The organism is Streptomyces sp. AA4 (genome assembly GCF_000158875.1).
Taxonomy (GTDB): Bacteria; Actinomycetota; Actinomycetes; order Mycobacteriales; family Pseudonocardiaceae; genus Amycolatopsis.
In genome coordinates this window covers 42,648-133,608 of the sequence record NZ_GG657748.1, presented here as the reverse complement: position 1 = coordinate 133,608, position 90,961 = coordinate 42,648, and the positions used below count along the sequence as shown (strand labels likewise).

81 protein-coding genes and 3 pseudogenes are annotated in these 90,961 nt (G+C 70.3%); 34 read left to right on the top strand and 50 right to left on the bottom strand.

Annotated features, from left to right (window positions below):
- Positions 1–260: pseudogene (locus SSMG_RS40910) on the top strand (DNA polymerase Y family protein); the annotation flags it as partial.
- Between the two features lie 340 nt (positions 261–600).
- Here SSMG_RS40910 and SSMG_RS46565 read toward each other — a convergent pair.
- On the bottom strand, positions 601–993 hold the full coding sequence (locus SSMG_RS46565) for a hypothetical protein (RefSeq protein ID WP_199786464.1): 393 nt from the start codon (positions 991–993) through the stop codon (positions 601–603).
- 129 nt (positions 994–1,122) lie between these two features.
- Between SSMG_RS46565 and SSMG_RS40900 the strand changes: the two genes are divergently transcribed.
- Both SSMG_RS40900 and SSMG_RS44160 read left to right on the top strand, forming a co-directional pair.
- Positions 1,123–1,542 carry a hypothetical protein gene (locus tag SSMG_RS40900; RefSeq protein ID WP_037719215.1) on the top strand — a complete coding sequence of 140 codons (420 nt, stop codon included), beginning with the start codon at positions 1,123–1,125 and terminating at the stop codon, positions 1,540–1,542.
- 103 nt (positions 1,543–1,645) lie between these two features.
- Positions 1,646–2,086 (top strand): cold-shock protein, encoded by a 441-nt coding sequence (locus SSMG_RS44160; RefSeq protein WP_009086233.1) that lies wholly within the window; start codon positions 1,646–1,648, stop codon positions 2,084–2,086.
- A gap of 76 nt (positions 2,087–2,162) precedes the next feature.
- Here SSMG_RS44160 and SSMG_RS42835 read toward each other — a convergent pair whose 3' ends face one another.
- Positions 2,163–2,630 carry an NUDIX hydrolase gene (locus SSMG_RS42835; protein ID WP_009086231.1) on the bottom strand — a complete coding sequence of 156 codons (468 nt, stop codon included), beginning with the start codon at positions 2,628–2,630 and terminating at the stop codon, positions 2,163–2,165.
- A 360-nt stretch (positions 2,631–2,990) separates the two neighbouring features.
- On the opposite strand from SSMG_RS42835, the gene ligD reads away from it, so the two are divergent.
- The 8 genes from ligD (at position 2,991) to SSMG_RS40855 (ending at position 11,536) form a co-directional block, all read left to right on the top strand.
- The gene (gene ligD / locus SSMG_RS40885; protein WP_009086230.1) at positions 2,991–3,995 is read left to right on the top strand and encodes a non-homologous end-joining DNA ligase; all 1,005 of its coding nucleotides are present in this window, start codon (positions 2,991–2,993) and stop codon (positions 3,993–3,995) included.
- A gap of 625 nt (positions 3,996–4,620) precedes the next feature.
- Entirely contained in the window at positions 4,621–7,308 is a 2,688-nt protein-coding gene (gene lanKC, locus SSMG_RS40880) for a class III lanthionine synthetase LanKC (protein ID WP_050788554.1), read from the top strand.
- Positions 7,309–7,313: 5 nt separating this feature from the next.
- The gene (locus SSMG_RS47485; protein WP_286157109.1) at positions 7,314–7,439 is read left to right on the top strand and encodes a SapB/AmfS family lanthipeptide; all 126 of its coding nucleotides are present in this window, start codon (positions 7,314–7,316) and stop codon (positions 7,437–7,439) included.
- Positions 7,440–7,621: 182 nt separating this feature from the next.
- Complete coding sequence (locus SSMG_RS40875; RefSeq protein WP_009086228.1) at positions 7,622–8,068, top strand: hypothetical protein; 447 nt, start codon at positions 7,622–7,624, stop codon at positions 8,066–8,068.
- 89 nt (positions 8,069–8,157) lie between these two features.
- Positions 8,158–8,616, top strand: coding sequence for a hypothetical protein (locus SSMG_RS40870; RefSeq protein ID WP_009086227.1), 459 nt, complete (start codon positions 8,158–8,160; stop codon positions 8,614–8,616).
- Between the two features lie 352 nt (positions 8,617–8,968).
- Complete coding sequence (locus SSMG_RS40865; RefSeq protein WP_009086226.1) at positions 8,969–9,742, top strand: site-2 protease family protein; 774 nt, start codon at positions 8,969–8,971, stop codon at positions 9,740–9,742.
- Between the two features lie 456 nt (positions 9,743–10,198).
- Entirely contained in the window at positions 10,199–10,420 is a 222-nt protein-coding gene (locus SSMG_RS40860) for a hypothetical protein (RefSeq protein ID WP_037719209.1), read from the top strand.
- Between the two features lie 273 nt (positions 10,421–10,693).
- Complete coding sequence (locus SSMG_RS40855) at positions 10,694–11,536, top strand: SAM-dependent methyltransferase (protein ID WP_009086224.1); 843 nt, start codon at positions 10,694–10,696, stop codon at positions 11,534–11,536.
- A gap of 194 nt (positions 11,537–11,730) precedes the next feature.
- On the opposite strand, the gene SSMG_RS45835 is transcribed toward SSMG_RS40855, so the two are convergent.
- Positions 11,731–12,591 (bottom strand): hypothetical protein, encoded by an 861-nt coding sequence (locus SSMG_RS45835; protein WP_009086222.1) that lies wholly within the window; start codon positions 12,589–12,591, stop codon positions 11,731–11,733.
- Between the two features lie 171 nt (positions 12,592–12,762).
- Between SSMG_RS45835 and SSMG_RS42830 the strand changes: the two genes are divergently transcribed.
- The 3 genes from SSMG_RS42830 (at position 12,763) to SSMG_RS40830 (ending at position 16,664) form a co-directional block, all read left to right on the top strand.
- The gene (locus tag SSMG_RS42830) at positions 12,763–13,959 is read left to right on the top strand and encodes a helix-turn-helix domain-containing protein (protein WP_050788553.1); all 1,197 of its coding nucleotides are present in this window, start codon (positions 12,763–12,765) and stop codon (positions 13,957–13,959) included.
- A gap of 973 nt (positions 13,960–14,932) precedes the next feature.
- Positions 14,933–15,568 (top strand): GPP34 family phosphoprotein, encoded by a 636-nt coding sequence (locus SSMG_RS40835; protein ID WP_009086220.1) that lies wholly within the window; start codon positions 14,933–14,935, stop codon positions 15,566–15,568.
- Positions 15,569–15,665: 97 nt separating this feature from the next.
- Entirely contained in the window at positions 15,666–16,664 is a 999-nt protein-coding gene (locus tag SSMG_RS40830; RefSeq protein ID WP_037719206.1) for an ABC transporter substrate-binding protein, read from the top strand.
- A gap of 189 nt (positions 16,665–16,853) precedes the next feature.
- Here SSMG_RS40830 and SSMG_RS40825 read toward each other — a convergent pair whose 3' ends face one another.
- From SSMG_RS40825 to SSMG_RS40725, 21 genes are all read right to left on the bottom strand, one after another.
- The gene (locus SSMG_RS40825; RefSeq protein WP_037719204.1) at positions 16,854–18,806 is read right to left on the bottom strand and encodes a tetratricopeptide repeat protein; all 1,953 of its coding nucleotides are present in this window, start codon (positions 18,804–18,806) and stop codon (positions 16,854–16,856) included.
- Between the two features lie 349 nt (positions 18,807–19,155).
- On the bottom strand, positions 19,156–19,896 hold the full coding sequence (locus SSMG_RS44155; protein ID WP_078561257.1) for a DUF3558 domain-containing protein: 741 nt from the start codon (positions 19,894–19,896) through the stop codon (positions 19,156–19,158).
- A 1,064-nt stretch (positions 19,897–20,960) separates the two neighbouring features.
- A complete protein-coding gene (locus SSMG_RS40810) occupies positions 20,961–21,707 on the bottom strand; it encodes a DUF3558 domain-containing protein (RefSeq protein ID WP_009086216.1) in 747 nt (248 codons plus the stop codon).
- Positions 21,704–21,844, bottom strand: a complete 141-nt coding sequence (locus SSMG_RS45830; protein ID WP_158688152.1) for a hypothetical protein — start codon at positions 21,842–21,844, stop codon at positions 21,704–21,706. Before SSMG_RS45830 ends, SSMG_RS40810 begins: the two co-directional genes overlap by 4 nt.
- Positions 21,841–22,332, bottom strand: a complete 492-nt coding sequence (locus tag SSMG_RS40805) for a hypothetical protein (RefSeq protein ID WP_009086213.1) — start codon at positions 22,330–22,332, stop codon at positions 21,841–21,843. The genes SSMG_RS45830 and SSMG_RS40805 overlap by 4 nt, the downstream gene beginning before the upstream one ends.
- Complete coding sequence (locus tag SSMG_RS40800) at positions 22,329–23,132, bottom strand: hypothetical protein (RefSeq protein WP_037719198.1); 804 nt, start codon at positions 23,130–23,132, stop codon at positions 22,329–22,331. The genes SSMG_RS40805 and SSMG_RS40800 overlap by 4 nt, the downstream gene beginning before the upstream one ends.
- Positions 23,133–23,175: 43 nt before the next feature.
- The gene (locus SSMG_RS40795; protein WP_009086210.1) at positions 23,176–23,703 is read right to left on the bottom strand and encodes a helix-turn-helix domain-containing protein; all 528 of its coding nucleotides are present in this window, start codon (positions 23,701–23,703) and stop codon (positions 23,176–23,178) included.
- Between the two features lie 134 nt (positions 23,704–23,837).
- Positions 23,838–24,437, bottom strand: coding sequence for a hypothetical protein (locus tag SSMG_RS40790; protein WP_037719196.1), 600 nt, complete (start codon positions 24,435–24,437; stop codon positions 23,838–23,840).
- A 705-nt stretch (positions 24,438–25,142) separates the two neighbouring features.
- A complete protein-coding gene (locus tag SSMG_RS40785; RefSeq protein ID WP_009086207.1) occupies positions 25,143–25,751 on the bottom strand; it encodes a hypothetical protein in 609 nt (202 codons plus the stop codon).
- A gap of 109 nt (positions 25,752–25,860) precedes the next feature.
- Positions 25,861–26,733, bottom strand: a complete 873-nt coding sequence (locus SSMG_RS40780) for a trypsin-like serine protease (RefSeq protein ID WP_009086205.1) — start codon at positions 26,731–26,733, stop codon at positions 25,861–25,863.
- Positions 26,734–26,890: 157 nt separating this feature from the next.
- Positions 26,891–28,186 carry a cytochrome P450 gene (locus tag SSMG_RS40775; RefSeq protein ID WP_009086203.1) on the bottom strand — a complete coding sequence of 432 codons (1,296 nt, stop codon included), beginning with the start codon at positions 28,184–28,186 and terminating at the stop codon, positions 26,891–26,893.
- A complete protein-coding gene (locus tag SSMG_RS40770) occupies positions 28,176–29,453 on the bottom strand; it encodes a cytochrome P450 (RefSeq protein WP_009086201.1) in 1,278 nt (425 codons plus the stop codon). The genes SSMG_RS40775 and SSMG_RS40770 overlap by 11 nt, the downstream gene beginning before the upstream one ends.
- Positions 29,450–30,067 (bottom strand): ATP/GTP-binding protein, encoded by a 618-nt coding sequence (locus SSMG_RS40765; RefSeq protein ID WP_009086199.1) that lies wholly within the window; start codon positions 30,065–30,067, stop codon positions 29,450–29,452. The genes SSMG_RS40770 and SSMG_RS40765 overlap by 4 nt, the downstream gene beginning before the upstream one ends.
- Entirely contained in the window at positions 30,048–30,398 is a 351-nt protein-coding gene (locus tag SSMG_RS40760; RefSeq protein ID WP_009086198.1) for a DUF742 domain-containing protein, read from the bottom strand. The genes SSMG_RS40765 and SSMG_RS40760 overlap by 20 nt, the downstream gene beginning before the upstream one ends.
- A gap of 3 nt (positions 30,399–30,401) precedes the next feature.
- On the bottom strand, positions 30,402–30,863 hold the full coding sequence (locus SSMG_RS45825) for a roadblock/LC7 domain-containing protein (RefSeq protein ID WP_009086196.1): 462 nt from the start codon (positions 30,861–30,863) through the stop codon (positions 30,402–30,404).
- Entirely contained in the window at positions 30,860–32,167 is a 1,308-nt protein-coding gene (locus SSMG_RS45820; RefSeq protein WP_158688151.1) for an ATP-binding protein, read from the bottom strand. The genes SSMG_RS45825 and SSMG_RS45820 overlap by 4 nt, the downstream gene beginning before the upstream one ends.
- A gap of 187 nt (positions 32,168–32,354) precedes the next feature.
- Complete coding sequence (locus tag SSMG_RS40745; RefSeq protein WP_009086193.1) at positions 32,355–33,200, bottom strand: SAM-dependent methyltransferase; 846 nt, start codon at positions 33,198–33,200, stop codon at positions 32,355–32,357.
- Positions 33,197–34,357, bottom strand: a complete 1,161-nt coding sequence (locus SSMG_RS40740; protein ID WP_050788550.1) for a tetratricopeptide repeat protein — start codon at positions 34,355–34,357, stop codon at positions 33,197–33,199. Before SSMG_RS40740 ends, SSMG_RS40745 begins: the two co-directional genes overlap by 4 nt.
- 249 nt (positions 34,358–34,606) lie before the next feature.
- Entirely contained in the window at positions 34,607–35,902 is a 1,296-nt protein-coding gene (locus SSMG_RS42825) for a lanthionine synthetase LanC family protein (RefSeq protein WP_158688150.1), read from the bottom strand.
- A 50-nt stretch (positions 35,903–35,952) separates the two neighbouring features.
- Positions 35,953–36,585, bottom strand: coding sequence for a bifunctional DNA primase/polymerase (locus SSMG_RS42820; RefSeq protein WP_050788548.1), 633 nt, complete (start codon positions 36,583–36,585; stop codon positions 35,953–35,955).
- A gap of 149 nt (positions 36,586–36,734) precedes the next feature.
- Complete coding sequence (locus SSMG_RS40725; RefSeq protein ID WP_009086185.1) at positions 36,735–37,184, bottom strand: hypothetical protein; 450 nt, start codon at positions 37,182–37,184, stop codon at positions 36,735–36,737.
- Positions 37,185–37,835: 651 nt separating this feature from the next.
- On the opposite strand from SSMG_RS40725, the gene SSMG_RS40720 reads away from it, so the two are divergent.
- The 3 genes from SSMG_RS40720 (at position 37,836) to SSMG_RS40710 (ending at position 41,634) form a co-directional block, all read left to right on the top strand.
- Positions 37,836–38,990: a helix-turn-helix transcriptional regulator gene (locus SSMG_RS40720; protein WP_037719191.1), complete on the top strand. Its 1,155-nt coding sequence runs from the start codon at positions 37,836–37,838 to the stop codon at positions 38,988–38,990.
- A gap of 29 nt (positions 38,991–39,019) precedes the next feature.
- Positions 39,020–39,763 (top strand): 5-formyltetrahydrofolate cyclo-ligase, encoded by a 744-nt coding sequence (locus tag SSMG_RS40715; protein ID WP_009086180.1) that lies wholly within the window; start codon positions 39,020–39,022, stop codon positions 39,761–39,763.
- 545 nt (positions 39,764–40,308) lie between these two features.
- Complete coding sequence (locus tag SSMG_RS40710; RefSeq protein WP_158688149.1) at positions 40,309–41,634, top strand: helix-turn-helix transcriptional regulator; 1,326 nt, start codon at positions 40,309–40,311, stop codon at positions 41,632–41,634.
- Positions 41,635–41,644: 10 nt separating this feature from the next.
- Here the strand turns inward: SSMG_RS40710 and SSMG_RS40705 are convergent, their stop codons facing one another.
- The 3 genes from SSMG_RS40705 to SSMG_RS40700 all read right to left on the bottom strand — a co-directional run bounded on the left by SSMG_RS40705 (position 41,645) and on the right by SSMG_RS40700 (position 44,562).
- Positions 41,645–42,292 (bottom strand): HAD family hydrolase, encoded by a 648-nt coding sequence (locus SSMG_RS40705; RefSeq protein ID WP_009086176.1) that lies wholly within the window; start codon positions 42,290–42,292, stop codon positions 41,645–41,647.
- 356 nt (positions 42,293–42,648) lie between these two features.
- The gene (locus SSMG_RS45815; RefSeq protein ID WP_009086174.1) at positions 42,649–42,855 is read right to left on the bottom strand and encodes a hypothetical protein; all 207 of its coding nucleotides are present in this window, start codon (positions 42,853–42,855) and stop codon (positions 42,649–42,651) included.
- Positions 42,856–43,092: 237 nt separating this feature from the next.
- A complete protein-coding gene (locus SSMG_RS40700) occupies positions 43,093–44,562 on the bottom strand; it encodes a helix-turn-helix domain-containing protein (RefSeq protein ID WP_037719188.1) in 1,470 nt (489 codons plus the stop codon).
- Between the two features lie 230 nt (positions 44,563–44,792).
- Between SSMG_RS40700 and SSMG_RS40695 the strand changes: the two genes are divergently transcribed.
- From SSMG_RS40695 to SSMG_RS40660, 7 genes are all read left to right on the top strand, one after another.
- Positions 44,793–45,038 (top strand): hypothetical protein, encoded by a 246-nt coding sequence (locus SSMG_RS40695; protein WP_009086170.1) that lies wholly within the window; start codon positions 44,793–44,795, stop codon positions 45,036–45,038.
- 7 nt (positions 45,039–45,045) lie between these two features.
- A complete protein-coding gene (locus SSMG_RS40690; RefSeq protein WP_009086168.1) occupies positions 45,046–45,387 on the top strand; it encodes a hypothetical protein in 342 nt (113 codons plus the stop codon).
- A gap of 556 nt (positions 45,388–45,943) precedes the next feature.
- Positions 45,944–46,546: a bifunctional DNA primase/polymerase gene (locus SSMG_RS42815; protein ID WP_234392919.1), complete on the top strand. Its 603-nt coding sequence runs from the start codon at positions 45,944–45,946 to the stop codon at positions 46,544–46,546.
- Positions 46,547–46,611: 65 nt separating this feature from the next.
- Positions 46,612–46,764 carry an albusnodin family lasso peptide gene (locus SSMG_RS40675; protein WP_106430337.1) on the top strand — a complete coding sequence of 51 codons (153 nt, stop codon included), beginning with the start codon at positions 46,612–46,614 and terminating at the stop codon, positions 46,762–46,764.
- Between the two features lie 32 nt (positions 46,765–46,796).
- Positions 46,797–48,617, top strand: coding sequence for an albusnodin/ikarugamycin family macrolactam cyclase (locus SSMG_RS44150; RefSeq protein ID WP_078561253.1), 1,821 nt, complete (start codon positions 46,797–46,799; stop codon positions 48,615–48,617).
- Positions 48,614–49,369, top strand: a complete 756-nt coding sequence (locus SSMG_RS40665) for a lasso peptide biosynthesis B2 protein (RefSeq protein WP_009086158.1) — start codon at positions 48,614–48,616, stop codon at positions 49,367–49,369. Before SSMG_RS44150 ends, SSMG_RS40665 begins: the two co-directional genes overlap by 4 nt.
- On the top strand, positions 49,366–49,956 hold the full coding sequence (locus SSMG_RS40660; RefSeq protein ID WP_009086157.1) for a GNAT family N-acetyltransferase: 591 nt from the start codon (positions 49,366–49,368) through the stop codon (positions 49,954–49,956). Before SSMG_RS40665 ends, SSMG_RS40660 begins: the two co-directional genes overlap by 4 nt.
- Positions 49,957–50,267: 311 nt before the next feature.
- On the opposite strand, the gene SSMG_RS40655 is transcribed toward SSMG_RS40660, so the two are convergent.
- Positions 50,268–51,095 (bottom strand): sugar phosphate isomerase/epimerase, encoded by an 828-nt coding sequence (locus SSMG_RS40655; RefSeq protein ID WP_009086155.1) that lies wholly within the window; start codon positions 51,093–51,095, stop codon positions 50,268–50,270.
- Positions 51,096–51,626: 531 nt separating this feature from the next.
- On the opposite strand from SSMG_RS40655, the gene SSMG_RS40650 reads away from it, so the two are divergent.
- Positions 51,627–53,993, top strand: coding sequence for an AAA family ATPase (locus tag SSMG_RS40650; protein WP_078561251.1), 2,367 nt, complete (start codon positions 51,627–51,629; stop codon positions 53,991–53,993).
- A gap of 62 nt (positions 53,994–54,055) precedes the next feature.
- Here SSMG_RS40650 and SSMG_RS40645 read toward each other — a convergent pair whose 3' ends face one another.
- The 11 genes from SSMG_RS40645 to SSMG_RS40595 all read right to left on the bottom strand — a co-directional run bounded on the left by SSMG_RS40645 (position 54,056) and on the right by SSMG_RS40595 (position 64,377).
- On the bottom strand, positions 54,056–55,264 hold the full coding sequence (locus SSMG_RS40645; protein ID WP_158688148.1) for a cytochrome P450: 1,209 nt from the start codon (positions 55,262–55,264) through the stop codon (positions 54,056–54,058).
- Positions 55,265–55,750: 486 nt separating this feature from the next.
- The gene (locus SSMG_RS40640) at positions 55,751–56,269 is read right to left on the bottom strand and encodes a hypothetical protein (protein ID WP_037719182.1); all 519 of its coding nucleotides are present in this window, start codon (positions 56,267–56,269) and stop codon (positions 55,751–55,753) included.
- A gap of 227 nt (positions 56,270–56,496) precedes the next feature.
- The gene (locus SSMG_RS40635; RefSeq protein ID WP_009086148.1) at positions 56,497–57,570 is read right to left on the bottom strand and encodes a DNA cytosine methyltransferase; all 1,074 of its coding nucleotides are present in this window, start codon (positions 57,568–57,570) and stop codon (positions 56,497–56,499) included.
- Positions 57,571–57,588: 18 nt separating this feature from the next.
- Positions 57,589–58,683: a hypothetical protein gene (locus tag SSMG_RS40630; RefSeq protein WP_037719180.1), complete on the bottom strand. Its 1,095-nt coding sequence runs from the start codon at positions 58,681–58,683 to the stop codon at positions 57,589–57,591.
- 138 nt (positions 58,684–58,821) lie between these two features.
- On the bottom strand, positions 58,822–59,850 hold the full coding sequence (locus SSMG_RS40625; protein WP_037719178.1) for an alpha/beta hydrolase: 1,029 nt from the start codon (positions 59,848–59,850) through the stop codon (positions 58,822–58,824).
- 223 nt (positions 59,851–60,073) lie between these two features.
- The gene (locus SSMG_RS40620) at positions 60,074–60,415 is read right to left on the bottom strand and encodes a hypothetical protein (protein WP_009086143.1); all 342 of its coding nucleotides are present in this window, start codon (positions 60,413–60,415) and stop codon (positions 60,074–60,076) included.
- Between the two features lie 161 nt (positions 60,416–60,576).
- A complete protein-coding gene (locus SSMG_RS40615) occupies positions 60,577–61,677 on the bottom strand; it encodes an alpha/beta hydrolase (protein ID WP_009086141.1) in 1,101 nt (366 codons plus the stop codon).
- Between the two features lie 54 nt (positions 61,678–61,731).
- Positions 61,732–62,472: a YitT family protein gene (locus SSMG_RS40610; RefSeq protein ID WP_009086139.1), complete on the bottom strand. Its 741-nt coding sequence runs from the start codon at positions 62,470–62,472 to the stop codon at positions 61,732–61,734.
- On the bottom strand, positions 62,469–63,548 hold the full coding sequence (locus SSMG_RS40605; protein ID WP_009086137.1) for an aminotransferase class I/II-fold pyridoxal phosphate-dependent enzyme: 1,080 nt from the start codon (positions 63,546–63,548) through the stop codon (positions 62,469–62,471). The genes SSMG_RS40610 and SSMG_RS40605 overlap by 4 nt, the downstream gene beginning before the upstream one ends.
- Positions 63,545–64,093, bottom strand: coding sequence for a cupin domain-containing protein (locus tag SSMG_RS40600; RefSeq protein WP_037719175.1), 549 nt, complete (start codon positions 64,091–64,093; stop codon positions 63,545–63,547). Before SSMG_RS40600 ends, SSMG_RS40605 begins: the two co-directional genes overlap by 4 nt.
- Positions 64,090–64,377: a hypothetical protein gene (locus SSMG_RS40595; protein ID WP_037719173.1), complete on the bottom strand. Its 288-nt coding sequence runs from the start codon at positions 64,375–64,377 to the stop codon at positions 64,090–64,092. Before SSMG_RS40595 ends, SSMG_RS40600 begins: the two co-directional genes overlap by 4 nt.
- 643 nt (positions 64,378–65,020) lie before the next feature.
- Here SSMG_RS40595 and SSMG_RS40590 point away from each other — a divergent pair.
- Positions 65,021–65,683, top strand: a complete 663-nt coding sequence (locus tag SSMG_RS40590; RefSeq protein ID WP_009086133.1) for a hypothetical protein — start codon at positions 65,021–65,023, stop codon at positions 65,681–65,683.
- A 97-nt stretch (positions 65,684–65,780) separates the two neighbouring features.
- A complete protein-coding gene (locus SSMG_RS40585) occupies positions 65,781–66,233 on the top strand; it encodes a hypothetical protein (protein ID WP_158688147.1) in 453 nt (150 codons plus the stop codon).
- A gap of 158 nt (positions 66,234–66,391) precedes the next feature.
- Here SSMG_RS40585 and SSMG_RS40580 read toward each other — a convergent pair whose 3' ends face one another.
- From SSMG_RS40580 to SSMG_RS44145, 6 genes and pseudogenes are all read right to left on the bottom strand, one after another.
- A complete protein-coding gene (locus SSMG_RS40580) occupies positions 66,392–67,024 on the bottom strand; it encodes a phosphatase PAP2 family protein (RefSeq protein ID WP_009086128.1) in 633 nt (210 codons plus the stop codon).
- Positions 67,021–68,211, bottom strand: a complete 1,191-nt coding sequence (locus SSMG_RS40575; protein WP_009086127.1) for an MAB_1171c family putative transporter — start codon at positions 68,209–68,211, stop codon at positions 67,021–67,023. Before SSMG_RS40575 ends, SSMG_RS40580 begins: the two co-directional genes overlap by 4 nt.
- Positions 68,204–68,764: a hypothetical protein gene (locus tag SSMG_RS40570; protein ID WP_286157108.1), complete on the bottom strand. Its 561-nt coding sequence runs from the start codon at positions 68,762–68,764 to the stop codon at positions 68,204–68,206. Before SSMG_RS40570 ends, SSMG_RS40575 begins: the two co-directional genes overlap by 8 nt.
- 122 nt (positions 68,765–68,886) lie before the next feature.
- The gene (locus tag SSMG_RS42810; protein WP_009086123.1) at positions 68,887–69,432 is read right to left on the bottom strand and encodes a helix-turn-helix transcriptional regulator; all 546 of its coding nucleotides are present in this window, start codon (positions 69,430–69,432) and stop codon (positions 68,887–68,889) included.
- A 542-nt stretch (positions 69,433–69,974) separates the two neighbouring features.
- A complete protein-coding gene (locus SSMG_RS40560; RefSeq protein ID WP_158688146.1) occupies positions 69,975–72,263 on the bottom strand; it encodes a hypothetical protein in 2,289 nt (762 codons plus the stop codon).
- Positions 72,264–73,956: 1,693 nt separating this feature from the next.
- Positions 73,957–74,239 (bottom strand): annotated as a pseudogene (locus SSMG_RS44145) (transposase); the annotation flags it as partial.
- Positions 74,240–74,582: 343 nt separating this feature from the next.
- Between SSMG_RS44145 and SSMG_RS44140 the strand changes: the two are divergent.
- Together SSMG_RS44140 and SSMG_RS46560 are read left to right on the top strand one after the other, a co-directional pair.
- Positions 74,583–75,494: a ParA family protein gene (locus tag SSMG_RS44140; protein WP_009086119.1), complete on the top strand. Its 912-nt coding sequence runs from the start codon at positions 74,583–74,585 to the stop codon at positions 75,492–75,494.
- Positions 75,491–76,327 (top strand): hypothetical protein, encoded by an 837-nt coding sequence (locus SSMG_RS46560; protein WP_009086117.1) that lies wholly within the window; start codon positions 75,491–75,493, stop codon positions 76,325–76,327. Before SSMG_RS44140 ends, SSMG_RS46560 begins: the two co-directional genes overlap by 4 nt.
- Before the next feature lie 481 nt (positions 76,328–76,808).
- Here SSMG_RS46560 and SSMG_RS40545 read toward each other — a convergent pair whose 3' ends face one another.
- Positions 76,809–77,309 carry a hypothetical protein gene (locus SSMG_RS40545; RefSeq protein WP_009086116.1) on the bottom strand — a complete coding sequence of 167 codons (501 nt, stop codon included), beginning with the start codon at positions 77,307–77,309 and terminating at the stop codon, positions 76,809–76,811.
- A gap of 241 nt (positions 77,310–77,550) precedes the next feature.
- On the opposite strand from SSMG_RS40545, the pseudogene SSMG_RS40540 reads away from it, so the two are divergent.
- Positions 77,551–78,757: pseudogene (locus tag SSMG_RS40540) on the top strand (IS110 family transposase).
- Here SSMG_RS40540 and SSMG_RS40535 read toward each other — a convergent pair.
- Together SSMG_RS40535 and SSMG_RS40530 are read right to left on the bottom strand one after the other, a co-directional pair.
- A complete protein-coding gene (locus SSMG_RS40535) occupies positions 78,715–80,085 on the bottom strand; it encodes a hypothetical protein (protein ID WP_199786462.1) in 1,371 nt (456 codons plus the stop codon). The pseudogene SSMG_RS40540 and the gene SSMG_RS40535 overlap by 43 nt on opposite strands.
- Positions 80,086–80,204: 119 nt before the next feature.
- Positions 80,205–80,969 (bottom strand): TnsA-like heteromeric transposase endonuclease subunit, encoded by a 765-nt coding sequence (locus tag SSMG_RS40530; RefSeq protein WP_009086111.1) that lies wholly within the window; start codon positions 80,967–80,969, stop codon positions 80,205–80,207.
- An 807-nt stretch (positions 80,970–81,776) separates the two neighbouring features.
- On the opposite strand from SSMG_RS40530, the gene SSMG_RS40525 reads away from it, so the two are divergent.
- Positions 81,777–82,754 carry a replication protein RepA gene (locus SSMG_RS40525; RefSeq protein ID WP_100267202.1) on the top strand — a complete coding sequence of 326 codons (978 nt, stop codon included), beginning with the start codon at positions 81,777–81,779 and terminating at the stop codon, positions 82,752–82,754.
- A gap of 290 nt (positions 82,755–83,044) precedes the next feature.
- Here the strand turns inward: SSMG_RS40525 and SSMG_RS40520 are convergent, their stop codons facing one another.
- Together SSMG_RS40520 and SSMG_RS45805 are read right to left on the bottom strand one after the other, a co-directional pair.
- Positions 83,045–85,063: a hypothetical protein gene (locus SSMG_RS40520; RefSeq protein ID WP_009086106.1), complete on the bottom strand. Its 2,019-nt coding sequence runs from the start codon at positions 85,061–85,063 to the stop codon at positions 83,045–83,047.
- A 435-nt stretch (positions 85,064–85,498) separates the two neighbouring features.
- A complete protein-coding gene (locus SSMG_RS45805) occupies positions 85,499–86,578 on the bottom strand; it encodes a hypothetical protein (protein WP_009086104.1) in 1,080 nt (359 codons plus the stop codon).
- Between the two features lie 529 nt (positions 86,579–87,107).
- Here SSMG_RS45805 and SSMG_RS40510 point away from each other — a divergent pair.
- The 3 genes from SSMG_RS40510 (at position 87,108) to SSMG_RS40500 (ending at position 90,952) form a co-directional block, all read left to right on the top strand.
- Entirely contained in the window at positions 87,108–87,797 is a 690-nt protein-coding gene (locus SSMG_RS40510) for a hypothetical protein (protein WP_009086103.1), read from the top strand.
- 490 nt (positions 87,798–88,287) lie between these two features.
- Positions 88,288–88,698: a hypothetical protein gene (locus tag SSMG_RS45800; RefSeq protein ID WP_158688144.1), complete on the top strand. Its 411-nt coding sequence runs from the start codon at positions 88,288–88,290 to the stop codon at positions 88,696–88,698.
- A 364-nt stretch (positions 88,699–89,062) separates the two neighbouring features.
- Positions 89,063–90,952 (top strand): protease pro-enzyme activation domain-containing protein, encoded by a 1,890-nt coding sequence (locus SSMG_RS40500; RefSeq protein ID WP_050788543.1) that lies wholly within the window; start codon positions 89,063–89,065, stop codon positions 90,950–90,952.
- The last annotated feature ends 9 nt before the right edge of the window (positions 90,953–90,961 follow it).

The following is a 90,961-nucleotide window of genomic DNA, read 5'->3' as shown; positions in this document are numbered from 1 at the left end:
CCGCCCGCGCACGCCTGACCGAGCTGCCGGACGCGGTCGTCGTCGGCGCCGGCCCGCCGCGACGCGTGTTGAACTGGGCCGGGCCGTGGCCGGCCGTCGTCACGCGGATCGGCCCCCGCGGCTCCCGGCGCGTCGTCCGGATCCAAGTCGCTCTCGCCCCGCGCCGGCGCGACGAGGCCGACGACGCGCTGCTGCTGACCGGCGAGATCGGCCGAGACGGCGAGTCCGTGTCCTGGACGGTGGAGGGGATCTACGACTGACACGCCCGGCTGCCCCGCCGCAGACCGGCGAGTTTCCGGTTCCGCAACGGATTCCGCACCCGGGCCATGTGGGCAGGAGACGGGGCGAAAGCATGACGGGCGACGACGCGGTGACCGACCCCGCCGAAGCCGCGCCCGCGATCCTCGCCGAAGCCCGCCGCCAGGCAGTACGCCGCGCCCGCGAGAGCCCGCCCGAGGTCAAGCAGTCTCGCGACGCGGCCCCCAACGCAGTGCGTGCGCGCCGAGGCGATCCTGGTGTCGAACGCCGGCGAGCAGTCGCTGCGGGCGGCAGGGCGCGCACTGCCGCAGCGCCCGAGTGCGACGCCCGCGCCGCCGGACGTCAGAACCGGTCGCGGGTCTTTCCCGGGCCCGCGCCCCGTCGCCAGGACGAGGCGCGCCGACTGCGGAAGGTCGCCCCGGACCGGATTTTCTCGGTCTCGGCCGCGATCGCGGCGCAGGCTTCGTGCCCTCGACCCTCGCCGATCCGGCCCAGCCGCGCGCCCGGCGGGTACGGCTTGCCGCAAGCGTCGCAGACGCCCGCAGCCCGAGCGACCGCCCGCCCCGAGACCGCCGCCGGATCCTGGCTGTCGCGAGGCTGTGCGCGCACCGGATCGCCCGACGCGATCCGCACCGGCCCGGCGGCGCGCCGAGACCGCCGGCGCGGGGCCGGAGCCTCGCCCGTCCCGGCGGGCGTGGAACCCGCCGCCGCGGGCAGCGGCTCGTCGGAAGCCACGCCGAGCTGCTTGCGGTACGCCAAATCGCCGGGAGTGAGCCGAGATCCGCGGCGACGCGACCGACGGCCGCCGGCGGCCGCTCCCCGCGACGACGCGTCGTCGAAGTCCGCGGGCCGGTGCGGAGGCTCGTGGCCCGGCGTGCGACCGCACTCGACTCCTCGCTCAAGACGTTCTTCATCGGCGCGTGCGTGCGAGTGTTCCCCGGCGTCTTCAAGCGCTGGGCAGCCGAACAGGGAGATCGCCCCGGCGTCGTCGTGGAGGAGCTGGACGCGCTCTCCCCGGACAAACACCCCGCCGCGGGCGAGGACCCTGCCGACGACGTCGTCGGGATGGCCCGGGTCAAGGACTGCCTCGACACGATGAAGCCCGTCACGCGCGAACTGGCCGGCCGGATCCTCCTGCTCGACGAAACCCAGGAAGACGCCGGGCGCGCGCTCGACCTCACCGAACGCGCGGTGGAGGGCCACTTTTACCGGCTCCGCGCGACAGCCCGCCAGCGCGACGACGGCCGACGCGGGCCGCTGAGCAAGAAGCGAGGCGGAACATGAGCGACGACGCACAGCGCACCGAGTTCGAATGGCTGCGGATGCGGACGACCGTGGTCTACCTCCACGCGGTAATGGAACGGCTTGAGGAACGCGGGGTGTTCCGATGGAGCGACGCCCCGGAAGCCAAGGCGCTGCGCGATCTGCGGCACCGCCTTGTCCATTCCTTCGGCTGCTGGAACGGTCCTCGCTGGGCACCCCGGCCGCGTACCGCACGCGTCGGCTCAGTTCCGCCGACCAGGTCAGCCGGATCCTCGCGAAAGCCGCCCCGGTGCTCGCGGCGGTCCCTGCCGCGCAGGAGCCGCCCCAGCAGCCCGTCGAAGCAGAACCCGAAGCCGGTTCCCCGAGCACCAGGCGCGGCACCGTGCTGATCTTCAACGTCCGCGACGGGTACGGCTACATCCGGCCCGACGACGGAGGCGAAGACGTCTACTTCGACTCCCGCGACGCCGAAGGACCGATAACGTCCGGGCAACGAGTCGAGTTCGAGGACAAACCGCAGGCGGATGCCAGGCCCGCCGCCCGCTCTTCCCGAAGGGCGCAATGAGCATCGTGCCGCGAGAACCGCAGCGGTTCCCGAGGCGGGTGCCGGGCCCGGCCCTCCCGGCACCCGCCGGCGCCGGTCACTCGACAGACACGCCCAGGGCGCGCACCGCCTCGCGGACGATGTCGGCGTGGTCCCACGGCATCGGCCGGGCCAGGGCTTCCGCGATCGGCGCGAACGCCACCGCGCGGACGGCGTGGCCGACCTCCACCGGCACAGGCGAGTCCAGCAGCACGGCGTAGGACACGGTGCAGTAGCGGCGGAACGCGTCGCGGCCTTCGTCGCGCGAGGACACGGGGCCGAGCGGCGCGCCGGTCAGGTCGAGGCCGGTCTTCTCCCTGCACCGGCGGACCGCGACGCGGTCGGTGGCCTCGCCCAGTTTGCACACCCCGCCCGGCAGGCCCCAGAGCCCGGCGAACGGGGCACGGTCGCGCACCGCCAGCAGCACCCGGCGGTCACGGGTCGCCACGACCAGGTTTGCCGCGTGGTCAACAGGATCGCCCGTCGGCTGTTCGACAAGCGAACTGTCCACAGTGGTGTCCTTCATGACGAAACTCCTTGCTCTGCAACCTCTCCCGGTGTTCCGGGGTTAGCCCCAAGCTTCACCCCCGATGGGCGCAATCGGGAGCGGTTGACCGTTTCCGACGGCAACAGGAAACCCCGGAAACAGGGCTGAACTGCCTTTCCTTCGGCTCGACAGTCGAGGCGAAGGAAAGGGCGTCGTCCAGCGGGCACGATGCCCTCGGCTTCGCGTCGTGCGCGTCCTCGGCGACGCGTTCGGCTGGCCATGGCAGTGCACCGACCGACGGAACACCCGTGACCTGCGCATACCCAGCGCAACGGGGCCGATCGGGTTACCGTCAGTCCACAGGAGACAGACGGCGGCGACGGCTTCGGAGGTGGCGCGATGGTCTCCGGTCGTTCGCGGATCCCGGGCTTCATCGAGCCGATGCTGGCCGCTTCCGACCGCGGGCGCCTGCCTGACGATCCCCGCTACGCCTACGAGTTCAAGTGGGACGGCTACCGGGCGATCATGCGTGTCGCGGCGGACGGCACCGGCGCGTTGACCAGCCGCAACAACAACGACTTCACCGGACGCTTCCCGCAGCTGTCCGGCGTCCTGGCCGACGTGCTCGGCGGCAGGCGCGCGGTGCTCGACGGAGAGATCGTCGCCCTCGACGAGCGGGGCCGTCCGGATTTCTCGCTGCTGCAGAACGCCGCCCGCCGCCCGGCCGCGGTCGCCTACTTCGTCTTCGATCTCCTGCAGCTCGGGGACGACCTGCTGCTGCGCAGCAGCTACGACGAACGCCGCGCGATCCTCGAAGGCCTCGAGATCCCGGCCGGTCTCGCTGCCGCGATGACCCCGGCCTACTCCCACGCCGATCTCTCGGCTCAGGGCATGACCCCGCACGACCTCCTGGACGTCGCAGCGGACACCTCGCTCGAAGGATTGGTGTGCAAGCTGCGCGCCGCGCCCTACACCCCTGGCCGTCGCAGCCCCGCCTGGCTCAAACACCCGCTTGTGCGCACCGCCGAGGTCGTCCTGTGCGGCTGGCGCCCTGGCCAAGGCCGCCTGGACGGCACGCTCGGCGGACTGCTGCTCGGCGCGCACGACCCGGCCACCGGCGACCTGGTGTACGTCGGCGACGTCGGCACCGGCTGGTCCGACGCCGCCCGCGCCGACCTCGCCCAGCGCCTCGCCACCCTCGAACAGTCGCACAGCCCGTTCGCCCGGCCGATCCCGCGCGCCGACGCCGCCCGCGCGCGATGGGTGCGCCCCGTCCTCGTCGGCGACGTCGTCTACCGGCAATTCACCCCCGACGGACGGCTGCGCCACACAGCCTGGCGCGGAGAACGACCGGACCGCGACGCCGCCGACGTCCGAACCCCCGAACCCACCCGCGGCAGGTGACGTCATGGCAGGCCGGAAGACCACTGTCCAGGTTGAACAATGCCGACTCGCACTGTCCAACCTGGACAAACACCTCTACGGCGACGCAGACCGCGACCGGCGGGCTGGGACCTGCACGACCTGCGTCGCTCCTGTCTCACCCGCGCCGGCGAAGACGGAACCACCGAAGCCGACCTGATGACCCTCTCCGGCACGGTTCGGGCTGCGGCACCGCCAGCTGGCGTTCGGAGGCGTGGCCGCTGTGTTCAAGATCCGTGTTCCGTCGGATCGAAAGCTGCCACTCCAGTCGCCCTCCCCTCCCAACGATGGCTGGAAACGCTGCCCGCGCACGGACGATGCGACTTTTCGCGCAGCTCATTCTGCGTGCGATGACAATCGCTAACTCGAATGGCCTACCCATTTAGGGTGACATATTTCGAGGGATTCTTTGCCTGTGTCGAGGTACTGTTTCGGGGGATATTTTCCCGCGAGCTTTGCCCGTCGAAACCCGGCCTGGTAGACATGCGGAGCGGCCGCGCCGGGGGCGCGGAGGAATCTCGTTCGGCGGAGCGCAGCCCTTGCCTGCTTTGAGTTGGCGGGACACGCAGGCAGTGGCCGGCCGAGGGGTTTGTGGAGGGGGAGGGGCATGGTCGGCGTGCTTTACGACGCCTTTTGCGCGGCGGATCCGACGTTTTACGACTCTCCGCGGCGCATTGCGGCGGAGAAAGTGAGCCTCGACGGAACCGCGGATTTCTCGGTGTCAGCGCGCGCGGTGCCGGACGGCTGGCTCCGCGAGGTCGGCGACGAATGGGTGATGCTGTCGCCGCGGGCCGCGGCGATTCCCGGCCAGGGATGGAAAATCCATGTGTCCGCGTGCCTGGACAACGCCGACACCGTCCTGGACGCGGTCTGGGACTACTGCGTGGAGCGGTCGGTGCCGTTCAAGTATCTGACCGGGCGTGCGGCGTTGTTCATGCGGAACGTCAAGTACGCCGACCGCGGGGGCAGCGGCAAATTCGCGACCCTCTACCCGGCCGGCGAACTCCAACTGCGGGCAGTGCTGGAAGAATTGGACGCGGTGATCGGCGGCGAACCCGGTCCGTACGTCCTGAGCGATCTGCGGTGGAACCAAGGGCCGCTGTACGTGCGCTACGGCGGATTCGCCAGACGATTCCTCGAGACTCCCGACGGCGGACGCGAACCGGCGATCGAGGCCCCGGACGGCACGCTCGTGCCCGACCGCCGTGCCCCGGCGTTCACCGTGCCCGAGTGGGTGGAGATCCCCGAGTTCCTGCGACCGGCCCTGGCGGCACGGGACACGGCCGCGTTCGACCGCACACCGTACGCGCCGGAGCAGGCGCTGCATTTCTCCAACGGCGGCGGCGTCTACCTCGCCCGCGACACCCGCAGCGGCGACCGGGTCGTGCTGAAGGAAGCCCGCCCGCACGCAGGCCTGGCACCGGACCGCTCGGACGCCGTCGCTCGGCTGCGCCGGGAACGCGACATCCTCCGGACGCTGAGCGGACTGCCCGGCGTGCCGCGCTGCCTGGACTACTTCTCGGTCGCCGAGCACGAGTTCCTGGTCGAGGAGTTCGTCGACGGCCAGCCGTTGAGCACCGCGTTCAAAACCCGCAACCCGTTGATCGCGGACGAGCTGACCCCGGACCGCGCACAGGAGTACACCGTGTGGGCGGTCGCGATCTGCGACGCGGTCGAGGCCGCCATCGCCGCGATCCACCGCCGCGGCATCGTGGTCGGCGACCTGCACCCGTTCAACATCCTCGTCACCGACGACGGCACGGTCCGGCTGATCGACTTCGAGGTCTCCGCCCCGGCAGCGGAGAACCGGCGGCCGAGCATGGGCAACCCCGGCTTCGCGCCGCGCGAGCCCCGGCGCGGAACCGCCGTCGACGACTACGCCCTCGCCTGCCTGCGGCTGTTCCTGTTCCTGCCGCTCACCGCGCTCCTGCACCAGGACCCCGGCAAAGCCCGCACCCTCGCCGACCAGATCCGAGCCCGCTTCCCCGTCCCGCCGGGCTTCCTCGACCACGCCGTCGCCACCATCACCACCACGGGCGACCGGGCAGTGTCCGCGTCCGCAGGCGATGCAGCCGCAGCGGTCCCGCCGGACCCGGCTCGACGATGGGAGCAACTGCACGGGTCGTGGCCGCGGCTGCGCCGGTCGCTCGCCGCGGCCGTCATCGCCAGTGCCACCCCCGGACGCGAGGACCGGCTCTACCCCGGCGACATCCAGCAATTCCTCACCCCCTCAGGCGGCCTCGGCATCGCCTACGGCGCAGCCGGGGTGCTCTACGCCCTGTCCGCCAGCGGCAGCCCCGTGCCCGCCGACCACGAAGAATGGCTCCTGCGCCGCACGCAACGACTCGACCCCGGCACCGGTGCCGGGTTCTGCACCGGAACCCACGGCATCGCGTTCGCCCTCGACCGGCTCGGCCACCGCACCGCCGCGGCGAACCTCCTCGACCGCAGCGCCCCGCCGAACCCCCGCTCCGAGAACCTGAGCCTATTCGACGGCCTGTCGGGCATCGCGCTCAGCCTCGCCGACTACGCCGCCCGCAGCGGCGACGCATCCGCCCGCGAGGCCGCCACCCACATCGCGGCCGCGGTCGCGGGCCGCCTCGCCGACCCACTCGCCAGCCCGTCACGCCCGGGCCCGATCGGGCTCATGCACGGCGCCAGCGGACCCGCGCTGCTGTTCATCCGCATGTTCGAGCACACCGGCGACACCGGCTACCTCGACCTCGCCGCCGCCGCCCTCGACCTCGACCTGCACGCCAGCCTCGAACCCGCGCCCGGGAGCTGGGCGCTGCGCACGCCGCGGCCACGCATGTACCTCGCCGACGGCATCGCCGGAATCGCCCTCGTCCTCAACCGCTACCTCGCCCACCGCGCCGACGACCGCCTCACCGCCGCCGTCGCCGCCATCGCCCGGCCGCTGGGCTCCGGCTACCACTCCCACTCCGGCCTGTTCACCGGCCGCGCCGGCATGATCGCCGCCCTCGCCCGCGCCACGACCCCCGGCTCCGCTGGGGCCGTCGCCGACCAGACCCGTGCGCTGGGCTGGCACGCCCTCGACCGCGACGGAGAAATCGCCTTCCCCGGCGACTACCTCCTCCGCCTCTCCACCGACCTCGCCACCGGCACCGCCGGGATCCTGCTCGCACTCCACAGCACCTGGCACGCCGATGCCGCCGCGTTCCCTTTCCTCGAACCGGCAGCCCCGTGGAACGACCCGCTGCCCGACGACTTCCGCGCCGACCGCGCACCGCGGCAGCACGGATACCCGAACCCCCGACCACAGGAAAGGAGGTGACCACCGTGAACCTCTACGACCTGCAGACCCTGCCCCACGACCAGGACGACATGGCCGTGCAACAGGACGGCTCCTTCAGCAGCATCCTGATCTGCAACGACAGCACCTTCACCTGCGGCTGGTGCCACTAGAACACCCCGCTCTCGTGCTGATGGGCGAACCCGGCGGCGGGGAACAGCGCGCCCGCTGCGTCGCACCGGGCGCTGCCTGATCCTCGCCGCCCTCTGCCATCTCTGCATCACCGAACACCCGGCTCGAGCATCCCCTCGGCCGACCGTCGCTGATCAACTCGCGAACGACGGAGGAACACACAATGCGAGCCTTCCTGAAACGAACAGCTGTGCTGGCGACCCTCGTAGCCGGGCTCTTGACGGCTTTCCTTGCGCCCGCCCGGGCCGCAGAACAGGCGCACGAATACACCCCGCAGAACCCGGAATTCATCCACGACACGGACGGAGGCCGATTCGTCGGACGAGTCAGCTTCGACACACCGAACCTCACCTACGCATGGGGTGTCGGAATCGCGCCCCAGATCGTGTTAGGAATCGTCGGACCGGTGACCGAAAACACCGTCACGAGCTGCGAAGGAAAAGTAGTGGCCAGCTCGCACCATGTCGAGCCAGCTGATTACATCTTCCACGGCTCGAGCGTTGTCGACACAAACTGCCCGCAGTACACGCTCGACGGCACGCTGAATTTCATGTACCGCGGCGCCGTCGGCACGATCATCATCCACGACTCGTTCGTTGTTCGGCGGTAAGCTGCAGTTCCGGGCCGGTCATCGAGGAACATAGCTGGCGCGGCAGGCGCGCAGCTTCCGCGTCTGCCGCATCAGCGAGAGAGGCGGTCATGCTTGTTGCCACCAAGGACGACACTGCGGAAAAAAGGGGTGATTTTGCGGCCAATTGTTGCCGTGACGTCCTTTCAGACCTCCTCGCACATGTTCGCGAGGAAGGCAGCGACCATTCCGCCACATTTATGGTGACGATAACGGACGCCCCGGAGGATCCGGCGTGGCTTCTCATCGCCTGCAGTGCAGAACCGCCTTGGGTGAACGGGTTCGGCATCGATGCGGAAGCCGACCCCGACCACGTCCTCATGGCCGTGGCCTCGGGGTTGCAGGACGCCGTCATCGACATGCTCCGCATCACAGTTCCGGCATGCCCAGGCCATCAGCACCCCCTGACTCCGGTGATGCGCGATTCGCCCAGGTGGGAATGCCCGCGCGACGCGCGCTACTTTCACTGCCCGATCGGCGGCTACGAGCCCGCACGGCGCTCCCGCTCCGCGGGCGGCACCCCGACATGACCGAGCATTCCACCGGGCCGTACCGCGCTACAGCACCACACTGGACGTTCACCACGGCTGCAACGCGTTCGTCGACGGCGACACCAGCCCGATCACGCGGGCACGGGCGGTAACGGCTGCTGGATCCGGACGGTCTCGCGACGGCGCGGTGATCTACACCGCGACGTTCTACGGACCGGAGCGCGTCGGCGCGGAAATCTCGGAATCAACGGGCGAGTCCATTGACCGGTCTCAGCAGGACCAGACCTGCGCAAACACCAGCTGTGAATGAACCGGTGCCCCCGTCACGCTGGCTCGCGAAAGGTGCATCGACGATGCCCGGCCCAGGGCCGGCGATGGAAGGTGTGATCGGATGTCCAGGCAGGTACGTGCGAGTCCGGTGTTCCTGGGCTTGCTGGCCCTGACCGCTGCCGGCGGCGCCCTGGCAGCGGCGGGCGACCCCCTGCCGCTCCTGACCGGCCGCCGGGATCCGCTGCTCGTGGCCGGGGTTTTCACGCTGGTCGCCGCCGGATGGGCAGTGTCATTGACCCTGCACGAATTCGGCCACGCTGTTGTGGCCTACCGCGGCGGCGACTACGACGTTGCGGCCAAGGGATATCTCGCCATGGACGTCCGCCGCTACACCGACCCGGTCCTGTCGATCGTCCTGCCCCTGTTGCTGTTGGCCATCGGGTCCATCCCGCTGCCGGGCGGCGCCGTCTGGCTGAACACCTCGGCGCTGCGTACCAGGGCAACAGCCATGTGGGTGTCCCTCGCCGGCCCGCTGACCAATCTTGCGCTCGGCGCCGCTCTCGCGATCACGATCCGGATCGTGCCGATGCCGACCGGACTCGCGATGGGACTGTCCTACCTCGCGCTGGTCCAAGTCCTCGCGTTCGTCCTGAACATCCTGCCCATCCCGGGACTGGACGGATACGGCGCCCTCGAGCCCTACCTTCCGCCGCAGGCCCGCAAGCTCGGAGCCAAAGCCCGCCCGTGGGCACCCCTGGCACTGTTCGCCATCCTGATCGCAGTCCCAGCCGCCAGGGACGCATTCTCCGCCGCCGCCGGCATCGTGTTCGAACAGCTCGGCGGAGGCCAGCAACTCGCAGTGTTCGGCGGGCACCTGTTCCGCTTCTGGACATAGCCGAAACCAGCAGTGCCCTGCCGGCCGGACCGAACCACGAAAGCCCAAAGGACGCCTCGCTCCAAGAACCGACCGTCGACATCTCGTTCCGCGGCGAGCCGCAACGACCGACCCCACCAGACCCGAACTCGCGCGTTCACCTGCCTCCGCGTCCCTCATGGTGCGCCGGACCTCGCCCACAGCGCAGCGGAGACAGAGCGAACGCCGCGCGAAGACAGGCCGGTCCCGTCAGAGCCCGGGCCTGTTCGTACAGTTCCAGGTCCGGGCTTTCGCCGCACGGCAGCGCGAGGACGAGCTGCTCGACCGCGCATCGTTCGACCCGGTGCGCACAGCCGCCGACGTCTCCAACCGGGATCGAGGAACCCGGCGATCTGCTCGCCCGACCTCGAAAAGTCTTGCGGCGCTGCATTTGCGCAGGCTGCGGTTAGTCCACATGGGACAGGGTATCCGCAGGCGATGACGAGCACCGGCGCCCGGGAGGGCGCGTTCCCCACCGCGCACTCGGTCTGCCCCGGGCCGCCGGAATGCCTTGCGCACCTGCACAGCGACTTCGCCGACTTCGACCATTACGTCGACTGCAACCGGATCCCCGAGGCGCATTGGGGCGCGGCGTTCTCGGCGTGGGCCGCGCTCGCGACCGGCGGGCCGTTCCCGGTCGGCGTCCGCGTTCAGCCCTAGTCGGCTGCGGCGACGAACCGGCGGTCCGGGGCGCCGTCGTGCGTCGTTCTATCCCCGCTGCGCCGGGATGCGACCAGGCCAGCGGGTGTTCGTTCCGACGGGCGGATGAGCTCCGCCCGCAGGTGTTGCGCACAGGTCGGTGCGGGCCCTGCGCGGGCCGAGGACAGGATCGGCTGCGCAGTTGTTGGCAGGGTGTTTTCGCGTCGGCAGCCCCGGACCGCTACTCTCGGTGCGGCTTGGATCACAGTGCCAGTGTGCGGGGAGGTGCGCGTCGTGGACCCACGAGATGCGCCGCCGGGGGTCGACCCCGAACAGTCGAGCGTCGCGCGGGTGTACGACTATCTCCTCGGCGGCAAGTACCACTACGAGATCGACCGGCAGGTCGCCGAGCAGGTCGCGCGGACGATGCCGGACGTGGCGGCGCTCGCGCGGGTGAACCGGCATCTGCTCACCCGTGTCTGCCGGTTCCTGAGCCACCACACCGGCATCAAGCAGTTTTTGGACATCGGGTGCGGCATGCCGGGCACGGAGAACGTGCACGAGATCGTGCAACGCGCGGACCCGCAGACGAAAGTGCTCTACGTCGACTACGACCCGGTGGTGGCCGCGCATGCGCGGGCCATGCTCGACGAGAACGAGTTCACCGAGTTCGTCCAGGGCGACGTTTTCGACCCGGTCAGCATTCTCGAGCAAGCGACGGTGTCCGAGCACCTCGACTGGGATGAGCCGATCGCGCTGCTGTTCATGGCGGTCCTGCACCACGACGGGGGCGGCGACCGCGGCCGTGCGGCGGCGGCGACGCAGGTGCTCATCGACCAGCTCCCGTCCGGGTCCTACGTGGCCATTTCGCACCTGCTGGACCCCGCCGACGGGAGCGAAGACGACCGGACGGTGGCGGAGGTGCTCGATGTTGTCCACGGCACCAGCATGAAAGACGTCACGGCCCGCACCCGCGCCGAGATCAAGGAGCTGTTCCACGGCACGGAGCTGATTCCGAGCGGACCGAACCAACCGGCGGACATCGAGCTGGCGGCCCGCTGGTGGCCGGACGGCCCTCCGGGGGACCTGTCGGTCGCGGAGCGGATCCTGGCGGCCGGCGTGGCGAAGAAACCCTGACAGCACAACGAGCCAATCGTCGCGTGCGGAAGACGCGCGATGTCCGGGTCAGGGACGGCTTCGGCTTCACGAGCGGGGACCCTTCGCCCGCATCCGTGCCGTCGCGAGGAGACGCGAGCCCCGCAGCCCGGCGCGTGCGGCGGGCTGCGGGGCGCGATGGGTCGGCCCCTCGCGCTCGTTGGGGGAAGAGGCGTTCAGCGCACGAGACGGAGCGTCGGGCGGGTGTCGTAGGTGATGGTCCAGGTCCGCGTCGCCGATGCGGGTGCCCAGCCGCGTCGGCCGCGTTCCGCGGGCCGGGGCCGGTCGGCGGGGGCGTCGCGGTCGATGTGCCGGGCGGCGGGGTCGATCAGCGCGAGCGCGAGCGGGAGCACGGTCCACGCGGACAAACCAGGCAGCGCGAGAGGTCCTTCGGGCTTGGCCAGCGCCCGCAGGTCGGCGCCGACGGCTCCGCGCGCGCCGGCGAGCGCGTTGGCGGTCGCGTCGCCGACCGCGCCGAGGTTGGGCCTGTCGAGATAGACCGGCATCGGTTCCAGGCCCTCCCAGGTGCCGTCGTGGTCGATCAGCAGCCGCAGCTCGGGCCGCCCGGTGTTGTAGTCGTGCTCCAGGTGCACGAACACGCCGTCCGGCCGGAAGCCGTCCGCTGAGGCTTCATCCGGGCGCTGGTGCTCGGGCCAGACGACGTAGCAGCACCACTCCGGCAGCCGCGTCCAGTCCTGCAACGGGGGCAGGACGGCGCGTTCCCATTCGGCTGCGCCGCCGCCGGCCGAACCCCACAGGTCGCGCACCGCGGTCTCGGCGACCTCGTCGTCCAGGCGGTACACGCCGCGCCCGAGCCGCCACTCCGTCAACGCCGCGATCTTGCCGATGTCCGCCGCGCCGAGCGGGGAGACGCTGGTGGCGTAGGCGTGCACGGCGGCCATCGGCACCCAGCACCACTCCGGCCAGTCCGTCCCGCTTCCGCGTTGATCGGCGAGCTGGCCGCACGCGGCGACCGCGTCCGGATACCGCCTGCGGAACTGCTTCGCCAGCTGGTCTACCCGCGTCGCCGCGTCCACGGCGTTCCTCCTCGGTGCCCGTGTCGCCCGGCCCCTCCGGGCCCCCGCTCAGCACCTGACCCTAGCGGCAGTGCCTCGCCAGGCACGCGACGTCCGCCCGCGTCGACCCGCGCCGCGGCTGCGGCGCCCGGGCGGTGGCGACCCGGTCAGCCAGGCTCCTACGCTGGAGGAGTGAGCGAAACCGCCGAGATCGGCGCCCGGCTGCGGCAAGCCCGGGAGGCGCGGGGGATCTCCCAGCAAGCGCTCGCGGACGAATCCGGGATCAGCCAGAGCTTTCTGTCCCGACTCGAGTCCGGCGCCCGTCTCCTGACCGGACGCGGCCTGCTGGAGACGTTCGCTGAGGCGCTGGGGTGCTCGGTCGCCGAGCTGACCGGCCGACCGGATCCGGTCCCCGGCGCCCTGGTGCTGTCCCCGCTGTCGGCCGCGCTGTCGGCCGCGACGTGGGACGACGTGCCCGACGTCCCGGCCCGCCCGGTCGACGAGCTGGCCCGCCTGGCCGCCGAGGCGAACCGCGCCTCGGCGGACTCCCGCTACGTCGTCGCGAGCGGCTCCCTGGCAGCGCTGCTGGTCGAGCTGCACGTGCAGGCGGTCGCGGGCCCCGCGCGGGACCGCCGCGCGGCCCTGGCCGCGTTGTGCGAGGCGTGCATCGTGACGGTGGGCATCGCCCGCAGCCTCGGCGACTATCCCGTCGCGCTCGTGGCGGGGGAGCGCGCCCGGGCTGCCGCCGCCCGGCTGGAGGACCCCGCCCGCGCCGGGTTCGCGTCGATGTCGACCGCGATCGTGCAGGCCCGCATCGTCGACCGCCCCGCCGCCCTGGCCACCGCCACCACCGCGCTCGCGGCGCTCGACCGCGCCGACCCCGACGCGGACGACCCCGTCGAAGCCGAGGCCGCGGGCATGCTGCACCTGGCCCTCGCGCAGCTGAACGCGAAGGCACGCGACCGGGACGCCGCGTTCGCCCACCTCGCCGAGGCCGCGGCCCTGGCGGCGCGGACCGGCGAGCGCCGGACGCTCCGCTACGACTTCGGCCCGGCCAACACCTCGGCCTGGGATCTGTCCGCCCACGCCGAACTCCACCTCGGGCCGCAGCGGGCCGAGCAGATCGTGCGCCGCCGCGGCTACCTGGCGGGCCTGGTCAGCCTCGACCGCCGCGGCGCGCTGGAATTCGACCTGTGCAGGTGCTTCGCCCAGGACCCGGACGGCGCGCGCGACGACCGCGCCCTCGAGCATCTGAACCGCGCCTACCTGGCCGCTCCGGAACGGGTCGGCAACGACCCGCTGTTCGGTCCTCTGGTCGACGGACTGGAGCGACGCGGCCGGCATCAGAACGACGAACTGCTCGCCGCGCTCAAGACCCGGGTTCGCTGACGCGCCCGCGGCGGCCGCGCCGAGCGCGGTTTCCGCCGCGTTCCCCGCGTTGCCCCTCGCAGGCACGCAGCTTCCGATTCCGGGATCGCCGTGCGGGAATTCGGCATCCGGGCATGACCGAGTCCCCGCGCGCGCTTTTCGACCGCGGCAGGAATCGTTACGCCGCGGTTATTCGCGGAAGAGGCGCCCGTTCATGTTTCGGCCGATCGGACAGCTGTTATTCGCGGCGGAGGCCGCAATCCGCAACAGGTTCAGAGGGCCGTCCGGCCGGGAGCATGCGAAATCCGCACACGGCAGTTTTTTCGTCGCGTTATGCCAGTTCGGCATAGGTTTTCGCGCGACCGGGGTTTTATCGTCGTCGCATGATCGGCGAGGGGGCGGCGGGCCGCAGGTGGGTGGTGATCCGCCGTTACCGCGGCGACGGCCGGCGGCACGTCTACCCGGCGGCGTCCGTGCTCGTGCGGCCTCAGCAGCCGCAGGTGCAGGCGATGTGCCACGCGGAGCTCGGATCGGGGTGGACGCACCCGACGGACATGCTCGACCGCGAGGCGCTGCAAGATCTGGGCAGCCCGTTCGAGTACTGCCTGGCCTGCTGTATCTGGCTGCAGCGGCACCCCGGGGCGCGGGTGGTCGACGGCGGCGCGGCATGCGACCCCCGCGCGCCGGGCGCGTTCCCGTCGTCGCCGTCCCTCGCGACGGGCCCCGGCGCGGACTGTGCGGCCGCGGGCCTGACCGGGCCGTCTTCCCTCGCTTCACCCCCGCAGGTGGGACGCGCCCAGGGGAAGGCGTGCCGCACCGTCCCGGCGCCGGAGCGGACCTCCCCCGTCCGCCGGCGCCCGGAAGGGGGCGGCCCCGGTGACGCAAGCCGGGGCTGTCCTCCTGCCCGCCGGCCGCGGCGGTCCCGGGCGGTCCGGTCCGTCCGCGTGGCGCCGCGTGGCGCCGCGGTGTCGGGCTGGAGTCCGGCGGCGCCGCGATGATCCCCGCCCGCGCCTCGGGCCCGGCCTACGACGGCGGGTCGTGGCGGCTGGCCGATCTCGTGCTCGCCGCCGCCCATCTCGACGACCCGCACCAGCCGGCGATCCGCGACCGCGACGGCCTCGCCGCCGCCCTCGCGGTGAGCCTGCTGGCCGAGCAAGTCCTCGAGGGGACGATCGCCGCCACCCGCGACGAACTGGTGTGGCTGCAGGAACCGGTGTCCGCTCCGCCTCGCGACGCCGTGCTGCGCGTCCTGCTCGGACACGGGCTGCCCGCGCCGATCGCCGTGGTCGCCGACAAGCTCGCACGGGACTCGACCGAGACGGTGTGGCAGCGGCTGGTCGCCTTGGGGGTCGCACAGCGGGTGCCGCGGCTGGGACGCGGGCACGGATTCGCGTTCACCGACTTCAACGCCCGCCAGTGGCCGCGGGCGCTGCTGAGCAGGGCGCCACACCGGCCCGACGCGCCTCTCGACGGCGCGGCCCCGCTCGCCGTCGTGCTCTGGCGCGTCCTGCGCATCCTCGGCCTCGCCACGTTCAGCCTCCCGGCCGGAACCCGCGCGTGGCTGGAGGCCGTCGATCCGCCGCCCGGGATCGGCCCGCTCCTGCGGGCCCTCCCCGCAGCACGGACCTGACCGGCCCGGACCCGCACTTCGCTTCACCCCGCACGAGGGGCACCTCGCCGTGCCCTGTCTTTGCCCTGTTTCCGTTCGCTCACAGGAGGTTTCACGCATGCGCAGGTATTCGTTCCCGCGTCGCCGCCGGCGCGGCTCGGCGGCGATCGCGCTCGTCGCGGCCGCGGTGCTGGCCGGCACCGCGGGGTGCGGGCTGCTCGGCGGTTCCGAACCGGCCCGGGGGCCGGGCGGGCGCGATCCCGTCGTCGTGGCCGAGATGCCGCTGATGGACGTCGCGCCGCTGCACCTGGGCCTCGACCGCGGGTTCTTCGCCGACGCAGGCGTGACGGTCACGACGGCGACCGCGGCCAGCGGCCAAGGCGCCATCGCCAAACTCGTCTCCGACGAAGTCGCCATCGCCTACGCCAGCGACGTCGCCGCGGTGCTGGCCGCGGCCGGCAAGGCCGGCGATTTCGCCATCATCGCCGAAGCCTCGTCGGCGCCGCCGAAAACCCTCGAGCTGGTCGTGCCGAAAAACAGCCCGATCAAGTCCGTGAACGACTTGCCGGGCAAAAGGATCGCGATCAACGCGAAGCACGGGCTCAGCGACACTCTCGTCATGGCCGCCCTCACCGCCCGCGGGGTCAAGGTCGGCTACGACGACATCCAGTGGGCGGAGATGCCGTTCCCGAGCATGGCCGGGGCGCTGCGCCGGGGCGACGTCGACGCGGCGTCGACCGTGGAGCCGTTCGTCACCGAAGCAGCGAAGGACGGGGCCGAGGAGGTGCTCGACCTCGCGTCCGGAGACACCAAGGATTTCCCGGTGTCGTGCTATCTCGCGAAAAAATCGTGGGTCCGCAGTCATCCGGCCGAGGTCGCGGCGTTCCGCGCCGGACTGCGCCGCGCCGTCGATCTCGCCCGCAACGACCCCGGCACGGTCCGTGCGGTCGTCGCCGGCTACGCGAAGATCAAGCCCGACGACGCCCAACTGGTCAAGCTGCCGGATTTCCGTGCCGACATCGCACCCGTCGCGCTGCAACGCGTGCCCGACCTGCTCAAAAGCTACGGGGTGATCGACAAACGATTCGACATCACGACCCTGATCCTCAATCCCTGACCCGACCGGCGGCGGCCGTGTCGCCCTCCAGCACCGGCGGGCGGCGAGGCCGGGCGCCCCGGCCCGCCGGCGGATGCGAAGGGTTGCGGCTGCGGCGAGCGCGGCGCGGAGGCTGCGGGCGTCACTGAGCTCCTCCCTGGGTTCCTTGTTCTGTCCGGCGAGCAGCGCGGCAAGTCGGCGTTCGAGCAGTCATCGGTTTCCGTTCCTCTCGCGGTGGTCTCCGGGGACGGCTGTGTCGCGGTCGGGGTCGGCGGGCGCGCGGGCGGCTTCTTCGCCGGCCCGGGCCGCGTCGCCGGAGGCTGCGCCGGCGGGTGTGCTGTCGAGATCGGCAAGGGCGGCCCGGAGTTCTTTCTCGGTGTGGGGCGACTGGATGCGTTCGACGCGCGGGAGCAGGGCGAGCAGCCGCGCGCGGGCGGCGCCGGGATCGCCGCGGCGGGCCTGGATCCCGGCGACCTGGACCGCGGCCTTCACGAGCTGGGGCAGGTCGCCGATGCTGTCCAGGTAGCGGATTGCCTCGTGCAGTTCCCGCCACGCCTGGTTCTCGCGGCCGAGCCTGATCAGGATCGCGCCGCGCCGCTGCAACGCCATTGCCGCGCCGCGCGGCTGGTCGATCTCGAGGTGCTTGTCGATGCTGCGCTGGTAGAGGGCCAGGGCGAGCTCGAGGTCGCCGTGGTCGCGGGCGGCGCGCGCCATGCGGGAGCAGGAGGTGGCCAGCGTCGGTCCGTGCTGTTCGCGCTCGTCGATCTCCAGCGCGGCCTGGTGATGCTTCTCCGCGTTCTCGGTCTGGCCCGTCTCGAGGGCGATGAATCCCAGCTGCAGCAGCATCAGCGCCTCGGCCGGAGCGTTCCGGCATTCCCGCGCCGCTGCGAGCCCGATCTCGCACAGGTCGCGGAACGAGTCGTAGTCGCGCACGTGCAGGAAGAAACCCCACGCCGCCTCGGCCAGTCGCCACAGTTCCTCGTTGAATCCGTGGGCGGCGGCCTGGGCGGCGACGGCGTGGACGGAGTCGCGGTACTGGTGCCACCACTGCATCGCCGTGCCCGGGTCGTCGGCGAACACCGCGGTGTCGACGGCGTCGGCGGCGGCGTCGAGGCGGGCCCGGTGCTCGTGGACGACGCGGCTGCCTGCGTCGGTTTTGTCACCGAGCGCCTGGACGCAGCGGGGCAGGACGTCGGCGAGGTCCGGCTGGTCTCGTGCGCGGACGCCGGCGTCGGGCCAGACCATCTTCGACAGCGCCACGCCCTCGCCGCAGGAGGCGTCGAGCAGGTTTTGCTCGTCCAGATCCGCGATGTCGGCGGCCGCTGCCTCGCGCGTGCAGTGGAGCGCCTCGGCGAGCACGTCGAGGTCGTGGGGGACACGGGCCAGCAGGCCCAGGGCACGGTAGGTGCGCCGGGCCGACTCCGGAAGGGCGCTGAAGGACGCGTCGAAAACCTTGGCCGCGTCGGCGAATTCTCCGGTGAGCCGGGGCCGGGCGGTTCTGCGGCGGCCGCGGCGGGTCACCGCTTCGATGGCGAGGAAGAGCGGGTTTCCGTGGCAGCGCTGGAGGACGGCTTCGAGGTCGTCCTCGGCGATCTGTCCGGGGCGGATGCGTTCCCGGACCAGGACGCGGGCCTGCTCGTCGGGGAGGCCGCCGAGCACGAGGATGTCCGCGCCGTCGAGTTCGAGTCCGGGCAGCCGGGACCTGCTGGTGACGAGCACGACGGCGCCGGGGGCGCCCGGCAGCAGGGCGCGGACGTCGGCGCTGCGCTCGGCGTCGTCGAGCAGGACGGCGATTCTCCGGCCGTCGGTCATCGCCCGGTAGGCATTGCCCCGCAGGATCGGGGAGTGCGGGATCTCGGGCAACGGGACGCCCAGTCCGGAGAGGAAGCCGTGCAGCAGCACCCCGATCTCGGCGCTCTCGGCGTCGAGGCTCGCGTACAGGATCCCGTCGGGGAACCGCTCGCGGCGCGTGTGCAGCCAATGCAGGGCCGTCGCCGACTTGCCGGTGCCGCCGAGCCCGGTGAGCACGGCCACCGACGGGCCCGGGCCGGTGCGGGCGGCGATCTCGTCGAGCGCGGCGAGTTCGGCGTCGCGGCCGACGAGCAGCGGCGGCGGGGGCGGGAGCTGGACCGGCCCGCGCGCGGGGACCGGGCGGCCGGTCACGGTTCCCGCCCCGGAGGCTCGGCATCCGCGGCGGGCGGTGTGTGCGCGGTGTCGGGAGGCGCGGCGGCCGCCGGGATCCCATGGGAGCGCAACAGTTTCTTCAGGCAGCGCAGGACGGGCGTCTGACCGCACAGGCGGGCCGGGACCGGCGTGCCGTCGCATCCGGCGAGGGCGCCGGTCGCCGTCATCACCGCGGCGGTCAGCGCAAGCACGGTGCGGGTCGCGCGCGGCCGGCGGCCGCGGGGCGCGCACCGGGGCTGCTGTCTCGGGCGGCCGGGAACGCGGTGGTACGCGCGATCGCTGACGGGGTTCATGGGCGGAGCTGTTCTCCTGGGTGTCGGGCGCGCGGTCAGTGCCGGAGATTGCCGAGCGCGAGGGCGGCGATGTCGCGGGCGGATTGGCACGGGTCCTTCTCTCCTTTGTGCACGGCCGATTGGGTGATCGACACGACGAGGGTTTCGCGGTCGCTGGTCCCCATCGCGACGTCGCATTCGCCCCGGCCGGCCCGGGGATCGTCTTCGCCGTAGGCGACGACGGGATACCCGTCGACAGGCGCCAGCGGCAGGAAGAACGGGTAGGCGCCGCCTTTGGCGCGGTAGACAGAGGTCAGGCCGAGGTCGTTGATATCGGGGTACAGCACCGCGACGGACGCCTGGGCGAACCAGCCGCACGCCGGACCGACAGGGCCCTGCGGATCCGCTTGGACGCGCGGACTGGGGCCGAGGAGGCCGGAGATCTGGGCCGGCGTCAGCGTGGCGCACGGGTTCTGCTTGAACCTGGCGGTGTCGAGCGGGTGCGGCACGCTCGGCACGCCAGGCCCCGGAAGCGGTCCTGTGTACGTGGTTGCGGCGGGTGCGGGCGGGAGGTCGTTCCGGGGCGGCTCGGCGCGCGGGGGCTCGGCAGTCCCGGAACAGGCGGCGAGCGCCGTCGCGGCCGCCAGCGCGACGGCGGCCGCCAGCGCGTGTCTCGCCTGTCCGCCGCCTGTGCCGCCGGGGGCAGGCGAGGCGCTGCGGGCCTGGGGTGCGGAGGCGCCGGCCCGGCTCGGGGAGCGCGGCGCCCGGCGGGGGCGGATCCCGGTTCGCGGCGTCATTGTCCGCTCGCGGGGGTCGGTGTGACTGCGTCCGCCGCGTTCTGCAAGGGCGGGGGCCAGGGTTTCGCCGACGGCACTCTCCGGGTGTCGTCTGCGCTGCGGTTCTTGGCCTCGCGGTTGTTGTCCGTGGCGCGGGTGTTGGCGGCGCGAGCGGCGTTGCTGTTCATCGGTGGCGTCGATCTCCTTTGCGTTGAGCGTTTGAACGCGGCGGGCGGTCTGCGGATGCGCCGTGCCGGACGGTGTGCGGCGCGTGCGGTGCGCAGACGACCTGGCACAGGCCGTCTGCGAGGTCGGCTCTGAACGCGACCGCGGGAAATCCCTGGATGGGAGGAAGCGGGCGCCAGAGCCGACGTCGGTTTGCTGTTCTGGCAGTCGGCGCTGAGCCCTTGGCGGTCCTCGGTGACGTAGCCCGTGCTGATCGCGGAGCCGGAGTCGGTGTTGCTCCGGCGGCGGCTCGGTCCGAGCCGGGCGAGGTTCCTGAGCGTGCCCGGCCGCGTCACCGAGACGACGCCTCCCACCGGGTCCGCGGTCAGCGCGGTCTGGCACGGATCGCCGGAAAGGGCGCTCGCCGGCAACGGAGTCTCCGCTTTGGGCGCTCTGCTGTGCGGCAGCGCGCCGGTGCGGACGGTCGCGACCGCGACCGCGGGTGCTCGTGCCGGGCCGCGGGAACAGGCGGCGGCGAGGACGACGGACCCGGGGACGAGCGCGGCGGACGCGGGGCATCGGGCGGATCCTCTCGGGTTCTCGCCTCGGTCCACGGTTCCCAGGCGGCATCCGCGGTCTCCGTTCCACGCTTTTCCTTTCAGGGCAGGGCGAAATTCGGGAATTCCGGAGGGGGATTCGGCCGGAGGGCGAGGGCCGGGCAGGGCAGGGCCTGCGGATCCGAGGGCACTCGCGGACGCCGGTTGCGCCCCTGGCGCCCGCCGCCGCGGCCGGGGCCTGCTGGCGGCGAGCCCGACGGCTCCGGAGCCAGCGAGCGACGGCTGCGCCGATGGCGCGGTTCACGAATGTCCTTTCGCCAGAGGAAAGCCTCGCCAGCGCGGGGCGTGCACGGTTGTCGGCGGTCAGCTCCGGAGGTTGCGGTACACGGTTTCCATCACCTGGCGCGCGGCATCGCACGGGTCGCGTTTGCGGCTGTTGCGGGCCGATTGACGGATCCCGACGTCGAGGGTCTGGGTGTCGCTGGTCCCCAGAGCGACGTTGCATTCGGGCTTGCTGGCGCGCGCCTCCACGCCGTAGGCGACGACCGGGTATCCGTCGATCGGCGTCATCGGGTCGACGAACGCGTAGGCCCCGCCCTTGGCGGCGTAGATGCTCGCCAGGCCGAGTTTGTCGACGTCGGGGACGAGGAGGATCACCGACGCCGGCAGGGGCGCGTGGGGTCCTTCCGCGGTGTGTTCGAACCACGCGCAGCCCGGCCCGCCCGCGCCGTGCGGGTCGGGCAGGGTCCGCGTCCCGTCGCCGAGCAGTTCGGCGATCTGTGCGGAGGTCAGGGCGCTGCACGGGTTATGGATGAAGCGGGAGATGTCGAGCGGGTGCTGGATTTTCGGGACTGCGGGACCGGGAGGGGTGTCCGCCTGCGCGGGTGCCGGCGAGGACGACGCGGCGGGAAGGGAGGGGGCAAGACCGGAGCATCCCGCGAGGAGAGTCGCCGCGACGGCCAGGAACGGGACGGCGCGGGCGCGTGCGGTCGGGGCGGAACGCGCGCGGCGGTCGTTCCTCCGGTCGGCGGGCGCCTGCCGGGCGGCGGCATGCGGCGCTCGGTCCCTGGCCCGGGCGCGGGATGGGAGTTTCCCTCGGAGGCGGGTCACGCCGGGTTCCCGGCGCGGTGTGCGTCGCGCACGCGGTCCACGGCGTCGCGGAGGTCGGCGGCGAGTACCGGCAGAGCCCCGGAGGGCAGCCGATCGGCCTCGGGCGCGGTGCGCGCGGCGGGGTGGTTCGCGGTCATCGGGGCGTCGTTTCCTTGTCTGTGCGGGGATGTCGGCTGCGGCTCGGGTCGTCCGGGTCGTCCTGCGGCCACCGCGTCGCCGGGGCCGGGCCGCCGCCGGAGTCCTCGGTGCAGGGGTGTTGCGGCGCGAGCGGCATCCGGCCGGGTCCCGGGATCCGGGCGTGGTCGGTGTAGCGGCGGGGTCGGGGGGCGTGCAGGACCGGAGTCGCGCGGGTATCTCGGGCGGGCGCGGCGCGGACGTCGGCGTCGGGTGCTTCCGTGCGCGGGATCGGGATGGTGCTCACCGCGTCGTCGGGGGGCGCCTCCTGCGCCAGCCGTGCGGCGAGCTCGTGCACGGTCAGATGTCCGCGTGGGGGCGGGACGGGCCGCCGCGCCCGCGCCAGCGCCGCCAGCGCCGCTCCTGCGGCGACCAGTACCGCCGCGGTCAGGACGAGCGCCTCCGGGTGGGGCTGGCCGATGTCGGCGGCCAGGGGGAGGTGGACGGTCATTTCAGCTCCTCCCTCGGCTGCTGCTCGGACGCGGCGAGCGCCAGCAGGGCGGAGTCGGAGTCGGCCGCGTCCAGCAGGACCGGGGGCTCCGATTCCGCCGAACAGGCCAGCGGGGCGAGGGCGAGCTGACTGAAGATGTCCGCGGCGACGTCCTCGGGAAGGTCGGATTCGGCCAGCGGGACGAGGAACCGGGCGAGGTGCGCTACGGCCGACGGCGCGAGCCCGGCGACGAGCCGGTCCCGCCGCTGCGCTGCTCGCTCCGGCCGGTGCCGGCTCTGGACGGCCAGGACCTCCGCGATCTCGTCGGTGCGTTTGGCCGCGACGCGGCCCAGCTGTGTCCAGTTTTCCGGCGGCACTGCCGCGAGCTCTTCGGCGGTGGTGAACCCCGCGTTCTCGAGGATCGTGCGGGTTCCGCGCGGCAGCGGCAGTTGCAGGTGCTGCAGCGGGGTCAGGGACTCGGGCAGTCTCGCCAGGCTCAGGCCCGCGCAGCCGCCGGGGCCGTCGAGGACGGCGCGCAGTTCGCCCGCGAACGGAGCGGTCCCCAGCGCCAGCACGGTGCTGTTGCGTGCCGCAACGATCGTGGCGCTCTGTGGTGGGTGCGCCTCGTCGATCCGGTGCAGTTCGACGAACAACCGCTGTCGGTCGCGGATGTCGCGCGCGACGTACTCGAGCGCGCCCCGGGCGTTGATGGCACGCCAGCACTCCTCCTTGGCGCCGACGTCGCGGGCGACGATCGACACCGCGTGCCGATCGATCGGCGTGCGCAGGCGGGAGGTGATCGGGACGACGACGGCGGACACGAGCGGGAACGTCCTTTCTGGACTGGGCATGGCGGCGTGGGATTCAGTCGTTGAGGGTGCGCAGGCGTGCGGCGAATTCGGCCGGCGTCAGGGCGCAACGTCCGGCCAGCACCCTCTGCACGGCCGGGCCGAACTGCATGGCAGGCGAGGCCGATGCCTGGCGGAGATTGGCGTGGGCCCAACGCGCCGCGGGGGCCAGGGCCGGGTCCCTTGCCGCCGCCAGCAGGGACAGTCGGATCTGGACGCCGCCCTGTCCGGCGGACGTGATCCGGTCGTGCACCCGGGCGAGCAGTTTCTCCGGCGATTCGTCCATCGCGACGCACAATTCGACCAGCCGCATCACGTAGAAGCGCCGCAGCGCGAGTTCGTAGCACCCCAGGGTCTGCACGGACACCTCGCAGCGCAGACGGGCGCGCAGATCCGAGCAAGTCCAGCCTCGGCTTTCGCGCCTCTTCCGCAGCTCGTCTCCGAGGAAAAGCCAGTACAGCAGCTCGGGAACGTCGGTCAGGCGCAGCACGGAGTCCGGCACCCGGGACGGGCGCCGCAGCGGCGGGCGTTTCGCTGGTGTCATCAAGGGGGGTCCTTGCGATGGTCGTCGTGTCCGGGGCGGCGCCAGGCGGCGGGCCGGGACATCGAGCGTCCCGGTCCGCCGCTGGTGTCATCCGCCCAAGGCGAATTCGGTTTGTGCCGGTGCGGCATTCGCGGCTAGGTCTCCGGGGTGTCTCTCGGGACGGACGGGTCGACGAACAGCGCGGCGTCGGCCATGTCCTTGAACGCCCAGTCGCCGACGACCGGCTGTGCGACGGCCGCCACCAGGAAGCAGCCGATCCCGACCAGAGCGGCGGGCACGTCGCCGTACCAGTCCTGCACCACGACGGCCGTGCACGCCGCGAACCCCGCGGCCAATACCAGGTCGACCCACCCGTTGGGTTTCCGGAGGCTCCGGAGCAGCGGGTGCCCGGACGCGATCTCGGCGCGTCGCTTGCGCATCTCCTCGAACCGTTCCTCTTGCAGCTGGCCCTTGGTGAGCTGGCGCCGCGCCCGGTCGCGGCGCTTCCGGACGATCCTGACGATGTTCCGCGCCATCAGCCCGACCACGACCCCGAGCAGCACCGCCACGAGCGGGAGAGCCCACGGCGGCACGTGCCACAGCGCGATCACCCCGAACATCCGCATGTAGGTCTCTACCAGGAAGATCAGCACCACCAGCAGGCCCTTCGCGGTCTGCCGCGCCGCGTGCCGCTGGTAGGCCTTGTCCGCTTCGTCCTGCAGCGTGTCGAGCGCGTTGTCCTCGTCGTCGATCATCGCGAGTTCTTCCGTTCCTGGATGGTGGGCGGCCGGAGCAGTCCCGCTTCGCGGGCGGCCTTGTCGGTGAGCCGGGCGAAATTGACGGTCTCGATCCGTCCGTTCTTCCGGGCGTCCTCGCTCGATCGGGGGCGGTTGAGGTACCAGCCTCGTCTGGCGGCATCGGGATCTTGTTGAGCCGGTCGAGGGCGTCGGCGAGGATCTCCGCGGCCTGGTCGCGGTCCTCTTCGGCACGACGTGCCGCCCATGCCTCTTCCTCGACCCACGCGGCCGCGACGTCGCGCTTTCTCTTGTTGCAGCACGTGTTTCGGCCGAGAACGGGGCTGTTTCGGGTCACGTCCCGGCGGGACTGTCCGACGCGATGTCGGGGTTGTTCATTGCGGGCGCTGCGCGGCGGCCTTCGCCCGCCTGGCGCGTGACGACTCGTCTCACAGCGGACGGATCGACATCTCTGCTTCGATCGCCGGTGCTGCTGGCCTTCGCACGGCCGACATAGCGAATTCCTCGTCTGGGCGAGCCCGGCAGCGTCCATGAGGGACAGAGGCCCCGCAGCCGGGAAGGTTTGCGTCGGCGGCACTGCCACAGTCGTGTTCACCAGCGGCTGCCTCGGCGTCGGCGGGCATGCAGCGGTCGATCGCGTTTGGTGCGTCGGCCGGGGGTGAGCATGAGCGCGCTGTCCCGATCCGGGAGGCGAGTGAGGGGGCGTCATCGGCAGCCGAGGGCATCGAGGATGCGGCGGGTTTCGACGTTGGCCGGGGCGATGCCGCGGTCGGGCGGTTCGCTGCTGTCGGACGAGGGCGGGCGGGGGTTGATTCGGGTGAAGCGGATCTCGGGCCCGTGTTCCGGCTGGAGTGTGATGGTGCCGAGCCCGTATTTCGTCAGCAGCAGGGCGTCTTCGTCGTAGGCGGTGCCTTTGAGGCAGCCGTCGAAGTACGTGCCGATGCGGGTGGCCTCGTCGTGCCCGCGCTCCGGGAGTCCGACGGCGAGGAGACAGAGGGCAGGGACCAGCGGGACGAGGCCGTGCTCGAAAGCTGAGGTCGCGTCAATGCCTGGGCCGAGCCAGATCGCGAGCACCGTCCCGGCCGCTCCGCCGACGGTGGCCGTGACGTACGCCACCAGGACAGGGTCCGCGCTGCTCGGAGTGAGCGCGACCGCGCCGAGAGCGGACCAGCCGATCCACCCCACCGCGGTGATCCACTGCCCGGTGTCGAAAGGACCGTCGGTCTTGTCGCGGGGGCTGCGGCAGACGGAACGGAGTCGGCCGCGGCCGGTGAGGCGGCGCGCGGCCGCGCCCCAGGTGCTGCGGAGGAACATCGGAGTGACCTCGTTGCGGTGAAGGTGTTCGTGGCGATCGGGCGGGAGCGATGGCGCGGAAGGTGGCGGGCCGGGGCCGCGGGGATCGCGCGGTCCCGGCCCGCCGGTGTCAGCCGGCTTGCGCGGAATCGTGTTGCGCGGGGCCGTGGGTTGTGGCCGGTGCGGGGATTCGCCCGCGGGCCACGTCGAACATCCAGGCCCGGTAAGCCGCAGAGCTGGTGTACACGGTCGGTGCTTCACCGGGCAGCGGTTTCGAAGCCCGGCTGCAGATGCCGACCAGCATCGGCACCCCGTCCTCGTCGACGACGACGGCGGGGCCGCCGGAGTCGCCGGGGCCGGGACCGTCGGTGCCGTGCGGGTTGTTCGTGCAGATCTCGTTGCGGGTGATGCCCGCGTCGGCGCACTTCCACGCCGGGATCACCCGGGTGTCGAGCTGCTGCAACTGCGTGGGCAGCGGCCCGGAGCCGTCGGGATTCCACACGCCCCAGCCGTAGAGCCGGATGGCGGCGCCCGGCCGGGCTTCGCGCGGGGCGACTCGGATCGGCTGGATGTCGACCGGATTCTCCAGCCGCAGCATCGCGTTGTCGAGCATGGGATCGCTGCCCCACTTCCACCGGGGATCGACGACGACCTGCACCACGTTGCGGATTTCGCCGCCCTGGGTGCGGTCTTTAGACCCGACCTGGACGGAGAACTTCTTGTCCGCGGTGGGGATCGGGTCGCTTCCGCCCGGCTCGTCGGTGACGCAGTGCGCCGCCGTCGCGACCCAGCCGGGAAATACCAGCGCTCCGCCGCACGTGTGGTGGTCGACCACATTGTGCTTGATCGCGGTGTAGCGGATCGAGGCGACGTAGCCGGTGTCGCCGGTGGCCTTGGTGCCGCCGACGATGTGCGCGTGCGCGTCGGCCGAGGCGGTGTTCGCCCCGCACAGCGCGGACAGGGCGAACGCGACGCCGGCGAGCGCCGCGATGTTTCTCTTCATGGGTTCCTTTCTGTCGACAATGGACGGTTTCTGCCTTCCCTCTGCGGAAATCGTCGGTCCCGCAGCCGGGAAACTGGGGGGGTGCGGCGTGGCGTCGTGCTCGGCGGTCGCCGCAGGATCCAGGTGGGGCACCGGGGCGAAGCAGACTTGTGCGCCGTTACGTCGGTTGTCCGTCCGGACTGTCCAGTCGCACCGGAAGCCGGGCGGGGGAGTTGGCGAACAGCGACTGCAGCGGGGGCAGGGAGTCCGGTTCGTCGGCGAGGGCCAGGTGCGGGTACCGGTCGAACAGCGCCGCCAGGGCGACGGTTCCTTGCAGGCGTGCGAGGTGCGCGCCGAGGCACAGGTGCGGGCCGCCGCCGAAGGCGAGGTGTTTGGCCGGGGTGCGGTGCAGGTCGAAGGCGTCGGCGTCGGGGCCGTGGCGGTCGGTGTCGCGTCCGGCGCTGCTGTATCCGGCGAGGACGAGGTCGCCGGCGGGGATGGCGGTGCCGGCGATCGTGATGTCGGCCAGCGGGTACCGGGCGGGGAAGTTGCCGACGGGACCGGTGTGGCGCAACGATTCCTCGACGACGCGCGGCCACATGTCCGGGCCGCCGTCGCGGGCGGCGCGCAACTGGTCGGGGTGGGTCAGCAGAGCCAGGGATGCGTTCGCCAGGAGGCTCGCGGTGGTCTCGTGTCCGGCGGTGAGCAGGAGCCACAGGGTGTCGATCAGCTCGTCGACCGACAGCGGCTTGGTGTCCTCGCTTTTCGACGGCGTGTTCGTGTCCGCGGTGGGGTTGCAGAGGTCGATCAGCGCGGTGGTGAGGTCGTCGCCGGGTTCGTTGCGGCGCAGGGTGACGAGCCTGCGCAGGAGGTGGTGGCGGGTGTGCTGGATGTGGGTGGCTTCGCTTGCGGTGAGGGTGCTGTCGAACAGGCGCTGGACCAGGTCCGCGAGTAGCGGCCGCCAGTCGTCGGGGACGCCGACGAGGTCGCAGATGACGGTCAGCGGGACCTGGTCGGCGAAATGCGCGCGCAGGTCCACGATGCCGTCGGGGCCGGCGTGGCGGGGGAGGGTGTCGAGCAGTCCGGCGGCGACCGTCTGGATGCGGGGGCGCATGGCGGCGACGCGGGCGGGGGTGAAGACCTTGGCGACCGGGCGGCGTAAACGAAGGTGGTCGTCGCCGTCGGCGTAGACCATGTTGTCGACTTTGAACATGCCCAGCAGCGGCCAATCCGCGGGGACGCTGCCGTCGGCGAACGCGGCCCAGTTCCGCCAGTCCTTGCTGACCTCGGGGTGGGCGAGCAGTGCGGCGATCGCGTCGTGGCGGGTGATCAGCCATGCGGGTACGTCGCCGGGCAGCACGACGCGCACGACGGGCCCGGCCGCGCGCAGCCGGGCGGCTTCGCCGGCGCGGTCGGCGGCGGTCGGGTCGAGGCGGAACGGGCCGGGCGCGGTCGGTTGGGGGTCATGCGGCATGTCCGGGCTCCTGGCGGTCGGCGGTGCGGGTGGCGAGGACGGGCAGGTGCGCGGGGCCGCGCGTCCACGGGGAGGGCTGCAGAGTGATGCGGCGGGGCTCGATCGCGAGCCGCGCGTCGGGCAGCTGGTGCAGGGCGGTTTCGACCGCGGTGCGGGCGATGAGCCGTCCGGCGCGCTGGGCGGGGCAGGCGTGGTGCCCGACGCCCCAGGCGAAGTGGGCGCGGTTGCCGACCGCGGGCCAGTCCTCGCCGTCGCGGCGGATCTGCGGGTCGGCGTTGGCTGCGGCGAACGCGAGGATCAGCGGGTCGCCTTTCGCGATGTGCCGTCCGCCGATAACGGTGTCGCACAAGGCGTAGCGGGCGGGCATGTTGCACATCGGCGGGTCGAGCCACAGGACCTCGTCGAGCGCGTGGTCGATGCCGAGGCGCCCGCCGCGCACCCGGGCGGCGAACCGCTCGTCGGTGAGCAGGATGCGCAGGGTGTGCCCGATCCACACGGTGGTGGTCTCCCACCCGGCCGACATCATCAGCACCATCGACTGCACGATCTCCGCGTCGCCGCGCAGGTTGGGGTGCGCCAGGAACGCGGTGGTGAGATCGTCCTCGCCGGGGCGGGCGCGGTGCTCGGCGAGGACGCGGGCGAGGATGTCCTCGAGTTCCGCGTTGCCGGCCTGGGAGTCCTCGCCGGAGCCGAACAGCGCGATCAGGCAGCGCTGCAGGTCCTCGGACAGGTCGGGGTCGATGCCGAACAACCCGGCGACGGTCAGCATCGGGACCTGCCGGGCGTAGCCGGCGACCAAGTCGGCTTCGCCGGTGTCCGGGAGCCGGGCGAGGAGCCGTTCGCAGGTGGCGCGCACGATCCGGGCCATCCGCGGCTCGGAGAGCCCGGCGAGTCCCTGGACCAGCGGGGCGCGCAGCCGCGCATGCCTTTCGCCGTCGGCGAAATACGCGTTGTCGCGGGGGAACATCATCGGCGCGAGGCCGGAGTCTGCGGGAACGCCGCCCTCGGCGTACTGGCGCCACTGGGCGGGGTTGCGGGCGAAGCGCACGTCGTCGCGGGAGACGGTGCGGACGTGTTCGTAGTCCATCACCAGCCAGGCGGGCACGCCGTCGGCGAGAGCGACCGGGGCGATCGGCAGACCGTCCCAGCGGGCGCGCAGGGCGGCGTAGGCGGCCTGCGGATCGACGCAGACGGTGGTGTCGGTCAAGGGCCGCAAACCGGTGAGCTGGTCGAGCGGCACCTTGGGCGGGGCGAGCGGGTCGGTCATCGGGGGGATGCCTCCGGGCAGTCGTGGCGGGCGAGGGCATGGGCGACGACACGGCACAGCGCAGTGATCGAGGAGCGACGGTCGCGGGCGTCGCAGTGCCCGAGCGGGATCCGCGGGTTCAGGTCCAGCGCGGCGCGGATTTCTGCGTCGTCGTAGACGGGGGCGTCGGGGAAGTCGTTGACGGCGACGACATAGGGCAGGCCGCGGTCGTCGAGGTGGTCCAGCACGGGGAAGCACGCGTCGAGGCGGCGAACGTCGACCAGAACCACCGCGCCGATCGCGCCCAGGACCAGGTCGCCCCACATCGCCCGGAACCGGTCTTGGCCGGGGAGTCCGAACAGGTAGAGCACGATCCGGGCCTCGGGCAGGGTGATGCGGCCGAAGTCCAACGCGACGGTCGTGGTCGTTTTCGCCTCGACGCCCTCCAGCGGGTCGAGGTCCGCGCCGGCGGCGGTGAGGGGTTCCTCGGTGCGCAGCGGCGCGATCTCGCTGACGGCGCCGACCAGGGTGGTCTTGCCGACGGCGAACGGCCCGGCGACGAGGATCTTCGCCGTGCGCGTCACGTCGCGGGACAGGTGGATGTCCTCGTCCTGCTCAGAGCTTCTGGAGGCCACGCAGCACCTTTTTCATGAACTCGGGGTCGGGGCTGTCGAGCTGTGCCTGTGCGTGCACGGCCAGCAAGCCGTCGTCGAGGAGATCGCTGACGAGCACGCGCGCGACGGTGATCGGGATCCGCTGCCGGGCCGCGGCCTCGGCCAGCGACAGCGGGCGGCGCAGATCCGCCAGCAGCGCCCGTTTCTCGCTGACCGATCCGGTGTCGGCGCATCCGGCCTCGGTCGTGCACAGCACCGTGTCCGGCAGCACCCGTGCGCGGGTCGGGCGGGTCCGCCCGCCGGTCATCACGTAGGCCGCCACCGGGCGGGCGGGAGCACCGTCGTCGCGCACTGCTCAGCCTCGGGCGGGGGTGAACCAGGCGGCGTCGCCGGGCCGGGCGACGCGCTCGGCCATCGCGCTGGCGACGAGCGCAGCGCTGGCGCTGGCGGTGGTGAACACGGCCAGGCTCGCGAACAGGCTGCGCTCGTCGGGGGGCGCGGCGCTGCGGAGGAACATGCGGTGGCCCTCGGTGGCGCACATCCCGTCGCGGAACGGCTCGTCCGGCGCGCAGTCGCCCATTACGGCGCGGGAGGCGGACAAGATGGCGCAGCAGCCCGCCGCGCGCTTCTCCGCGGCATCCCGACCGAGGTCTCCGCGGTAGTCGCGCAGCATGCCGTCGGCGGTGAACACGACGGCGAAGAGCACGTGGGGCAACTGGACGAGCTCCTCGAGCATCCACGCGTCGCGACTGGCCGCCGTGGTGTCGTCGCCGGTCGCGGGCGTGGTTTCGTCGCGGGTCGATGCGGGGTCGGTCATGGCGTGTCCTCGGGAGTCGGCGCAGGGCGGGCGGGGTCGGAGGCGGCGGTGGCCGGCGGCGCGCCGTCGACCAGTTCGCCGTAGAACGCGGCGGCTTCGGCGGGGGACTGCGGACGGGGCGGGGTGCCGGCGGGCGTGCGGGCGGCGGGCTGGGCGGCCGGTGCGCTGCGCGAGCGCCGAGGGAGGCCGCCCGGGGTGGTCGGCACGGCCCGGCTTTCGGGGGCGGGAAGCGGAGCTTGCGGGACCAGGGTCGAGGGGGCGGGGTCGCGCCGCGGTCGCGGCGGTTCGGGCGGCTCGCACTCGGCGGCCGAGACGAGCAGATGACGCGGGACGGTCACCGCCGCGGCGAGGCCGCCCTGGACGGAACGGCCGAGGCGCACGGCGATGCCGTGCTCGTGGGCAAGGCGGCCGACTGCGGCCAGCCCGGTTTGGGGCGGCGTCCCGAGATCGGGCAGGCCGACCGGGACGCGGCCGGAGGCGCGGTCGTCGGCCCAGCGCAGCCGGTCGTCGCCGAGCCCGTTGCCGTCGTCGCGGACCTCGATCGCGTATCCGCAGTCGACCGGGGTGATCGTTACTGCCACCTTCGAGGACGGGGGCGAGGCTTGGGTCGCGTTGGCCAGCAGCGCGGCGACGATGTGGATGACCGGTTCGACCGCGTGCGCGACGACGGCCGTGTCGGCGGTGTCCGGGCCGGTGACGCGCTGGTACGCCTCGATGCGCCCGGTCGCGGCCCGTACGACGTCGGCCAGCGACAGCGGATGCTGCCACTGCTGTCCCAGCCATCCGTCCAGCAGCACCGCCAGCGATTGCGTGCGGTGCGCCTGCTGGGCGGCAAGGTGGGAGATCCGGTAGGCGATCTCGGCACGGCCGGCGTCGTCGAGATCGCCCGCGAGGAACAGCACCTCGGCCTGTTTGTGGATGCGGTGCGCCGCGTTCTGCCAGCTCGTCGCCAGTGCCAGTGCGCCGTCGCGGGCGGCGTCCGCGCGGTCGCGCACGTCGTCCAGCAGCCGTTCCACGAGCCCGGCCTTCGCGGAGGAGGCAGGGAACTCGCCCGGGTACGGCGGCTGCTCACCGTGCACGTACGCCTTGAGCTGTGCGATCACCGCGTCGACCAGGGCGGTGTCGGTGTCTGCCCGGTCCTGGGCTTCCGCGTCGGCCTGACGCCTCGCGTTGACCTCGCCGCGCAGCCGGATCACTTCTTCGCGCGTCTGGCGGGCCATTGCGGGAGACACCACGGGGGCGAGCCAGGACAGGGCGCGCACGGCGCGGCCGGCCAGGCCGCGTGCTGTTGTCGGAGTCTGCATGGTCACCTGATTCGTGAGTCGAGGGGATTCGGTCCTGGAAAGGACTGTCGAATGCGTGCGGGACGAGGCGGGGAAAGGCGGCGGTTCGAGGGGAGCGAACCGCTGCTGCCCCTCAGTAGGGCTGGGTCGTGCCGGTGCCGCGGGGGACCGTCGGGCCCGGGCCGATCCGGGCTGGGAAGCTGCGTGGTCATCGTTTGCGGGCGACTCCGACCGCGACGATGCGCTGGGCGACGGTGGGTTTGCCGAGCAGCGGGCCGTCGGGCCACCATTCGACCACCGGCACGACGCCGCCCGGTTTCTTCGGCCCGGTCGGGATCAGCTCCAGGTCGTGGAACAGGTCCTTGATCTCGGCGCGGGTGCGGGCGGAGACGTCTTTCATCGACCCGTTGCGGACCGACTCGAGCAGCCCTTGCACCACGTGGTCGTCCTCGGATCCGTCGTGGGGGTCGAGCAGGTGCGAAATCGCCACGTACGAACCGGACGGGAGCCGGTCGATGAATTCCTTCGTGACCTTGCCCGCCAGTTCGCGGTCGTCGGTGTGGTGGTGCAGGGCGAGCAGGAACAGCACCGCGATCGGCTCGTTCCAGTCGAGGTGCTCGTTGACCGTCGGGTGGTCGAGAATGCTGGGCGGGTCGAAGAAATCCGCTTCGAGGTACTCGGTGAATTCGTTTTCGTCGAGCAGCGCCCGCCCGTGGCTGGCCACCACCGGGTCGTAATCGACGTAGACGACCTTCGCCGTCGGATCCGCGCGCTGCACGATCTGGTGCACGTTCTCCGCGGTCGGCATCCCGGAACCGCAGTCGATGAACTGGCGGATCCTTGCGTGGTAGGCGAGAAACCGGCAGACCCGCGTCATCAGGTGCCGGTTGACCCGGGCGGTCTCCGCGATGTCCGGCATCACGCGGGCGGCTTCCCGCGCGACCTGCCGGTCGATCTCGTAATTGTCCTTCCCGCCCAGCAGATAGTCGTACACGCGGGCGGCGCTCGACTCGTTCGGGTTGACCCCCGGCGGAACGTTGAAGTAGTCGGTCATGACGCGTCGCTCCCGGACGCCGCACCGGTGCCGTCTGCGTCGTGGCGCCGGTCGAGGGCGTCGAGGGCCGCGCGGACCTGACTCTCGAAGTAGGGCGACCTCAACCGCCGCACGCCGGCGAGCGCCACTGTCAGTTCGTCGCGGGCCTGCTCGTGCTCGCCTCGCCGGGCGTGGATCTGGGCCAGCACGATGGTCGCCTTGGCGTACTGGGCGGGGTCGTCCTCGTGCAGGAAGACGGGGCCCGCTTCGCGCAGGTAGCGCACCGCGTCGTCGTCGCGTCCCAGTTCGATCATGACTTCCGCCATGCGTCGCCAGGCGAGAGCCTCGCCGCGCCGACGACCGATGTCGTGGTGTTTCGCGGCGCTGGCCTCGTACAGCGGCAGCGAGCCCTCGAGGTCCCCGCTGTCGCGGGCGGCGCGGGCCCGGTGCGAGAGCGCGGTGGCCTGGGTCGGGCCGTGCTGCTCGCGTTCGCCGATCTCGGCCGCCGCGGCGCGGTGGGCGGCGGCGGCGTCTTTCCATCCGGATTCGAGGCAGAGGAATTCGAGCTGGTGGTGCATCAGCGCTTCGATGATCGGCCGCTTGCACTGCCGGGCCGCGTGCAGGCCCGCGGTGAACAGCAGCAGGCCCCGTTCGTAGTCCCGGTAGTGCAGGAAGAAGCCCCAGGCCGCCTCGGCGATCTGCCACACGTCCTCGTGCCAGCCCTGTGCGGCGGCGGCGTCGGCGACGGCGTGGATGACGTCCTGGTCCCGGAGCCACCAGTCGAGCGCGTCCGCGCGGTCGGCGAAAACGCCCTGTGCCGCACCGAGTTCGGCCGCGTGCAGCGGACGGTGCGAGTGGATGAGCGCGCTCGCGGCGACGGCTTTGGCGCGGTGCCAGTCGGCATAGCGGCGCAGAAGGTGAAGGCGGCCGCCGTCGACGCGTTCCCGTGCGTGGTCGCGGACGAGATCGTGCTGAGCGACGGTGTCGCCGTTCAGTTGCACCAGGTTGGCCTCGACGAGCTCGTCCACAGCGTCGTCCAGGACTGCGGGCTGGACGTTGAGGGTGTGGGCGAGCGCGTCCAGCGCGACATGCGGTCCAGGCATGTCGGCACACGTCAGATGGACGAGTTTCGCGAGGTCGCTGGCGGCGGCGTAGGAGTCATCGAGAGCGTCGTGCACGGTTCCTCTGATCGTTGGGTTCTGCAGGCGGATGGCGTCCCGGCGCACGTCGCGTGCGGGACGCGCGCGCAATCTCGCCCCGGTGACAACGAGCATCAGCGGCAGCCCTGCGCACGCCGCGGCCAGCGCAGCCGCGACGTCCCGAAGCCTGTCGCGGCCGGTGTTACGGGCGAGCAGGTCGAGGGCGGAGGTGTCGGGAAGCGGTGCGACCGGGGGTGTTCCTTCCGGGCGGAGCGGGCTCGAGGGTGTTTACGGGCTGGACGGCTGCATGGACGGCGCGGCGCGAGCGCTCGCGGACGTGCGCGAACGCTGATCCTGCGGGCTTTTTCCGGGGGAGGGCCGGGCGGGGACGGCGCGGGAGGAAGCGCGGATCGTGGTGATGCCGAGCAAGCAGTCCCACTGGGCGGAATCGGTCGGCGGCAAGACCGTGCGGGCCTCGTTCGAGGCTTGGGACACCAGCACTCCGAGGGAGCCGTCGAGGAGGCCGCCGCGCACCGTGAGGGACTTGACGTCGTGGGTGATCGCGCGCATCGCCGCGGCGGCCCCCAGCAGGCGACAGGCGTCGTCGTCGCTTTCGTCGGCGGCCATGCGCAGGGCGATGAATTCGGCGCCCTGCGGGCCGTGGCACAGTCCGGGCCGGAAGAATTCCGGGAACTCCCACAGCAGGGCGGCGCGGGCCGCGGCGACGGCGGCGTCGCGCAGGTCGCGGTCGCCGAGGGCGATCCCGGCGAGCTGCACGCTGCGGGCGATGCCGAGCCCGCCGCACCAGCCCGGCACGAGCTGGCTGGCCTCGCGCAGGTGCAGCTCGGGTCGCGTGACGGGCTCGGGATCGGTCACGACCTCGGGCCACCAGGGGTCTCCGCGCTCGTCGGTCCGCAGATGCCGCCGGTACCACTCGGCCAGGGACTTGATCGCGACGTCCATGCCGGGCACGCGGACTCCGTCGCACCACGCGAGCGACAGCAGCGCCAGGATTCCCGCGCTCCCGTCGGGCAAGGTGAGGTCGGCGTGCCCGTGCGGCCATTCCTGCCGGTCGCTCAGGTCGGGGAGCGGGCTGTCGTCCACCCACCAGCCCGGCCGTCCTGTCCCGCCGAAGCCAGAGACCAGTTCGACGAGGTAGTCGAGCAGGTCTCGCAGCTGCGGCCCCGGGTCGGGCCTCTGCAGCAGGCACATGCCCAGCCCGGTCAACCCCTGTCGCAGGGAGAACTCCGCCCGCGCGGGGCGGGTCCCCGTCTGCAGGCGATCGCGGGCCGTCTTCAGCCGGGCTTGCACGATCGTGTCGACGCGAGCGTCGGCCGCATCGAGGCGCTGCCGGTACTCCTTCGCGAGGTGAGGGGCGTTGGTCGCGGCGATCCGCAGCACCGATGCGAACGCGGCCGCGCCGCAGAACGCCGACTCGCCCTCGCCCGGGACGTCGTTCGACAGCGTGGACGGAAGCCAGTCCAGCAGAGGGGGCAGGGCTCCGGCGAATCCCGGGGACTGACCGGCCCGGACCGCTACGTACAGTGCCGTGGCCAGCGGACTGTCGGCCAGCAGCGTGAGCACGCGCGGGTGCTCGAATCCCTCCCCGCCGGAGCCCGGGCAGCCGAGCCCCCTCACCGGTCCGCCCGCATTTCTGCCAGGGTGGCAAGGATTTCGCCGCAGACGCCCAGGGCATCGACGTCGTCCGGAGCGACGCGCCACGACACGCTGCCGAACCGAATCCGGCTGGGCGGAAGCGCAACGAGCGTGCCCGTCGGCATCAGTTCGACGCCGGCGGTTTCCGCCGTTTCCCTGTCCGCAGTGGTCGCGGCCTCAACGAGGAAGAAGGTTCCGTGCGGGGACAGCGCCGCCGGGCCCAGCGGCGGGCGCACGCCGAGAGCGGCGATCGCCCGGGACCCGAGATAGGTCGACGTGCGGATGACGTCGAAGTGCCGCCCGGTCGGCGCAAGGATCGTGGGCCGCCTGCCCCGCGACCACCATTCCCCGACGACGCGCCGATCAGTGGTCGCAGAGGACGGGTCCACCGCGGCCTCGCCGGGACGAAGCGACCCGTACTCGAAGGGATGCCACGTTGTCACTCCGTCGCACTCGGGGCCGGGAAGCACCGGCCAGCCGATTGCGGCGTAGCGCTCCGCAGCCTCGCGCAGCCGCAGACCGGGACTGCCTCCGGCCGACGGACGGGGCGTCGAGGCGACGGCCGCCAGAAAGTCGGCATCTGCGCGCGGGAACAGCGCGTCCTTCTCCAAGCCGCTTTCAGCTGCGCCGCAGTCCGGCCGAAGGTGTGCGAGAACGGCCATCACGTCCCTCTCAGTTATTGTCCGCACGCCAACTAACGTTTCGACAGATTGCGTTCCTGCGAGACCGTCAGGCCGGAATTCGCCTGGCGCCGCCTCGCTCAGCGTGGGCCCGGTGGCCCGGCCGACGGGGGAGGAGGCCGCTCGAGGTTGCCGGGCCTGTCCATACCCTCGCTGATCATGGTTGACCAGTTGGCTATGAGGCAGTCGATGGCCTGGTCATCGACGTCGGATCCGGTCTCCACCAGCAGGAACCACGCTGGGCAGTCCTCGTTGCCAGGCCTGGCGGTCCGCAGAAAGGTCCGGGCACGAGAGGGCACGCCGTGCAGTTCGGAGGGTGCGTCGGGGCCGAACTTGGACACCAGCTCCGGATCCCGTCGGAATTGGCCGTGGCAGATGGCGGTGTAGGCGGCCGCTTCGGAGTGGCCGATCCCGTTCCATGCCTGGAGAATGCCGTCGCTGGTGAACACGATGGCGAACGTGCACCCCGAGATGCCTACGAGGTCGGAGAGCACGCGCATGCTGTCGCCAGCCGAGGGAAGATCAGTCATCGCCGTTCCCCGCTGCGATCATTTGTCTGACTGCCGAAGTCCGCGAGATGTCGGCGTTGTGTCCCCCGACCGTGTCTCGAACGGCCTGATTCGCCGAGACGGCATCTCGCCTGCCGATTGCGGATGAGGTGTGGTCCAGCGCTTTCAGCAGGGTGCACTGCGCGCGAGGGGCGTGCCAGGTCCAGCCGTTCCACAGTCCGGGCCGGTTCGGTGCGCCGCTGAATCGCTTCAGCAAAGTCATTCCGCAGCGGCCGGCACGGCGACGAAACTCGTTTGTCGCGCAGACTGCAGCCGGGCCGCGTTGTGGAGTGGCGGGTGGCCGTGCCGCAGGAAACTGGCGCGCCGGTCAAACCGGGTTGCGGATCGAACACCGTGAGCACCTTCCCGCTTTCGTCGGATATGTGGCTGTCCGGAACCACCGACCGCTCCCGTTTCCCGCGGTGCGGTCGCGATGTCGGTGCCACGGCTTGGGTCATCGGAGTCAGTCGTCGAAGCACCCGGATGGCCTGCCGGAGATGACAATGCCGCTGCGCCGGATCCAGGACCAGGCAAAACGACCGGGAAAAAACCGGCAAGAAACCGGCAAAGTGAGCTGTGTTTACTCTGTTGGCCTGCAGTAATGTCGCGTATCCGAGGCGTGGGGAGGCGGCCGTGGAAGACAACGAATCGGAGCTGGCTCGCGCCCGCACCGAAGCGGGCCTGACCCAAGAGGATCTCGCCCGCTTGTTGCGGATGGATGTGAAGAGCGTCAGGAACTGGGAATCGGGCCGCAACAAGCCGCAGGCCAAGCGGCGTCACGAGATTGCCGAGCATCTGTCCGTTTCGCTGGCGGACCTCGAGGAACGCATCCGCAGGACAGCCGCCTCGAGAACCGCCCCGAGACCGAAGCCGCCTGGTGCTCTTGACGGCCAATCGCAAGCCGGTCAGCTCGCGGCGGAGACGCTGGCCCTCGAAGCCGCCTACGACGAAGCACCGTCCACGAATCTGCTCGGCCGAGCCACCAGGCACCTTGCGACTGTCGTCGTCGCGCGAGACGCGGCCTGTGGTGCAGAAGCTCGCCACGAGCTGTACTCGATCGAAGCGGATGCGGCGACGTTGATGGGACAACTGCTGTGGGACGCTTCTCAGCGTCGCGACTCCGCGACGTCACAAGGCTACTTCGACCAAGCAATCCGCGCAGCGGGCCAAGGCGGCAACATCGAGGCGGAAGCACATGCCACGCTGCGGAACAGCTACCTGCATCTCTACAGTTTCGAGAAAGATCCCGACGCCGGGCGTGCGCTGGCACAGCGCGCAGCCACGCTCGCCCAGCCCGTCAGCCCGGGATTGTGCGGGCTGGCGCTCCTGCACGTCGCCGAGGCGAACGCGATGCGCCAAGAGCGACGTGCGTGCGAGTCGGCGCTGGACGCGGCTCAATGGCAACTGAGCCAGGTGAACGATGCTGGGGTCGGCGGCGAGTACCTTTCGGAGTCCAAGATCGATCGCATGGCCGGTTCGTGTTACGTGTTCCTCGGCCTCCGCGAGCCTGCGGAACAGCATCTGGTCGCAGCGGCCGATGCGTTGGCGTCGAAAAGGAAATCCCAATCCATCGTTTTCGGGAACCTCGCGCTCGCCAGGGTGCGCGCGGGCGAGATCGACGGGGCAGTCGACGCCCTGAACAAGGCGATCGACACATTGGAGGTCACCCGAGGGGGCGGCGGGCTCAACGTCGCGTTCGGCGTAGGGCGGGAGCTGCGACCCTGGCGTCGGGAATCCTCCGTCGCGGCGGCAGGCGAACGGCTGTTCGCCCTCATGGCTGGAAGCTAGCCGCCAGGCCCCCGCGGTACAACGGAGACATGCAGATCGACGAAGCGAAACGTGCTGCCCGCGAGCGTGTCTGGGCGCTGCTCGACGCCGCGGCAGTTGACCCACGGGGCAGGAGCGCGGTCGGGAGCATCCCCTCCTTCGTGGGAGCAGAGGTCGCTGCTCAACGTCTGGCCGCGCTAGAGGCCTGGCGGGAAGCGCGGGTAGTGAAGTGCAACCCGGATCGAGCCCAGCTGCCGGTCCGGGAGACCGCCTTGCGGGACGGAAAAACCGTCTACATGGCCGTGCCCGCGATGGCCAAACCGGAACCGTTCTACGCACTCGACCCGGACACGGTCGGCCTCGATGCAGCACGGAGCAAATACGCCGCAGACGTCGCGCCGACTGTCGGCCCGGGACAGATGGAGCCGGTAGACCTCGTCGTCTGCGGAACAGTCGCCGTCGACCGCCGGGGCGTGCGAGTCGGAAAAGGAGCCGGCTACTCGGACTTAGAGGTCGCCCTTCTCGTCGAGGCCGGTCGGATTGGGCCGCAGACGACCATTGTCACCACGGTCCACCAGCTCCAAGTCGTGGATACCGATCTCCCTGAAACCGATCACGATTTCAGCGTCGACATCATCGTGACCCCGGAGCAGACCATTTTCTGCGATGCACGCCGTCGACCCACGGGGATCTCGTGGTCGCACCTGAGTCGCGAGAAAATCCGGGCCATCCCGGCGCTGTCTGCTCGTGCTGAAGCGCAGCGGCTGGGTGACCCGGCCGGGGACAAGCCCTGATCGAAACGCGCACTCGGCCGGCGCCCAGGTGCGGCTGGCCGATCGCGCGGAATCCTGTGCCGCGGCGCGCTTTGTCTCGACCTGGGCAATCAGTGGACCGCGTCCCCCAGGCTCAGTCGATCATGCCTGTGAAGGACAGCCCACGCTCACGGCCCCGAGATCTACGCGCAGGCCAACGCGCGGTGCAGGACCTGAGGGAAAGGCGGCCGGTGCTGCGCTCGGGGGCGAGCTCAAATGCGGCAACGAACGCATCGGGATCCGTGCCTGGACTGATCTGCGGCAGGTCGACGGTGGGAGCGGAGGAAGCCGCAGCGCTCGGAAACCCGGCCTGAGAGCCTCCGAGCCCGGCGTCGACCGGAGGAGTCGGACACGTCGGTTCGAAGGCTAGTGCCGTGACATTCCCCCGAGATCGGGATGAACCGGGGCTGCTGCGGCAGCTCCGGGCGGGAACGGCCCCGGAGTAGCGCGAGCAACCGGCAAGGGGAGCTGTGTTTACTCTGTTGGCCTGCAGTAATGTCGCGTATCCGAGGCGTGGGGAGGCGGCCGTGGAAGACAACGAATCGGAGCTGGCTCGCGCCCGCACCGAAGCGGGCCTGACCCAAGAGGATCTCGCCCGCTTGTTGCGGATGGATGTGAAGAGCGTCAGGAACTGGGAATCGGGCCGCAACAAGCCGCAGGCCAAGCGGCGTCACGAGATTGCCGAGCATCTGTCCGTTTCGCTGGCGGACCTCGAGGAACGCATCCGCAGGACAGCCGCCTCGAGAACCGCCCCGAGACCGAAGCCGCCTGGTGCTCTTGACGGCCAATCGCAAGCCGGTCAGCTCGCGGCGGAGACGCTGGCCCTCGAAGCCGCCTGCGGACAGGCGTACTACTACCGTCCGGCAGTGCCGCACACACCGGAAGCAGCTTATATCCGCGCTCGGATCCCGATCTTGCGCCGGGTTCTGGACTCCCACGACATCCCTGAGGACGGCCCAGTACGACCCGTCGACGAACTGAATTCTCTCGTGGCGGCAACCGTCGACAAACGGCTTCAATCCGACTACCGAGTTCTTGCTGCCGAGGTGCCGCCCCTTCTGTCTGAATTGCATCGCGGCTTCCTGAACTGCGCGAGGGCCGAAAAGAGTCGCTTCGCGCGGCTGCTCTTCCAGGTTTACCGCGCAGCCGACGCCGTGGCGGACAAATACGGATACTACGATTTGTCCGCGCGCATCATCGGCCTGTTGAGCACGGCGGCATCCGATGCCGAAGACGAACTGCTGGACGGAAGCGCTTCCTACGTGCGGGCAGAAATATTCTTCGCTTCAGAAGACCTGAGTGCCGGCCGACGGATGCTTGAACGGGCCGCCGACCGGATCGACCGCGCTGCTTCCGAAACTGCGGCGGCCACGTACGGGGCCTTGCACATGCGCGCCGCGGTGATGGCAGGTCGCGCGGGGGAAGCCCTCCGAGCCCGCGATCACATCGCGGAAGCTCAGGATGCCGCACGACGCGTGAACGAGGGAATCCACCTCGGAACAGCATTCGGGACGGCGTCTGTGCGTATCCACCATTTTTCTCTCGCGGCGGAGATCTGTGACATTAGTGCTGCCTTCCGCCTGGCAGCGGGGTGGCGGCCGGGCGCAAGCATGCCAGCCGAACGGCGGTCGCATTTCTACATCGACCTCGCGCGCGTTTACAACCTGGCGGATGAACGCGACAACACGATCGATGCCTTGCGTGCAGCCTTGCGGATCGCGCCGGAGCACGTACGAGCCCATCCCCAAGTCGGCGAAATGGTCGAGCAATTGCGTCGAACGACCCCGCGCGCATCGAACGATGCGATGAACAGCCTCGACCGCGAACTGTCTTCCGGAGCTCCGGATCGCTGACAGCGAGAACTCAGCGTTCGCCCCGGAGGAGATCGGGCAGTTCGGCGAGGCTTTCAAGCGTCCAATCGGCGTTGCGAACGACGACGGGGTCACTCGCCCACAGGTAGCCCCAGGGGCCGCGGCGAATCAGCGCCGGCCTCAGGCCAGCCGCCCGTGCGGGCACGATGTCGTTGTCTCGGTGATCGCCGACGTAAACGATCTCTCGGGGCTCGCCCGGGGCTAACTCGACGACTTTTTCGAAGAACAAAGGGTCGGGCTTGGCGGTGTTCCACTCGCCCGACGTCGCAATGGCGTCCACCGGCAGCGCCAGTTCACGCAGAAGCCGCGCCGCTTTCGCGGTCTGGTTTCCCGCGATGCCGACCCAGAACCCGGCGTTTCGCAGCGCCGAGAGCGCCGGTCGGACGTCGGGGTAGAGATCGGACTCCTCGATCTGCTCACCGCATCCAGCAGCTTCTCGGAGCTGGCGTTCGGCGTCCAAGTCGAATCCGGGGCGAAAAACCTGGAATGTCTCCGCGTTGTTTCGTCCGCTCGAGGTTACGGCACCCAGGACCGCCGAGAACGTGTGCCGCCTGACCCCGATCCAGTCTGCCCACGCGCCGAACTCTCGCGAATCGTCGAGCAAAGTCTCGCCGACATCGAACACTACCGACCGAATCACGCCGCTCCCGGTGTCTCCTCCAGCCTGGCCCCAAGCACCGTAGCCGACGAAACCTTCCCTCCACCACCCTCCCATGCGCCGACTCAGGACCGCCGCGCAGACAGGACACGTGCTCCTGCCTGCCAGCGTCCGGCCAACCGCCAGCCTCAGCGCTGCCGCAATCGACGGGCGACGTCGTCGATCGCGACGGCGAGAACCGTGGCGAGGTCCCCGGCAGCGGAGTGCGCGGTAAAGAAGAAAGCCCGTCCGGGTCGAGGGAGGCGCCGGACTGGCCGTTCCCGACCGTACGGCCCACGCTGCCGCGGGTGCGGTGGCGGCCGAAATCCACTCATCCAGACGCGATCATGCGATCCGGGTCAGGCGTCGCTCCACGGGTACGAGGCGCTAAATCGGTCGAAGGCCTCGTTCATGTCCTCGTCGCGGGTGGCTCCGTCTACGAGGATCGACGACCCAGTGACGAGTCCTGCCGCGTCGAGCACTCCGGCGACCGCGTGCACGATCGCCGCGTAGCGGGCGGGCGGCACACCGGGCGGAAGCCGCAGGCGAATCTCGCGGGATCTCATGTGCTCAACGCTGCCTGTAACCAAATGCCGACGCCACCCTCGCAAACGGGCAGGGACAGGACCTGGCGGCAGTCCGGGATCCGCCGGGCGCGGACCGGCGATGTCGGGCGATCCGGGATGCACGACCTCTGCGCGCGCTCAGAGATCGGGTAGGACCGGAACAGCCGATGAGCGAGGCGATGCGCGGTCGGTCCGCCGTGCTCGCGGCGTCAGCTGGCGGTCTTGATGGCTGGACATTTAGGGAAGCAGCTGGTCGCGGAAGCGCCAGGCGCGGTCCAGGATGCACGCTCCCGGTGAAGCCATCGGTTCGTCGGACAGGAGGCGTTTGATGGTGATCTCGTTGAAAGGAAGTCCGTCGGTGACTTTCGACGCTCCGGCCGCGGACATGAGAACCCCTTCGGGATTGACATCGACCGCGCCGCTGAACAGGGAGTCGAACGTTGCGCTGTCGAAAACGACGACCGTGAGGATTGTCGCGGTCAACGTGAGGGCGTCCATGCCCATCCCGAGACAATAAGCGGATACCGCGCCCTCGCGTATGCCGGCGGTGATGTGCGCGTAGAACGGCCACGAGCCGTAATCGATCGGTTCGGCTTGCGATCCGTCCCGTTCGGGCTCGCCGAGCACTTCTTCGGCGTATTCGCGGACGATGTTCTTCCAGAGATCGAAATCGTTTTCCCGATCGCGGGTCGCGATGGTCGACGGTTGGAATTCTCCGGCGGGGATCAGCCCGTAAATGCCGCCGGCGGTAGCGACTTTCTGCGGATCGCGCCAGTGCAGCAGAAAGGTGGGTTCGCCGGAATTGGAGCGGCGGATCGTCAGTGTCTCGATCGCGGGCATGAGCGCTCGCCGGGAGAGATCGAACGGGTTGCCGATCAGGCCCCGCAGCGGGAGTTCGGCCCAGTTGGCTTTCGGCGGGTCGGCCTGGCACGACGGCGACGCGGACAGTTCGTGCGCGATGGCCTCCGACACGTCGAGTTTGTCGAAGTAGCTTCCCAGAGTGAAGCGCATCGCGGGTCGCGGGTCGCGCAGGTTGCAGTCCAGCAGCCGGTAGCTTGAGCGGTTTTCGAAGAGCGCGGGCGGGTCGAGGTATTTGATCGCCGTGGTGTATCGGGTGAATCTGCGCCCGGGCGCTCGCAGCGGAAGAACTCCATGGGCTTCGGGCTCGGTTCCCGTCACAGGGACCGGCTCGACGCTGTCCGACCATTCCAACGAGATGTCGGAGAGGGGCAGGGGCGACGATGGCATCCATCGTTCCAAAGCGAGGAACGGAGCGTTGCCGATGCGCGCTTCGGCGTCATAGAGCGTGGCGGACGCCTGTGCCAGCTCTCCCCGATGCTTGTTCAGCCGTCGACGTGCATGTCTCCAGGCGTTCTGGCTCTCCTGCACCCCGTCCACTAGCCCGACCAGGGCCGTGTTGGCCGGTGGGGTCACGGGTTCAAGGATGCTGCGGGCGATCCCCAACTCCTCCGGATCGAGTTCGAGCTGGGACGCGATACGCAAAATCAGTTCGATGTCGAATACTTTCCGGTGCCCGCTTTCGATTTTGGAAAGGTAGGTCTGGTGTATTCCGAGGAGTTTCGCCAAGTCCGTCTGCGTCAGACCTCGTGAATTACGGTAGGCCGTCAGCGCCTCTGGCAGCAACGATGTGTTCAGTTTGAACTCCGCCGGGACTCGTGAAGACAGCCAGTCGTCGTCATTGTGCATCACGATCGTTCCCTCCGGTGCAGCTGACGTCGGCATCGACGCCGCGGCCGTGGCTGTTGGCCCCGTCTGCCAGTGATTATGCCTGGCTGTCTTATTCGCCGTCGCCGTGTGCCTACTGGGCATTGGACTCGGAGCGGGCGGCGCGCGAGGCTCGGGAGGAGCGGAGAGAGGATTGACGATGCCGGCACGAAAGCAGCAGCGTTGGTGCAGGGTGATGTCCGCTGCCCGGGGTGAGCACGTTGCAAGCGAGGCTCCCGTCGCTGGCGGGGTTCACGCCGGTCGTGGTCGCTTCGGTCTGGCTGCTGGGCCGGGTGCTGGCAGGCGCCCGCGCGCACGCGGCGGGTCCGCGTGTGCGGTTCGTGCCGACGCGGCCCGCCGAACCGGTCCGCCTCTGCGATCAGCCGGCCGCGGGCTGGCGCTGGTTCCGGCCGCGCTTTCCCTCGAGGCAGGCGCTCGCCGCTGCCGCCAGGGCGTAGCGCCCTGATGGGCCCCGACCTGGCGGACACCGTGCCCATCCGGCAGGTGAGGTGTCTGGTCGTCGCGGCGGACAGCCCGGTCGGCGGCGTGAGCGAGGCCGTCAACGACCTGACCTTGCACCTGCCCGAACCCGGAACGCAGAACATCTGCTCCACGTGCGGGACGCTCGTGTTCTGGCCGTGCCGGTTCTTCGCCGAGGCAGCGTACGCCGTGCGCCTGGACCTGCCGTCCGTGCCGCTCGCGGCGTTCGTCCCGCCGGACCTGCTGTCGCGGCTGCCTCCGCCCCGTTCACCCAACGAACCGGCGTGGCCGTCGAGCGCGCCGGAGGAGGGGCCTCACCGTGGATGACCCAACGAACGCGACACTGCACGCGGCGGTGGCGGCGCAACTCGACCGCTTCGAGATTCTTCTGGGTAAGGCCGACGACCGGTCGAGAGCGGCAGCGTCCGAGACGATGCTCGCCCAGTTGGTCGATGCGTGTCGGGCGCTGCTCGCCGCGCACGCGCCGGACGAGCGCGGCCGGTGCCGCGAATGCTCCACGCCATGGCTGTTCGTGTTCCGACGTTCGCGGTGCACGGTCTGGCGGACCGCGGGCCGGCATCTGATCTCCGAGTCCCCTGACCGGGCCGGGACCGGGCGCCACCGTGCGCGAGGCCTGCCGGTCACAGTGCGGCCTGACCGGCGGCTGGTGCCGCACCCTTCGCACCGACAGCTCACGTAGTGGCGGTCCGCCGCCGGTTGGCTGAGGGTTCGTCGACCCTGTTCCGGCCGGTGTCGGAGTCGCCACCCCCGGGTCCTCCACCGCCATCTCGGCAGCGGATTCCTGTTCATTTACCAAATGCCGTCCTGCATTGTGCCCCGAGGCTGCTGCGCGGACAAAACCTCTCCTCCGGAAGGACTTTCGATGACCGTTGGTGTGGGCGGTAGCCGTTCGCGCCGCTTGATGGGTGACCGCGGGGTCGGGCTGCGGGCGCTGCGCTCGGCTGCCGAGCGCTATGCGGCGCGGGGTTGGCCGGTGCTGCCGGGCCCGGTGTGCGACGGACTGACCGCCTGGCATCCGCTGACGTGCGCGCCGCTCGGTTCCCGCGAGCCGACGGTGCCGTCGTCCGAGGCCACCGTCGACCGCCGCGTCATCGCGCAATGGTGGTCCGGGCAGCGGCAAGCGATCCTCGCGCTGGTCGGCCCGCGCTTCGCTGTCCTGCGGACTCCGGTCAGCATCGGCGAGCAGGTGCTCGCCGCGTTCGACGGCGGCCGGCCGCTCGGCCCGGTGGCGCTGTGGCCGCACGGGGCATGGTTCTTCGTCGAACCCGGCTTCCGCGTGAACGACGGCCTCGCCCTCGCGCCCGGCGTCGAGGTCGTTCCGCCGGGGGACGTCGTCTGTCTTCCCCCGAGCAGGGTCGTCTCGGGAGTCGTGCGGTGGCGCGTTTCCCCGATGGAGCGCGATGCCCTGGGCGATAGCACGGCGATTCTGGCCAAGGTCGCCGAACTCTCCCTCGAATCCGCGTAGTTCCCGATCGAAGGCAGGGAGCGCGCGGTCGAAAACCTGTGAGCAAACGGAAAAAGGAGGACGAGATGGAGAACGTGCCGGAGAACGGGGCCGATCGGGCAGAGCGCGGCCGAGCGGTCGAGGAGCCGGTGTTGCTGGTCAGTCTCGGCGAGGTGTCCGCGGCGACCCAGGGCCTAGGCATGGGCCACTCGGAGGACAAGCGGCGGGCCTACAACTGATCCCTCGCGACGGCGGCAGGGAAGGGGAGGACATGCGCTGGTTCGGAGGTTTCGCGGTGTCGGCCGCGCCGCCGCGCGCCCCGGTGGGGCACGCGAGGATCTGGCCCACGGTGCCGGGATGCTGGACGTGCGGCCGGTGGGCAGGGCACGAGGTGCGTGCGGTCTGGTGCGGGCCGCGGTTCGTCGCGGTCGTCGGCGCCTGCGGGATCACCGCGGCCGAAGTGGCTCGGCTCGCCGAGCGCGGCGTGCCGGACGACGTGGCGTGGCGCTGGCCGGGCAGTTACACGACGGTCGAGGTCACCCGCACCGCGACTCGGGTCTGGACCGATCTCGGCGGCGCGTCGCCGATCTACACGGTTGCGGCGGACGGCGGGATCTATTGGGCGTCCAGTTCCCGTGCGCTGGCCGGACTCGCCGGAGCGCGGCCGGACGTGGACCGGCTCGCGGCTTGCCTGCTCGCGCCGTTCGTGCCGGTGCTGCTGGCCGAGCGGTCCGCGTTCGAGGGCGTCGCACTTGTCCCGCCTGGACACCGGCTCGCCATGGACGGTCACGGGGCGCGCGTGGACCGGGTGTGGCAGCCCAAGCCGCAGGCGGGTTCGCCTGCGGGGCGGCTGCGCAGGGAGTTGGCCTCGGCGACGAAGGTGCGCCTGGACGTTGCGACGTCGCTGACGTCGGACTTGTCCGGAGGGTTCGACTCCACCGCGCTGGCGCTGCTGGCCGCGAGCCAGGCGAAACCGGGGCAGGTCGTGACCGGGGTGACGGTGCATCCCGCCGGACGCGCCAGCGGCGGGGACCTGGACTACGCACGACTCGCCGCCCAGCACGCGGGTGTCGCGCATCGATTGCTGCCGTTGACCGGTGAGCACGCCCCCTACAGCGGGCTGCGGGAGGTTCGGGCGACCGACGAGCCTGCGCCTTCGACTGTCGCGCATGCCCGCTTCGCCGGGCAGTTGCGCTGGATCCGCGACACGATCGGCACCGACTGCCATCTCACCGGCGACGGCGGCGACAGCCTGCTGTGCACGCCGCCGATCATGCTCGCCGACCTCGTCGCGACCGGCCGTCGCCGGCGGGCCGTCGTCGAGACGATGCGGTGGGCACGGTTGCGGCGGCTGCCCGCGTGGCCCCTGCTGGCCGCCGCGCGCCGGACCGCGCGCACCAGTCGCGCCGACGCGCTGGCGGCCTTGGCGAGAGGGCTCCGCATCGGCGGGTCCTCGACGACGCAGGACGGCCATATCGGTTGGCACGCCACGGAGCCGGTGCCTCCGTGGGCGACGGCCGACGCGCGCGGCCGCGCCTCCGCCATGGCGGACCGGGCGGCCACGCGAGCTGTCGACGTTCCTGCCGGGATGTTCGCCACGACGCTGACTGCCGAGGGCATGGCCGAGGTCGGCCGGTCCGCCCGCGCCGACATCCAGCTTGCCGAACACGTCGGCGTGGCGTTGGCGAACCCGTTCACCGACTCCTGCGTCGTCGACGCCTGCCTGTCGGTCCCGCTGGGAGAACGTCCTGGCCCGGCCAGCTACAAGCCCGTGCTGGCCGCTGCCATGGGCAGCCTGTTTCCTCCACGGCTGGCAGCTCGGACCACGAAGGGCGACTTCACCCCGGACCACTACGGCGGCATGCGCGCCAACCTGCCCGCCCTGCACGATCTCGCCGACGGCCGGCTCGCTGCCCTCGGCCTCGTCGATCCGGACGCGCTGCGCCGCAGCCTGACGCTGACCGCGGCCGGGCTTCCGGCGCCGTTCTCGACCGTCGAGCCCGCCGTCGCCGCCGAAGTCTGGCTGCGCGCCCTCGACCGCGAGCCCCCTATCGCGTGGACAGCGTCCGGCACGGCGAAAAGAGCAGGATGAGTCCCCGTTACCTCACCGCCCCCGCACACGTCCGAGCCGTTGACGTCGGTCCCTCCACGGTGATCGTGAACTACCGGACCGGCCGGGCGGAGACCCTGATCGGCCCGGCCGCACGATGGTGGGCCGAACTCGCCGCCAGCGGCGATCCGGCCGCGACGACCGCGCTGGACGAGGCCTCTGCGCGCACGCTGCGCGGCCAGCTTCTCGACGCCGGTTTGCTCGCGCCCTCGCCGCGCCCGGAACCCTGGTCGCCTCCGCCGAACGGACCCGCGTGGGAGGCGAGCTGGGGCACCCAGGAACTCGCCGCCGGACGACCCGAACCGGTTCCCGTGCCGCTGGCCGCCACCGTGCTCGCCGGGACGGCGCTGGCCCTCGTGCTCGCCGTCCTGGCAGCCGGTCCCCGCCGGGGTCGCGTGGCCCGGCTCAGCCGGCTGCTGACCGTGGCGGCGCGGCGCACCGCCCGCCCGGCCACCGTTGAAGACGCCCGCCGGGCCGTGCACGCAGTCCGCAAGGCAGGGCTGCTCGCGCCGGGGCGGGTGGCGTGCCTGGAGGAATCCGCGGCGGTACTGATGCTGCTGGCCGTGTCGCGCCGACGGGTGACGTGGTGCCACGGCGCGGCGGCCGACCCCGTCCGGCTGCACGCCTGGGTGGAGACTGACGATCGGGAACGGATCGCGGAACCGCCGTCGACCGCGCGGTTCGCAGTGCTGCGCACCATCCCGGCGCGCGACAACGGAGGGAAGAAACGATGAACGAACCGCACATCTGGCTCCGCGGTGAACGAGCCGGGATCGGCCCGTTCAGCGAAGACCTCGTCGACCTGTACTGGGACTGGGAGCAAGACCCCGGCACGCTCGTCGGCTACGGCCGCCAAACCCCCGACTCGCTCGCGAACCGGCGCGAAGGATTCCAGCACCAGGCCCGCGGCACCGACGACCAGCTCCGCTTCACCGTCTACGACATCACCACGACCCCGCCGACCCCGGCCGGCACCGCCGCGGTGCTGATCGACCACCACGTCCGCACCGGCGAATTCATCATCCAGCTCGGCCCGGACCACCGCGGCAAAGGACTGGGAACCGACGCCGCGCGGCTCACCCTGGACTATGCCTTCCACATCACCAACCTGCGCTGCGTGTACCTCTCCGTGCTCTCCCCGAACAAAGCCGCCATCACCGCCTACGAACACGCCGGATTCCGCGTCATCGGGGAGAAACGCAACTCCGGATACTGGCTCGGCCAACCCGCCAACGAAACGCTGATGGACGCAGTGCCTGAAGACTTCCCCAGCCCCTCCGCCGTGCGGCAGCTTGTCGACCCCGGATCCTTCGGCGAATAGCGGCCTCCCGAGACGACAACGGGCACATCGACCGAAGGACTCGCTGCAACGGTCGCGACACGCGACGTGGGCCCATAGCCGAACCGCTCGCCTGCGACAACCGAGCCCGGCAACCGACTGCCAAATACGCGCCACTGCGGGCGCGAAGACCCGGCGGACAATTCTCTTGTCCTCCTCGACCGCATTGCCTCGCCAACGAACTTTCCACGTGCGCGAAAACCCCGCGATCTGCCGGGGTTTTTCGATGTTGTCCCGGCCGATATCGACGCCGAGGCCGTGCATCAGGATCAGTTGGGCGTGGTCGGGACGGGTCATGCCGCTGCGCGGTGGGAGAGCACGAAAGCGCGGGCCTCGGAGACGTCGTCGGGTTCGGCGTCGTGGATGACGACGGGCACCCGGCGCGGGAGCCGGGACCACCGGCGGAAGACACGATCGAAATCGACGAGTCCGCTGCCGAGCGTGCCGGCTGGGTGGGAGTCTCTGGCGTGGACGGCCACGATGTGCGGGCCGAGGAGGTCGAAGGCTTCGTCGATGATCTCGGCTTGGCGGTCGACGTTGTCGGGGGCGATGAGGTTGCCGGGGTCGAGGATGATGCCGACTCCGTCGCCGACGTCGTGCAGGAGGCGATGGGCAGCCGCGGCGGTGCCGATGACTGTGCCGGGATCGAGCTCGATCCCGAGCACGATCCGGGCTTCGCGCGCGGCGGGGAGCAGCAGCCGCAGTTCGTCCACCAGGTCGGCGTAGGCATCGGGTTCGGAGTTGCCGGGATGCCAGGCCCATTTGTCGTCGGGGTTGCGGCTTCCCGCGCAGAGGCTGACCATCCCCGCGCCGAGCGCCGGAGCCCGGCGTATCAGGACCGTGGCCTCGGCGGCGGCGCGGCACCGGCGAGCGCGGTCGGGGTCGACCATGTTGTAGGTCGCGGACATGCTGGGGATGAGAACCCGGGCGCGGTCGAAGGCGGCGCGGAGGGCGGCCGAGCTCGGCGCGTCGAGCCGGGCGAGGCCCACGCTGGCGAGGTTGAGATGGGTCTGGACCACGCCGCGCGAGGCGATCTCCGCCGCGAGGAGGGACGGGTCGGTCGCCGGCGGCCAAGTCCGGCTGACCACCGCGAGGTCGCGCTCGGCGAGAACGTGCGGCATTGCGATGTCTCCCAACGAAAAGACCGGACGTAAGGCGTGGTCAGGCCTCGGCCGTGCCTGTGGAGGCGTGGACGGCTGGCCAGGTCGAGGGCGGCACTGGCGGCGTCGACGCGCTCCTCAAGGAGAAGCTCAGCTCCCGGCGCACGGCTTCGGGGCCGAGTACCAACGCGGGGAACAGGGCGTCGAAGTTCGTTGCTGCTCTGCGGCTGGCGGGGTGCGGCCGGTGGGCCGGGTCATCCGTCGGCTCCATCAGCAACCTCCCCGGTGTGCCAGGCCCAGCGTGGACGCTTTATTCCACTGTGGCGGATTCGGGGAGGCTGTGGGGTCCTCATGCCTCCTCAGATTTCCGCAGGGTCCTCGCTTCGTCGGGAAAACGCCTGGTCACCCTCCTCACTGTCAGGCGAGGAGGGCATGAGGACCCGGTTAGGATGCGGCGAGATCGGGTGCCAGCACGCGGACTGGTGTCGCTGGTAAAGCCGAGGCGTCCGCGTGGCGCATGCTGTAAATCCCTGGGGAGGGGCAGGCTGGCGCATGGCCAAGAACGGGGGGGATATGGGGGATGGCTTCATCCCGGGTCTGACCAAGCTGATCGGCCGGGACCAGGCGCTCGATGATCTGCGGCAGAAGCTCGCCGGGGGAGAGCGGCTGATTGAGCTGCTCGGGTGGGGCGGAATCGGCAAAACCCGGCTGGCACAAGAACTGTACCGAGATCTTCTTCGACGGAAAACGTACCAAGATACGGCTTTCGTCAGCCTGGAGAAGTATATCCGTTTTGTGAAGTCCGCTGCCTCCGCTGGCCCCCCGGCTGATCTCGCTCCGCGGATTCTTGGTGACGTCGCCGCTGCGCTGATGGATAGCCATCAGCCAGCCGCGCGGGATTTCGACTCGCTAATCTCCCTGCTTTCGGCTCGGCTTCGCCATCGTCGGGCGCTCCTGGTGATCGACAACGCCGAACCGGTTGCCGACGACGTGGCGTGTGTCCTGGAGACGCTCCTGGGGCAGGACGACGCGAGCGGGCTGCAAGTGGTGGTGACCAGCCGCGAGAACCTGGAAATCTGGGGCGAGAGCATCGTCTCTGTCCAGCCGCTGACCTGCCCCGCCGAGGACGCCGGCCCCGCCGATGGGCTGACGGATGCGATGAACCTGTTCCTCGACCGGGCTACGAAAGCCGCCGGACGGCCGGTCATTGAAATCAACGCGTGGGCCGATCTAGTCGCGTTGGTCCGCTATTCGCAGGGCTCGCCCCTGATTCTGAATCTGCTGGCCGCTCAGCTGGGCCTGGGTGCCACGGCTGTCGACCTGCTGGCGAAGATCGAGGAGCGAGGCCTCTTGTGGCTGGGCTTTTCGTCGGGGGCCCGAGGGATTCGGGAGCACCATCGGCGGCTCGACATCACCATGTCGGGGTCGTGGGACTTGTGCGGGGAAGAGGAGCAGTTGCTCTGGGCAAGGCTCAGCGTGTTCAGCGAAAGCTTCGGACTCGCAGCCGTCCAGGAAGTGTGCAGCGACGAAAAGCTGCCGCGGAACAAAGTCGAGCACCTTCTGGGCAACCTCAAATTGCGGTCGATCGTCGACCCCGATGCGTCCGGCCGCTTCACCCAGCACGCCGCGCTGCAAGAATACGGGCTGAAAATGCTGGGCGACGTGCTGGGTGAAGACCTATCCGTCTTCCGGGACCGTCACCGCGACTGGGTGGCCAAGCTGGCGTCTGACGGTGCCAGGGAGTGGTTCTCCCCGCAGGAGAAGCCCTGGCTCGACGCGCTGAATGTGGACGCGCCGAATGTGGACGCGGCGATCGACTGGTGTATTGAGCGCCGTGAGGTCGAGCAGGGCCTCACCATCGCAACGAACGCCCATCGTGTGAGGATGCCGTACCACCACGCCAAAGAGCCCCTGGTGGCACGGTGGTTCGACGGCCTTCTGGCGATCAAGAGCGAGGTGCCGACGCTGACCAGGGTCGGCGCCCTTTCCTCCATCGCGTTCATGCGCACTGTCCTCGGCGATCCGACCGCGCTGGAGCATCTGCGGGAAATCAAGCAGATCGCCGCAATGTTTCCCGAGGCTCGGGACTTCCCGCCGGCGCTGGCGGCGGAGGGCACGTACCAGGCGCTGGTGATGCTCGATCCGGCGGGGATGGACATGCTCAGGGCCGCGGCGGACGGCTTCGCGACCATGGGGCCCGACTTCGCCGGCGATGAACAAATGGCCAGGCTGATGCTGGGGATGAGCGCCGGGCTTATCGGCCCCGCGCACCTGGCAGACCTCACGGCAGATGAATGCTTGGCGCACGCCGAACGCGCCGGCGCACCGTGGGCCATCACGTGGGCGCAATGGCTTTACATGCTGCCGAAGCGCACGAAACGGTTGGATGTCGGCGGCAAGGTGATCTCCGCGCAGCTCGCTCTCGGTGATCGGTGGGCTCCGGGCTGGACCGCCGAAGTCAAATGGTGGGAGCTCGCCAAGCACGACCCGGAGGCCGCGGCCAGATTGTCTGGCGCATCGAGTGCCTGGCAGGAGGAGCACCACGTCGCGATCCCCGGCCTGCCCAGCTTCGGCCAGCACCGGGACGCCAAGATCGATTTGATCACGAGCCAGATAGGTCGGAACGGCTACGACAAGCTAGAACTGGAGGGACGCGGCCTCGGAAAAGACGGGATCATCAAGCTGATGTACATCCCGAGCCCGGCTCCGCCGGTCACGTTGAATGCACACCAGCTGCGCATCGTGTCGATGGTGGCTGCCGGCTGGCAGAACCGCGACATCGCGATCGAACTCAATGTCTCGGCAGCAACCGTGAGCCGACAGCTGACGGATGTGTACAACAAGCTCCATCTCGACGGTGACCGGACGAAGCTGGCGGCGTGGTACAAACGCCACGGCGCGGCCGGGGCGAAGCGGTAAGAACGGGTCGCTTGTCCCGCCTTGGTGGGTGATGCACCCTGCATCACCCACCAAGGCGCGTCTTACGGCGACGACCAGCACGCCGGAAGCTCGGAGACGCCGCGGATGACTCCGAATGTCCGGCGCGGGCGGGTCCCGGGTGCCAGACGAACATCGGGGATTGCTGCCAGCAGTTCTTCGATCATGACCCTGATCTCCATCCGCGCTAAGTGCTTGCCAATGCACTGGTGAGGACCGGTGCCCCAGGCAAGCTGCTGCGCTCCGGGTTCTTCCCTGCCCATCCGGAATTCCGCCCCGTCCGGAAAAACGGCTTCGTCACGGTTCGCGGAAGGCCACAGCAGCACTAGGCGGTCTCCCGGGACCAGCCGCACACCGCCGAGTTCGACTTCCTTGACCACCGCCCGGCCGGTAGCGGTGACGGCCGGTTCGTGGCGCACGGACTCGTCGATGACCTCCGTCAGGAAGGCCGGATCGGCGGCGGCGCGGGCCCGCAGACGATCGTCGTCGAACAGGTGCAGCAGGACGCCAGCGCAGGCGTCCGAGGCCGTCAGGTGCCCGGCGGCGAGCATGAGGCTGGCGAACTTCGCCTGTTGCAACGGGCTGGGCACTTCGCCGCCGACCGAGGTGCGTGCGACGGTGCCGAGCATTGACTCGTCGGAGACGTCGTCGAGGAGGGCAGCGAGGAAGGTCGTGTAGGCCGCACCGCGGCTCTCTTCCTCGTCCGGGGTGGAGGCTGTCATGAAGGCGCGGACGTGGGCGGCCAGCGCAGGCCGGTGCTGCTCGGGGATGCCGAGCACCGCAGCCGCAACGAGGGGCGGGATGACGCGCAAATACGAAGTTACGAGGTCCGTCTGGCCCTCGGTGACGAATCGCGCGATTGCCTCCCGGCAGAGCTGACGGACGTAGTCCTCGTGCTCGGCAGCCGCAGAGGCGGTGAAGTGGGGTGCCAGGAGCCGTCGCCACTGGCGGTGTTCGGCGCCGTCCTCCTCGAACATCGGTGCTGCGCATGGCAATTCCGGTGCCACTTTGGGAGCGGCGCCGATGTTCACGGCGGCGCTGAAGGCACCTGATGCATTACGGGCGGCCTCGGCTACGGCGGGGTGACGGAGGGCTATGTAAAAACCGCCTTGGGCCCGGCTGTGCGCCACCGGGCATCTCTCCCGCAGCTCCCTCAACCGTTCGTGGACGTCGTCGGCGAAGACGGGGTTGAGGTAGTCGAAATCAGTATCGGGACCTGCGCTCAGCGATCCCCGTTCCTCGCTCAAACTCACGTCGCTCCTAGGCAAGAGTGTTTCTTCGTGCCTATCGAAGGCGTGAGCCCTCGCGCAAGGAAACCAGAACGAATCACCTCGCCCGCTTGTTTGCATCAGCGAACCGGCGCGGTCGGTGGTGCGCCCGATCACTGGTGGTTCGGCCCGGGCCCGACGCCGCGCGCCGGGCCCGGGCGGTGTTCTCCCCCAGGACGCATCCGGGCCGGGGGACGCTTTTCGACGCCGGCCCGCTCTGCGCCCTCGCATAGCACGTGCCCTGGCCGCATGCCGCCTGCACCGCGACAGCCGCGGCCGCCGACGTCGCCCGGTGTGGTCGCGCGGCGGAACCGGATGATCCGCACGTCGGCTGACCTCGCCCCCGGGGGGACGCCTGCTGCCAGGTCGATGGTCCTGTCCCGTTCGTCCGCGGATCGCCTCCCGCAGCGACCCCCTTTCCGCAGCCGGAGAGCCGGGGCCGAGCGGACGCGCGGCTCGTTCTCTGCGGGATCAGCGGAGTTTGTCGAGCGCGCGCTGCAGTGCCTTGGCCGGGTAGGACTTCACTTTGCTGGTACCGCGCGTCACCGACGCAGCGGCGACGCGCGCCGACACGAGCGCTGCGGAGAGGCGTCGGAACCCTTTCGGTCCAGCCGGCCACTTGTGCTGCTCGCGCATGAGCCCCAGCAGCGCCGCCGCGCTCACATGGCTGTCGCCGTTGAGCAGATCAGACCCGGCGAGAGTGGTCAGGACCAGTGCGGTGTCGTCCAGCACCCGCTCGTCGCGCCCCTCGGCCCGCTTCGCGTTCTCGGCCGCGTCGCTGGCAGGTTCGCCGTCGCTGTGGTCCTCGGATTCGGCCGCTGCGGGGCTTTCGATGAGCAGCGGGCCCCGTGGCGGCGGCACGGTGTCGACGTGGCGGCGGACGAGTTCGGACACCCACTCCTCCGGTGTCTCCCCGGCGATGGCGGCGGAGAGACGCACCAGCCGCAGTACGTCGTGGGGGAGATCTAGATGGGGAAGCTTGGGCTGCATTCGGGACTCCTTCTGAGTCGAAAAGCGTTGCGGCTCGCCAGGATTGCGAGCGCGGGTCACCTTGGTACCAGGATCGTCGAATCTGCGCGGACCGGGACTATGCCAGGCGGGCACGAGGTGATTGTCGGCATGAACTCAGGTCGGCGCGCCAGCGCCAGCGCGGCCGGGGTCGGCCGCGGGCACCGCGATCGCGTGCTCCGGCGGTTCTGCCTTGCGGGCCACCATGATCACCGTTCCTCGGCTCCGTTGCCGAACAGCGTGGCCATCACCGCGCGGCTCAGTTCCGGGGGAACGGAGTTGCCGATCTGGGACTGGACGGAGTTGCGGCTTCCGGTGAACTGGAACTCGTCGGGAAAACCGAACAGTCTTTTGAGTTCGGGGATGCGCAGGCGCCTGTTCTCCCAGTGGAACGGGCCCGTGTACGGGCCGGGCTGCGCCTGAATGGTGGGGGAGGGCCGGTCCGGGTCCAGTTTGAGCAGGAACGACCAGTAGCGCGAGCGCCAGCGGAACAGCGGCGCCGGGTGTCCTCGTTCGGCCGTGTAGTGCAGGTAGTTCCCGCCGGGAGGGATGCCGGGCAGCAGGTGGCCGTACCGTCCTGCGACCTCGTCCGAGGGTTCCGGGCTCGCGGTCAGGCCTTCCAGCGCTTGGCCCGCCGTGACATGCGGCTTCCCGGGATCTCCTGGTACTCGGCGGTTCCGGGTGCCGCCGAACCCGGGCACGGGAAGCCCGGGCGTCGTCTTTTCGGTCTTGAGCACCCCGGTCACGAACAGCCGCTGTCGCGATTGCGCGACGCCGAAGTCGGCGGCGTTCAACACTTTCCAGGCGTGCTTGTACCCGGCGGCGTCGGCTTCAGCGAGCAGGCGCTGGAACGCGGGACGGCTGGCCCTGTTGTCGAAGGTCAGTGCGGAGACGTTCTCGAGGACGAAGCCGCGGGGCCGCGCCTCCCTCAGGACGCGGGTGAACTCCTGGAGAAGGCCGGCGGCTGGGTCGCGCCCTGCGCGTTTCCAGTCGAGCCAGAAGCCGGACTTCGAGAACGGGGTGCACGGCGGGCCGCCGATGAGCAGGTCGGGCCGCTCCCGCCGGGACAGACCCGCTGCCGCCATGATCTCTGTCGTGGGGACGTCGAGGATGTCGGCGCAGATGACCGAGCCGGCCAGATGCGGGAAGTTCTTCCTCATCGTGTCGGCGGCGTTGACGTCGCGTTCGACCGCGGCGCGCACCTCGAAACCCGCTTTCTCCGCGCCGAGGTCCAGGCCGCCGACGCCGGAGAACACCGAGATCGCGACGCCGCGGGTGGTCATGGTCGAGCCGCCGGGCCGTCATGCGGTCCGGCGGGCGGACAGCGGACTCCGCCCGTGGGCGAGCCGAGCTGCCAAGGCCATGTTCGCGGCCGCCGCGGCGAGGGTGCGCCGCCCGAGTCCGCATCCGGCAGCGATGCCCTCCACCGGTCCGCCCAGGGCGTCCGTGATCAGGACGAGCGCGTGACGGCTCTCGACGGGGTGGTCCTCGGCGACGACTCCCGCGATGACGTGGATTCCGCGTCGCAGCCGCAGCAGCGCCCGGTAGAACGCGGGGTCGGTGGAGGGCGGTGCGCTGCCGTGCGCGACGGGCAGGTGAACGGTGGGCATCGGGATGCCCCGCTCGGCCAGCGCGTCGGCCAGGGCGTTGAGGAACTGCACCGCGGCGTCGAGGTCGACCGGCGTGAAGAGAGGCTCGTGCTCGAGGTCGCCGTAACAGAGGTGCAGGATCCAGCGGGCATCCTGCGCTGCTTCGATGATTCCCGAGACCTGCTGGACAAGTTCGGCCGTCAGCAGCGGCCAGTCCTCGTGCGCGGCGCGATGGTAGGCGGCCAGGACGGCCGGGCTTTCCAGCTGCAGCTGGACCCGGTCGCCCCACCGGGCGGCGAGGGCGGCGACTTCGTCCATGACGGAGGCCTGCAGCGCGGGCATCCACTCATCGGCGGCCTCGGGCGAGCCGGAGGCGAAGACCGCGCGGTCGAACGCGTTGGGGATGCCGACTTGCAAACGGCGCGGGACGGCGCCGGTGTCGAGGGTGTCCAGGACGGCGAACACGGCCTCGGTCTGGGCGATGCGGCCCATCGCGAGGTCGGCGGGGTCGAGCTCGTGCCCGGGGCGGATCCGGTAGTAGGGGACGTCGTCGTATCCCTGGCTCGCGCCGGAGCGAACTTGTTCGAGCGCGGGAATCCGCGCCAGGTTGTCGAGCCAGTCGACCATCCACCGCGGGTCGGGCTCGTAGTACATCGCGGTCAACGGCGCGTCCCCGCAGTGGACCAGGGGCCAGGCGAGCGCGGCGCGGATGTCGCGGTGCAGCGGCGGAGGCAGCGAGCCGACCAGATGGACGGGAATCGACGCGGGGCGTCGGCGGGCGAACGCCGCGTTCGTGGTGATCGACATGACGGGAAGTCCTTCTCCGGGAACGGTTCGCGGTGCTGCGTGCCGGGCAGCGGCTCGGCGCAGAGGGTGCGCGAGCGGCACGAGGGAGCGGGGCCGTCGTCGCGACGCGGCGGCTGTTCGCGCCGCGACGACGGCCGGTTACTGCGCTGGGAGGGTGGTGTCGAGCCAGTGCGTGACGTCGCGGGCGGCGTCTGCGCCGTTGCGCGCCAGCTGCAGGTCGTGCCCTGCGCCGGGAAGCACGGAAGTGTGCAGGCGCGCGGCCGGGCCGAACGCGGTGGCCTGTGCCTGGGCCAGGGCTTGCGGGGACGCGCAGTCGACGGCGTTGCCCGGGGCGCAGAAGAGGCGGTCGTGGCTGCCGACCTGCAGCATGGTCGGCACGGTGATCTTGCGGGTGGTATTGCGCGAGAAGCCCTTCAGCACGACTCCGGTCAGCTCGACGGGCGAGGCGACGTCCTTGGTGGATTCGTCGTACCGGACGACTTCCGGGTCGACGTCGCCGGCGTCGTGGAACGCCGCGGCACGCGCGCCGGGCCGCGTCGTCAGGTACAGCGGGTCGATCAGCGGCCCGAAGGCAGGGTCCAGCGCGGCCGGCCACACTTGCGAGGTGAGCGTCTTGAGCAGCGCGCCGGTGTCGAGCTGGGAGGTGCCGCCGGTGAGCACAACGGCGTCGACGTCGTGGTAGGTGGTCGTCTCGACCGACGCGACTCCGGTGCCCATCGAGTGCCCGACCAGCGCGACGCGCGGGATCTGGGATCCGGTGACCTCGCCCGCTTTGAGCCGCCTGACGACCTGGTGCACGACGTCGGCCTGGCTGTCCACCGTCACCTGCGCGCTGAGCGGCCGGGAGCTTGTTCCCGACCCGAGCCGGTCGAGCGCCAGCGTGGTGTAGCCGCCGGAATTCGCTTGCCGGGCATAGGAATAGCGGCCTCCGGCGACGGGGTAGTCCCAATAGGACGCGTTGTAGGTGCCTCCGTGAAGCAGCAGCTGGACGGTGTCCTTGGCCGGGCCGTCCGGTGTGCACAGGACGCCGTGGACGGACACGTCGAGCACCCCGACTTTCGCCGGGATCGTGACGTCGCGGCAGGTTCGCTGCCCGGCGGCAGTGTCGGCAGACGCGGCGGGCGGGATCACGGCCGCCGCCAGCACCGTGGCCGCCGCGGCAGCCACTGCGGCGAACCTCCGCTGGAGCCGTCTGTTCCGGACAGGTGTGCGTGCAGGTTCCATTGTTCGATTCCCCCTGGAAACAGCGCCGCCCTGCCCCTGCAGCGCTGGGCGGCTGGTCGCAATGTTGTGGCGGCGCAGGAAGACTGCTGTCGTGCTCCTGCTGCGCGGGTGCCGCCGGGTGTTCCCGGGCGCGGGCGGCGCGCCCGGGAACGCCCGGCGGGGATAGTCAGAATCCGGTGATACGGGTGCCGTCCGGACGCACGACGCCCTCGCGGGTCAGCGCGTCATGGTTGCCAGCGGGCGACGCGGTGATCCGCGTCCCGTCCGGACGCACGACGCCCTCGCGGGTCAGCGCGTCATGGTTGCCAGCGGGCGACGCGGTGATCCGCGTCCCGTCCGGACGTACGACGCCCTCGCGGGTCAGCGGGTCATGGTTGCCGGCGGGGGCGGCGTACGCAGTCGCGGGAGAGACGGCAGCGCTCGCAGCGGCCGAGGTGGCCAGGCCGAGGGTGCCGGACACTGCCGCGACGAGCAGACCGGTGGCGAGCACCTTCTTTGTGTTGATCATTCGTTTCTCCTTGAGAGTTCATGGCTTTCGCCACGGGCGGGGTTGTGTGTGGACAATGGAGACAGCGGTGGTGCACGGCGGCTGCGGCGGGCCTCGCGGGCGGATGCCGCCGCCGCGGGTGGAGGGTGGCGCGGCAGCCGCGAGACGTGCCCGGGAGGGGCTCATGGCTCGCCGGCGATCCGTCCGGCTGTGTCGGTGGCCTGGGGCGCGCGGTGGTGCAGTGCGATGCCGAGCCATCCGGTGATCGCGTCCAGCGCCGCCCGGCGGGAGGCGGCCAGCGTGAGGGCGTGTCCGGCTCTCGGCTGGATGTAGGCCGAGAGGGGCCGGGAAAAGTTGCGTTGTTCGGCGGCTTTGAACGCGCCGGAGCTGCTGCAGTCGACCGCGGCGCACGACCAGGAGTCCTGCTGCCCGTTGGCTTCGAGCACCGGCGCGGTGATCGCCCTGGTTGCGGCGTCGGCGGTGCCGACTGTCGCGGCGTCGGCCAGTTCTGTGGCCGACCCGACGTCTTTGTGCGTTTCCTCGGCGCCGGTGATGACCGGGTCGGCATCAGAGGGGGAGTGGAACAGGGCGGGCCGGACTCCGGGGCGGGTGGTCAGCCAGCCCGGGTCCAGCGGCCGTCCTTCCTCGGCCGCCGGGTGCATGTTCGCGAGGGAATGCTGCACCTGGGCGGGGTCGATCGTGTGGGAGTAGGCGGTGAGCACGACGGCGTCGGCGTCGCGCGGGTACCGGCTGGCGGTCATGACGGCGACCAGGCTGCCCAGGCTGTGCCCGACGAGCGCCGCCTGCCGGTAGCGGCGCCCGTCGAGCTGCCCGGCCCGGGCCCGGGCGATGGCCTGGTGCACAGCCTCGGCTTGTGCGGCGCCGGTGACCAGGGTGCTGGCCGGGTGGCTGCTGGCGCCGCTGCCGATCGCATCGAGCGCCAGCGTCGCGTACCCGGCGGCGACGGCGCGGCTGACATAGGACTCCCCGCCGCCGGTGTCCAGATTGGACCAGTACGACGAGTTGTAGGTGCCTCCGTGCAACAGCACCTGGACGGCGCCGTTCCCGGGGCCGCGCGGCGCGCAAATAACTCCGTGGACGGACGCGTCGAGCTGCCCGGTGGACACGGGGATCGTGACGTCGCGGCAGGTGCGCTGCGCGGCGGCGTCGGCGGACGCGGCGGCCGGGATCGCGACTGCCGCGAGAACCGTTGGCGCTGCGGCGGCGACCGCGCCGAGCCGCCGGAGCCGTCTGTTCCGGACAGGTGTGCGTGCAGATGCCATTGTTCGGTTTCCCCCCTGAAACAGCGCCGCCCTGCCCCCTGCGAGGGCGGCGAATCACCGGTCGAACCGGTGCGGTGACACGTCGAAACGTTGCGACGGCAGCGGAATCACGTTGCCGGGTTGGGCTTGTTCGGGAACTCGCCGCGCTCGGCCCGGCCCCCTCCGGGCGCGGCGCAACAGCCACGCGATCGCCGGTCCGCAGCCGAGCGCCAGGACGAGCGTTCCCGGGCCGATCCCGCCGCCGTGCAGCGCGGCGTCGGGGCCGAGCAGCGCGGTGCCGACGACCAGGAACGCGATGTCGAGTCCGATGCGGACGGCCGCGATCCGGCGCGGACGGCCTTTGCCGAACGCGAGCATGAGCCCGTCGCGGGGCATCGGCCCGAGTTCGGCGGCGAGGTAGGTCGCGACCCCGGCACAGAAGCAGGCTCCTCCGGCGGCGAGCAGCCCGATCCGCGGAAGGACCGGGTCGACCGTCGGCAGCACGGCGAGCAGCAGGTCCGCGACGACCGCGGGGATCACGAACCCGACCACGGTGCCGACGCCCGGTCGGATCCGCAGCGGCAGGAACGCCATGAGCATCACCGCTTGCGCGGCGATGATCCCGCCGCCGAGGCTGAACCCGAACCGCTGCGCGATGCCCAGGTGCAGCACGTCCATCGGGGACATGCCGAACCGGGCCCGCTGCAGCAGCGCGATCCCCGCGCCGATGCCGACGGCGCCGACGACGAGCCGCGCCAGCCGGGACGCCAGCGCCGGAGCCTGCCCGGCCGGAACGGACCGGCGGTGCGCGGTCACGGGGTCCGCTCGCCGGCTCCGCTCGCCCAGGCGCGGGCGGCGGCGAGCATCAGGTCGTTGTCAGCGCGGGACCCGAGGGTGATCCGGACCCCGAGACCGGGGTAGGCCAGCACGGCGATCCCGAAATCGCGGCAGTGCCGCTCGAACCGGGCTGCGTCCTCGCCCACTGGAAGCCACACGTGGTTCGCGTGCGAGGGCGGAGGAACGAATCCCTGCTCCCGCAACGCGTCCAGCACGCGCGCGCGTTCGGCGGCCGTCAGGTCGCACCGCGCGCGCATCCGCTCGCGCGACACCAGCGACGCCAGCGCCGCGGCCTGGCCGACGCCGGAGACCTCGAACGGCAGCGCCGAGGCGGCGAGCTCCGCGGCCAGCATCGGCGGCGCGATCGCGTAGCCGACGCGCAGTCCCGCGAGCCCGTAGGCCTTGGAGAAGGTGCGCGTCACCGCCACGTTGTCGTGGCCGCCGGCCCAGCGTTCCTTCGCCAGCGCGACGCCGTCGGCCAGGCCCTCGGCCGCATATTCGACGTAGGCCTCGTCGAGCACGACCAGCACGTCCGCGGGCACTGCGGCCAGGAACCGGCGCAGCTGCTGCTGACCGGCGATCGTGCCGGTCGGGTTGTGCGGGTTGCTGATCACCACGACGCGGGTCGAGGGCCCGATCGCCGCCGCGACCGCGTCCAGGTCGACCGCCCAGTCCGTGCTCAGCGCCACGGTGCGCACCGGCGCGCCGGCGTGCGCGGCGAACAGCCTGTAGGCCTGGAACGCCGGGTCCGGCACCAGCAGCTCGTCGTCGGTCCGGGTGCACACCGCGGCCAGCAGGCGTTGCAGCAGCGCCGAGGACCCCGGCCCGACCGTCACGGTCTCCGGCGGCACCCGCAGATGCTCGGCGAGCGCGTGGACCAGGTCGGCGCTGACGGTGTCGGGGTAGCGGTGCACGTCGCGGACCGCGTCCATCATCACCCGCAGCGCGGCGGGCAGCGGCCCGGACGGCGATTCGTTGCCCGACATCCGCACCATCCCGACGGGCGTGCGCCCCGGGGCGTGCTCCGGCGCGGCGCGGACGCCGCCGGCAGTCACGCCCCCTCCCGCAGCACGGGTACCGCGGCCGGGCGCAGGCGCGCGTCGAGGCGGCCGCGCGCGTAGTCGCGGCGCAGCCGATGGACGCGTTCGTCGACGAGCGCGTCGAGATCGGGGCGCAGGACCGTGTCCTCGCCGAAGGTGCGGTCCGTGCGCGCCTCGAACCCGAGTACCCGCGCGCGGGGATGGAGGTTCACCGCAGCGTGGGCCACGCCGGGCGGGATCCAGATGACCGAGCCCGGGCGGTGCAGCACGGGAGTCATGTCCTCGCCGCACAGCGACGCGGCGATCCCCTCGACGACGATGACGACGATCTCGGACTCGGGGTGCTCGTGCGCGTAGGTGCTGTGCCCGCCCGGCATCTCCACCGCCCCGACCGCCAGGCGGCGCACGGGCGCGACGCCCGCATGCACTGCCGGGGTCAGCACCTGCTGCTGCTTTCCCCGCACGGAGGGCAGCTCGTAGACGTTGGTGTGGAAGGGTTTTTCCCGTGCCCGCCGGGGCTGCGGGATCGCCGGCACGGCCGGGTCCAGGTCGGCGCTCATCGCGCGCCCGCCGTCAGCCCGACCCGGAATTCGGTCAGCTGCTCGTCGACGTCGTACTCGGTGAGCACGGTGAGGCCGCTGGCCGTCAGGTTCGCGCGCACGTCGGCAGCGGTCGGCCCGGGCAGGCGCGCGAGGCCGACGAAGGCGGGCGGTGCCGTGTCGCCCGGCCGGTGGCGGGCCAGGTGGGCCCATCCGCTCCACCGGTCCCAGGTCATCACTACGTCGCCGTCGTCCGTCGCGGGTTCGGGCGACGTGCGCGGCGCCGGGATCGTCTCGGTAATCATCTGGTTCCCCCTTGGCTGAAACGCCCCGGGCCACGCGGTTTCGCGGTGCCCGGGGAACGTGAACCGGCCGGGGACGACGTACGGAAGGCGGGGAGGGCGACGGGGCCGATGCGACTATTCGACCCCCGCGTTCGCCGCCGGCACTGCCGTCGTCACGGCCGGTGCGGTCTCACGACCGGAGTCGATTGCTTCCTGGGCGGGATGGGGGGAGGTCGCGCCCGCAGCCCCTCAGCGGGACGGACGGCGTCCGGCTGCGACGCCTCGCCGGGCGGCGAGCGCCGCGGCGGCACACGGAAACAGCGATCACGAGGTCCCCCAACCTCCGGTGTGGCCGATTCCCCCCGAACCGGCCGACAGGCCTTCCGGCTGTGCCGCAGCACGTCCCGGAAGCCCCGCTAAGATCCACTCTTTCCCGGAAAACTACGCTGAGTCAAGTCCGACTTCACCGCGTCTACCAGCCCTGACGCTCCGCTGTCGGCCCTGAATCGAGCCCGTACGGCCTCCGGTTCGATACGCACAGCGACGATGGCAGGGGTGGTCCGGGGCGCTCGCGGGCGTTCTGCCTGCTGGAAACGATCTCGACACGCTATTGTGTAGAACACGTACCGAGGTCTTGACAGGTCGAGGAGAAGGGGGGGAGGGCATGCGCGTCAAGGAGACTGCGGGGTGGACCGCCGCGGCCGAGCTGGACCGCGATTTCGCGGCCGGGATCCGGCGCGAGGCGATCGTGCCTCCGCCCACCATGCCTCGCGACCGCGCCCCCGGCGAGCGCGTGCTCGCCGAGTTCTCCCGCGCGCGCCGGGCCGCTCCGCGCTACGAGCGCTTCCACGGCCGCGACGTTGAGTACGTTCCCGGCGGGCTGTCCGTGGTCGCCGGCAGCCCGGAGCTCGTCGGTGCCTTCGTCGTCGGCGCCGCCGCGATGCGGATGCGGGGGCGCCGCAAGGCGCGGGCGATGTCCGCAGCGCAGTGGCACGAGTACGACCTCGCCACGGTGGTGGTGACCACCCACCGGCTGTGGTGCCAGAGCGAGGGCGACTGGAAGAACTTCAACTACGACCAGGTCACCCGGCTGGGACTGGACGCCTCGGCTCCGCCTCCGGCGTTGACGCTCAAGTTCCGTGCGGCGAACCAGCTGCGGCTCAGCGGGGAATGGGCCGCGTGGATCGCCGTCGCGGTCGCCTACGGCGTCCACGGCCTCGGCGCCTGCACGCTTCCCACGCTCGCGCCCCTGCGTGCGGCGAACGCGTCGGCCGTGAAGGGCGCCGCGGGCGCCGCCGTCAATGCGCACGGCCGCGGTCGGCGGTAAGCCCGGGCGGTCCAGAACCGGCTTGCCACCGGTCCGGTCCGCCGATGCCTCGGTGACGAGACTCGGTCTGGCGTCCTCCGGGCGTACCGTGTTCCTCATGGAGGGCCAGGGGGAACAAGAGTCGCGGTTCCGCATGCTGCTGCCACAGGGGCGCCAAGCCCAGCACCTGGCGATGGGTTTCCCCGGGCCGCTGCCCGGGGAAACCGCCGACGACGACCAAGACCAGGCGCTGGTGCTTCGTCCCGATCCGCCGTGGTTCTTCACCCGCCGCGTGGCCCCGAACTGGGTACATGGCCAGAACCCCTGGGCAGGTGTGGACCGCGACGGCGGGCCGCCGCCCGGGGAACCCGCCGCCGGCAACGACGAAGACCAGGCGCTCGTGATCCGCCCCGAACCGGATGCCGCTCCCGCAGCCGGTCACGCCAACGCTCCTGCGGCTCACGACCCCGGCACCCGCAGTTCCGCTCGCAGCCGGATGCCACCGCCGGGAACCCCCGGCAGCCGTCATAGCCGACTCAACCATGCCCGGGACGCGCCGCGGACGTGGTGAGACCGCCCGCACGACATGCCGGGCAGGGATACCTCGACGCCCTCGCCGACATTCGGCGTCGGGGCCAGGGCCGGAACATCGGCCCTGGCGGGACGGCCGGGCCGACAGCTGCCGCGCGGACCGGAGACGACCAACGCGGTGAATCGTCGTCGGTCCGCTTACAGCAGCCAGAGGAACAGCGCGCCGCAGACGACGAATCCGGCGACGCCTCCTGCGGCGACCTGGCCGGGGGTGTGGTCACGCAGCACGACCCGCGACCAGCTGACCAGCGCGACCAGCAGTAGCAGCAGCAGCGCCCACGGGCCGTAGAGGAACGCGAGCATCGCAACACCGCCGGCGGACACGGCCGCGTGCATCGAGATCTTCCACTTGGCTGCCACCGTGATCGTGCCGGTGACGACGAGAACGGCGAGCATCGCCCAGGTCATGATCACCATGGCCGGGGGAGCGGACCCGACCAGCAGGATCGTCAGCCCGATCGCGGTCGACCCGAAGCACACCAGCAGCACCGGACCGCGGCCCTCGCGGTTGTTGACGTGATGGCTGTCGTACTGCCCGGCCTTTGCTCCGCGCGTGATGAACGCCATCGGCACCCCGGCGGAGAACACCGCCACAACCGCCCCCCACAACAAAGTCGGCCAGAGGCGGAATCCGGTCGCTTTGGCAGCCATCGCCAATGACAGCAACAGGATCACAGCCCAGGGGGCGAGGATTTCGGTGATCACCCGAGCGGCCCGCTGCAAGGTCGTCTTGGCGTGCGAGTCGCGGGTGGCGGGCTTTTGAGCGGTCACGGTGTCACGGGATCCTGTGCTGCGGGGGGGGCGGGCTGGGCGAGGGCGGCGGCGACCTGTTCGAGGAACGTCACCGACGCGGCGAGGTTGTTCCCGGTGCGGGGCGGGGGGATGCCGCCGGCGTCGGGCGGCGGTCTCCCGGCGCGCTTGAGGCGCAGGGCTTCGCGCAGGCACTCGGCCTCCACGAACGCGGCCAGTTCCGTGTCGGCCAGGCCGCGTTGCACGCCGGTCTCGAACATCGCGCGTTCGACGGCGGGGTCGAGGTAGTCGCGGATCCGTTTGCGCCCGTCCCAGATCTCGATCACCCGCCGGTGCAGCGCGAACGTCGTGGCCCACCACGGGGCCGGGTTGGCCAGCACGACCTCCGGGGTGACCCCTCGGTCTGGGTCGGCGAATTCCCGCCACAGCGGCTCGAGACGGCGGTACGCGCCTGCGTGCCGGAACCACGACCGCGCCGCCGACAACCGCGGCCCGAGGGCGGGCAGGACCAGACCGACCAGGGCGAACGTCACGCCCAAGGCCGAGAGGACGACCTCCACCTGCAGCTGCGACCACGGAGGCGGGCTGCCCGCCACGACCAGCAGGCTGTAGGCGATCTTGTGGGCGCTGTAGACGAGGCTGATCCAGCAGCCGATCGCCAACAGGCGCAGGCCACGACGCATCCACGGCCTGTCGGTGATCCGCGACCACCGCGACGCGAGCCGGGAGATCGCGAGCATCGCTGCGGCGAACCCGGCGGTGTAGGCCAGCAGCATGGAGGTCAGCCAGAGACCGAAATAGCGTTCGAGATGCAAGAAGTCCGGCTGCTCCGTGGCCAACGCGGCGACGAACCCGACGGTCATCGCCGCTGCGGCTGCCAGCAGAACGGCTCCGTGCGGCGCGAACGCCCTCCACGCCCGGCGCTGCTGCGGGATGACCGAGAGGAAGAAGAACAGCTCCAGCCCGGCGAACGCGATGAAGATCAGCCAGTGCTGGACGATCCAGATCACCTCGGCGCTGGCAGGCGACACCGGCACCCACCGCAGGCCGGAGATGATCGCCAAGGTCAGCGTCAGGAACGCCGACCACAGCGCCCACATCGCCGGCCTGCCGGGAGAGCGGATCAGGTCGACGAGCTTGTAGACGACGACGCAGACCCCGACGACGACGATGAACAGGTGGAAGACGGTGCCGATGCTGTCAACCACGCACGCGCCCCATCACGTCGTCCATCCGGTCCACGGCGTCGGCGGCCTCTCCATCGAGTTCGCGGGGCCCTTCCGGAACCAGGCGCATGCCGGCCCTGTGCCAGATGATGTGCGCGGCGAGTTCGGCGTCTCGTTCCTGCGGATCGGAGTAGCCCGCCCGGTACAGGCTCACCTGAACCAGGTCGTCGTCGCCGGCCCCGTCCATCCTCAGCGCGCGCAGCACGTCCGGATGGGTCAGCCGGAACAACGGCACCGACGGGTCCTCGCCCTCGACCCGCTCCATGCCCACCGTTCGCAGCAGATTGGGATTGAAAGGCTGATCTGCGGAGCCGCGATGACACAAGATCATGTGGCCCAGTTCGTGCAGAATGATGTGCTCGCGGAGAAGATCGGCGGCGGAGGCGTCGTAGATGATCAGGTCGACGGTCGGGCCCGGCAACCAGACCGCGTCCGGCGCTTTCACAGGCAGGGGAAGCGGCAGCAGCTCCATCGGGCGGCCGCGGTACGAGGCAAGACGAGCGGCGAATTCCTCCAGGTCCCACGGCTTCGGCACCCCGATTTCGTCCAGGACGCGGCCGATCGAACGGCGAAGCTCCCGAAGCTCGCGGAACCGGCCGATCGGCCCGCCCGGAGAGCGCTGTCGATCGCCGTGCGGCCCCGGCCCGCCAGTCTCGGTCATCCGGCCGAGGTCCCCTTTCCCCCGTCTGTATCCCCGGCCGCCTGCCGGTTGTGCTTCCGCTCGACGGCCAGCAGATTTGCGATGAGACCTCCGACGATGTCCTGGTTGTCGTCGCTGAGCTCGCCCGCGCGCATCAGGTGATGCCGCATTGTTCCGTCCCGCAGGGCGAGCAGGTAGCGTAGCTCGTTCATCGACGCCGCCGGGTCGTCGTCAGTGAAATAGGACGTCTCGACCCCGAAGAACTTGGCCAAGCTCGCCAGCGTGCCGATCTTCGGGTCGTCAGTCTCACCGATTCTGAGCCGCCGCACCGTCTGCGCGCTGATCGACCCGAGCCCCTGCTTCTCGATGCCCTCGGCGATCTCGACATCGCTCCACGGGCCGCCTCGCGACTCCGACCGCACATTGACCAGGTACTGGAGGCGGTCGGCGATCGTGCTGCCTTTGCCTGGTTCTTCCATCACCGACCCTTTCCCCCAGCGAACATAGATGTTGAGTTGAGCCTCAGTCTGCGACATCCATGTTGACTCGTGAATGACCTTCACTTTAGGGTGCTCACTGGTCGATCCACAACAACGGGGGTCGCCGAATCAGCGTCGTCCGTGCCAGTGGGTGGCACGTCGACGCAAATCCGGTTGCAGGTACCGCGGGGCGGGACACTCGCAAGCCTCCACGCGGACTGCATGAAGAGGGGGGAATGTGTTCCTGCCGCCGACAGCAGGGGGGAGTTAGCGCTGTCGGCGGCAGGACCATGCGGAACACGCCAGGGGGGTGACGTCCGCCTTCCCCACTCTAGTCCGCTGAGGTCTTCGACGGGCTACTTCGCAGACTGCCCGGCTCATGACTCACCCACAAAGCGGGTCGACGGCACATCAAGCGGAAATCAGGTGGAAGCTGTAGCCGACCTCACGGGACACCTCATGCGATCGATGCTGCCTTTAACCGCCGGGCAACATCAACCCTTGCACACGGGTCCGGGTGCGGCAGGCGATGCGGCGATCGAACCCGGGGCACGGGTGATCACGCTTCCCACCTGCCTCGCCCATGTCTGTCGGCCTGCGGAGAAACAAGGTACTCGGCGAGCCGCTTAGGGTGGTGCGCTCGCACTCGCTCGTCGTTTCGCGATCAGTGTGCGGCGCAAGACGGTCGCGGCGCTGGCAAGTTCCGCGAGATCTGGTTCTCCGCGCTCGTGGCAGCGAATGCACAGACGGCGGCCGGAGTCGTCGGTGGCGATCGGCTGGAGTGGCCTGTCGCATCCCTCGCACTGGGAGGCGCTGACGAGTTCCTCGACGAGTTCCAGGAAGAACGTGAACTGGCGCCGTCCCGGGGTTGCGCTGGTGAAGTCGAGAAGATCGAGCCAGTCCCTGATGCTCTCGTCGTTGGCGAAATAGTCGGCGTGCCCGGCGAACCCTGCGATGTGCTGCCGCAGGTCGTCGACGTAGTCCTTCCAGTACGGCGGAACGTCGGAGACACGATCGGACGCGCCGACCTTCCCGTGCCCGCTGAACTCGCGCGCCAGGGCGACGCGCTCCTTGAACGCCCCGCTGCGAGTCTTGCCCAGCGCGGCGCCGATCTCAGTCCAGGTCAGGCCGTGCTCACGGGCCAGGTCGAACCATGCTGCGCGCTCGCTTTTGATCCGGTGGTAGACGTCGTTCGCGAGGAGCAGGCCCGCACGCCCGTCCGCCTGGCGCCGCTCGGTCGGGGTCGGCAGCTCCGGGTCGACGTGGCGCGCGATAGGTCGGCGGGGGTCGACGATGTAGGCAAGCATCCCGTACGTGTCGTCCCGCGAGGGAATCCGCTCGATCAGATCTTCGCGGTCGGCGAGGTCGTCGACCCACCGCGCCTGCAGCTCCTCGACGGTGTCCGCGACCAGATCGCGGCGTCGTCCGCGGCCGTCGAGGACTATCTGTTCCCGCGGGTCGGGAGTCGCCCTCCGGCGCCCGCGTCGCCGCCCGGCCGAGCCGGACGCGAGGCGACGTCGGCGCATGCCCACCGCGCTCGGAGCGGTGACGCCCAGGGCCGGCGCGGTCTCGCTCTGGGTCGCATTGGTCGCGAGGTCGAGGTTGAACGCGATCAGTTCGGCTTCGAGGCGATCGCGGGTCTTGCTCAGGTCCTCCCAGACGACGAGCGCGGCCAGAAAGTCGGATTTCACCAAGGGTTCGACATCGTGCCGCCGGCGCAGTGCCATCAGGAACTCATAGGCCGGCAGATCCGCCGGAAAGTCCGTCGACCGACGCTCTCGCAGCTCCCGCAACGCAGTCTGCCAGGTCGGAACCCGGGGCGCTGCCCGCGGCGGTCGCGGCCAGCGTCGGCTGAGCGAAGCGATGACCTCCGCGACCTCGTCGGTCCTGCTCCAGGAGCCGCAGGTGAAGGGTTCCGGCGCGACGTACTGCGCCCGCAGCCGTGCAGAGGCGTCGGGGATGGGGGAGGGCAAGCGCCGCGCTTCCAACACCGACACGGTGGCCGCTGTGCTTCGTGCAAACAGCGCAGTCCATGCCGCGGCGGTCGGGGTGTACCGCAACTCGACCGCCGGATGTTGCTGCGCCCACACTTCGAGAACCGGACCGGGCGGAACACTGGCCGCGACGTGAAGGACCAGGTCAGACGGAACCTCGTCCCGAAGCCGGGACAGGAAGCCGATGGCATCTACGGCCGCCTGCTCGTCCAGGACACAGCGCTTCCGCTCGCCGAGGCGCGCTGCGATGCGTGCCACGGCCAGGCATTCGTCGAATGTCTGCTGTCGGCCGCTCAGCATCGCTGTCCGGCGTAGCTCCGACTCCTTCGACCGGTTTGTCGGATCCCGAACGCTTGCGGCGAAGACCGCGAGCATCAACCCACTCGGGATGACACGGTCCCCGGCCGGATCGGAGTCACCCGGAGCGTCGGCGGGAGCGCCGCCAATGGCGAGAAGACCGACCAGCGTCCGTGCACGACCCGCGAACCATGGATCGGCGATCAGGATGCCGGGTGGAGGGGGAGTGAACCCGGCTTTTCTCCATACCTGTGAGATCGTGCTCTGCGACAGAACCTCTCCCAGCCTCTCGGCCAGTGCGGTCGCTGTCGCGGGCTCCGCGCCTGGCGAGGTGACGGCCTGGAGGATGGTCTGCTCCCGCAGCAACATGTCCGCCGCGCAAGGAGCCGGCGTCAGCAACCCAGCGACCCGATGCCGCTCGAACCGCGAGCGCCATCGCGCCTCAGTTCGATTGAGGTTCTTGATCGACTCTGTGGTCGCGTTGCCCGAGCCGATGGCGGCAGCGGCGAGGACAATGCGTGCACGCTCGCCTAGCCGACCCGGAGCCGTTGCAAGAAGCGAAAGGATCCGGAACTCCGCTTCGGTGAGCCGCAGCGGAGTCCCGGGGGGGCTTTGTCCGGTCATGCCGAGAGACTTGCACATCAGGCTGCTAATTGCGCGCATTTAGACGTTGCCTTGACGAGGTCGACTCCCACGGCAGTTAACCTCACCGCCCTGACCTGCAGAAACTCTACCAAGAAGGGTGCGGCTTCTGCGTGGTGGCTCAGTGTCTGATTCCCCCGAAGGTTTCAGCAGGGAACCCCGAGAGTTCGACGGGGGGTTCGGCGGTGCGTGTGAATCTTTCGACCCGCAGGTCCAGCCGCGTTCGCCTCGGCAGCAGTGTCTGCGTACTGAAAATCTCTGGTGACACAGCGCGGCTCGTCCCGGCAGCGGTCGGAGATTTCAACCTGCAGACCATTGGCACGGACACTGAAATCTTCGGGCATACGACACTCGGACAGAGGCGAGGGGGATCCTTTGACAAAACGTCACCGTGACGAAGCACGTGGAGGTGAGTTCTCCAGCCCCGCCCGAATCTGATCGGGGGGCCCTGCTCGATTCAAGCTCTGCGCTCCGGGGGCCGACAACTGGCTGATTGTGGAGCCTGGCGCTGGAGACCGCGCACCGGCCGAACACGACCGGGGTGGAGTGCTCTGCCCAGCGCGCCCCCCTTTGTCCGGGCGACGGACCGAGAAGCCGATCCGTCGATTTCGACGGATCCGCACCCTGCCTAGGCCTCCGCCCCGTACCTTGTTTAACGGACTCAATCGGAGGGCGGGGCTACGGACCTTCCGTATAGAGGAGTGCCACACCTGGGCCCCGCACGACCCGAGTTCGAGCGACTGCGCCAGGGAGAATCGTATTCTGCGGCATCGACGGGGGAGCGAGAGCGAATGACACGAACACCACCCTTGTCGAGGCCGAAGATCAAAGCCGCCGAGCAGCAGCCCGCAATCGCCAGGCTCCGCCGACGGTTTCGTCGAACTGATGGTACCCATTGTTAGGGCTCCCCCGATGCAAGCGCCGACAGGCATGAGGATGGCGGTACCGTTTTTCGTGGTTCCTGATCGAGGCGCTGTGGTCTCCCCAGGTTCGGCACGACTCGAAGTGGCGACCTCGGGAAGTGACATCACCGGGGCCTGGTGGCCATCGACCTGCCGCTGACGAGGGGCACGCCGTGCGTGCACAGGTCAAGTCTCCTCGTGACGTGAGTGCCAGCGCTCGATGCTTCGATCCGAACGACCGGTGACCAAGCGCGGTATCGGTGTTCTTCTGTGGGCATGGGACGTGGGCAAGAGCAAGTATCACACCGTGGCGCTTAGCCCCCAGGACGGAAGCAGTTGGGCCCCCAACCGAACCGCCGCCCAACAGCGAACCGAACGCCCCTGCTCGACAAGCTCGCCGCCCACGGACTGCGCGCGACCGCGACCAGAACCGCCCCCGATCGTCGCGGAGCAGGTCGACAGTTACCCACAGCGCGCGTTGCCGGGGGGTGCCGTGGGGGCTTATTTGCCCGGGCGTGGGGCCCCCGTATAGGCCGATCTCTCTGTGGGGCCCCCGGCCGCGCGAAGGTCGACGACCGCGGCGCGTTCGTCATCGCCGACGCCGCAGGTGCTTCCCCTGCACTAGGTCGTCCTCGGCGACGGCGCCCTGGGCCGAACTGGATGCGCTGGTTCAGGTTCGACCGCCATCTTGCCCCCCCGAGGCTGCTATGTCGTGTCAAGCCGCGATGGTGCGGGGTCTGCGATTCGCGGACGGGGCTTTCGGGTGTGGTTCGCTCGAGGAGTTTGAAGATTGTGCGGGCGAGGGCGCGTTTGATGCATCGTTGCGCATCGCGGGACGTCTTGCCCTCGGCTGCGCGTTTGGCAATGTAGGCCTTGGTTGCGGGGTCGACGCGCATGCGGATCATCGTGATCGTGTGCAGTGCCCGGTTGAGCTGTCGGTCTCCGCCGCGATTGAGGCGGTGCCGGTGGGTCATCCCGGACGAGGCCGGGATCGGCGCAAGCACCCGCGAAGGCTGCGAACGCGGCTTCAGAGCGGAACCGGCCCGAGTGAGACCAGGGGCAGGCGGCGGGGTTGAGACTAATCACCCCTAGAGTTTCGTCACGTGACACTGAACTTCGCTACCAGCAGGTACGCCCGCACTAGGTGCCATACCAGCTACTTGTGTCACAGTGACAAAACTGGCCGCAACGCCTCTACCTGCATTTTCTAAAAGCCTGAAACCATAAAACTCTGAAAAGGCGTGGCCGTACGTTGCTGGCCTAGATGACGTCAGGTCGACACGCTGGGCGGCTGTTGCGAGCCCCGACTGCGGGATGCAGTACGGTGCTCCATGCGTCACGTGGTGCGCGCCAGCGCGCACCACTCACAGACAGACTTCAACCGCACAGGAGTCCGCAGATGACCCAGCTAGACCCACCGGAGGATGGTCCGCGAGGGGTTGCTACCACGGCTCTCTCCGGTAAGGGCGGCCCTGGAAAATCTTTTCTCACACACCACCTTGCCAGTGAGGCTTCCTCGCAAGGTAAGTCAGTCCTGATGATGGACGCAGATCCCGAAGCCAACTTGACCGCGCGCTTCGTGGAAAACAACCCAGGACTCAAAGACGCTCCTGGCTTGGCTGATGTACTCATTGCAGCTGGAATTCTAAACGGAGATGACCAATTCGACTACGAAGCAGGAGCAGAAAAACTCCGTGAGGTAATCCAGTCTATCGATTGGCCCGGGGTTAAGTTCATACCTGCAGGAAAACAACTTCTAGCTATCAGCCAGGTAACCTTGAATGGCCAGAACTGGCAGTGGCTCATTAGGGAGATTTTTGAAGAAGCTGGCTTGTACGATGAGTTCGATCTTTTAGCACTTGACACCGCCGGGCGACGAGCTGCACTCGTAACGATGGTAATGTACGCATGCGATGTGGCCTTTTCCCCCATCGGAAACACTGCTGACTCCGTTCTTAAGGCGAAGCAAGCCAAGGATCGCGTCTTAGCGATTCAGGGCGTTCATCCCTTGAAGTGGGTGGGCGTCGTGGTCACTGGACTGGACATGCGGGCTGCCGCAAACGTGGACATCCGGGCACAAGCCTTCGAAGAGTTCGGCCTGCTCGACAACGAAGGCAACATTGTAGGACAAGGCGAAGTAGTGCTCGAAATTCCATATCGACCGGCGACTGTTCATGAGGCATACAACAACGGTAAGCGCCTCGAAGAATACAAGGGTCAAGGCGCGCAAGATATGTCGAAGCTTTTTAGAGACTTTCTAAAAGAACACATCTTTGGATCTCGCTCGCAGGTCAGGGAGGTAGAAGCGTGAGCCCGGCAGAGTCTAAAGCGGAGAGGATCAGGCGCGAGCGTCGTGAGCGACGGGGGCAGCCCGCAATTGATCCCGACGCTGATTCAACAATTCTGCCTACTGCACCAAAGCCCGCACACTCCGCTGAGCCCAAGCCCGAGCCCAAGCCGGAACCCAAGCCCGAGCCCAAGCCCGAGCCCAAGCCCGAGCCCAAGCCCGAGCCCAAGCCCGAGCCCAAGCCCGAGCCCAAGCCCGAGCCCAAGCCCGAGCCCAAGCCCGAGCCCAAGCCCGAGCCCAAGCCCGAGCCCAAGCCGGAACCCAAGCCCGAGCCCGCAGAGCAGACGGGCGAACGAGCAGAGAATGTCAACAGCGTTCCCCTGAATCCGTCCTGGGCTCCCACTGCGTTGATCGAGTCTTACAGGGCTGCGCACACGTTCACTGGTACCGAATGGGTCCCAGCGTCGGTCAGTCTTGAGAAGGATGTTAAGAGGCGACTCGAGCGGCGACGAAGCCGCGACTACAAGAAGTATCGGCTCAAGATCGCCGAGACGCACTACATCAACGCTGCATTCAAATCACGGCCGAAATCGCTCGACCAGTTGATCGACCTGACTCGGGAGTACCTGGAGGGACGAGGGCTTCATCCCTACGTGGGCAGGGGCACGACGACGCGCGTTGAGCCTGCGGTGGAGGCTGACATGGAAGATCTCGAAGTAGATCTCCGAGATCATGCTGGCTTCGGAATGTTCGGCAAAGTACAAAGCGCCCTCGTCGCTAGATTGCTTGATGCGCTCGACCAGAGCGACATTACCGATGGCGCACTGGATCTGGATGCTCTTAGTGCCCGCACGTAGCTCAGCACCTAGTCAATGGAGGCGGGCCATCGTGGGCCTCACACTTGATTGATCGGGTAGACCAGACCCATTGCCGTGACGAACGGGGAGAGGAGAGGGTTCGTCACGGCAATGGGCCGCTGGGAGGGATCCCGAATCAGCAGCGCTCTCACCTCATCTGCGGACGTGGAGGGATTCCCCAGCAAGGACGCAGCGCGCGTTTGCCCGTCCCCGACGAACTAGCAGCCCCCATCGTGTCCATCTACAGCAGGGAAACTTGATTGCACTGTCATGCAGCGGGGTCGGCTCGGCCCCGCAATGACACCCGCAAGTTCGCAGACAGGACAGCGGCGAGTTGCCTCGGCCCGATCGGCGTTGGTGGACGGAATAGCCGCTACCTGGGCAAGAAGCTAGCCTCGTTTGGTCGCCGCTCGGTCAAGCTGCTTGATGCGAGTCAGCAACTCAGGCGACTCAGGATCGGCGGCCCCTTCGATCATGACCATCAGCGTGTAGGACTCCACGTCGAGCCGACACCGGGTGGATTGAACTCGTCGACGCCGATCTTGACAGCTACCGTGGCCAGAATACCGACGAACCAGTCAGGCCAGTCGAGAACTTCCCAAAAAGCACGCACGAAGATCCTAGCCAGGTTGCTCGTCAACTCGGCGTCCGCCTGCTCGCGAACGACCATGTCAACCCAGTCGGGGTGGCGAAGTCCGCAGAGCGCCAAGTCACCTCCCAACTGGGTGGACGGCGCAATTCGCTTGGGCTGATCAGCGGGAAATAGCAGTTGGTAAATGAAGTCACGCTGCCACCCGACGTCGAATTCCAGCGAGGCATCATCCGTAACCCACGTTGACAGCAGTACCTCGAACCCTCCGAGCTCTTGTGCTGCCAGCGCAACCGCTCTGGCGATCCAACCTGAAAAATCGTAGGTCGTTTCCCAACTCAAGAGGAGCAGCGAATATGTCTCAACGTCGAGCAGCGGTTCTTCTGAGGCCATTGGGACCCCCCCCGTTACCGTTTTCGTAGTTCCTGATCAAGGAGCTGTGGTCGCCAGGTCCGGCATGACTGTGTCCCCCAGTCGAAGTGATGATCCGGGGGGTGGTGTCACCGGGCCTGGTGGCATCGACCGACCGCTGATAAGGACACGGCCGCCGCTGGGCAGGTCTCCTCGTAACGTGGGTGCCGGCGCTCGATGCTCGACCGGGCGACCACCCGCACCACGGCGAAGGGCATGGTGGATGACCAGCGATATCAGGGTTTTTCTGGGCTTGGACGTGGGCAAGGGTGACCATCACGCGGTGGGGCTGGACCCGGACGGCAAGCGGCTGCACGACGCTCCGCTGCCCAACAGCGAACCGAAACTGCGGGCGTTGTTCGACAAACTCGCCGGCCACGGGCGGCTGCTGGTCGTGGTCGACCAGCCCGCCACCATCGGAGCCCTGCCGGTCGCGATCGCCCGCGCAGCCGGGCACCAGGTGGCCTACCTGCCCGGCCTGGCGATGCGCCGCATCGCCGATCTCTACCCCGGCCGGGCGAAAACCGACGCCCGCGACGCGTTCGCCCGTCGCCGACGCCGCCCGCTCGCTCCCGCACACCCTGCGCCAGGTCGACCTCGGCGACGACGCCCTGGCCGAACTCGACGTGCTGGTCGGGTTCGACGACGACCTCGCCGCCGAAGCGACCCGTCTGTCCAACCGCGTCCGCGGCCTGCTCACCGGCATCCACCCCGCACTCGAACGCGCCATCGGCCCGAAAATCGCTCACCCGGCGGTGCTGGAGATCCTCTCCCGCTGCGGCGGGCCTGCCGGAATCCGCAAAGCCGGACGCCGCAAACTCACCGCGATCGCCGTCGCGCACGCGCCCCGCATGGGCGACAAACTCGTCGCGGCGATCATGGCCGCGCTGGACGAGCAGACCGTCACCGTCCCCGGCACCACAGCCGCCGACACCGTCCTGCCCCGGCTCGCCGACAGCCTGAAAACCGTGCTCCAGCAACGCAAAGCCGTCGCCGGACAAGTCGAGGGGATACTCGATGCGCACCCTCTTGCCGGGGTCCTGACGTCGATGCCCGGCATCGGAGTCAGGACCAGCGCGCGCATCCTGCTCGAGATCGGCGACGCCTCCGGGTTCGCGTCCTCGGCGCATCTCGCGGCCTACGCCGGGATCGCCCCGGTCACCCGAGCTTCCGGCACCAGCATCAAAGGCGAGCACCCCGCCCGCACCGGCAACCGCAAACTCAAACGCGCGTTCTTCCTCGCCGCCTTCGCCGCCCTGTCCGACCCCACCAGCAGGCACTACTACGACAAAAAGAGAGCTGAGGGCAAGAAACACAACGCCGCCCTCATCTGCCTGGCCCGACGACGCTGCGACGTCCTCTACGCCATGCTCCGCAACAACACCCACTACCGACACCCCGAACCCGCGAGCGCCCCTGCAGCGGCTTGACAACCACATAAGGACACCCCCCAGCCCAGCAGGCCGCAAGCCGCGCGGGTGGCGTCGAACGCCGCTTGGTCCCGCGGCTTGGTTCGGTCCGCCGACCAGCAGTCGATCACCCGCGCGGACCCCGTCGGCGAGCCGGGACCCGCACGATCTGCACGGCGGTGCTGCGCCCGGACGAGGTGACCGCGTGACCACTGCACCGCCGCTCGAACCTCAGGCTGGCGGTTCACCGCGGCGGTTCGTGTGCGGGCCACGATCCGCGCGCCGATCTTGTCCGGGCCGTGCTCGGCGCGTGTGAGCAAAGCGTCCAGCGCGCGGGCGATCTCGGTTTTCGGTGGCGTCGCGGCCGGATTCGGTGACCATGCGGCGGGCGTGGCGCCAGGTGAAGTCGGCCGCGCAGCGGCTTCGCGCATCCGTGTGTCGATCGTGAGCAGCCGCTCGTGCGGGATGCGAGAGGCTGACATGCGTAGCGCGTCGGCCCAGCCGGGGCGCATCGGCTCGGGAACGAGCATTTTCGCCAGCAGCAGCGAGGCGTCGACCGCCTTGGTGCCGACGGGTCGCAGCACTGCGGCGCAGATCGTGCGGGTCGCGACGTCGACCGCGATCGTGAGGTCGGCGCGGACCGGGACGCCGTCGGCGGCCAGGACCATGACGTCGATCGGGGTGGAGTCGATCTGGACCTGCTCGCCTGGCCTCGCAGCGGCCGTCGCGGTGAATGCCCCGGTCGGCCGGTTCGCCGTCTGACGACGGGTGACCGCCGATCCGAAGGTGTGTCGGCCGACCGCTAGCCGGTCGATCAGTGCGTAGAACGCCGTCTTGCCCGGTAAGGGGACTGTTCCGGGCCCGTGGCGTTGCTCCAGCATTTTCTCTGCCCGGCGCATCAGTCTCGATCGTGTGCCGGTCGACGCGTCGGTCTCCGCCGCGATCAGTTCACGCAGCACATCGAGCAGGCGAGCGTCGGCCTGCCCAGCGACATCGAACGTCCGCGCAGCACGCTGATCGACCAGTCCCCACAACCCTTGCGCGTTGTAGTTGCCCCGTTTGCGTTCGATGCTGCGGAAGCCGACGCCCAGTTCCGCGGCCTTGGTCCGCTGCCGTTCGGCCAGTGTGGTGGACCGCGGGTCGTAACCGAGGCGCGGCATGGTGCCCGGCGCTGCGTCGTGCGGCAACCCGGTCTCGACTTCGACGAGGTGGTTGCGCCAACGTTCAGCGTCGGCGACGACGTCTGCGGGCAAGGACTCCATAAGTCCGAACGGCTCGACCCGCGGCAAGGCCCTGCCGTCGAGGACTGCGAAGTCCGCAGCGGCCATTAGATGCCCGGCCAGTACCACCTGCTCGCCGCCAGCGTCGGTGCGCAGCCGGACCGACGTGCCCGCCAGCCCGACCACCATGTGCTCGTCGCCGTCGAAGCCGATGCGATCACCGAGGTGAAGCACTGGCCGAGCGTCCGTCATGCGCTCACCTGCCTGGTAGCCGCGGTGGTGACCACCGCATCCGGGGTCAGCTCTCGGGTCAGGTCGGTGTGCAATTGCTGGCACCAGAGCAAGTGGAAAAGCACCGGCAGCACGGAGATCGGGTCGCCGACGGCCTGTGCTCCGTCCATAAGCCCCAGTGGCTTGCCGAACGCCGCGCGCAGCGCAGGCGCGATCTCTGGCAAGTCGTAGCGCGGATGGCGGTAGCCGGCCAGCCACCGGACGTTGGCCAGCAGCGTTCCGGGCGGCGAGCCGACCACGTCGTAGGCCCACCCCATCAACGAGCAGGCGGCGCGGGTTTCGTCGAAAGCGGCCTGGTCACGCGGTTTGATCCGGTCAGCCGGACGAACGTCCAGAACCTTGGCTGACCCGTCGGCCATGCGGGCAAAGTAATCTGGGGCGTGCGAGCGAGGTTTGCCCTGGGCGGTGGTCCAGAACAGCCAGAACGGCTGGGACGCGATCCCCACGACGTCGGCGTCAAAGTCGAGCATGACGAGCGTGTCGCGCTCGACCCAGGACTCGTAACCGACCAGCGTGCCTGTCGTCGCGGTCCACCAGCGACCGTTGTAGTGACGTTGGCCTTTGTATGAAGGGAAATCACGCACCGGCAGGCAGGACTCAAACGGGACGGACCAAGCCTTGGTCAGCGCAAGACGCTGCTCGCCCTCATCGTCGGCGAACGCGACCTCGAACCGCTCGTCGGCAACCAGGGCACCACCAGACACAAGATCCAGCTTCGGCACCGCGGCATCTTCCCGGCCAAGCACCATGCCGTTTGCACCGACCCCCGCCAACTACCCCGAACTCCGCCACCACCCCGCCAACTACCTCCGGAACCCGCCACCTTCGAGCGGACAGGACACAGATCCACATCTCGGATGCGACTGCTACTAGAAGATCTTTTTACAAGAGGACTAATAGGGGCCCGGGAGCATGCGCTCTGACCTGCGTCGATGGCGAGACCGTTCCCCCTCTTATGCGGTTGGTTCCCCCTCCTATGTCAACCGACCTGGGAGAACACCGATCGGTAAGTCCCCCTCTTATGTGTGGAGCATCGTGATCGCGGGCCGGTTGTTCACACTTCAAGGCCGCGTTCCCCCTCTTATGTCGGGATAAGACCGAACGAAGCGCCCGACGTCGGCGACTTGGCGACGGGTCCGGGCGCAAATTCCCCCTCTTATGTCGGGACAAGTCGTGGCACAAGGGTCAGCTAGTGCTCAAGATCGAGTGGTCGACACGTACCGTAGTTGAACATCACACTGCGCGAACGAGTCCTGGGCTGATCCGTCCCCCTCTTATGCCCTCCGGAAGGTGCTGCTCGCGCCGTTCCCCCTCTTATGTCGGGACGCCCGAGCAACGTCGATCTCCGCGTGCCGCCCGAGGTCACACGATTGAGATCCGATCTCCCAGGTCAGCATCGAATCTGATGCTGTTCCCCCTCTTATGTCAGGCATGCGGCGCGCCGCACGGGGGCTCTCGGTATGCGTGACCTGCGGAGTTCCTCGGCGTGCCGCAACCTTCCTCCGTCGCTCAACCCCTAGTCTGTGCGGATGCCAGCGGCCAAGGGGCGTCCCAAGAACGCATCCGTCGAGCGTGCGACCCAGATCGCCGAATTCCGGCAGAGCGGGGGTGGTAAGTCCCTCGTGTTCCAGGCCGCTCCGCTGACCTTGGCGTCGCTGCCGTACCGGCAACCGAAGGCCGGTACCGATGTATGGGTTCGACGTAACGGGGATTTCTGGCTTACCCTCCGCCCTGGGGTGAGCATGAAACCCAACGGCGAACACGGCAGCTACGGTTGGCCTTTTGGCGTGATACCGCGAGCGCTGCTGATGTGGGTTACAGCCGAAGCCCTGCGCACGCAGGACCCCAAGATCGAACTGGGTTCGTCGTTGTCCGACTTCGTGGTGAAGCTTCTGGGCCAACGGGCGACAAGCGGTCCCAACGGGACGCGTACCCGGGTGAAGGAGCAGGCGAACAGGCTCTTCAACGCCGACATCAGCTACCAGTGGATGGGCAACGGCGACCGGATTCAGGCCGGTGTCAACCTGAAAATCGCCAGGGCATGGCGGCTGGATCTCGGCGACGGCGAAATGGGGCAGGAGTCGCTGTTTCCGTCCTACGTCCAGCTCAGCGGCGACTTCTTCGAAGAGATCATCAAAAGCCCCGTGCCGCTGGATCTCGAAGCCGTCCGGCTGCTGGGGTCGGCCGCCGCGATGGACCTCTACGCCTTCATCACCTACAAGGCGTTCGTCCTCAACAAAACCGGAAAGTACTTCCTGCTCACCTGGGACGGGATGGGCGATCAGTTCGGCTACCAATTCCCGAAGACTTCCAAAGGACGGTACAAGCTGAAGGAAAAGGTTCTGCCTGCTTGGGAAAGCGTCCGCCGCGTCTACCCGGAAGCGAATGTCACCGTGACCAATGACGGCTTGCTGCTGGGACCAGGGCCGACGGCGGTACAACCGAGAAAGTCCCGCGGGCGACTGGGATCTGGCGCTACGGCCTGGACCGGGCTACCCGCGAACTGATTCCCGAGGACCACCCACCTGAGCAAATTCATCACCTTGACCGGGCCGTTCGGCGCGAGGGGGCACATCCGGCCGCCGTCGCGGACTGACGCTCGCCGCGCGTTTGTCCGCAGCGCCCCCCCTTGTCGCGCAAGGGGGGGCGCTGAACCCGCCGGGCCGGTCGCGCGGCGTCCTGGCAGCTCCGGTGCGCCGCCTTCGGTCCGGCCGACAGTCCCGTGGGGGAGACCCGCCCGTGCCCAGCTGCGCGACCGGAGCCGGCATCCGCGGCGAGCAGGCGGTCTGGTCTCGTTTCATGCGCTGAGGTGTTCCTGCCGGCCGCTCGGCTCGAGCGCGACGGCGCCCAGTTGGTCGACGAGGAGCTTCACGACGTCGTCGGTCGAGAGCCGCGACGCGGGGAGCAGGCCGTGGCGTTGCGCGGTCAGGCGGCGGGCTTCGGCGAAGTCGGCTCGTCTGCCTGTCCGGGGGAACGGTTCGCGGCGTCCGGATCCCCACAGCTGCAGGCTCCGTTCGCCCGCCGACGGCCGCCGCGCTCGTTTCGGCGCCCGCATCCACTGTTGTTCCTCCCGCCACCAGGCGTAGACGGCTCGGTCGACCGCCGTCCAGCGGGCTTGCTGCGCCCGGTGCCCGTGGGTTCCCAGGCGTTTCGCGGCCGCGGTCAGCTTCGCGACGTTCAGCACGGCCCGCCCCGCTCTGCTGCGTCGGAGGAGGCCGAGCGACGTCATCGTCGCCAGGTGTCGCCGACACGTCCCGACCGTATAACCGCATATACGGCTCAGCTCGAGAGCGTCTCGGGGTTCCAGGAGCGCGGCGGCGATGCGGGCGCAGTGGCGCCCCAAACCTCCGACGTTTCGAGGGGCGAAGGCATCCGCGGCGCGGACGCCGAGCGTCTTCGTGAGGCGGTGGCGGAGATCTTCCCGGACCCCTGACGGGGGGCGGGGTCCTTGTGTCCCACCCTGTTGCTGCTGTTCAGGGGCGGTCGCGGGGGGCAGCAGCTTCCAGGTGGCGGCGCGCGGTCCGTACGCGTCGATCGTGCGGAGGAGGAATCCGTCCTTGCTGAGGCGGTCGAAGGCGCGGGCGGCGGCGGACTTGCTGATGCCCGCCATCGCCGCGGTACGCCGGATGTCGAGGTCGACCTCGACGCTGCAGGCGTTCAGGGCGACGAGGCAGAGTGCGTCCAGGACGCCGCGGTCGGCGGGGCCGGAGGGGCGGGCCCATCGTGCGGGGTCGTCGTCGGCGGCGGACTGGACGGCGGCGACGAGGCTGGCGGTCTCCTCGCCGCGGTTGGCGTCGTCGGCGGCCGCGGCGGGGATGCGGGCGGCGTAGTCGACGCTGCGCCGCCATTGGCGCAGCAGGAGGTTCCGGGCCGCGGCGTCGCCGCGGGGGATGCGGGGTGCTCCGGAGCGCGGGTTCGCCCGGCTGCGGGCGTGTTCGAGCCCCGGTGCGTGATCGAGCAGCGCGTGCACCTCCGGCCACGACCAGCGCGCGAGCGCCAGTCCGACCAGGACGGAGGCGAGCAGCGCGTTGGCCTCGCCGTCGCGGGGGACGGTGTCGAGCGCCGCGCGGGTGCTCGGGGACGGTTCCCTGCGGAGCCCGGCCAGCGCCGGTGCGCCGCCGCGATCGACGACCTGGCGTGCGGCGGGAGAAGGGGCGGCGCGTTCGTCCGGTGTCGTAGTGGTCGCGAGCAGCTGCTCGGTGAGCCGCTCCACGACTCCCGGGTTCGCCGCAGTCAGTACCGCTGTCGCGGTGTCCGGGTCGGCGGGCTGCAGCAGCAGGGAGTGCCCGCCGCCGCGGTGCGGGGAGCCGGGCGCCCGCGCGGCACCGGTGCGCGGGTTGCACAGCATCCCGTGGTCGAGCGTCGGCAGCTCCCGGGCGAGCAGCTTCGCCAGGCGGCGCACGGCCAGCGCGGCGGCGCCGTCCGGGCCGAGCGAGAGCCACACGTGGCGGCCGCCGCCGGGGCCGGACGCGGCGACCGCGTAGCGCGCGCCGACGGTGTCGAGCAGGTCGGCCAGTCGGACGAGATCGGCTGCCACGTCTCCGCGCGCGGCGTCGAGGTCGAAGCACAGCAAGCGGAACTGGCCGCTGTCGTCGGCGAGGTAGAGAGCGTGCGGGCCGGGCGGCGGCGCGTCGGGCCAGGGCTGGTGGTCGTACTGGTGCAGCCACGTCGAGGCAGCGTCGTCCCAGGTGTCGGTGCGCAGCCCGGCGCGCGGGGTGATCGCGGCCGCGAGCCGCCAGTGCGCGGCGGCGTCGATCCGGGGCGTCCGCGCCGGCCGCGGATGACGGCCGGCGGGTTCGGCGGGGGAGGCGGTCATCGCGCGACCGCCCGGTTCGCGGCACGCCGACGGGCGCTCGGGCGGGAGCGGAATCGCTCACGACGCGCGGGCGACACCGGCGCGGGCCGACGCCGAACGGCGTCGCACAACCGCGGAGACAGTGCGGCCGGACCCGACGTCGACATGCGGGACGTGGCGGTGATCTGCCCAACACAGACCGGCTGGCCTGGGGAAACAGGCAGCGTGAAGAAGGCGCGCGGAGACACGAGAGCACGCGAGTGCTGGAAAATGCCTCCGGCACCAGGTACCGTAGGCACGACAAAGCCCTTCTTGCGAGGTCGGGCGAAAAAGTGTGGGCCCCTGGGTGGCACCAGGGGTGTGAGGTGCAACTAGCCGCATTGACTGCCAGGTCGGCGGACAGTTGCTACCAGGCTTCGAGGCGGCATCCCTATCGGGGAGGCCGCCTCGGCTCGTTTAGGACGCCATCTGTTCCTCCTCGGCCAGGCCGATCATGGATAGCAAGGCGAGTTCGAGCTTTTCCATGTCGTCTCTGGTCTTGACGGTGCCGAACGCGAACGCGTAGTCGGCGAGATCTCCCAGGCCCACGGCCTTGAGGCCTGCTTTCACGATGTGTTCGTAGGCCAGCGTGCCCGCCTCGCCGCGCTGCACGGCGGCGACCCTCATCGCCGCGTGCAGGCGGGCGTCGACGCTCGGACGCTCCATGCGGATGCTCAGCCCGAGCGGATGCTGTTTGGCCGTCCTCGGCGAAAGGCCGAGCCTGGCGAACAGGGCGCGTTCGAGCCTGGCCATGTCCTCTTTGGTCACAACGGGGCCGGACTCGAGTGCTTGCTTGGCGACGTTCCCCAGGCCCACGGCCTTGAGGCCTGCTTTCACGATGTGTTCGTAGGCCAGCGTGCCCGCCTCGCCGCGCTGCACGGCGGCGACCCTCATCGCCGCGTGCAGGCGCGCGTCGACGCTCGGACGCTCCATGCGGGTCTTCTGCCCGAATGGCCTCTGTTTGGCTCCGCCAGGCTTCGGCATGGCGGACACTTTTGTACATAAATGAGGCGCGATCAAGGACCGTGGCCTTTCACCGGCGTGTTGCGGCCTGACCACGGCGGCTCGCCCGTGTGGGGGACGTCGGCGCGGCCGTTCCGGGCAGGGGTCTGCGCCGTCGGGCCGTGCCCATGCCGGCTCGCGCCTGACCAGGCGGCCGACCCGGTAGAGCAGGTGCCAGATCTGCGCGCTGCCGGTCACGAGGAACGGGCGGATCGAGCGGGAGCACGCCACGAGTTCGCCGTAGCGGGCGAGGGCCGTCTGCGGGACGGAGCCGCCTTCCAGCCAGGCGGCGGCGAGGTCGGCGGCGGCGGCGAGCAGCTGCCGGTGCGTGCGGCACGCATGCTCCAGGAGCGCGGGGACCACTCGCGGATGGTCGCGAGGGGCCCAGCCGCGGCGGCGGAGGATGCGGGCTTCGCGCTCGACGGCGCGCAACGCGCTGCGCGTTGCCGATCGGCGGTCCCGCTCCTCGTGTGCACGGCCGCCGGGCTCACTCATCCCGGTCTCCGTCGTGCGCGGTTCGGCGTGCCCGGCGGCGGCGGTGCAGCTGCCGCGCGCCGCGGACGACGCAACCGATGCCGGCCGCGTACAGGACCCCGGCCGCGATCCACCCCCAGATCATTTCCCTCCCCCCTGTCCCGTTGGTGACGCTACGCGATCGCGGGCGGTTCGATCCAGCCCGTGCCGCCCCGTCGACGGGTCCTGCGAGGGCCGTCGGGAAAGCCTCGCGACCTGCGTCCGGGAGTTGATTGAATACCCGATTAACTATGGTTAAGCGCGCACTGTGACCGTCTTTCACTCTTTCGGCCTAACATACGGGGGTTTCTTCTCGTGATCGTGACGTTGGGTCATCATTGTGGTTAGCTGACGCCCAGCGGGGCGAGGACGGGTCGGGGGATCCGCTCCACCGCGGAGGACGCGTTCGAAGCCTGTTCCGGCTACCGGGAACCGGCGTCACGGAACGTGTTCGCCGTCGCTTCCCGGCCGGTCGCCGGGGCAGCTCCGCGGTCCCAAGGAGGGGGGATCCTTGAGCACGACCACAGGACCGGACGGGGCGCAACCGCCCGTAGGTCCCGGAGGAGGACCGCTGGTCTGGCTGCCCGAGCCGGGGGCCTGCGGGGGACGTCTCGATCCCGGCCAGGCCCTGGTTCCGGACGGTCTCGCGCAGCAGCTGGACTTCCACGTCCGCCCGTCGGTGTCGCCGTGGGCGATCTCGCCGGTGGCGCGCACCGTGTGCGAGCACGTCGACTACGAGTCCCTGCACCACGCCGAACCCGGCCTGTTCGAGCACCGCCAGCAGTACGGCGCGCCGGCGGTCCCGGAGCTGTGGGACGCCAAGCACCGGCTCGCCGCACTGGGCTACCACCTCTGTCTGGACGTCCAGATCGAGGAGTTCGACGGCGACCTGGCCCTCGTGGTCTACGGAGCCGGGGTCGTGGGCCGCCTCACCGACCGGGCGTGGGCCGCGGTCGCGGGCATCCTGACCACGAACTCCTCGTCCGTCGTCGAGCCGCCGCCCGACGCCGGGCGGCCCGTGCGTCCGGCTCGCCCGGCGACCTCGCGGGGCAAGAGGAAACTGCCGGCGCCGGTGACTCCGCTGGGCTGGCAGGTCGGCGACTGGGAGCACACGTGGTGGGAGTACCCGCTCGTCGGCCCGCCCGGCGACGCGCACCTGGTGCCCGTCGAATTCGGCCCGGGGGCCCGGTCGGCGGCATGAGCGCTCTTCCGTCAATTCGCGGGCGGAGGCTCTGCCCGCGACCGCGTTGCCTGGCAGCTCGTGCACGACAGTCCGGGACCGTCCGCATCGGACGCCCGGACGTCGGCTCGCGCGGCCGCGCGCCCGCGAATTGACGGTTCCCCGGGAAGCCCGACGTTCCCCGGGGGAATTCGGACCGGCTGCTGCCGCGACACCCTCGCGACCCGCACCTCAGGGGCCGCCCTCCCCAGTCGCGGCGACGAAGCAGCCGAACCGGTCTCGCCGTGTCCCGCCGGATGGGCATCCCGGGACGCGGCGAGACCGGCCCGCACCAGATCTTGCTGAGTTTTCTCCCGGGCTGGGGGTCCGGGAGAGAGACCGGCCGCGGGCGGCGACTGCGACCCCAGCGCAGCACGCGCCCGGCCGTGCCGGTTCCGCCGCGTCGCCCACGCGGACCCGACGCGGCGGAACCGGCTGCTTTGCCCGCAGGAGAAAGGCATTCCTTGTGAACGTGGCCCCACCTCGACTCCGCCGCGGCGCGGCGCTATGCGCGCTGGCCGCAGCCGCGGCCGCCCTCGGCGGCTGCGGTTCGTCCTCGTCCCCGGCGGGTCCGGGCGCCAGCCCCGTGTCGGTGCCGCCCCCGGACGCGCGCGGACCCGTGGTCGAAACCGTCGTCGAGGTCCGCTGGGCCGACCCTCGTCCCGGCTGCATGAGGATGGAGGCCCCGGCGCCGAGCGGGCGCACCCAGATCTTTCGTCTCACCGGTCCGCCCGCGCAGGTTCTGCGCGCGCAGGCCGAGCGCGGCGAGCGCCCTGTCCAGCAGCGGCTGCGGGTGCGCGGGTACGTCGACACCGCGCAGGACACCACCGCCTGCGGCTCCTACCGCGCATTCGTGCTCACGGAGGCTCTTCCCGTGCGCTGACCGCCATTCCGCAGACCGCCGATAAACCGGTTCGACACCCATCGGACCGGCTTTCGGCATACCCGGAAAAACGCCTTTCAGTTCAGGGAAAATGTAGTGCACAATTTCACGGGAAAGTGTTGACTGCACCTCGGCAGACTGCGAAGCTCTGCAACGAACAGCGCCATAAGGCCAGTTCAGACGGACCGGCAGGGGAGTTCGGTCCACACCGGGGGATGAGGGAAAGAGTTAGCAGGGGGATCGGCCGGCGGAAGAGAACTGTTTCCGCCGTCGTTTTTTCGCTTTCCTGAACCACTGCCGCTGTCGCTCATTCGCACCATCCGGTGCCGCCACGAATGCAACACGAGAACACGGGGGAAAACGTATGGCAGTGCGATCAGCCCGCATCGCGGGCGTGATGGCGGGGGCCGCGGTGCTCGCCGGGCTGGCGGCCGCGCCGGTCTCGGCGCAAGGGCTCGCCGGCCACCCGGGGGAGTCCGACCGCACCGCGGTCGCGGGCAGCCATCCGGCGTGGGCCGCGCCGCAGGCGAAAGTCGCCGACATCGACGGCGGCCAGCAGCGCGAAGTCCGGGTGGCACTCGGCCTGCGCGACCCGGCCGGAGCGCAGGCGCTGGCGAAGGCGGTCACCACACCGGGGTCCGCGCAGTACCGGAAGTTCATCAGCCCGCAGCAGTTCCTCGACCGGTTCGGCCCGGCCGCCGAGACCGTGCGCCAGGTCCAGGACTGGCTGCGCTCGCAGGGTCTGCAGGTCGGCGACGTGTCGGCGAACCGGCACTTCGTGACCGCGCGCGGGTCGGTCGACCAGCTGCAGAACGCCTTCGGCACCAGGCTCGCCGCCTACCGCAAGGGCGGCCTGACGCTGGCCGCTCCCGAGGGCGAGGTGACGCTGCCCCGCGCGGTGCGCCCCGCCGTGACGGCCGTGCTCGGGCTCGACGACGGCGACCGCGCCGTCACCGCGTCCCCGCACCGCAAGCCCGGCGCGGCGCCGACCGCGCCGAGCGCCGCCGCGTCCAGCCAGTACTGCTCGCGGTACTGGGGCGAGCAGAACAACGCCGACGTCCCGCAGAAATACCCCGCCGGGCGGCAGAGCAACCAGATCTGCGGCTACGGCGCCGGGCAGGTCCGCGCGATCTACGGGCTGACCGACGCCAACACCGGCGCCGGGCAGACCATCGCCGCCACCGGCGTCTATGCGTCCAAGACCCTCGTCGAGGACGTGACCCAGTGGGCGGCCGAAGCGGGCGGCACCCCGCCCGCGCCCGGCCAGTACACGACCGACGCCTCCGGCGGCCTGCCGGCCAACTGCCAGGGCGGCGACGGCGAAGAAGGCTGGAACCACGAAGAGACCATGGACGCCGAGGCGGTCAAGGCCACGGCCCCGGCCGCGAAGTTCATCTGGTACGCGTCCAAAGACTGCAGCGCATACGACGGGCTCAACCGCGCCGTCGCGGACAACAAGGCCGGGATCATCACCAACTCGTGGTCCTCGACCGCGCGGGACAACGAGATCTCCCAGGCCACCCGCGAGCAGTTCGAGGACATCGCGATCCAGGCCGCCGTGCAGGGCCAGGCGATCCTGTTCTCCTCCGGCGACGCGGGCGACGACTCGAACGGCACCCGCGAACCCGGCGTCAACTTCCCGGTCTCCTCGCCCTGGGTCACCTCGGTCGGCGGCACCACCGTCGCCCTGGGCCAGGACAACAAGGTCGCGTTCACCAGCGGCTGGGAATCGGCCGCCAACACCCTGTCCGGCGGCACGTGGGTCCCGAAGACCGGCGCGAGCGGCCGGTTCGTCGCCGGCGCGGGCGGCGGGGTCTCCGCGATCTACGACGCCCCGGACTGGCAGAAGGGCGTCGTGCCCTCCTCGGCGCAGGGCAAGCGCGCCATCCCCGACGTCTCCGCGATCTCCGACCCCTACACCGGCATGACCGTCGTCATGCGCGGCAAGAAGGGCCCGATGGGCGGGACCTCGCTCGGCTCGCCGATCATGGCCGGGATCTTCGCCGACGCCCAGCAGGCCCGCGGCGTCAGCCGCCTCGGCCACATGAACCCCGCCCTCTACAAGCTCAAGGCCGGGCTCACGGACGTGACCCCGCAGAAGGCCGGGATCTGGACCCGCGACGCCCAGGGCCGCGACGAGCTGATCGACGTCGACGACAAGCCCCAGTCGATCCAGTCCGCGCCAGGATTCGACTACGTCGCCGGTCTCGGCACCCCGAACGGCGACTTCGTGGCGAATTTCGCCAAGAAGTAGCCGCGCCGC

Coding starts and splice junctions, on each gene's coding strand:
- SSMG_RS44160 (WP_009086233.1), top strand. CDS start 1,646: ATGGAGCGACGCCCCGGAAGCCAAGGCGCTGCGCGATCTGCGGCACCG.
- SSMG_RS42835 (WP_009086231.1), bottom strand. CDS start 2,630: ATGAAGGACACCACTGTGGACAGTTCGCTTGTCGAACAGCCGACGGGC.
- ligD (WP_009086230.1), top strand. CDS start 2,991: ATGGTCTCCGGTCGTTCGCGGATCCCGGGCTTCATCGAGCCGATGCTG.
- lanKC (WP_050788554.1), top strand. CDS start 4,621: ATGGTCGGCGTGCTTTACGACGCCTTTTGCGCGGCGGATCCGACGTTT.
- SSMG_RS40875 (WP_009086228.1), top strand. CDS start 7,622: ATGCGAGCCTTCCTGAAACGAACAGCTGTGCTGGCGACCCTCGTAGCC.
- SSMG_RS40870 (WP_009086227.1), top strand. CDS start 8,158: ATGCTTGTTGCCACCAAGGACGACACTGCGGAAAAAAGGGGTGATTTT.
- SSMG_RS40865 (WP_009086226.1), top strand. CDS start 8,969: ATGTCCAGGCAGGTACGTGCGAGTCCGGTGTTCCTGGGCTTGCTGGCC.
- SSMG_RS40860 (WP_037719209.1), top strand. CDS start 10,199: ATGACGAGCACCGGCGCCCGGGAGGGCGCGTTCCCCACCGCGCACTCG.
- SSMG_RS40835 (WP_009086220.1), top strand. CDS start 14,933: ATGATCCCCGCCCGCGCCTCGGGCCCGGCCTACGACGGCGGGTCGTGG.
- SSMG_RS40830 (WP_037719206.1), top strand. CDS start 15,666: ATGCGCAGGTATTCGTTCCCGCGTCGCCGCCGGCGCGGCTCGGCGGCG.
- SSMG_RS44155 (WP_078561257.1), bottom strand. CDS start 19,896: ATGACGCCGCGAACCGGGATCCGCCCCCGCCGGGCGCCGCGCTCCCCG.
- SSMG_RS45830 (WP_158688152.1), bottom strand. CDS start 21,844: ATGACCGCGAACCACCCCGCCGCGCGCACCGCGCCCGAGGCCGATCGG.
- SSMG_RS40805 (WP_009086213.1), bottom strand. CDS start 22,332: ATGACCGTCCACCTCCCCCTGGCCGCCGACATCGGCCAGCCCCACCCG.
- SSMG_RS40795 (WP_009086210.1), bottom strand. CDS start 23,703: ATGACACCAGCGAAACGCCCGCCGCTGCGGCGCCCGTCCCGGGTGCCG.
- SSMG_RS40790 (WP_037719196.1), bottom strand. CDS start 24,437: ATGATCGACGACGAGGACAACGCGCTCGACACGCTGCAGGACGAAGCG.
- SSMG_RS40785 (WP_009086207.1), bottom strand. CDS start 25,751: ATGTTCCTCCGCAGCACCTGGGGCGCGGCCGCGCGCCGCCTCACCGGC.
- SSMG_RS40780 (WP_009086205.1), bottom strand. CDS start 26,733: ATGAAGAGAAACATCGCGGCGCTCGCCGGCGTCGCGTTCGCCCTGTCC.
- SSMG_RS40775 (WP_009086203.1), bottom strand. CDS start 28,186: ATGCCGCATGACCCCCAACCGACCGCGCCCGGCCCGTTCCGCCTCGAC.
- SSMG_RS40770 (WP_009086201.1), bottom strand. CDS start 29,453: ATGACCGACCCGCTCGCCCCGCCCAAGGTGCCGCTCGACCAGCTCACC.
- SSMG_RS45825 (WP_009086196.1), bottom strand. CDS start 30,863: ATGACCGACCCCGCATCGACCCGCGACGAAACCACGCCCGCGACCGGC.
- SSMG_RS45820 (WP_158688151.1), bottom strand. CDS start 32,167: ATGCAGACTCCGACAACAGCACGCGGCCTGGCCGGCCGCGCCGTGCGC.
- SSMG_RS40745 (WP_009086193.1), bottom strand. CDS start 33,200: ATGACCGACTACTTCAACGTTCCGCCGGGGGTCAACCCGAACGAGTCG.
- SSMG_RS40725 (WP_009086185.1), bottom strand. CDS start 37,184: ATGACTGATCTTCCCTCGGCTGGCGACAGCATGCGCGTGCTCTCCGAC.
- SSMG_RS40715 (WP_009086180.1), top strand. CDS start 39,020: ATGCAGATCGACGAAGCGAAACGTGCTGCCCGCGAGCGTGTCTGGGCG.
- SSMG_RS45815 (WP_009086174.1), bottom strand. CDS start 42,855: ATGAGATCCCGCGAGATTCGCCTGCGGCTTCCGCCCGGTGTGCCGCCC.
- SSMG_RS40700 (WP_037719188.1), bottom strand. CDS start 44,562: ATGCACAATGACGACGACTGGCTGTCTTCACGAGTCCCGGCGGAGTTC.
- SSMG_RS40690 (WP_009086168.1), top strand. CDS start 45,046: ATGGGCCCCGACCTGGCGGACACCGTGCCCATCCGGCAGGTGAGGTGT.
- SSMG_RS42815 (WP_234392919.1), top strand. CDS start 45,944: ATGACCGTTGGTGTGGGCGGTAGCCGTTCGCGCCGCTTGATGGGTGAC.
- SSMG_RS40675 (WP_106430337.1), top strand. CDS start 46,612: ATGGAGAACGTGCCGGAGAACGGGGCCGATCGGGCAGAGCGCGGCCGA.
- SSMG_RS44150 (WP_078561253.1), top strand. CDS start 46,797: ATGCGCTGGTTCGGAGGTTTCGCGGTGTCGGCCGCGCCGCCGCGCGCC.
- SSMG_RS40665 (WP_009086158.1), top strand. CDS start 48,614: ATGAGTCCCCGTTACCTCACCGCCCCCGCACACGTCCGAGCCGTTGAC.
- SSMG_RS40660 (WP_009086157.1), top strand. CDS start 49,366: ATGAACGAACCGCACATCTGGCTCCGCGGTGAACGAGCCGGGATCGGC.
- SSMG_RS40655 (WP_009086155.1), bottom strand. CDS start 51,095: ATGCCGCACGTTCTCGCCGAGCGCGACCTCGCGGTGGTCAGCCGGACT.
- SSMG_RS40650 (WP_078561251.1), top strand. CDS start 51,627: ATGGCCAAGAACGGGGGGGATATGGGGGATGGCTTCATCCCGGGTCTG.
- SSMG_RS40640 (WP_037719182.1), bottom strand. CDS start 56,269: ATGCAGCCCAAGCTTCCCCATCTAGATCTCCCCCACGACGTACTGCGG.
- SSMG_RS40635 (WP_009086148.1), bottom strand. CDS start 57,570: ATGACCACCCGCGGCGTCGCGATCTCGGTGTTCTCCGGCGTCGGCGGC.
- SSMG_RS40630 (WP_037719180.1), bottom strand. CDS start 58,683: ATGTCGATCACCACGAACGCGGCGTTCGCCCGCCGACGCCCCGCGTCG.
- SSMG_RS40620 (WP_009086143.1), bottom strand. CDS start 60,415: ATGATCAACACAAAGAAGGTGCTCGCCACCGGTCTGCTCGTCGCGGCA.
- SSMG_RS40615 (WP_009086141.1), bottom strand. CDS start 61,677: ATGGCATCTGCACGCACACCTGTCCGGAACAGACGGCTCCGGCGGCTC.
- SSMG_RS40600 (WP_037719175.1), bottom strand. CDS start 64,093: ATGAGCGCCGACCTGGACCCGGCCGTGCCGGCGATCCCGCAGCCCCGG.
- SSMG_RS40595 (WP_037719173.1), bottom strand. CDS start 64,377: ATGATTACCGAGACGATCCCGGCGCCGCGCACGTCGCCCGAACCCGCG.
- SSMG_RS40590 (WP_009086133.1), top strand. CDS start 65,021: ATGCGCGTCAAGGAGACTGCGGGGTGGACCGCCGCGGCCGAGCTGGAC.
- SSMG_RS40585 (WP_158688147.1), top strand. CDS start 65,781: ATGGAGGGCCAGGGGGAACAAGAGTCGCGGTTCCGCATGCTGCTGCCA.
- SSMG_RS40560 (WP_158688146.1), bottom strand. CDS start 72,263: ATGACCGGACAAAGCCCCCCCGGGACTCCGCTGCGGCTCACCGAAGCG.
- SSMG_RS44140 (WP_009086119.1), top strand. CDS start 74,583: ATGACCCAGCTAGACCCACCGGAGGATGGTCCGCGAGGGGTTGCTACC.
- SSMG_RS40545 (WP_009086116.1), bottom strand. CDS start 77,309: ATGGCCTCAGAAGAACCGCTGCTCGACGTTGAGACATATTCGCTGCTC.
- SSMG_RS40525 (WP_100267202.1), top strand. CDS start 81,777: ATGCCAGCGGCCAAGGGGCGTCCCAAGAACGCATCCGTCGAGCGTGCG.
- SSMG_RS40520 (WP_009086106.1), bottom strand. CDS start 85,063: ATGACCGCCTCCCCCGCCGAACCCGCCGGCCGTCATCCGCGGCCGGCG.
- SSMG_RS45805 (WP_009086104.1), bottom strand. CDS start 86,578: ATGAGTGAGCCCGGCGGCCGTGCACACGAGGAGCGGGACCGCCGATCG.
- SSMG_RS40500 (WP_050788543.1), top strand. CDS start 89,063: ATGGCAGTGCGATCAGCCCGCATCGCGGGCGTGATGGCGGGGGCCGCG.